General features: G+C 62.5%; 85 protein-coding genes and 3 pseudogenes (1 of these 88 running past the window's edge). 42 read left to right on the forward strand and 46 right to left on the reverse strand.

The genetic code is table 11. From position 1 onward, the window contains the following. Positions 1 to 124: 124 nt before the first annotated feature. Together GWC77_RS03575 and GWC77_RS03580 are read right to left on the reverse strand one after the other, a co-directional pair. Positions 125 to 709 (reverse strand): annotated as a pseudogene (locus GWC77_RS03575) (sulfatase-like hydrolase/transferase); the annotation flags it as partial. A gap of 224 nt (positions 710 to 933) precedes the next feature. Next, on the reverse strand, positions 934 to 1,890 hold the full coding sequence (locus GWC77_RS03580) for an oxidoreductase (RefSeq protein WP_173255496.1): 957 nt from the start codon (positions 1,888 to 1,890) through the stop codon (positions 934 to 936). Between the two features lie 374 nt (positions 1,891 to 2,264). Between GWC77_RS03580 and GWC77_RS03585 the strand changes: the two genes are divergently transcribed. Then, positions 2,265 to 17,528, forward strand: a complete 15,264-nt coding sequence (locus GWC77_RS03585; protein WP_173255497.1) for a non-ribosomal peptide synthetase — start codon at positions 2,265 to 2,267, stop codon at positions 17,526 to 17,528. On the opposite strand, the gene GWC77_RS03590 is transcribed toward GWC77_RS03585, so the two are convergent. After that, positions 17,503 to 18,444: a LysR family transcriptional regulator gene (locus GWC77_RS03590; RefSeq protein ID WP_173255498.1), complete on the reverse strand. Its 942-nt coding sequence runs from the start codon at positions 18,442 to 18,444 to the stop codon at positions 17,503 to 17,505. The genes GWC77_RS03585 and GWC77_RS03590 overlap by 26 nt on opposite strands. A gap of 178 nt (positions 18,445 to 18,622) precedes the next feature. On the opposite strand from GWC77_RS03590, the gene GWC77_RS03595 reads away from it, so the two are divergent. The 3 genes from GWC77_RS03595 to purU all read left to right on the forward strand — a co-directional run bounded on the left by GWC77_RS03595 (position 18,623) and on the right by purU (position 22,246). Further along, the gene (locus GWC77_RS03595) at positions 18,623 to 20,134 is read left to right on the forward strand and encodes a CoA-acylating methylmalonate-semialdehyde dehydrogenase (RefSeq protein ID WP_173255499.1); all 1,512 of its coding nucleotides are present in this window, start codon (positions 18,623 to 18,625) and stop codon (positions 20,132 to 20,134) included. A gap of 155 nt (positions 20,135 to 20,289) precedes the next feature. After that, positions 20,290 to 21,228, forward strand: coding sequence for a LysR family transcriptional regulator (locus GWC77_RS03600; protein WP_254366789.1), 939 nt, complete (start codon positions 20,290 to 20,292; stop codon positions 21,226 to 21,228). A gap of 139 nt (positions 21,229 to 21,367) precedes the next feature. Continuing rightward, positions 21,368 to 22,246 (forward strand): formyltetrahydrofolate deformylase, encoded by an 879-nt coding sequence (gene purU, locus GWC77_RS03605; RefSeq protein ID WP_173255500.1) that lies wholly within the window; start codon positions 21,368 to 21,370, stop codon positions 22,244 to 22,246. A gap of 51 nt (positions 22,247 to 22,297) precedes the next feature. Here the strand turns inward: purU and GWC77_RS03610 are convergent, their stop codons facing one another. From GWC77_RS03610 to GWC77_RS03660, 11 genes are all read right to left on the reverse strand, one after another. Then, positions 22,298 to 23,428, reverse strand: coding sequence for an acyltransferase (locus GWC77_RS03610; protein ID WP_173255501.1), 1,131 nt, complete (start codon positions 23,426 to 23,428; stop codon positions 22,298 to 22,300). 271 nt (positions 23,429 to 23,699) lie between these two features. Beyond that, the gene (locus tag GWC77_RS03615) at positions 23,700 to 24,566 is read right to left on the reverse strand and encodes a glycine betaine ABC transporter substrate-binding protein (RefSeq protein ID WP_173255502.1); all 867 of its coding nucleotides are present in this window, start codon (positions 24,564 to 24,566) and stop codon (positions 23,700 to 23,702) included. A gap of 116 nt (positions 24,567 to 24,682) precedes the next feature. Then, positions 24,683 to 25,825 carry a hybrid-cluster NAD(P)-dependent oxidoreductase gene (locus tag GWC77_RS03620; protein ID WP_173255600.1) on the reverse strand — a complete coding sequence of 381 codons (1,143 nt, stop codon included), beginning with the start codon at positions 25,823 to 25,825 and terminating at the stop codon, positions 24,683 to 24,685. 45 nt (positions 25,826 to 25,870) lie between these two features. Further along, a complete protein-coding gene (locus GWC77_RS03625; protein WP_173255503.1) occupies positions 25,871 to 27,112 on the reverse strand; it encodes an SRPBCC family protein in 1,242 nt (413 codons plus the stop codon). A gap of 88 nt (positions 27,113 to 27,200) precedes the next feature. Beyond that, entirely contained in the window at positions 27,201 to 27,995 is a 795-nt protein-coding gene (locus GWC77_RS03630) for an electron transfer flavoprotein subunit beta/FixA family protein (RefSeq protein WP_173255504.1), read from the reverse strand. After that, positions 27,992 to 29,176, reverse strand: coding sequence for an electron transfer flavoprotein subunit alpha/FixB family protein (locus GWC77_RS03635; RefSeq protein ID WP_173255505.1), 1,185 nt, complete (start codon positions 29,174 to 29,176; stop codon positions 27,992 to 27,994). The genes GWC77_RS03630 and GWC77_RS03635 overlap by 4 nt, the downstream gene beginning before the upstream one ends. A 5-nt stretch (positions 29,177 to 29,181) precedes the next feature. After that, positions 29,182 to 31,107, reverse strand: coding sequence for a (Fe-S)-binding protein (locus GWC77_RS03640; RefSeq protein WP_173255506.1), 1,926 nt, complete (start codon positions 31,105 to 31,107; stop codon positions 29,182 to 29,184). A gap of 2 nt (positions 31,108 to 31,109) precedes the next feature. After that, entirely contained in the window at positions 31,110 to 33,173 is a 2,064-nt protein-coding gene (locus GWC77_RS03645; RefSeq protein ID WP_173255507.1) for an NADH:flavin oxidoreductase, read from the reverse strand. 44 nt (positions 33,174 to 33,217) lie between these two features. After that, positions 33,218 to 33,748: a DUF5943 domain-containing protein gene (locus GWC77_RS03650; RefSeq protein WP_173255508.1), complete on the reverse strand. Its 531-nt coding sequence runs from the start codon at positions 33,746 to 33,748 to the stop codon at positions 33,218 to 33,220. A 54-nt stretch (positions 33,749 to 33,802) separates the two neighbouring features. Further along, positions 33,803 to 34,774 (reverse strand): dipeptidase, encoded by a 972-nt coding sequence (locus GWC77_RS03655; RefSeq protein ID WP_173255509.1) that lies wholly within the window; start codon positions 34,772 to 34,774, stop codon positions 33,803 to 33,805. A 53-nt stretch (positions 34,775 to 34,827) separates the two neighbouring features. Beyond that, positions 34,828 to 36,102: a serine hydroxymethyltransferase gene (locus GWC77_RS03660; protein WP_173255510.1), complete on the reverse strand. Its 1,275-nt coding sequence runs from the start codon at positions 36,100 to 36,102 to the stop codon at positions 34,828 to 34,830. 390 nt (positions 36,103 to 36,492) lie between these two features. On the opposite strand from GWC77_RS03660, the gene GWC77_RS03665 reads away from it, so the two are divergent. Further along, a complete protein-coding gene (locus GWC77_RS03665) occupies positions 36,493 to 37,521 on the forward strand; it encodes a GlxA family transcriptional regulator (protein WP_173255511.1) in 1,029 nt (342 codons plus the stop codon). On the opposite strand, the gene GWC77_RS03670 is transcribed toward GWC77_RS03665, so the two are convergent. Then, positions 37,511 to 38,962: a PLP-dependent aminotransferase family protein gene (locus GWC77_RS03670; protein WP_173255512.1), complete on the reverse strand. Its 1,452-nt coding sequence runs from the start codon at positions 38,960 to 38,962 to the stop codon at positions 37,511 to 37,513. The genes GWC77_RS03665 and GWC77_RS03670 overlap by 11 nt on opposite strands. A gap of 125 nt (positions 38,963 to 39,087) precedes the next feature. Between GWC77_RS03670 and GWC77_RS03675 the strand changes: the two genes are divergently transcribed. After that, positions 39,088 to 39,846: an NAD(P)-dependent oxidoreductase gene (locus GWC77_RS03675; RefSeq protein ID WP_173255513.1), complete on the forward strand. Its 759-nt coding sequence runs from the start codon at positions 39,088 to 39,090 to the stop codon at positions 39,844 to 39,846. Between the two features lie 60 nt (positions 39,847 to 39,906). Here the strand turns inward: GWC77_RS03675 and GWC77_RS03680 are convergent, their stop codons facing one another. Beyond that, entirely contained in the window at positions 39,907 to 40,548 is a 642-nt protein-coding gene (locus GWC77_RS03680) for a TetR/AcrR family transcriptional regulator (RefSeq protein ID WP_173255514.1), read from the reverse strand. 75 nt (positions 40,549 to 40,623) lie between these two features. On the opposite strand from GWC77_RS03680, the gene GWC77_RS03685 reads away from it, so the two are divergent. After that, positions 40,624 to 41,277 (forward strand): glutathione binding-like protein, encoded by a 654-nt coding sequence (locus GWC77_RS03685; protein WP_173255515.1) that lies wholly within the window; start codon positions 40,624 to 40,626, stop codon positions 41,275 to 41,277. 91 nt (positions 41,278 to 41,368) lie between these two features. Here GWC77_RS03685 and fdhA read toward each other — a convergent pair whose 3' ends face one another. Beyond that, positions 41,369 to 42,565 carry a formaldehyde dehydrogenase, glutathione-independent gene (fdhA, locus tag GWC77_RS03690; protein WP_173255516.1) on the reverse strand — a complete coding sequence of 399 codons (1,197 nt, stop codon included), beginning with the start codon at positions 42,563 to 42,565 and terminating at the stop codon, positions 41,369 to 41,371. A gap of 246 nt (positions 42,566 to 42,811) precedes the next feature. On the opposite strand from fdhA, the gene betB reads away from it, so the two are divergent. From betB to GWC77_RS03705, 3 genes are all read left to right on the forward strand, one after another. Beyond that, entirely contained in the window at positions 42,812 to 44,290 is a 1,479-nt protein-coding gene (gene betB / locus GWC77_RS03695) for a betaine-aldehyde dehydrogenase (protein ID WP_173255517.1), read from the forward strand. Positions 44,291 to 44,302: 12 nt separating this feature from the next. Then, positions 44,303 to 46,003, forward strand: coding sequence for a choline dehydrogenase (betA, locus tag GWC77_RS03700; protein WP_173255518.1), 1,701 nt, complete (start codon positions 44,303 to 44,305; stop codon positions 46,001 to 46,003). A gap of 85 nt (positions 46,004 to 46,088) precedes the next feature. Beyond that, on the forward strand, positions 46,089 to 46,430 hold the full coding sequence (locus tag GWC77_RS03705; protein ID WP_173255601.1) for a DUF305 domain-containing protein: 342 nt from the start codon (positions 46,089 to 46,091) through the stop codon (positions 46,428 to 46,430). 35 nt (positions 46,431 to 46,465) lie between these two features. Here the strand turns inward: GWC77_RS03705 and GWC77_RS03710 are convergent, their stop codons facing one another. The 5 genes and pseudogenes from GWC77_RS03710 to GWC77_RS03730 all read right to left on the reverse strand — a co-directional run bounded on the left by GWC77_RS03710 (position 46,466) and on the right by GWC77_RS03730 (position 51,256). After that, complete coding sequence (locus GWC77_RS03710) at positions 46,466 to 46,756, reverse strand: addiction module antidote protein (RefSeq protein ID WP_173255519.1); 291 nt, start codon at positions 46,754 to 46,756, stop codon at positions 46,466 to 46,468. Position 46,757: 1 nt separating this feature from the next. Next, a pseudogene (locus GWC77_RS03715) lies at positions 46,758 to 47,053 on the reverse strand (type II toxin-antitoxin system RelE/ParE family toxin). Between the two features lie 397 nt (positions 47,054 to 47,450). Then, a complete protein-coding gene (locus GWC77_RS03720) occupies positions 47,451 to 49,733 on the reverse strand; it encodes a xanthine dehydrogenase family protein molybdopterin-binding subunit (protein ID WP_173255520.1) in 2,283 nt (760 codons plus the stop codon). Position 49,734: 1 nt separating this feature from the next. Continuing rightward, positions 49,735 to 50,190 carry a (2Fe-2S)-binding protein gene (locus GWC77_RS03725; RefSeq protein ID WP_173255521.1) on the reverse strand — a complete coding sequence of 152 codons (456 nt, stop codon included), beginning with the start codon at positions 50,188 to 50,190 and terminating at the stop codon, positions 49,735 to 49,737. 13 nt (positions 50,191 to 50,203) lie between these two features. Then, complete coding sequence (locus GWC77_RS03730) at positions 50,204 to 51,256, reverse strand: NAD(P)-dependent alcohol dehydrogenase (RefSeq protein ID WP_173255522.1); 1,053 nt, start codon at positions 51,254 to 51,256, stop codon at positions 50,204 to 50,206. A gap of 187 nt (positions 51,257 to 51,443) precedes the next feature. On the opposite strand from GWC77_RS03730, the gene GWC77_RS03735 reads away from it, so the two are divergent. Then, on the forward strand, positions 51,444 to 52,415 hold the full coding sequence (locus tag GWC77_RS03735; RefSeq protein ID WP_173255523.1) for an AraC family transcriptional regulator: 972 nt from the start codon (positions 51,444 to 51,446) through the stop codon (positions 52,413 to 52,415). A 31-nt stretch (positions 52,416 to 52,446) separates the two neighbouring features. On the opposite strand, the gene GWC77_RS03740 is transcribed toward GWC77_RS03735, so the two are convergent. Beyond that, positions 52,447 to 53,436 carry an aldo/keto reductase gene (locus tag GWC77_RS03740; RefSeq protein WP_173255524.1) on the reverse strand — a complete coding sequence of 330 codons (990 nt, stop codon included), beginning with the start codon at positions 53,434 to 53,436 and terminating at the stop codon, positions 52,447 to 52,449. A 369-nt stretch (positions 53,437 to 53,805) separates the two neighbouring features. On the opposite strand from GWC77_RS03740, the gene GWC77_RS03745 reads away from it, so the two are divergent. The 9 genes from GWC77_RS03745 to GWC77_RS03785 all read left to right on the forward strand — a co-directional run bounded on the left by GWC77_RS03745 (position 53,806) and on the right by GWC77_RS03785 (position 63,055). Then, a complete protein-coding gene (locus GWC77_RS03745) occupies positions 53,806 to 54,693 on the forward strand; it encodes an aminotransferase class III-fold pyridoxal phosphate-dependent enzyme (RefSeq protein ID WP_173255525.1) in 888 nt (295 codons plus the stop codon). Positions 54,694 to 55,112: 419 nt separating this feature from the next. After that, positions 55,113 to 55,625, forward strand: a complete 513-nt coding sequence (locus GWC77_RS03750; protein WP_173255526.1) for a GNAT family N-acetyltransferase — start codon at positions 55,113 to 55,115, stop codon at positions 55,623 to 55,625. Next, complete coding sequence (locus GWC77_RS03755; RefSeq protein ID WP_173255527.1) at positions 55,622 to 56,104, forward strand: adenylyltransferase/cytidyltransferase family protein; 483 nt, start codon at positions 55,622 to 55,624, stop codon at positions 56,102 to 56,104. Before GWC77_RS03750 ends, GWC77_RS03755 begins: the two co-directional genes overlap by 4 nt. A gap of 3 nt (positions 56,105 to 56,107) precedes the next feature. After that, complete coding sequence (locus GWC77_RS03760) at positions 56,108 to 56,794, forward strand: hypothetical protein (protein ID WP_173255528.1); 687 nt, start codon at positions 56,108 to 56,110, stop codon at positions 56,792 to 56,794. Beyond that, positions 56,791 to 57,837: an NAD(P)-dependent oxidoreductase gene (locus GWC77_RS03765; protein ID WP_173255529.1), complete on the forward strand. Its 1,047-nt coding sequence runs from the start codon at positions 56,791 to 56,793 to the stop codon at positions 57,835 to 57,837. The genes GWC77_RS03760 and GWC77_RS03765 overlap by 4 nt, the downstream gene beginning before the upstream one ends. Next, on the forward strand, positions 57,831 to 60,101 hold the full coding sequence (locus GWC77_RS29490) for a glycosyl hydrolase family 65 protein (RefSeq protein ID WP_254366790.1): 2,271 nt from the start codon (positions 57,831 to 57,833) through the stop codon (positions 60,099 to 60,101). Before GWC77_RS03765 ends, GWC77_RS29490 begins: the two co-directional genes overlap by 7 nt. Continuing rightward, complete coding sequence (locus tag GWC77_RS03775) at positions 60,098 to 61,327, forward strand: MFS transporter (protein ID WP_173255530.1); 1,230 nt, start codon at positions 60,098 to 60,100, stop codon at positions 61,325 to 61,327. The genes GWC77_RS29490 and GWC77_RS03775 overlap by 4 nt, the downstream gene beginning before the upstream one ends. After that, positions 61,324 to 62,421: a DegT/DnrJ/EryC1/StrS aminotransferase family protein gene (locus GWC77_RS03780; protein WP_173255531.1), complete on the forward strand. Its 1,098-nt coding sequence runs from the start codon at positions 61,324 to 61,326 to the stop codon at positions 62,419 to 62,421. The genes GWC77_RS03775 and GWC77_RS03780 overlap by 4 nt, the downstream gene beginning before the upstream one ends. A gap of 322 nt (positions 62,422 to 62,743) precedes the next feature. Next, positions 62,744 to 63,055 (forward strand): HigA family addiction module antitoxin, encoded by a 312-nt coding sequence (locus tag GWC77_RS03785; protein WP_173255532.1) that lies wholly within the window; start codon positions 62,744 to 62,746, stop codon positions 63,053 to 63,055. A gap of 112 nt (positions 63,056 to 63,167) precedes the next feature. Here GWC77_RS03785 and GWC77_RS03790 read toward each other — a convergent pair whose 3' ends face one another. From GWC77_RS03790 to GWC77_RS03810, 5 genes are read right to left on the reverse strand one after another with little or no spacing between them, the layout of a single operon-like run. Further along, on the reverse strand, positions 63,168 to 63,794 hold the full coding sequence (locus GWC77_RS03790; protein ID WP_173255533.1) for a sarcosine oxidase subunit gamma: 627 nt from the start codon (positions 63,792 to 63,794) through the stop codon (positions 63,168 to 63,170). After that, on the reverse strand, positions 63,784 to 66,807 hold the full coding sequence (locus GWC77_RS03795) for a sarcosine oxidase subunit alpha family protein (RefSeq protein WP_173255534.1): 3,024 nt from the start codon (positions 66,805 to 66,807) through the stop codon (positions 63,784 to 63,786). Before GWC77_RS03795 ends, GWC77_RS03790 begins: the two co-directional genes overlap by 11 nt. Then, positions 66,804 to 67,115, reverse strand: coding sequence for a sarcosine oxidase subunit delta (locus GWC77_RS03800; protein ID WP_173255535.1), 312 nt, complete (start codon positions 67,113 to 67,115; stop codon positions 66,804 to 66,806). The genes GWC77_RS03795 and GWC77_RS03800 overlap by 4 nt, the downstream gene beginning before the upstream one ends. Before the next feature lie 22 nt (positions 67,116 to 67,137). Continuing rightward, positions 67,138 to 68,382, reverse strand: coding sequence for a sarcosine oxidase subunit beta family protein (locus tag GWC77_RS03805; protein WP_173255536.1), 1,245 nt, complete (start codon positions 68,380 to 68,382; stop codon positions 67,138 to 67,140). A 22-nt stretch (positions 68,383 to 68,404) separates the two neighbouring features. Continuing rightward, entirely contained in the window at positions 68,405 to 69,790 is a 1,386-nt protein-coding gene (locus GWC77_RS03810) for an L-serine ammonia-lyase (protein WP_173255537.1), read from the reverse strand. Between the two features lie 304 nt (positions 69,791 to 70,094). On the opposite strand from GWC77_RS03810, the gene GWC77_RS03815 reads away from it, so the two are divergent. Then, entirely contained in the window at positions 70,095 to 71,171 is a 1,077-nt protein-coding gene (locus GWC77_RS03815; RefSeq protein ID WP_173255538.1) for a GlxA family transcriptional regulator, read from the forward strand. Positions 71,172 to 71,269: 98 nt separating this feature from the next. Here GWC77_RS03815 and GWC77_RS03820 read toward each other — a convergent pair whose 3' ends face one another. From GWC77_RS03820 to GWC77_RS03835, 4 genes and pseudogenes are all read right to left on the reverse strand, one after another. After that, on the reverse strand, positions 71,270 to 72,217 hold the full coding sequence (locus tag GWC77_RS03820; protein WP_173255603.1) for a choline ABC transporter substrate-binding protein: 948 nt from the start codon (positions 72,215 to 72,217) through the stop codon (positions 71,270 to 71,272). Positions 72,218 to 72,331: 114 nt separating this feature from the next. Next, positions 72,332 to 73,318, reverse strand: coding sequence for a GlxA family transcriptional regulator (locus tag GWC77_RS03825; protein WP_173255539.1), 987 nt, complete (start codon positions 73,316 to 73,318; stop codon positions 72,332 to 72,334). Between the two features lie 12 nt (positions 73,319 to 73,330). Further along, positions 73,331 to 74,236 (reverse strand): choline ABC transporter permease subunit, encoded by a 906-nt coding sequence (choW, locus tag GWC77_RS03830; protein WP_173255540.1) that lies wholly within the window; start codon positions 74,234 to 74,236, stop codon positions 73,331 to 73,333. After that, positions 74,229 to 75,509: pseudogene (locus GWC77_RS03835) on the reverse strand (glycine betaine/L-proline ABC transporter ATP-binding protein); the annotation flags it as partial. The gene choW and the pseudogene GWC77_RS03835, both read right to left, overlap by 8 nt. Before the next feature lie 172 nt (positions 75,510 to 75,681). On the opposite strand from GWC77_RS03835, the gene GWC77_RS03840 reads away from it, so the two are divergent. The 3 genes from GWC77_RS03840 (at position 75,682) to GWC77_RS03850 (ending at position 79,830) form a co-directional block, all read left to right on the forward strand. Further along, positions 75,682 to 76,437: a CDP-diacylglycerol diphosphatase gene (locus GWC77_RS03840; protein ID WP_173255542.1), complete on the forward strand. Its 756-nt coding sequence runs from the start codon at positions 75,682 to 75,684 to the stop codon at positions 76,435 to 76,437. 197 nt (positions 76,438 to 76,634) lie between these two features. Further along, positions 76,635 to 77,780, forward strand: a complete 1,146-nt coding sequence (locus GWC77_RS03845) for a porin (RefSeq protein WP_173255543.1) — start codon at positions 76,635 to 76,637, stop codon at positions 77,778 to 77,780. A gap of 160 nt (positions 77,781 to 77,940) precedes the next feature. Continuing rightward, positions 77,941 to 79,830, forward strand: a complete 1,890-nt coding sequence (locus tag GWC77_RS03850) for a methyl-accepting chemotaxis protein (protein ID WP_173255544.1) — start codon at positions 77,941 to 77,943, stop codon at positions 79,828 to 79,830. Positions 79,831 to 79,936: 106 nt separating this feature from the next. Here the strand turns inward: GWC77_RS03850 and GWC77_RS03855 are convergent, their stop codons facing one another. Next, the gene (locus tag GWC77_RS03855; RefSeq protein ID WP_173255545.1) at positions 79,937 to 80,935 is read right to left on the reverse strand and encodes a GlxA family transcriptional regulator; all 999 of its coding nucleotides are present in this window, start codon (positions 80,933 to 80,935) and stop codon (positions 79,937 to 79,939) included. Between the two features lie 273 nt (positions 80,936 to 81,208). Here GWC77_RS03855 and GWC77_RS03860 point away from each other — a divergent pair, with 273 nt between their 5' ends. The 4 genes from GWC77_RS03860 (at position 81,209) to GWC77_RS03875 (ending at position 84,655) form a co-directional block, all read left to right on the forward strand. Beyond that, entirely contained in the window at positions 81,209 to 82,150 is a 942-nt protein-coding gene (locus GWC77_RS03860; protein ID WP_173255546.1) for a choline ABC transporter substrate-binding protein, read from the forward strand. A gap of 70 nt (positions 82,151 to 82,220) precedes the next feature. Further along, positions 82,221 to 83,150, forward strand: coding sequence for a 3-keto-5-aminohexanoate cleavage protein (locus tag GWC77_RS03865; RefSeq protein WP_173255547.1), 930 nt, complete (start codon positions 82,221 to 82,223; stop codon positions 83,148 to 83,150). A 28-nt stretch (positions 83,151 to 83,178) separates the two neighbouring features. After that, a complete protein-coding gene (locus GWC77_RS03870) occupies positions 83,179 to 84,144 on the forward strand; it encodes an L-carnitine dehydrogenase (RefSeq protein ID WP_173255548.1) in 966 nt (321 codons plus the stop codon). Positions 84,145 to 84,163: 19 nt separating this feature from the next. Continuing rightward, complete coding sequence (locus GWC77_RS03875; RefSeq protein ID WP_173255549.1) at positions 84,164 to 84,655, forward strand: thioesterase family protein; 492 nt, start codon at positions 84,164 to 84,166, stop codon at positions 84,653 to 84,655. 21 nt (positions 84,656 to 84,676) lie between these two features. Here the strand turns inward: GWC77_RS03875 and GWC77_RS03880 are convergent, their stop codons facing one another. Beyond that, positions 84,677 to 85,657, reverse strand: a complete 981-nt coding sequence (locus GWC77_RS03880; RefSeq protein ID WP_173255550.1) for a cysteine synthase A — start codon at positions 85,655 to 85,657, stop codon at positions 84,677 to 84,679. A 405-nt stretch (positions 85,658 to 86,062) separates the two neighbouring features. Here GWC77_RS03880 and GWC77_RS30245 point away from each other — a divergent pair, with 405 nt between their 5' ends. The 10 genes from GWC77_RS30245 (at position 86,063) to GWC77_RS03930 (ending at position 95,429) form a co-directional block, all read left to right on the forward strand. Then, a complete protein-coding gene (locus GWC77_RS30245; protein WP_367948992.1) occupies positions 86,063 to 86,281 on the forward strand; it encodes a response regulator transcription factor in 219 nt (72 codons plus the stop codon). Beyond that, positions 86,272 to 86,505, forward strand: a complete 234-nt coding sequence (locus GWC77_RS03890; protein WP_173255552.1) for a response regulator transcription factor — start codon at positions 86,272 to 86,274, stop codon at positions 86,503 to 86,505. The genes GWC77_RS30245 and GWC77_RS03890 overlap by 10 nt, the downstream gene beginning before the upstream one ends. 196 nt (positions 86,506 to 86,701) lie before the next feature. Next, positions 86,702 to 87,670, forward strand: coding sequence for a hypothetical protein (locus GWC77_RS03895; protein ID WP_173255553.1), 969 nt, complete (start codon positions 86,702 to 86,704; stop codon positions 87,668 to 87,670). A gap of 146 nt (positions 87,671 to 87,816) precedes the next feature. Beyond that, positions 87,817 to 89,517: a S8 family serine peptidase gene (locus tag GWC77_RS03900; protein WP_173255554.1), complete on the forward strand. Its 1,701-nt coding sequence runs from the start codon at positions 87,817 to 87,819 to the stop codon at positions 89,515 to 89,517. A gap of 90 nt (positions 89,518 to 89,607) precedes the next feature. After that, positions 89,608 to 90,288, forward strand: a complete 681-nt coding sequence (locus tag GWC77_RS03905) for a hypothetical protein (RefSeq protein ID WP_173255555.1) — start codon at positions 89,608 to 89,610, stop codon at positions 90,286 to 90,288. Between the two features lie 122 nt (positions 90,289 to 90,410). After that, positions 90,411 to 91,451: a hypothetical protein gene (locus tag GWC77_RS03910; protein ID WP_173255604.1), complete on the forward strand. Its 1,041-nt coding sequence runs from the start codon at positions 90,411 to 90,413 to the stop codon at positions 91,449 to 91,451. A 3-nt stretch (positions 91,452 to 91,454) separates the two neighbouring features. After that, positions 91,455 to 92,267: a DUF4239 domain-containing protein gene (locus GWC77_RS03915; RefSeq protein ID WP_173255556.1), complete on the forward strand. Its 813-nt coding sequence runs from the start codon at positions 91,455 to 91,457 to the stop codon at positions 92,265 to 92,267. Further along, positions 92,254 to 92,796 carry a glycoside hydrolase family 19 protein gene (locus GWC77_RS03920; RefSeq protein WP_173255557.1) on the forward strand — a complete coding sequence of 181 codons (543 nt, stop codon included), beginning with the start codon at positions 92,254 to 92,256 and terminating at the stop codon, positions 92,794 to 92,796. The genes GWC77_RS03915 and GWC77_RS03920 overlap by 14 nt, the downstream gene beginning before the upstream one ends. A gap of 54 nt (positions 92,797 to 92,850) precedes the next feature. Next, a complete protein-coding gene (locus tag GWC77_RS03925) occupies positions 92,851 to 93,828 on the forward strand; it encodes a hypothetical protein (RefSeq protein ID WP_173255558.1) in 978 nt (325 codons plus the stop codon). Positions 93,829 to 94,385: 557 nt separating this feature from the next. Beyond that, positions 94,386 to 95,429, forward strand: a complete 1,044-nt coding sequence (locus GWC77_RS03930; RefSeq protein ID WP_173255559.1) for a hypothetical protein — start codon at positions 94,386 to 94,388, stop codon at positions 95,427 to 95,429. 6 nt (positions 95,430 to 95,435) lie between these two features. On the opposite strand, the gene GWC77_RS03935 is transcribed toward GWC77_RS03930, so the two are convergent. Genes GWC77_RS03935 through GWC77_RS03950 form a run of 4 tightly spaced genes read right to left on the reverse strand, consistent with a single transcriptional unit; the run spans position 95,436 to position 101,168 of the window. Further along, entirely contained in the window at positions 95,436 to 97,445 is a 2,010-nt protein-coding gene (locus GWC77_RS03935) for an acetyl/propionyl/methylcrotonyl-CoA carboxylase subunit alpha (protein WP_173255560.1), read from the reverse strand. A 56-nt stretch (positions 97,446 to 97,501) separates the two neighbouring features. Further along, positions 97,502 to 98,287, reverse strand: coding sequence for an enoyl-CoA hydratase/isomerase family protein (locus tag GWC77_RS03940; protein WP_173255561.1), 786 nt, complete (start codon positions 98,285 to 98,287; stop codon positions 97,502 to 97,504). Between the two features lie 51 nt (positions 98,288 to 98,338). Next, complete coding sequence (locus GWC77_RS03945) at positions 98,339 to 99,946, reverse strand: carboxyl transferase domain-containing protein (RefSeq protein WP_173255562.1); 1,608 nt, start codon at positions 99,944 to 99,946, stop codon at positions 98,339 to 98,341. Positions 99,947 to 99,986: 40 nt separating this feature from the next. Then, positions 99,987 to 101,168, reverse strand: a complete 1,182-nt coding sequence (locus tag GWC77_RS03950; RefSeq protein WP_173255563.1) for an isovaleryl-CoA dehydrogenase — start codon at positions 101,166 to 101,168, stop codon at positions 99,987 to 99,989. A gap of 316 nt (positions 101,169 to 101,484) precedes the next feature. Between GWC77_RS03950 and GWC77_RS03955 the strand changes: the two genes are divergently transcribed. From GWC77_RS03955 to GWC77_RS03965, 3 genes are all read left to right on the forward strand, one after another. Next, complete coding sequence (locus tag GWC77_RS03955; RefSeq protein WP_173255564.1) at positions 101,485 to 102,267, forward strand: TetR/AcrR family transcriptional regulator; 783 nt, start codon at positions 101,485 to 101,487, stop codon at positions 102,265 to 102,267. 85 nt (positions 102,268 to 102,352) lie between these two features. Beyond that, on the forward strand, positions 102,353 to 103,375 hold the full coding sequence (locus GWC77_RS03960) for a DUF2891 domain-containing protein (RefSeq protein ID WP_173255565.1): 1,023 nt from the start codon (positions 102,353 to 102,355) through the stop codon (positions 103,373 to 103,375). A gap of 141 nt (positions 103,376 to 103,516) precedes the next feature. Continuing rightward, a complete protein-coding gene (locus GWC77_RS03965; RefSeq protein ID WP_173255566.1) occupies positions 103,517 to 103,801 on the forward strand; it encodes a hypothetical protein in 285 nt (94 codons plus the stop codon). Between the two features lie 93 nt (positions 103,802 to 103,894). On the opposite strand, the gene GWC77_RS03970 is transcribed toward GWC77_RS03965, so the two are convergent. The 5 genes from GWC77_RS03970 to GWC77_RS03990 all read right to left on the reverse strand — a co-directional run bounded on the left by GWC77_RS03970 (position 103,895) and on the right by GWC77_RS03990 (position 109,953). Beyond that, on the reverse strand, positions 103,895 to 104,527 hold the full coding sequence (locus tag GWC77_RS03970; RefSeq protein WP_173255567.1) for a TetR/AcrR family transcriptional regulator: 633 nt from the start codon (positions 104,525 to 104,527) through the stop codon (positions 103,895 to 103,897). Between the two features lie 111 nt (positions 104,528 to 104,638). Beyond that, positions 104,639 to 106,927, reverse strand: a complete 2,289-nt coding sequence (locus GWC77_RS03975) for an amylo-alpha-1,6-glucosidase (protein ID WP_173255568.1) — start codon at positions 106,925 to 106,927, stop codon at positions 104,639 to 104,641. A 115-nt stretch (positions 106,928 to 107,042) separates the two neighbouring features. Beyond that, positions 107,043 to 107,825, reverse strand: a complete 783-nt coding sequence (locus GWC77_RS03980) for an alpha/beta fold hydrolase (RefSeq protein ID WP_173255605.1) — start codon at positions 107,823 to 107,825, stop codon at positions 107,043 to 107,045. Positions 107,826 to 107,914: 89 nt separating this feature from the next. Further along, entirely contained in the window at positions 107,915 to 108,784 is an 870-nt protein-coding gene (locus GWC77_RS03985; protein WP_173255569.1) for an MOSC domain-containing protein, read from the reverse strand. A 137-nt stretch (positions 108,785 to 108,921) separates the two neighbouring features. Continuing rightward, positions 108,922 to 109,953 (reverse strand): rod shape-determining protein, encoded by a 1,032-nt coding sequence (locus GWC77_RS03990; RefSeq protein ID WP_173255570.1) that lies wholly within the window; start codon positions 109,951 to 109,953, stop codon positions 108,922 to 108,924. Between the two features lie 290 nt (positions 109,954 to 110,243). Here GWC77_RS03990 and GWC77_RS03995 point away from each other — a divergent pair, with 290 nt between their 5' ends. Further along, entirely contained in the window at positions 110,244 to 111,824 is a 1,581-nt protein-coding gene (locus GWC77_RS03995; protein ID WP_173255571.1) for an AarF/ABC1/UbiB kinase family protein, read from the forward strand. A 61-nt stretch (positions 111,825 to 111,885) separates the two neighbouring features. Here the strand turns inward: GWC77_RS03995 and GWC77_RS04000 are convergent, their stop codons facing one another. The 3 genes from GWC77_RS04000 to GWC77_RS04010 all read right to left on the reverse strand — a co-directional run. Beyond that, positions 111,886 to 112,923: a L,D-transpeptidase gene (locus GWC77_RS04000; protein WP_367948990.1), complete on the reverse strand. Its 1,038-nt coding sequence runs from the start codon at positions 112,921 to 112,923 to the stop codon at positions 111,886 to 111,888. A gap of 52 nt (positions 112,924 to 112,975) precedes the next feature. After that, on the reverse strand, positions 112,976 to 114,649 hold the full coding sequence (locus GWC77_RS04005) for a S10 family peptidase (protein ID WP_173255572.1): 1,674 nt from the start codon (positions 114,647 to 114,649) through the stop codon (positions 112,976 to 112,978). A 160-nt stretch (positions 114,650 to 114,809) separates the two neighbouring features. Continuing rightward, positions 114,810 to 115,343: the end of a protease pro-enzyme activation domain-containing protein gene (locus GWC77_RS04010; RefSeq protein ID WP_173255573.1), read on the reverse strand. 1,077 nt of this gene lie beyond the right edge of the window; only the last 534 of its 1,611 coding nucleotides appear in the window; its start codon lies beyond the right edge, outside the window; it ends in the stop codon at positions 114,810 to 114,812.

Consider the following 115,343-nt stretch of genomic DNA (forward strand, 5'->3'; position numbering starts at 1 on the left):
TGCAACATGCGCCGCGCGTCAATCAACAAACGCTTGTCAGCGTCAATCAACATCGGCATCATCAACCTCGCCGCGACATTCTCATCTTGTTTGTCGCGCGTCTCTCATCCAGATTGTCGCGCCACACAACCATGCAAAACGGCCGATCGTCGATGCCGGCCTCCCGCTCGCGGGCAATGTCATAAAGCTTTTGCTTCGCGCAAAACGCCACCTCATCGTCGAAGTCGAGCTGGTTCGTTCGAACACATGTGCCCGCGTCGATCACCGAGCTCATGTTGTGATACCAGCTTGGCCGAACATCGGGTTGGTCCCAATCCGGCACCCAGCCGAAATCCGCGGGATAGATGTCGGTCGTCAGGCGTTCCTCGAAACCATGAAGCTGATCGGGGCCGCAAAAATGCATCTTCCCAGAGAGTACCGTGCGGTAGCCGGCAGCCCTCAGATAGTGTGCGAAGGTCAAGGTCTGGGCGGGTAATTCGGCTGCGTTGTCGAATGCGCCGATCGCCGATGGCAGCTTCCCGGCCATGAACGCGAAGCGCGACGGCGCGCACAGCGGGCTCGCGCAATAGGCCGATTCGAAGACGACGCCCTCGCGGGCAAGCGTATCGATATGCGGCGTTTTCGTGAGTCGATGTCCATAGGCGCCCAACGCGAAGGGCGTCAGTTGATCGGCCATCAGGACGAGCAAATTCGGTTGAGTGGCTTGCATTGTCGATCGATGCGGATTCGATGGTTCGATTAGTCAGGAGTCCGTGGTAGACGGCGCTTGGCCGCGCAAAACGCACCGAGCCTGCAGCATGCGAAATGCGCGACGTCGAATCCACTATTGCGCTTCAATATGCGCTTGAGAAGCGCTGGCGCGTTATGTGCTCATAAGGTGGGCTTATGGCTGCGAGCCTCCGACTGTGCTCACCGAGGGCTGGCTGTCGAGGCTCAAACGGGAATGTTTACGCCGGTCAGCTTTTCGCAGACCTCGATCAGACGATCCCCTGCCGCAACGTCGCGAGCGCGCCGCACGACCCGCGCGTTCCCTACGCGCTCGCCGCGCATTTCCATCAAACCTTGGGGGCCGTAGTAGCCGCCGCTGACGGCTGCGTCGGAGGTTGCCGCGAAAAGCGTCGGCAGCGCGCCGGCGTAGTCGCTATTGAAAAAAAGTCCGATGAGCCTGCCGACCATCCCGCGTGCCGCACGCTCGACGGCCGGCCGATCCGAGCCGCGAAAGAGATTGGTGTTCGCCACGCCCGGGTGCACGGCAATCGACATGATGGAACGTTGCGCCGCGCTCAACCGCCTGGCGAGCGCGAGCGCAAAGATCAGATCGGCGAGCTTCGATTGACGGTAGGCCACCATCGGCGAATACGATCGCTTCGATTGAAGATCGTCGAACGCTAGACGTCCGCCCTTATGTGCGATCGATGCGACGGTCACGATGCGAGGTGGCTCGCTGGCCTGCGCCGCGGCCTGCTCGATCGCTGGAAAAAGCAACGCGGTCAATGCGAAATGCCCGAGGACATTGACACCGAATTGAAGTTCGAAGCCGTCGGCAGTCGTGCACCGGCGGCGCGGCGCCATGACACCGGCGTTATTGACGAGTACGTGCAAGGGGCGCTGTCGCGCGAGTTCGACGCGGGCGAACGCCCGCACCGATGCCAGCGACGCGAGATCGACGATCGCGATCTCGACGTCGGCGGCGGGTATTTCGGCTCGAATTGCGCTTGCCGCGCGCTCGGCGCGCTGCAGGTCGCGGCAAGCAAGCACGACCTGTGCGCCCTTGCGCGCCAGCACGCGCGCCGCCTGATATCCGATGCCGCTGTTTGCACCGGTAATCAGGACGCGTTTGCCGCTCTGCTCGGGGATGTCGGAGACGGTCCAGGACTGGGCGGTATTCATCGGCGCTCCCGTTATTCGTACAGATTCGCATCGAAGACTAACACTGGAAACGGAAATTCCAATGACCCGCCCTCACTGGCTTGCAGGCGACGCGCGTTCGTTGGCAAGGCGTTACCCCGATATATTGCTTACCGATATTTTATCGACGAACGAGTCTGTATGGTTTCGCCAAAAATGACTGGTTGCTTTTCGTAGTAATGGGAAATTATTCCCCGACCAAACACGACGACTTCCGTTATTAATACGCACGCCATACAACATTTGCATATTGCGCTCTGTTTTGCTAGGTTAAACCTCAGAAGAACAACATCCGAATGCCGACTGCTCGTAAAAAAAATGCGGGACGTGATCGGGTTGATTACCGAGGGCTCGGCATGCCCATACACCGCTTGGCACAAATCGAATTACCGGATTCCGGACTGGAGGGTTTCGTGCTCGATTCCGACGACGGCGCTTTTCTCGCGCTCAGCGCACCGCAACTGGAAATGTGGTTCGCACAACAGTTGGAACCCGATAATCCGTTGATCGACAACCGCGTCTATGTCGATATCTGCGGGCCTGTCGACCGGGCTGTATTCGATGAAACGCTGCACCGCCTGATCGGAGAAACCGAAGCTTTGCATCTGCGTTTTGTCGAGACGCCGGCAGGTCCCAAGCAATACGTGGGGAGCCCGCCGTCCCCGTCGCTCTCGTTCGTCGACGTATCTCGGGAGCCCAACCCGTTCGGCGCAGCTCGCCGGCACATGCTCAGCGCGGCAGCCGTGGCTTACGATCTGTCGGCGGGGCCGCTGTTCAGTCAGATGCTCTTCAAGCTCGATGACGCGCACCATGTCTGGTATCAGCGCTATCATCACAGTGTCCTCGACGGCGCCAGCATCCCCATTCTGATTCGTCGCGCCGCGCAGATCTATTCAGCGCTGCTGCATGGCGAGCCTGTGCCTGCATCGCAGTTCGGCACGGTCCGCTCGATCCTCGAAGACGATGCGCAATATCGCCAATCGGTGCGTTTCGAAACGGATCGAAGTTATTGGAGCGGCTACATAGCCGATCTGCCACGCCCGGAAACTGTGGCGGGCGTTCCCGCCGACCGAAGCGGGGACTTTCGGCGCGCTTCGGTTCCTTTTCCCCGGGATGCGGCTCTACTGTTGCGCGAAGTCGAACCGCGCGTCGGCAAATGGCCGCTGCTGATGACCGCAGTCGTGGCCGCCTATCTGTTCCGGATCACGAACGGACGCGCAACGGTTTTCGATTTTCCTGTATCGGCACGCCCCAAAGACGCCCGCCTCACGCCCGGCATGTTCGCTAACGTCGTGCCGCTTCGACTTGCGATGAGCAATGCCGATACGCTCGAGACGCTGACGCAGCGAGCAAGCGCCGAAGTCTTCCGGCACCTGAAACATCAACAGTTTCGAGGCAAGGACATTCGCCGCATGCAAGATGGCGATACAGGCCCGATTTTTGGGCCGCGCATCAACATCATTCCATTCGACGATGAATGGCATTTCGGCGGCAGTCCTGCGACCTTGCACTCGCTCGCCAATGGTCTCGTGCACGATCTCGCGGTGACGCTGATCGGCACACCGGGCAAGGCCGGCTGCATGCTGCACGTCGACGGCAACGCGCGCCTTTATGACGATGCCGGGATCGCATCGCACCAGCAACGGCTTCTCAAGTTCATCGACCGGATGCTCGTCGATCCGGCGCGACCCATCGAACGTATCGGGCTCGTCGACGATGACGAACACCGCTTGCAGATCGCGACCTGGAACGCGACGCGCGCGCCCTATCCCGCGCATCTTTGCATGCAGCAACTCGTGCAAGCGCAGGCAGAGAGAACGCCTGATGCCGTTGCCGTGTTCGCCGAAGCGCAGCGGTTGTCGTACGCCGAGCTCAACGCACGCGCCAATCAGCTCGCCCGTCACTTGACGAGCCGTGCTGCCTTACATCCCGACACGCCCATCGCCCTGTGCACGCATCGCAGCCCGGCGATGGTCGTCGCAATGCTCGCCGTGCTCAAGGCCGGCGCGGCTTATGTGCCTATCGACCCGACGTCGCCGCCTGCGCGCATCGCGCATATCGTGCGGGACGCCGACCCGGCACTCGCACTCGTCGACCGTGACACCTACCGCACGGTGCATGCCGCATGCTCTGCGTTCGGCGATCCGTCCCGTTCCCTCGACATCATGGAGATCGATCTCGCGTCGCCGCCCTGGGCGCACCTGCCGGCCGACAATATCCGCGCAGAAGACGTCGGCGTCGACGCTTCGCATCTCGCCTACATCATCTATACGTCCGGTTCGACGGGTACCCCCAAGGGCGTCATGGTCGAGCACCGGCAACTTCTGAATCTCGTGTCCTGGCACATCGGCCGCTTCGAGCTGCGTCCAGGGTTGCAGGTTCCCTGTACCGCAGGCCTAGCCTTCGATGCCTGTACATGGGAAATCTGGCCGACCCTCGCCAGCGGCGCGTCTCTGCTGTTACCGCCATCCGACGTCCGCGACGATGCCCTCGCCCTACTTCATTGGTGGCGCCATCAATCGATCGAATGCGCGTTCCTCGTCACACCGTTGGCGCTGCTCGCCATTCGAACCGGGCTGCCCCCGAGCTTGCGCCGCCTGCTCATCGGCGGAGAGCGCCTCGCGCAGTGGCCCGAACACCTGCCTGCCGCCGTCGAACTCGTCAACAACTATGGGCCCACCGAGGCCACCGTGGTCGCCACTTCGGGCGCGCTGTCGCCCGCCGATTCTGTCCATCCGATCGGGCGTCCCATCGCCAATACGCGGATCTATCTCCTCGACGAGCGACAACGCCCGGTGCCGATCGGCTCACCGGGCGAGCTCTATATCGGCGGCGCCAGCGTCGCGCGCGGCTATCTGAATCGTCCCGAACTCACCGCCGAGCGCTTCGTGCCCGATCCGTTCGCGCGCGCGGCCGGCGAGTCCGGCGCGCGCATGTATCGCACCGGCGACCTCGCGCGCTATCTGCCCGACGGCCGGCTCGTGTTCCTCGGGCGCAACGACGATCAGTTGAAGATCCGCGGCTTTCGCGTCGAACCGGCCGAGATCGAAGCCCAACTGCTCGCACACCCCGATGTACGCGAAGCCGTCGTGGTGGCCCGCGAAGACGGGGACGACCGGGTGCGTCTGGTCGGCTATCTGTCGTTGCACGAAGCGGCCGCCCACGGCTTCGACGCAGGAGAACGCGTGGGCGCGCTGCGCGCTCATCTCGTCGAGCGGCTGCCCGAATACATGCTGCCCGCGGCTTTCGTCGTACTCGAGAAGATGCCGCTCACCGCGAACGGGAAAGTCGATCGGCGCGCGCTGCCCGCGCCCACCGAAGACGCCTATGGGCTCGAACGCTACGAGCCGCCGCAAGGCGAGATCGAAATCGCCCTTGCGCGGTTGTGGGCCGAACTGCTCGATGTGACTCGGGTCGGCCGCCATGACAACTTCTTTTCGCTCGGCGGCCACTCGCTGCTCGCCGTGCAACTGATCGAGCGGTTGAGACAAACCGGCATTGGCCTTCCGATCCGCGCGCTGTTTCAGCACCCCACTCCCGCCGGGCTCGCAAAGGCGCTCGCGGAGTCGCAACAGGTGACTGTGCCGGAGAACCGGATCGCCCCCGGCACGGCGACGATCACCCCCGATCTGCTCCCGCTCGTTTCGCTCGCGCAAGCCGAGATCGATCGCATCGTGTCGGGCGTGCCCGGAGGCGCGGCGAACGTTCAGGACATCTATCCACTTTCGCCATTGCAAGAGGGCATCCTCTTTCATCATCTTCTGAGCACGCAGGGCGATCCGTACCTGCTGACGGCACGCATGATCTTCGCGGACCGCGCGACGCTCGACCGCTATCTCGGCGCCATCCAGCAGATCGTCGATCGACATGACATCTTGCGCACCGCATTCGTTTGGGAAGCAATCGACATCCCGGTGCAAGTCGTCTATCGGCACGCAAACGTTGCGGTCACGGAGCTTACACTCGATCCGGCCGCCGGCCCGATCGGCGAGCAGCTACAGCGGCGCTTCAATGCCGATCGTCATCGCATGGACCTCTCGCGGGCGCCTTTGTTGCACTTCGTCGTCGCGCGCGAACCCGATGCACGGTGGCATGTGCTCATGGCGCTGCACCACATGGTTGGCGATCACACCACGCTTGCCATTCTTCACGACGAGGTGAAAGCGCTCATGAGCGATCGGTCGGCCAGTCTGGCCGAGCCTTTGCCCTATAGAAACCTGGTGGCGCAGGCGCGCTTGGGCGTGCCGCCCGACGCTCACGGGGCATTCTTTCGCGAAATGCTCGGCAGCGTCGATACGCCGACTCTGCCGTTCGGGCTCACAGGCGTGCACGGCGAATCGGCCACCATTGCCGAAGCGCGCAGAATGATCGCGCCGTCCGTCAATGAGCGCTTGCGCTCGCAGGCGCGGCGGCTCGGCGTGAGCCTCGCGACGCTGTGCCATCTGGCATGGGCTGCCGTACTCGCACGCACGGCCGCGCAGCAGCGCGTCGTGTTCGGCACTGTGCTCTTCGGGCGCATGGCGGCCGGCGCGGGCGCCGATCGCGCGATGGGGCTTTTCATCAACACGCTGCCGTTGTGTGTCGATATAGACGATACGGACGTGGAAGCAGCCGCACGCGAAGTGCAATTGCGTCTTGCGGCACTGCTCGCCCACGAGCATGCGTCGCTCGCACTCGCGCAGCGGTGCAGCAACGTTGGATCGAACGCGCCGCTTTTCAGCGCGCTGCTCAACTACCGGCACAACGCGCTGCCGCCCGGGCACGATACCGCGCTGGCAGGCGTCGAGTTCGTCAGCGGCGAGGAGCGGACCAACTATCCGGTCACGCTGTCGGTCGAGGATTACGGTGACGCTTTGGCGGTGACGGTTCAGGTCGTCGACGCGCTATCGCCGGGACGCATCTGCGCCTACATGCAGCGCGCCCTCGAACAGTTGGCCGATGCGCTTGAACATCGTTCGTCTATTGCCGTTTCCCAATTGGACGTGCTGCCGAGCGACGAACGCCGGTTGCTGCTCGATACATGGAATGCCACGCGGGCCGAATTCCCCGCTCACCTATGCCTGCACGAACTCGTCGAGCAGCAGGTCCGTCGTACGCCCGACGCCACGGCCGTGCTCGTGGGCGGTCAGCGCCTCTCGTACGCCGAACTGAACACCCGTGCCAACCGCCTCGCCCGCCATCTGATACGCCACGGCGTGCGCCCCGATGTGCGCGTCGCCCTCTGCCTGCAGCGCAGCGCCTCGATGGCAATCGCCCTGCTCGCCGTGCTCAAAGCCGGCGGCGCTTATGTGCCCCTCGATCCCGATTACCCCGCCGCCCGCCTCGCCCACATCCTGCGCGATGCCAACCCTTGCCTGCTGCTCGTCGACCGCCGCGGCCGTGACGTACTCGCCGGCTTGCTCGACGAGCCCGGCTTCGCGCCATTGCCCCTCATCGAACTCGGCGACGACCGCCCGCACGAGGCGCCCTGGGCCGCGCTGCCCGGCGAGAACCTCCCGCCTCGCACGCTCGGGCTGCAGCCAACCCATCTCGCTTACGTCATCTATACGTCCGGCTCCACCGGCATGCCCAAGGGCGTGCAAAACGAGCATCGCGCCCTCGTCAACCGCCTCGTCTGGATGCAGCGCGCCTATCGCCTCCAATCCGACGACGTCGTCCTCCAGAAAACCCCTTTCAGCTTCGACGTCTCCGTCTGGGAGTTCTTCTGGACCCTCTCGGCTGGCGCCACCTTGCTCATGGCCGAGCCCGGCATGCACCGCGATGCCGACTACCTCGCCTCGCTCATCGCCTCCGCGCGCGTCACCACCGCCCACTTCGTGCCCTCCATGTTGAGCGGCTTTCTCGATGCCGCCCGCGCCGCCCAATGCACCTCGTTGCGGCGCATCGTCTGCAGCGGCGAGGCCTTGCCCGCCGCCACCGTGCACCGCCTCAAGCAAGTGCTGCCCAGCACCGCACTGCACAACCTCTACGGCCCCACCGAAGCCGCCATCGACGTCACCGCCTGGAGCTGCCCCGCAACGTTCGATGACGATACCGTGCCCATCGGCAAGCCCATCGACAATCTGCGCATCTATCTGCTCGATGCCCGTCAGCAGCCGGTCGCGCTCGGCGCCGTGGGCGAGCTCTATATCGGCGGCGTGGGCGTGGCGCGCGGCTACCTGAACCGGCCCGAGCTCAATGCCGAACGATTCCTGCCCGATCCGTTCGCGCGCGCCGCCGGCGAGCCCGACGCGCGCATGTATCGCACCGGCGACCTCGCACGCTACGCGCCCGACGGCAACATCGTGTTTCTCGGGCGCAACGACGAGCAGCTCAAGATCCGCGGCTTTCGCATCGAGCCCGCCGAGATCGAGACGCAGCTCGCAGCACACGAGTCGGTGCGCGAGGCCGTCGTCATCGCACGCGAGAATGCCGCACACGAAAAGCGTCTGATCGCCTATGTCACGCTGCGACACGATGCCCGTGACGATGCCCTGACCGTTGACAGTGCCGATCTGCCGCATCGGCTGCGCCAGCACCTCCAACGGCGGCTGCCCGACTACATGATCCCGGCCGCGTTCGTCACGCTCGCCGCGTTACCCCTCACACCCAACGGCAAACTCGATCGCAAGGCCTTGCCCGCCCCTTCCGATGAAGCCATCGCGCACGCGCGGTACGAACCGCCTTCGGGTGAAACCGAATGCGCGATCGCGCGTGTCTGGCAGGGATTGCTCGGCGTGCACCGCATCGGCCGCCACGACAACTTCTTCGAATTGGGTGGCCATTCGATTCTCGCGGTCCGCATGATCTCGCGGCTCGCCGCCGAGACGGAAAAGACCGTGACGCTACGCGCCGTCTTCGATGCGCCGACCGTCGCCACGCTCGCTACGCTCGTCGACTCGAGCGAGACGCTTGCCGCCGATACGCATCTCACCGCGATCGATCGCGACGGAGCATTGCCGCTCTCGTTCGCCGAGGAGCGCGTGCTCGCAGTCGAGGCGGACAGTGCGCGAGCCACGATGCTCAACGCGTCTCGCCTTTTCAGCCTCAGGGGCGCGATACGTCCGGAATGTATCGAGGATGCGCTCAAGCATGTCGTCGATCGTCACGAGGTGTTGCGCACGCACTATCGCCGCGAGGCGTCAACCGGCGCGTTTTCGGCTGTGATCGGTCCTTCCGAAAGCTGGCGGATGACCGTGCATGCATCCCCGGGCGGCAGGAACGACGCGATGCGTCTGGCGCAAAGGAAAGCAGCACGGCAGCCGGATTGCTTCACCGGGCCCGTATTCGGTGCCACGCTCTTTCCGTCATCGGCCGAACATGCCGTCCTCGTGCTGTCGATCCATCACATCGTCATGGATGCCGCTTCGTGGGCCATCGTTTGGCGGGAATTCGTCGAAGCATACGAGCGATTCGCCGCCGGATTCGCGCCACAGCGGACGCCGCTGACAACGCAATATCGGGACTATGCGGCATGGGAACGCCGGCAACGCGATACCGCGCGCCTCGAACACCTGCGTCGTGCGTGGCGCGAGCGCTTGGCCGGCGCGCCGGTGCGTACGGACTTGCCGTTCGATCGCCCGCGTCCGGCCGTCATGTCCGAGAAGGCCGGATCCATCGAACGGATGCTTTCCCCCGAGCTCGTGCGTCAGGTCAGGCACTGCGCGGCATCGGAGCACGTCACGCCGTTTCTCGTGCTGGAGACGACGTTCGCTATTCTGGCGGCTCAGCTATCGAAAAGCCGTGAAGTCGTCATCGGCACGGTGACGGAGGGTCGCCGTCACCGCGATGTCGAAGACATGGTCGGCCTGTTCGTCAACACCATTGCGTTGCGCCACCGGATCGATGGCCACACGACGCTTTCCGATCATTTGGCATCGGCAGCGAGGGAACTCGTCTCGGCGTTGGAAGTCAGCGAGCTGCCGTTCGCCGATATCGTGGCCGCCATCAACCCGCCGCGTGCGCCCTCGCACGACCCGGTCTTTCAGTTGTTCTGCCAGTTTCAGCATGGGACCGGTGCACCCCGGACCCATGTCGGTGGCATGGAGATCGAGGCGGTTGCACGCGAAGAGGTGGGCAGAGGCGCCGACATCGCCATCGTGTTTCAGGAAATGAATGACGCGGTGCGCCTCGACCTGACATACAGCGCGGACCTGTTCGATCCAACGACAGTCGACGCACTGGTGACGCTTTATCTGTGCTGGCTATCCGATTCCATTCAGGCGCCGCACGCAGCCATACAAGAACGATGGCACCAAACTATCGAAAGTGTCCTGGCATCGCCCGACAACAAGGATGCCAACAGGTTGTTCGCACAACGATCCACCGAGCCTGGCGCGTGGTACGCGTTCTCGCCCGCCCAACAGGCTGTGTGGCTGCAAGAGCAGTCCGCACCGCGCAACAGCCCGTTTTTCTCGGTAGCAGCGATGCGCTATCCGCCCACGATAGACCGTGAGCGGCTTGCGACTGCCGCCCGCGCGCTCATCGCCCAAAATCAATCGTTTTGGCTTCAATGGGACAGCAGCGGACTGCAGCGCGAGGCACCCGAACCGACAACGTGTTTCGAACGATTCGTGGACCCGTCGTCGCCCATCTATGAGCAAGCCTGCGAGGCGGTGATCGACTGGCATCGTCGGTTGAACGGCGCACATACGAGCCGCATCGGCTCGGTCGCGCTCTTCGAGTGGCAAAGCGAAGTTCTCGTCGCGCTGCGTTCGCATCATGTGCAAAACGACGGTTGGTCGGCGATCAAGTCCTTCGAGCGGATCGCGGAGAACTATGCGGTGCTCGAGCGCAATGGCACGCAGCGCTTCGAGATGGATCGCTTATTCCTCGACACCCTCAAAATCGAAGATCGTTATCTGGCTTCTCCCGCCCACGCCCGCGATGCGGCGTTCTGGGCTGAGCGGTGTCGGGCTGTCGAGGGGCCACCGCTCGTCACTTTGCTCGCCGATCGACCGCATGCGACGCAGGTTGGCGCCGACATCCGATCCATCCGCAAGACGTTGCCGAACGCCGCATGGGCAGCGCTCGCGCGCACGGCCGAGGCGTTCGGTGCATCTCCGGGCGAGTGTCTGACCGCCATCAGTGCACTGTATCTGAGCGGCGTGCGAAGCACGGCAATCGGCGTGTCTTTTCTCAATCGGACGAAGGAGTCGCTCGATGTCTCGGGGCAATTCGCCAAAGTGATTCCGCTTCACGTCAGCTTCGAAGCTCCGAACGATCTAGTGGGCGCAGCACTGCGGCACGCATGCCACGCGTTTCGCGACTCGCTGCGCCATGGCCGCTATCCGTATGGCGAGATGATCCGGCAGGCTGGCCTTGCGCCGCGCGCCATCGACATCAGCGTGAACACGCTGTTTTTACGACACGCGATCGAAATCGATGGCAGGCCCGCACCAATGCGTTGGCTCTCGGGCCCCGAACCCGGCCTCTCGTTCCTCTTTACGCAGTTCGGGCGGACAGCGGCGGTGGATCTCGAATTGCGTTTCAATAGTGCCTTGTTCGAGACGGCGACGGTTTCGCGGCACGCCGATAGGCTGCTTCAATTCATCGAGCGCGCCTGCGAAGACCTCGATCGACCCGTGCAGGCCGTCGAGTTGACGACGAGCGACGAACGCCGGTTGCTGCTCGATACATGGAATGCCACGCGGGCCGAATTCCCCGCTCACCTATGCCTGCACGAACTCGTCGAGCAGCAGGTCCGTCGTACGCCCGACGCCACGGCCGTGCTCGTGGGCGGTCAGCGCCTCTCGTACGCCGAACTGAACACCCGTGCCAACCGCCTCGCCCGCCATCTGATACGCCACGGCGTGCGCCCCGATGTGCGCGTCGCCCTCTGCCTGCAGCGCAGCGCCTCGATGGCAATCGCCCTGCTCGCCGTGCTCAAAGCCGGCGGCGCTTATGTGCCCCTCGATCCCGATTACCCCGCCGCCCGCCTCGCCCACATCCTGCGCGATGCCAACCCTTGCCTGCTGCTCGTCGACCGCCGCGGCCGTGACGTACTCGCCGGCTTGCTCGACGAGCCCGGCTTCGCGCCATTGCCCCTCATCGAACTCGGCGACGACCGCCCGCACGAGGCGCCCTGGGCCGCGCTGCCCGGCGAGAACCTCCCGCCTCGCACGCTCGGGCTGCAGCCAACCCATCTCGCTTACGTCATCTATACGTCCGGCTCCACCGGCATGCCCAAGGGCGTGCAAAACGAGCATCGCGCCCTCGTCAACCGCCTCGTCTGGATGCAGCGCGCCTATCGCCTCCAATCCGACGACGTCGTCCTCCAGAAAACCCCTTTCAGCTTCGACGTCTCCGTCTGGGAGTTCTTCTGGACCCTCTCGGCTGGCGCCACCTTGCTCATGGCCGAGCCCGGCATGCACCGCGATGCCGACTACCTCGCCTCGCTCATCGCCTCCGCGCGCGTCACCACCGCCCACTTCGTGCCCTCCATGTTGAGCGGCTTTCTCGATGCCGCCCGCGCCGCCCAATGCACCTCGTTGCGGCGCATCGTCTGCAGCGGCGAGGCCTTGCCCGCCGCCACCGTGCACCGCCTCAAGCAAGTGCTGCCCAGCACCGCACTGCACAACCTCTACGGCCCCACCGAAGCCGCCATCGACGTCACCGCCTGGAGCTGCCCCGCAACGTTCGATGACGATACCGTGCCCATCGGCAAGCCCATCGACAATCTGCGCATCTATCTGCTCGATGCCCGTCAGCAGCCGGTCGCGCTCGGCGCCGTGGGCGAGCTCTATATCGGCGGCGTGGGCGTGGCGCGCGGCTACCTGAACCGGCCCGAGCTCAATGCCGAACGATTCCTGCCCGATCCGTTCGCGCGCGCCGCCGGCGAGCCCGACGCGCGCATGTATCGCACCGGCGACCTCGCACGCTACGCGCCCGACGGCAACATCGTGTTTCTCGGGCGCAACGACGAGCAGCTCAAGATCCGCGGCTTTCGCATCGAGCCCGCCGAGATCGAGACGCAGCTCGCAGCACACGAGTCGGTGCGCGAGGCCGTCGTCATCGCACGCGAGAATGCCGCACACGAAAAGCGTCTGATCGCCTATGTCACGCTGCGACACGATGCCCGTGACGATGCCCTGACCGTTGACAGTGCCGATCTGCCGCATCGGCTGCGCCAGCACCTCCAACGGCGGCTGCCCGACTACATGATCCCGGCCGCGTTCGTCACGCTCGCCGCGTTACCCCTCACACCCAACGGCAAACTCGATCGCAAGGCCTTGCCCGCCCCTTCCGACGAAGCGCTGGCACACGCCCCTGACGAAGCACCGCAAGGTGCGCTCGAAACTGCGCTGGCCGCGCTTTGGCGGGAATTGCTCGGTGTATCGCGCATCGGCCGACACGACAACTTCTTTTCGCTGGGCGGTCATTCCCTCGTCGCCGTGCGCATGCTCAATCGCTTGCCGGCGTCGATCGGTACCGAAGTCCCTCTTTCATTGCTCTTCGAGCATCCGACGCTCGGGGACTTTGCGAGCGCGGTGTCGGGCGTGCTGGCCGAAGCAGGCCCCGAAGCGTTGCCGGAAATCGCGCCTGTCTCTCGCGATGCATCGCTCGCGCTTTCATTCGCTCAGCAGCGTCTGTGGTTCCTGGCCCAACTGGAAGGGGAAAGTACGACGTATCACGTTCCTCTGATGCTGAGACTCCAGGGCCGGCTCGACCGTGCGGCCTGGCGCCGCGCGCTCGACACGATCTGGTTGTGGCACGAGGCACTCCGCACGGTCTTTCCGGCTGAGGATGGGCGCCCTGTCGCGCGTCTGCCGCATCGCGAAGACGGCATGCCATGGCGCGAAGACGATCTTTCGACGCTCCCCGCTGCACGCACCCGCCGCGAGGAAATATGCCGCGAAGAAGCCACGCGAGCGTTCGACCTCGCGCAAGGGCCGCTCGTGCGAGCGCGATTGATCCGGCTCGCCTCCGATGAACATGTCTTCATGCTGGTTCAGCACCATATCGTGACTGACGGATGGTCGATCCGCGTACTCGTCGAGGCGCTGTGCGAACTCTACCGCGCGGCCGTTACCGACGCCGATCTGCCCGCTCCACCGCGCATTCAGTACCGCGACTACGTGGCGTGGCAGCGCCAGTGGCTTACCGAGGAGCGCCTCGCTCACGAGGCGCGGTACTGGCGTGTCAGGCTTGCCGACGCACCGGTGTCGCTCGATCTGCCGACCGATCGTCCTAGACCGGTGCGCCAGCGCTTCGAAGCGGGACACGTGCCGATCCGCCTCGACGCAGCGACGACGCTTGCGGTGCGGCAGCTCGCGCAGGCGCACGGCGTGACGCTATTCATGCTCTTCGCCGCGGCCTGGGCCATCGTGCTTGCGCGCCTGTCAGGACAGAGCGATCTCGTCATCGGCACACCGACGGCCAATCGTCCACGCCCCGAACTCGAATCGCTCGCGGGGCTCTTCGTCAATACCGTGGCGCTGCGCATCGATTTATCGGGAGAGCCCGCCGTCGCGGACTTGCTCGCGCGCGTGCGCGATACCGTGCTCGCGGCACACGCGCATCAAAATCTGCCGTTCGAACAAGTCGTCGAAATCGTCCGTCCGCCGCGCCGGCTCGATCGCACGCCCGTATTTCAAGTCATGATGGCGTGGCAGGAGATCGATATCGGAACGCTTGCATTGCCGAATCTCTCGCTTGCGCCCGTGGCCGGCAGCTTCGAGCGTGCCAAGTTCGACCTGGAGCTTGACCTGGGCGACAACGGACAAACGATTTCCGGTGCGCTGCGTTATGCGAGCGCGTTGTTTGACGAAGCCACCATCGCACGTCATTGCGACTATCTGCTTGCGGTGGTGCAAGGCATGATGAGCAATGCTCGGCAGCCGGTCTCGCGGATTGCGATAGTGGGCGAAGCCGAGCGCCGCTTGTTACTCGAAACCTGGAACGCGACACGCCATGAGGAAAGTGCCCCTGGCGGACAATCACCGTATCCGACCCAGCTTTGCATGCACCAGCTCGTTGAAGCTCAGGCCGCTCGGACGCCCGACGCCCCCGCCATACTCGCGGATGATCTGCGCCTGTCCTACGCCGAGCTCAATGCACGCGCCAATCGGCTTGCCCATCATTTGCGCGAGCTGGGCATTCAACCCGACGGCATCGTGGCGCTGTGTGCCCGGCGCAGCGCCTCGCTGGTCGTCGCCATGCTCGCGATCCTCAAGGCCGGCGGCGCCTATCTGCCCATCGATCCCGCCACACCAGTCACGCGCATCGCTCATATGCTGACCGACGCGCGGCCGGCCGCCGTGCTCGTCGATCGAGACTCGCGAGAGGCGGTGAGTCATGCGCGCGCGATTTCGACAGGCGGCGATTCGTCAGGCGTCCCGGTCATCGTCGAGTTGGACGCGCCCCAGCCTCCGTGGATACATCAGTCGATCGACAACCCGGGCGCAGACGCGCGCACGGAGCGCCCGCTTCCCGAGCATCTTGCCTATATCGTCTACACCTCCGGCTCCACCGGCACGCCCAAGGGCGTCATGATCGAGCATCGCCAGCTCGTCAATCTAGTGTGTTGGCATACTGCGCGCTTCGAGTTGCGGCCAGGCTCGCGCGTTCCCTGCACCGCCGGCCTCGCTTTCGACGCGTGCACCTGGGAAATCTGGCCCGCGCTAGCGAGCGGGGCCGCCTTGCTGCTGCCCCCGCGGCGAGTGCACGACGATGCGCTCGCGCTGGTTCACTGGTGGCGCGCTCAACCGATCGAATGCGGGTTTCTCGTGACGCCCTTGGCTCTCCTGGCCATTCAGGCCGGTCTGCCACCGAGTTTGCGACGGTTGCTCATAGGCGGCGAGCATCTCACTCACGTTCCGGCCGAACTCCCTCCGACCGTTGAACTCGTCAACAATTATGGGCCGACGGAAACTACCGTCGTTGCGACATCGGGTACCGTCTCGCGCTCCGATGCCGTGCACACCATTGGCCGACCCATCGCGAATACGCGCGCGTATCTGCTCGACGAAGCGGGGGAACCGGTGCCAATCGGCGCGCCCGGCGAACTCTATATCGGCGGTCTCGGCGTGGCCCGCGGCTATTTGAACCGGCCTGAACTCAACGCCGAGCGCTTCCTCCCCGATCCGTTCGCGCGCGCCGCCGGCTCGGCCGATGCAAGGATGTTTCGCACCGGCGACCTCGCGCGCTATCTGCCAGACGGCAGACTCGTGTTCCTCGGCCGCAACGACGATCAACTCAAGATTCGCGGCTTTCGCGTGGAACCGGGGGAGATCGAAGCGCAGTTGCTCGCGCACCCACTCATGCGCGAAGCGGTTGTGCTGGCACACGAAAGCGACGGCGAACCTTCGCGGCTCGTTGCCTATGTAGCGATGCAGCGTGGCAGCGCGGCATCCCACCCCGACGGCCGAACTGGTATCGGTCCCGAATCCGACGACACGCACGCCGGGCAAGCGCCAGCAGCAGCGGGAGCCGCGCAGTTCGTCGATATGCTGCGCACTCATCTCGCGCAGCGCCTGCCTGAGTACATGGTGCCGGCGGCATTCGTCGTGCTCGATACGCTGCCGCTGACGGTCAATGGCAAGATCGATCGGCGCGCCCTGCCCGCGCCAACCGAACATGCTTACGCGATCGCACGCTACGAGTCGCCTGAAGGCAAAACGGAAGTCACGCTTGCAGGCCTGTGGGCCGAACTGTTGGGTTTGCCGCGCGTTGGACGGCGCGACAACTTCTTCTCGCTTGGCGGCCACTCGCTCCTAGCCGTTCAGATGCTTGCCGAAGTCAAAAAGCGACTGGGAATCGAGGCTTCCATCCGTGCCCTGTTCGAAGCCCCGACCGTCGTGCAATTCGCCGAGCGACTCGGCACCCAACCGGCTTCCGATGCGCTGGCCGTTCTGCTTCCATTGCAGCGCAGGGGCACCGGCGCGCCGCTCTTTTGTATCCACCCTGCGGGCGGCTTCAGCTGGCCTTATATCTCGCTCGCTCGCAACATTTCCGACCGGCCCGTCTACGCGCTGCAGTCGCCGGGGCTTTGCGATCCCGAGCACGAAGCCGTATCGATCGAAGCGATGGCCGCGGACTATATCGCGCACGTCCGCACCATCCAGCCGAGGGGACCGTATCACTTACTGGGTTGGTCGCTCGGCTGCCATATCGCACATGCCATGGCGACACAGCTGCAGGCGCTGGGGGAAGACGTCGCTCGACTCGTCATGCTCGACGGATATCCCATCGGCCATGACGAAGCCTTGCCTACGCCCAGTGACGAACAGGTTATCGAAGTGTTGAACCACGCCCTTGCGGATAGCACGTCGAGCAACGGCACGGCTAACGTCGACCTTGCGCCGCTGCCCACGCAATCGGGCCCGCTCGTTTCGATGCTCGGCGAACGTGCATTCGGCGCCGTCTTGCGGCAATTCAAGCGCGCGCCGGCGTTGGCGGGCGCTTATCGGCCACAGGTCTATTGCGGCAACGTGCTGTTCTTCCGGGCCGCGGTGCGCCCGCCGGAGGAACGGGTACCTCGATCGCCGGCCGCTTGGCAGCCTTATGTGAGAGGCAGCATCGTCGAGCACGATGTCGCGTGCCGGCACGAAGCGATGATGCAAAAGAATTTCGCGGATGTAATCGGCCACGTGCTTGCGGGGTTGCTGAACGACGTCACTCCAACGGAAATCCATCCCTGAACGCTTGCCGCAAGAAGTCGGTAAAGCACTTGACCGCGCGTGCGACCTGTACGCCGTGCGGACGCACCACGTGCAGTTGCGAAGCGAACGCGCCCACCGGGCGCCAGTTATTCAACAGCACGGAGAGCTTGCCCGCTTGCAAGGCGGATTGCGCGGTGAAGTCCGGCAGCAGCGCAATGCCGAGATGCTCGAGCGCGGCATCACGCAATACCTCGCTGTTATTCGCCGAAACCGGTCCATTCACCGTCACATTGACGCGCGAATTCTCGTTGCGCCTGCCGACTTTCTCGAAAGACCACACGCCCGAACCCACGGGGCGCGGATAGTAAAGGCAATCATGCTGCGCAAGATCGGCAGGGGCCCGCGGCCTGCCGCGCCGCTCGAGGTATGCGTGCGTCGCAACGATCACGGAGCGCGTATCGCAGAGCTTCCAGGCCACATGGGTATCGGGCACGTTCGCGCTATGGCGGATGGCAAGATCGAAACCCTCGCTCGCAATCGAGGTAAGCCGATCGGATAACTCGAGTTGCACCCTCACCTCCGGATACGCGCGCGAGAACTCGGCGAGGCGCGGCACGAGTTGCTGGCGCGCGAAGGCGACCGGCACAGTCACGCGCACCGTCCCACGCACCGCATCGGCCAGCTCGCGCACGCTCGCAAACGTCGCGGCGATGCGCTCGAAGTCCTCACGTGTGTCGTCGACGAGCCGCCTGCCCGCTTCGGTGAAACGCACACTGCGGGTGGTGCGCTGCACCAATACCACCCCCGCTGCCCGCTCGAGCTCCGCGATGCGCTGGCTGACCGCCGCCTTGCTGACCCCGAGCCGAGCTGCTGCCGCCGTGTAGGTACCCTGCGACGCCAGCACGTTGAGCCAATGCAAGTGGGTCCAGAGCGCCTCGATCTTTTGCGTATCCATATATGGAATCCCGTAGCACGCCGATAAGCGTGCCGATGATAGCACCGCGTCGCGCTATGTTTTACGCATCGCTCATTGATTGTTCGCCAAATAAAACAATCAATTCAGTTGGAGATGCTTTGCACGCGGTCCCCGCATTCGTACACTGTGAGCATCAACCAACCCGCGAGGAGACGAAATGCAGCCCTATGCCGATTCCGCAGACGTGATTCACTTCATTGGCGGTAAAACCGAGCGTGGCGCGGGCGATCGCACGCAGGCAGTCTTCAATCCGGCGACAGGCGCGGTGGCCCGCCGCCTCGTCCTCGGCACGGCATCCGACGTCGACGCCGCCGTGGCGAGCGCGAAAGCCGCGTTCCCGGGCTGGCGCGACACGCCGCCGATCCGGCGAGCGCGTGTGCTCCTGCGCTTTCTCGAGCTCATGAACCTTCACAAGGACGAACTCGCGGCCATCATCGTCGCTGAACACGGGAAGGTCTTCTCCGACGCACAGGGTGAAGTCGCGCGCGGCATCGACGTGATCGAATTCGCTGCGGGGATCCCGCAACTGCTGAAGGGCGACTACACGGAGCAGGTCTCCCGCGGCATCGACAACTGGACCGTGCGGCAACCGCTCGGTGTCGTTGCCGGCATTACGCCCTTCAACTTCCCATGCATGGTCCCCTGCTGGATGTTCCCCGTCGCGTTGGCCGCCGGCTGCTCGTTCATTCTGAAGCCGAGCGAGCGCGACCCGTCGGCATCGCTTTTCATGGCGCGTCTGCTGAAGGAAGCGGGTCTGCCCGACGGCGTGTTCAACGTCGTGCAGGGTGACAAGGTGGTGGTGGATGCGCTGCTCGCGCACCGGGACGTGAAGGCGGTCAGCTTCGTCGGCTCCACTCCGATCGCCAACTACATCTACGAAACCGGGGCCAAGCACGGCAAACGCGTGCAGGCGCTGGGCGGTGCGAAGAACCATCTGGTCGTGATGCCGGATGCCGACATCGATCAAACGGTGGACGCATTGATCGGCGCGGGCTACGGTTCGGCCGGCGAGCGCTGCATGGCGATCTCGGTCGCCGTGCTGGTCGGCGAGGTAGCAGACAAGATCGTGCCGCGCCTTGCCGAGCGCGCGCGCAAGCTCGTCGTGAAGAACGGCATGGAGCCCGACGCCGAAATGGGGCCGATCGTGACCCAGCAGGCACTCGAGCGCATCGAAGGCTATATCGCGACGGGCATCGAAGAAGGCGCGACGCTCGTCGTCGACGGCCGCGGCCTGAAGGTACCGGGCCACGAAAACGGCTTCTTCACGGGCGGAACGCTGTTCGACCATGTCACCCCCGAGATGCGCATCTATCGCGAGGAAATCTTCGGCCCCGTACTGGCGTGCGTGCGCGTGAAGGACTTCGCCGAAGCCGTGCAACTGATCAACGACCATGAGTTCGGCAACGGCGTGGCATGTTTCACGCGCGACGGCAACGTGGCCCGCGAGTTCGGCCGGCAAATCGAAGTGGGCATGGTCGGGATCAACGTACCGATTCCCGTGCCGATGGCCTGGCACGGGTTCGGCGGTTGGAAACGAAGCCTGTTCGGCGACATGCACGCCTATGGCGAGGAAGGCGTGCGTTTCTATACGAAACAAAAATCGATCATGCAGCGCTGGCCCGAAAGCACGGAGAAGGGCGCGGAATTCTCGATGCCTGTCGCGAAGTAAGCCCGCAACGCGTCGCCGCGCGTTGGATTCGCGCGGCGACGACACGATTGCCCGGAAGCCGGAAACTCCCTAATATCGGAGGGGATCGCCCTACTCGCTTCGTACTCCTTCGCTTTTTGACACCGTTTGTTATCCGACCGCGGTCGGAGGCCGGCATGAACGATCGATTTCGTCGCCCCGACAGCTTGCCGCCCATGCAGGCGGTCTTCGTGTTCGAAGCGGCGGCTCGCTTGTCGAGCTTCACCGCCGCTGCGCGCGAGCTCGGTTCGACCCAGCCCGCCGTGAGTCAGCGTATCGTTCAACTCGAAACCGATCTCGGGGTCCCGCTCTTCGAGCGCAGCCATCGCGGCGTGAGATTGACCGCCGACGGCGTCCACCTTTTCGAGGCCGTGAAGAAGAGCCTCGACGAAATCCGGCATGCCGCCGCGGATATCCGAATCCGCACGGCGCATGGCACGCTCACGATCCTGACCGACTTCGGTTTCGCGACCTACTGGCTCATGCCGCGTCTGGCCGAGTTCAAGCGCGCGGTACCCGGCGTCAACGTCAAGATCGTCACGTCGCAAGAAGGCTTCGATCCGGAGCGGGATCGCGCCGACATCGCTATTGCTTTCGGCTCGGGAGATTGGTCGCCTTATCGCTCGACCCGCCTTTTCCCGGAACAGGTGACGCCTGTTTGCACGCCGGCCTTTCGAAATGCGCACCCGCAAATAGCGAGCCCCGCGGACCTTCGCGCACTGCCGCTGCTGCATCTGCAGGCGACGCACCCTGAACGCTGGCTCGACTGGAAAGGCTGGTTTGCCGCGCATGGCCTCGGCGCGCCGCCGGAAGACCAGGGCATGACCTTCAACAGCTACGCGCTCGTGATCCATGCCGCGCTCTCGCATCAAGGCGTGGCGCTCGGCTGGGTGCCGCTTATCGACGAGTTGGTTGCAAAGGGACAACTCGTGCGCCTGGCCGAGCCCCCCGTGGTCACCGAGCGCGGCTACTTTCTCGTCTGTCCGGCGGCCCGCCCCGAAGCGCCGGCGGCACCCGCATTCCGGCGGTGGCTTTTCGCCGCCTGCGGCTGCGCCGCAAACGCCCCGCCCTATTGACGGGCCGATACCAACGGGACGGCGGTTCGGTTCTATCCCGCACTCCTTTCACCTGATTTACTTCGGCATGCTACGCGCCGCACCCGCATTCCACCGCGGCAGCTCGCGCATTTCCCAATGAGATTCAGAGGCCACGCGCATGCCATCGACCGATCGCACTCATCAGTTCATTTTGACGCTCGATTGCCCCAGCGCCGCGGGGCAGGTCGCCTCCGTCGTGGGGCTGCTCGACAAGCATCAAGGTTACGTCGACGAATTGACCGTCTTCGACGACGACAGCAGCGAGCACTTTTTCATGCGCTGTGTCTTTCACGGCGCACGCCGCGATGGGGGACCGCTCGACATCGATTCTTTAAAAACCGAGTTCGCGCCGATTGCCGACCGGTTTCGGATGCAATGGGCCATCCACGACGCCAACATGCGGCCGAAGGTGCTCCTCATGGTATCCAAGCTCGAACACTGTCTCGCGGACCTGCTGTTCCGCTGGCGCATGGGCGAGTTGAAGATGGATATCGTCGCGGTGGCTTCGAATCATGCCACGCTCGAACCCATGGCGCGGCAGCACGGCCTCCCGTTTCATCACCTGCCGATTACGCCCGAAACGAAGGCGCAGCAAGAGGCACGGATTCTCGATCTCTTCGATACGAGCGGTGCCGAGCTCATGGTGCTTGCGCGCTATATGCAGATTCTCTCGGGCGAAACCAGTCGCAAGCTTGCCGGACGCGCGATCAACATCCACCACTCGTTCTTACCGGGCTTCAAGGGCGCCAAGCCTTATCATCAAGCTCATGCGCGCGGCGTGAAACTAATCGGCGCAACCGCGCATTTCGTTACCGACGATCTCGACGAAGGGCCAATCATCGAACAAGTCGTTGAGCGGGTCGACCACTCGCACCGGCCCGAGCAGTTGCTTGCGGTGGGCCGGGATGTCGAGTGCATCACGCTCGCACGTGCCGTCAAGGCATTCATCGAGCGGCGGGTGTTCATCAATGGCGATCGGACCGTCGTCTTGCAGTGAGAGAAATCGAACGCGCGCGGCTACGCGATCGGTTTCGAACAGCCGAGCGAGTTAACGGGTGCCCGCAACCGGAGCCTCTGACAGTACGTCGTAGGATGCTGGCGCATTTTTTGTCGATGGGCGCTCCCACCTGCGCGACATGCGGTTGATCCGGTCGCGACACGGCGCTTCGACGAACCGATACACGACGTGCGCAAGAAGGATTGAGCCCACGAGATAGACAGCGGTCGTGGCCAGAACGGCTGCGAGCGGACGAGGGTGGAGTCCTGCGAGGGGAGCGAAGAGCGGGCCGAGCAGATCCGCGTGCACGAGGTACAGCGAATACGATACCTTGCCAAGCGACTGCCACATCGGACGGTGAAAGAATCGTGCGGCGTGTCCTTCATCGGACGCTACGGCCGCGATCAGGAACGCAAAGACGACCGGTGCGGCAAATGCAAGACCGCGGACCGAGCCCGCGAGATTCATGTAGACAAGCGCGGCAGCGGCGACAACGAGCTGTGCATGTCCTCGAGATAAAGCACGCACTATGCGCGTGTCGCGGTATTCGGCGAGCAGTGCACCGAGAAAGAATCCGGCGACACACCGCGCCCAACCGAATCGGAAGGTAAGCTCGAGGCATCGACCGTGATGCAAACAGTCGTCTTGTAGCGCCGAAGCCCAGACGCATGTCGCCCAGGCAGAAAGCGCACACACCGCCAGGATCGCCGCACGGTGTCGTCCCCTTGCGAGTACGCAGATCGCCGCGAACATCAGATAGACATAGAATTCGTCCGAGGACGACCAGCTCGCAAAGTCTCCGACGAGACGATCGAACAAATTGAACCCGTGAACCATCGTCAGGTTTGCCGCGAGCTCGGTCAGGGGCGGCAGCCCGACAGGGTGCGCCGAGAGAATCCAGGCGACGAGGTTCCAGTCTGCGATGTACAGCATCAGCCCCACTAAATGGACGGGCCATAAGCGGCCGAGCCGCCGGACCACGAACGCGGGGAGATCGGCGATGTGCTGCAACCGCGAGCCGTAGGTCGCGCAGATGACGAATCCGCTCAATACAAAGAAGAGATCGACAGCCAGGTAACTATTGTCGAGTATCGGCGGCTGCGATATTTTGGCATGGAAGAGCACGACAAGAAGCGCCGCGAGGCCGCGCATACCTTCCAGGCTTTTTATCGGGCGGTTCATCAGCGACCTTGTGCCGTGTCAAATGCCGACCGAGGGCAAAGCGCCTGTTATGGCTGCGCATCGACACGGAGCCCCGTCGAAACGACATGCCCCCGATCTCAATCCCCGTGTGCTCGCATAGTTACGTGGAAAGTCGCGAGATAACGTGTGGGACGCCACATAAAAACTGACCTTTTGCGCTTTCCCGATACAGAACCCCAAGCCTCAAAAAGATCGCGCCCGGCATCGATCGACGATGCCGGGCGCTCAGTCGCTTTCGAGGGATGATCGATTACTGCGAACCTGCCACCCACTCGTTGATCCGGTCCTGGTGCGCGGCGATCCACGTGTTCGCCGCATCCTGCGGCTTCGCACCGTTTTGCGTAGCCAGCATCACGCTATCGATTTCGCCGGGTTTCCACTGGAACTTCTTCAGGAACGCCACGACAGGAGGCGCCTTCTTCTCGAGCGCCGGATTGACGACGTTATCGACGTGCTCCGCTCCGCCGAATACCTTCTTCGGGTCCTCGAGGAACTTCAGCTTCCACTTCGCGAACATCCAGTGCGGCGCCCAACCCGTCACGATCACCGGCTTCTTCGCGTTTTCCGAGCGAGCCAGCTCGGCCGTCATCGCGCTGCCCGAGCTCGGCATCAGCGTGTAGTTGAGGCCGTAGTTCTTGATCGCTTCCTGTGTCTTGCGCATCACGCCCGCGCCCGCGTCGATGCCGACGATGCGGCCACCGAACGCATCCTTCTCCGTGTTGAGATCGTCGATGCTGTTCGCCTTGGCATAAGCGGGAACGATCAGGCCGATCTTCGCATCGTTGAAGTTCGGGCCGAGATCCTCCACTTTGCCCTTGAACTCGTCCCAATAGGAACCGTGCGTGACCGGCAACCAGGCGGACAGCGTCGCATCGAGATCGCCGCGCGCCACACCCTGCCACATGATGCCCGCTGCCACCGGCACGAGCTGTACCGGATAACCGAGCCGCTTTTCGATGACTTGCGCGGCAACGTTGGACGTTGCGACGCTGTCGTCCCATCCTTCGACGTATCCGATCTTGATCGTCGGCTTGCTATCGGCCGACGCCGAAAACGCCGTACAGGCGAGACCGGCTCCAACGATAGCCGTCAGCACCAATTGCTTGATAAGTTTCATGTTCAGGTCTCCTGATCGTCGAGATCAGCGCATCCAAGGAGTCTCTAGAGTGCGCAGCCATTAAAAAGCGGTAGTCACGTTTTCCGACACCGTCTTGTCCGTAAACGACGTTTCTTTTATTTATCGATGACGAGATCCGTCAGAGGTTTACTACAGCACAGCAAAACCATGCCCTGGTCGATTTCGCGCTGACGAATTCCACCATTGTGCTTCATGTCCACTTGCCCCGATACGAGCTTGACCTTGCATGTACCGCACATGCCTTGGGTGCAGGAGGAGGGCAAGCGCACGCCGGCCTGGCGTGCCGCGTCGAGTACGTGTTGATCGGCCGGGCATTCGATTTCGCGTCGGCTCTTCGCAAAGGAAACGGCAAAACGCTCGCCGACGGGCGCCGCATCGGACACGGCCGGCGATGCTGCGATGGCATCCAGTTCGGGCGCCACCGTTTCCTCGAACGAAAAACTCTCTTCGTGATACCGGCTGCGATCGAACCCGGCATCCGCCAGCATCTTGCGCACAGCCTCCATATACGGCGCCGGTCCGCAAGTGAAGATTTCGCGCTCCATGAAATCGGGAGCGATGAGCGAGAGCAGCGGCAAGGTCAGAAAGCCGGTGACACCCGACCAATTGCTTCGTTGTCCTATCCGTTCGCAGACGAACGCAGTCCGGAAATGTCGGTGGTTCGATGCGATCAGATCGAGCTCGCGCGCGAAGATGATGTCGTCGGGCGTCCTCGCGCTATGCAGAAAAACGATGTCCCGGTCTTCGCCCAGTTCGTGGTGGGTACGGCTCATCGACATGAGCGGCGTAATGCCTGACCCCGCGGAGAGAAACAAATACTTGCCCGACGGGCGCCGCGCGCAGGTGAACGCGCCAGCAGGCCCCAATACGCGCACGGTGTCGCCGGCGCGCAGATTGTCATGCAGCCAGTTCGACACCTTGCCGCCCGGCACACGCTTGACCGTGATCGAGATCGTATGGGGTCGCGTGGGTGCCGAAGAAATCGTGTAACAGCGATTGATCGTTTCGCCGTCGATTTCGAGTTCGAGCGTCACGAACTGCCCGGGCTCGAAGACGAACGTCCGCCCTTCCCGCGACATGAAGAAAAAGCTCTTCACGTCATGCGTTTCCTCGCGTACCTGGCAGCACACGAGCGTTTCCTCGTCGTCGCTCGTCCACCGCTCACCCAGCCGGCTCCAGAACGCGGGCCGCGTGAGCCGGCTCTCGCCGGGCTCCAACATTTGCGCGTCTCGCATCATCGTATGCCTCGCTTCCATTCCCTTTCGGATGTTTTCCGTTGTCCGTTATGCCGCGATCCCGGCACGCAGACGTCGCACGTACCAATCGCTGAACTTCTCGACGAGGCCTTCGGTGAAGGGCGAGTAAGGCCCCGGCTCGTAAGCGCTGCTGCCGATGCCCCGCTGCGAATACTCAACCAGCGTACGGTCCTGATCGTTAGTCGCGTTCCAGACGGCCGTCAGGTTCTCGATGTCGTAATCGACGCCTTCGACGGCATCCTTGTGCACGAGCCATTTCGTACGCACGAGCGTCTTGCCGGCCGACAGCGGAATCACCGTGAAGGCAACGATGTGATCGCTCATGAAGTGATTCCATGAGTTCGGCTGCGTCCAGAACGAAAGGCCGCCCAGATCGGCGCGCTTGAACTCGCCGAGCAGCTTCTTGCTGGCCACCTTCGCATCGAGCGTCTGCGATTCGCCGCTGCGGTCCAGCGGCAGCCGCTGGGTCCGGAAGCCTGTCACATCGGACAGACGTTCGATTTCGACCGACGGCAAATTCATCGCTTCCCATTGCGCCGCGCGTTCCTGACAGGCGCGCTCGAACGCCGCCATCCCTTCCGCATTCGACGGCGACGGCTGATATCCGAAACCGTATTCGTAAAGCGAGATCGTCAGCTCGGGATGGTTTGCCACGCAGTGATAGCACTCGCGATTGTTCTCCATCGTGAGCTTCCAATTGCCGTCTTCGACCAGGTCCACCTGAACCGCAATCTTGCAGTTGGGCAAGTCGTGCGGAAGCAAATAAGGCTCCATCGCCGCGCGCATCACTTCGAAGTCGCCCGGAGGCTCGTCGGCGAGGCAGATGAAAATGAGGCCCGCGAGGTTCTGCAATGCGACTGGCTTGAGACTATGCTTGCAACGGTCGAACTTCTCGCCCATGTGCTCGGCGAACATCAGCTCGCCGGTCAAGTTGTAAGTCCAGCTGTGGTAGGGACAGACGATATTACCCACCGCGCCCTTTTCCTCGTTGCACAGGCGCGCCCCGCGATGGCGGCACACGTTGTGAAAGGCGCGAATCGCCATGTCGTCGTCGCGCACGATCAGCACCGACTCGCCTGCCAGTTCGACCGTGACATAGTCTCCCGGCTCGGGGATATCGGGCTCCACGGCAACCTGAATCCAGTGTTTGCGGAAAATCGCGTCCATATCGAGCGCGAAGATCTCCTCGCTTCGGTAAAACGGCGCCTCCAGGCTGTAGCCTGGCTTGCGTCGTTCCACGAGTTCGCGAATGGCTGCCGATACGTTCATGTCTACTCCGGATTCGTGACGTCCTGGTTCCAAAACACATTCCACTTGCTCGACGATGCGGCCCGGTGATGGATCCGCCGCCGTCGATTCAGTAATCGATGAGTCGATGCTCGCGCAAATAACTGAGGATGACTTGCGCTTTTTCGACCGAACTCCCCTCAATTACGACGTTTCCGCCGCGGCTTTCGGTAGTCGTCGCCATCAGCATCCGCGAATGGCCCGAACGCTTCTCGCTCGCCACGAGCTTGCGCGGCTTGCGTTCCGTCGGCGCAACCGACCAATACGGCGCATCGACGTCCTTGCGCGACGCGGGCGGGCCCTGCACGATCGTGCCGTCGGGCACGCGCGCATAGGCATAGCGCGGCTTGACGTTCGCTTGAGGATGGATAGCGACGACGCAAGGCAACGCGGCCGCTACCCGCCGGCGCACGCCCTTTGGCATGAACTGCGTGACTGTCGCAAAACCGTCGCCGAGTGTGACATCGAGCGCGGAGCCGACGAACGTGTAGCCAAGCTGCGCCGCCAGCTGGTAGGGCAGCATCCCGGTGTCATAGGCCCCTTCCGCGCGCGTACCGGTCAGCACGAGCGAAACGCCCCGCAGCCGCTCGGCCAGCGCCGGTATCGGATCGTCGCCGTCGAGTCCCGACGCGCAGTCGATGACCTCGATCCGTCGCGCGCCGAGCGCCAGATAATCGGTTAGCGCTGGATTCGACGCGTCGCCCGCATGGAGCACTTCGACCGAGCAGCCGTTGGTTTGCTCGAGTCCGCGCGCAATTTCGAGCGCGGCCGCGTCGTTGCGGCTATAACAAGGCGCCGCGCTGACGCGATGCCTGCCGACCGAGACGAGCACCGCAATGCGTGCGTCATTCATCGCTGCGTTCATGCGGCTACTCCTTCGTTGAGCGTCGCCCGTACGGACGCCGTGCCCGGCGCCGGCTGCGCGGCGCGCGCGGCCGTTACGGCTTCGGTCAGCGCGGCGATGGTCGCCTGCGCGTCGCCGACGAGCGTCAGGTCGGCGCGCTTCGCGATTGGCGCGCTGGCGTCGAGGTTCACGGCAATCACGTGGCGGCAGTCTTTGATCCCTTGCAGATGCTGTACCGCGCCGGAGATTCCGAAAGCGATATAGACGCTCGCACTGACCGTCTTGCCCGTTGCGCCGACTTGCTTGTCGCGCGTGAAATAACCGTTGTCGACGGCCACGCGACTGGCGCCTATCGCCGCGCCGAACGCACTTGCGAGCGCCCCGAAAGCCGCGATATCGGTCACCCCGTTACCTGCGGAGACGATGAAGTCCGCCTCCTCGAGTGCGACGTCGGCCGCATCGAGCTGAACCGTGCCGAGGTCGCGATAGACCTCGTCGCGCGTATCGACGATGGATTCGGCCGTCGATCCAGCGGGCGGTTGGACGCGCTCGCCGGCGCCAACGAATGGAAGCTTCGAAGAGACGGCGTCCGCAGCGAGCAGCACCACATCGGGCCATGCACGCGACGCGAATTGTCGTTGAGCGTCGAGGTAAACACCCACGTGCGACGCATCGATTTCCACTACTTGCGTGGCGATGCTCGCCCCCGATAGCGCCGCATAGAGGCGTCCCAGATCGCCGTCTCCGGTGGCGTTATCGGGCATCAGGACATGCGCCGGCGAGAACGCGGCAACGCACGCCTTCAGCGCGGCAACGGCGCGATCGGGCGCGAAAACGGGACGGCCCAGCGCGGGCAATTCGATGGCTTTATCCGCGCCCAGTTCGGCGGCATCGTCGGTCAGCTCACCGAACACGACGAGTACGACTTCAGTACGCGCATCGGCAACGATCGCGGCGGCGGCCACGGCCTGCCGTGCATGGTCGTCGAGCGCACCCCGGTCGCTATGCGCGGCAACGAGCAACACGCGCCCGGCTTGCTCCACGGTGCGGCGCGGCTTCTCGCGCTCGCCATGTGCGCCCAAACGGGGCAGATCGTCCACCGCGGCGCCCGCGACGTGCTCCTGTCCCAGCGTGATGCGGCGCAGCCCCGACGACGCAATGACGAACGGCCGGCGCGGATCGATACGTTTGATCGGATTCATCGTCTTCACTCCAGCGCCGCTGCAACGAGTTCGGCTACATCGAGCACCTCGGGCCGCGGACCGACCACGCCCTCGAGCATCGCCGTGCAATTCGGACAGCCGACGGCCACGATCTCGGCACCTACCTCGCGCGCATCGGCCATCCGCAAATCGGGAATACGTGCCTTGCCCGGGATGTCGGTGAGCGGCGCGCCGCCGCCACCTCCGCAGCAGCGCCCGCGCATACCATGGCGCTCCATCTCCACGACTTTGATGCCGATCGATTTGAGGGCGCGGCGCGGTGCTTCGGTCTCGCCGTTGTAGCGCCCGAGATAGCACGGATCGTGATAGGTGATCCGCTTGTCCGCGAGCGCGGCCGATGCTTTCGGCGACAATTTCCCCGATTGCACGAGTTCGGCGAGGAGGCTCGTATGATGCTGAACCGTATAACGCGTACCGAGCGCGCGGTATTCGTTGCGCAAGCTGTGCATGACGTGCGGATCGGCCGTGACGATGCGTTTGAAGTTCAACCCATCGAGCGTTGCGATCAGGCGTTTGGCCATCCGCTGGAAGGTTGCCTCATCGCCGAGGCGGCGGGCGACGTCGCCGGTGTCCGTTTCGTTGGGCCCCAGCACGGCGTAATCGATGCCCGCCCGGTTCAGCACTTTGACCAAAGCGCGCAGCGTGCGCTGATAGCGCATGTCGAACGCGCCTTCGCCCGCAACGAGCAATACGTCGACAGGCTTGCCCCGCTCCGCGATGCGCGCGTTCAAGTCGACGGCCCAGTCGTAGCGCGCCGCGATATCGTAGCCGCCGGCACTGCCCGTCTCGCGCAGATTGGCGAGGACTTCGGGCGCCTTGCCCGGCAGGTCGCCCTCGGTGAGCGTGCGATTGCGGCGCATATCGACGATTGCGTCGACGTGCTCGATCAGCATCGGGCATTCCTGAACGCAGGCGCGGCATGTCGTGCAGGACCAAAGCGTATCGGCTTCGATCAAACCCGAAACGATCGGCAGCTCGGGCTGGCCGCCATGCTTGCCGAGCGCGATGCCCGGGGTGGGGCTCCCCGCATAAGCGGCGTCCGTGCCGCCCACCATGCCAGTGACCAGGTCTTGAATCAGCTTCTTCGGATTGAGCGGCTGTCCTGCCGCAAACGCTGGGCACGCCGCTTCGCATTTGCCGCATTGGACACATGCATCGAAGCTCAAAAGCTGGTTCCAGCGGAATTCGACGGGCTTGCCGACGCCGTACTCGCGAGCATCGAGTTCCGGCATCTTGAGCGCCGTCGGTGGCACAGCGCCGGGTTGGTCAGTTTGTCCCGCACCGGCACGGAAGCGTTCCTGACGCGGGTGGAAGGCGAGATGAAGAAGGCCCGCGAGCGCGTGCTTCATCGGCCCGCCGCGCGCCGCACCGACCGTCATCGCAAAGGCGCCGATCGCGATCAGGGCTGCGATGATGACAGCGACGAAGCCCGATGCTGCCGCGCTCGGCACGACGGCGAGCAACGTCAACCCGAGCGCGAAGGAGCCGAGCAGCCAGGGCAGCGTATTCCACGGCCCGCGCGAAAGCCTGGCCGGCATCGCACGTTGGTCGCGCCGGCGACGCCAGACGAAGACAGCACCGATCAACATCGTCACGGCGGCCACGCCGATGAGCTTGTCGAGCCACGGCGAGTAAATCGCGAGCCCGTAGTTGACGAAGACGAGCGCGAGCGCCGCGATGGCCCCCCCGGCCGTCGCCACGTGCGTCTTCGCGATGTAGGGATCGCGTGCGACGACGTGATGCAGATCGACGAAGTACCGCTTGGGAATGGTAAAGAGATTGGCCACCCCGAATGCACCGGCCGGCGTTGCGCGCCCCACGCGCCAATATGCGGCGCGGCGCGCGAGCGCGTAGGCGAGGCCGGCCATCGAGAGCCACAGCAACCCTGTGATGACGAACGCCGGGCTCATGATCAGAAGTCCTTGCAAAGACGAAGCGAATCGTAGATTGCACCATGGATGTTATGCATCGAGATGCAGTCGCCCACGCGGAAGAGCAAAAACCGGCCATTGCCGAGTTCCTCCGAGAGGCACGGCTGCGGCTCGGCCGCGAACAACTTGTGCACGTCGATCTGCCCGCGGTTCAGCGATTCGGGTTTCAGCTTCCAATACAGTCCATCGTTGGGCGTGCTGCCATTCTCGATCACGACCTGATCGACGGCGCGCTCCTCCTGCTCCTCGGTGTACTCGTTTCGGAGCACGGCGATTTTTTTGCCGTCTTCCTCATACACGCGATCGAGCCAATAGTTCGGCGTATGGATCACGCCCTCCGCATAGAGGCGCCGATAGAAAATCGGGAACGTGGTGCCGCCGCAATCGTCGGCCACTTTCACATCGGGCGTCACGATCTCGACTTTCGAGCCGCGGCTCGCCATGAAATCCGCTACCCCCGCACCGGCATGTGTGCTGACCCCGTCGTAGACGAGTACGTTCTTCATCGGCTCCACACGACCGGAAAGGATGTCCCACGAACTCACGGCGAGACCTTGCGCGACACCCCAGTCCTGCACCTGATCGGAGAATGCGCGGCCACCCGTGGCCAGCACGATGATGTCGGGCTTTTCCGCCATGATCGCCTTCTCGTCGGCCTCGACGCCGAGACGCCTGTCGACGCCCAGACGTTTCGTCTCCATGTCGAACCATCGGACGATGCCGGCCATCTGCTCGCGCTGCGGCGCCTTCGAAGCGAGGACGATCTGACCACCGACTTCCGTATGCTTTTCGAACAGCACCACGTCGTGGCCGCGCGAGCGGGCAACACGTGCCGCTTCGAGACCCGCGGGACCGGCACCGACCACCACCACCTTGCGGCGCGGACCGCGCGACTTCTCGATGACGTGCGGCATCGTCGCTTCGCGCGAAGTTGCGGCGTTCTGCACGCACAGCACGTCCAGGCCGTTGTACTGGCGGTCGATGCAATAGTTGGCGCCGACGCATTGCTTGATCTCGTCTTCGCGGCCGTCCCGGATTTTGATGACCATATGCGGGTCGGCAATTTGGGCACGCGTCATGCCGACGAGATCGATCATGCCCGAGGCGAGCAGCCGCTCGGCCTGTCCCGCATCGCGGATGCTTTGCGCGTGCATGACCGGAATATCGACGACCGACTTGATGCCTGCGGCCAGATGCACGAACGGCTCGGGCGGCAGCGCCATCGGCGGCATGCAGTTGGCGAGCGTATTGTGGGTATCGGCACCGGAGCCGATGACGCCGAGGTAATCAATGAGCCCTGTCTCGGACATCGCCTGGGCGATTTCCTTCAGTTGCTCGTGATCGAGGCCGTCTTCATGGAATTCGTCACCGCACATGCGCAGACCGACGACGAAGTCCGGCCCGACTGCTTCGCGCACCGCGTTCAGCACCTCGACACCGAAGCGCAGGCGGTTTTGCAGACTACCGCCCCATTCGTCGGTGCGAAAATTCGTACGCGGGCTCCAGAACTGGTCGATCAAGTGCTGGTGCGCCGCCGAGATTTCGATGCCGTCCATCCCCGCATCCTTCACGCGCTTCGCGGCGCTCGCGAAGTCGGCGATGATCCGGCGGATTTCTTCCACCTCGATGATCTTGGCGTTGCCGCGGTGCACAGGCTCGCGCACGCCGGAGGGCGACATCAGATGGGGCCAGTGTTCACCGTGGAACGCGGAGCGGCGCCCCATGTGCGTCGCCTGGATCATGATCTTGGCGCCGTGACGATGCATCGCCTCGGCCAGTCGCGACAGCGGATCGACGATGCGGTCGGTCGACAGGTTGACGGATTTCCACCAACCCTGCGGGCTGTCGATCGATACCGGACTCGACCCGCCGCACACCGCCAGACCGACGCCGCCTTTCGCTTTCTCCTCGTAGTACCGGATATAGCGGTCGCCGGGCAATCCGCCCGGCTCGGCGTAAACCTCCGCATGTGCCGTGCTAACGATGCGATTGCGCAGCGTCAGCTTGTTCAGCGTCATCGGTTTGAACAAATGGGGGTAGCGCATTTCGATCGACCTCGAATCTATTTCCTTGAGCGGCCTTCGTCGTGTCAGACGAGCGGCGACACTTCGAAGACGCAATGCGCGTGGCCCTCGCCCGCGCATCGCACTTCCTGCGATATCGAACGCGGCCCGCGAGAAGCGGCCTCGGCGGTATCGTTGACCCAATCCATCGCGCCCGCGAACCAGCCGGCAAACATGTAGCAGAGCTTGCCGTGCTTGTTGGGCTGAGCGAGAACGAACGACGAGTTCCTCAGTTCGATGCGCGCCCGTGCCGCTTTCGGATCCGCCTCGACGATGCTGAAGAGTCCCCAGCCGCGCTGCGACAACCGCTTCAGGTAGTGCTCGAAGACGGCCATGCCCGAAAGGCCGTGCTGCTTCGCTTCCTTGTCGCACCAGTGGTAGGCCGACTTGTAACCGGCCTTGTAGAGGATGTCGGCATACGCCTCGCGGCCCAACGCCTCTTCCACGGCAACGTGGTTGTTCGTGAAGAAATGGCGCGGCACATAAAGCATCGGCAGCGCGTCCGTGGTCCAGACACCGGTTTCGGGATCGACGTCGATCGGCAGTTGCGGTTGCATGATTGGCCTGTTGCTGTGTTGTGGGTGGATGTTCGATTCGGATGCCCGGGCGGTCTATGCGCCCCAAACGTCGCGGAAAACGCGCACCCAGTTCTCGCCCATGATCTTGCGGATGCGCGTCTCGCTCCAGCCCGCGCGCTCCATGGCAGCGGTCAGGTTCGGAAACTCGCCGATGGTCCGGATTCCCTCCGGATTGACGACCTTGCCGAAATTCGTGAGGCGGCGGTAACGGCCCTTGTCATGCGTGAGCCAATCGAAGAAATCGACGCTGTAGCCCTGCGTGAAGTCGGTGCCGATCCCCACGGCGTCCTCGCCGACCAGATTGACGACATAGTCGATGGCTTCGATGTAATCGTCGATCGTCGCCTCGATGCCGCGCTTCAGGAACGGCGCGAACATCGTCACCCCGACGAACCCGCCGGCGTCCGCGATCTCTTTCAGTTGCGCATCGCTCTTGTTGCGCGGGTGCTCCTTGAGCCCCGAGGGCAGACAGTGCGAGTAGCACACCGGCTTTTTCGAAAAAGCGATCGCTTCCGAAGAGGTATTCCCGCCGACGTGCGACAGATCGACCATGATGCCGACGCGGTTCATTTCGGTAATGACTTCGCGGCCGAAGTCCGAGAGGCCGCCGTCGCGCTCGTAGCATCCCGTACCGACGAGGTTTTGCGTGTTGTAGCAAAGCTGCACGACGCGTACGCCCATATCCGCGAACGCCTCGACATAGGCGAGGTTGTCCTCGAACGCATGCGCGTTCTGAAAGCCGAGGATGATCCCCGTCTTGCCTTCTTTCTTCGCGCGCAGAATGTCGTCTGTCGTCCGCACGAGCGTCAGCAGTTCGCCGTTGTCGCGAATCTGCTTTTTCATCGAGCCGATGTTGTCGACGGTCTTCGTGAAGTTTTCCCAGACCGAAACCGTGCAATTGGCGGCCGTGATGCCGCCTTTATGCATGTCTTCGAAGACCGAGCGTTCGAACTTCGAAATGTTCAGACCGTCGATGATGATGCTGTCTTGATGCAGTGTGCTCATTTATCGCTCCAGCGTGGGTCGATCGTCGCGTTCGTCGGTTTTGCAGCCCGGTTTCAATAGATCGGGAAGCGCTCGCACAGCGCGAAAATCTCGCGCCGCACGCGTTGTTCCGTCTCCGCATGGCCTTCCGGATGTTGCCTGAGCGCATCGAGCACTTCGAGAATCAGCCGCCCGACCAGCTCGAACTCGGCCACGCCGAAGCCACGCGATGTACCGGCCGGCGTGCCGAGCCGCACGCCCGAGGTCACCGTCGGCTTTTCGGTATCGAACGGAATGCCGTTCTTGTTGCAGGTGATGCCGGCCCGCTCGAGCGCCGTCTCGACTTGCGTACCCTTCAAGCCCTTGGGGCGCAGATCGACGAGCAGCAGGTGGTTGTCCGTTCCGCCCGTGACGAGATCGACCCCGCCTTCGCGCAACACGGCGCCGAGCGCCTGCGCATTCTCGAGTACGTTACCGATATAGGTCTTGAAGCCCGGCTGGAGCGCCTCGCCGAACGCGACGGCTTTGCCTGCGATCACGTGCATGAGCGGGCCGCCTTGCAGTCCCGGGAACACCGCTGAATTGATCTTCTTGGCGATATCCTCGTCGTTCGTCAACACGAAGCCGCCGCGCGGGCCGCGCAGTGTCTTGTGCGTGGTCGACGTGACGACGTGCGCATGCTCGATCGGGTTCGGGTGCCGCCCGGCCGCGATGATGCCGGCGATATGCGCCATATCCACCATCAATTTAGCGCCGACGGCGTCCGCGATAGCGCGAAAGCGTGGGAAATCGAGCACGCGCGGATAGGCCGAAAAGCCCGCGATGATCAGGCTCGGCTTATGTTCGTGCGCAAGCGCTTCGATACGGTCATAGTCGATGCGCAGCGATTCGCGGTCCACGCCGTACTGCACTGCGTTGAACCACTTGCCCGAGAGCGCCGGCTTCGCGCCGTGCGTCAGATGCCCGCCCGCGTCGAGCGACATGCCGAGCACCGTGTCGCTCGGCTTGGCGAGCGCGAGCATGACCGCGCCGTTGGCCTGCGCGCCCGAGTGCGGCTGGACGTTGGCGTAGCCGGCGTTGAACAGTTGCTTGACGCGATCGATGGCGAGCGTCTCGATGTCGTCGGCGAACTCGCAGCCGCCGTAATAGCGCTTGCCGGGATAGCCTTCCGCATACTTGTTGGTCAGCACCGAACCTTGCGCTTCGAGCACGGCTCGCGACACGATGTTTTCCGATGCGATCAGCTCGACTTGCGACTGTTGCCGCTCGAGTTCCTTGAGGATCGCACCGCGCACGGGCGCATCGCGCTCGGCGAGTGACTGGCTGAAAAACGTCTGAGTATTCGACATTGTTCTATCCGTGATGGGTCCGACGCGGCACCCGCTCGCGGGGCCGCCACGGACATGCGTTGGCGACGGCTCTATTCTTCTCGTTCGCCTTCACCCCGGATTGACGAATTCAGACGCGTTCTTTGCCTTTTCCGACACGTTCGTCTGTTTTGGACAAGTCGCGCCGTGGCCGGCTGGCATACGGCGTTCCCGCACCGTGTCGCGTCCGCCTTGCCCGAAACGGGGGCGAAACGGGCACGCTTGCAGTGCAAGGCTGAGGCTGCCGGATGGATGAAATGTGCGCCCGCATTAGGGTTAGGCCGTATGGCATGCTTGTTGCCCTGGAACCCAAAATGAGATGCCGAGGCTCCCCCAATCGGCCGCGCTATCCCGGATTCAAGGAACGTCACCATGTCCCCCCAGCGTACTGCGTCGCTCGCGAACTTCGCGTTCATGGCGCTGCCGAACTTCACGATGATCGCGTTCTCGAATGCGATCGAAGTTCTGCGGATGGCCAACTATCTGAGCGGCCAGACGCTTTATCGATGGTCCGTCGTCAGCCCCGACGGCGGCCCCGTGATGGCCAGTAACGGGCTCTCAGTCATGACGCAGCCGATCGCTTCGCTGCAGGAACAACCCGACATCGTCTTCGTCTGCGGCGGCGTCGACGTGCAACGCGCAACCGATCATGCCCATCTTTCCGCGCTGCGGCGCTTCGCTCACTCGGGCATCGCGCTCGGCAGCCTCTGCACCGGCACCTATGCCTTGGCGCGCTCGGGCCTGCTCGATGGCTACGCTTGCGCGATCCATTGGGAAAACATGTCGGCGCTCAAAGAGGAATTCCCCAATACGCGGTTTCTGAAGGAGCTGTTCGTCATCGATCGAGACCGTGTCACCTGCACGGGCGGTGTCGCGCCGCTCGACATGATGCTGCATCTGATCGCCCCGCGTATCGGTACGGCGCGCGTGACGCAAATCGCCGAGCAGTTCATCGTCGAACACGTGCGCGATACGAGCGCGCAGCAGCGTATGCCGCTCGTGGCGCGGCTCGGCTCCGCGAATAAATCGCTCTTCGAAGTCATTGCGCTGATGGAGAGCAATATCGAAGAGCCGCTTTCGCGCGAGGAGCTCGCGCGGCTGGCGAACATGTCACAGCGGCAATTGCAACGGCTCTTTCGCGAGCACCTCGGGATGACGCCGACGCATTACTATCTGACGCTGCGTCTGCGACGCGCCCGCGAACTTCTGCTGCAAACCGATATGTCGATCATGCACATCACGATGGCATGCGGCTTCCAATCGGCCTGCCATTTCAGCAAGAGCTATCGCGACGCGTTCGGCACCGCGCCGACACGCGAGCGGCGCAAGCAAGTCGCCCCGCTTGCGCGCGGCAACGCGCCGGCCAGTACCGCCTTGGCACGCGATACGGTCATGCACTGACGTTGCCCACCGCAAGCGCATCGCGCAAGGCCGCTGCCAGCCGCGCCGCTTCCTGCGCCGTTGCAACGTTCGTGAATCCCATCAGCAAGCCCTCCTGTTTCGCCTCCCCGAGGTAGCGCGGCGACAGCGCCTGGCAACTGAGCCCGGCACGTTGCGCACGTCTGGCGAGCGTTTCGTCGCTCGCCCTCCCCGCAAAGCGGGCCACGAGATGCATGCCGCCGCGCGCGAGATCGATCGTCACTCGCGCGCCGAAGGCGTCGGTCAATGCGGCGGCCAACAGTGCGCGGCGGTTGGCATAAAGCGCGCGCATTTTCTTCAGATGCCGCGAGAAATGCCCGTTGTCGATAAAGTCCGCCACGATGGCCTGGGTCACTCGCGCAACGTAGTTCGGCCAGATCTGCACGGACGCCGAGAACTGCTCGGTCAGCCCCTCGGGCAATACGAGGTAGCCGAGCGACAGCCCGGGGAACAAGACCTTCGAGAAACTGCCGGCATAGATGACGCGATCGGTCGTATCGCGGCTTTTCAATGCGGGCAGGGGCGGCCCGTGATAGTGGAATTCGCCGTCGTAATCGTCTTCCACGATCCACGCTTCATGACGCGATGCCCAATCGAGCAATTGCAGCCGGCGCGGCATCGACATCGATACGCCAAGCGGTGCCTGGTGAGACGGCGTGACGACCGCCAGCCGCGCCTTCGGTGCTTCGCGAACGCCTTCGGCACTCACGAGTCCCTCATCGTCGACCGGCACCGCGCACGGGATCGCTCCCGCGCGTTCCAGCAGCGTTCGCGTCGGCGGATAACACGGATTCTCGACCCAGACGCGATCGCGCTGACGCAACAGCGTTTGCACGATCAGTGCGAGGGAAGCGCGGTAGCCCCCCGTCACGAGAACCTGCTCGGGGCGGCAAGGCACGCCGCGCGATACGAGCAGATAGGCCGCGATGGCCTGCCGCAACGGCAGGTACCCGCGCGGATCGCCGTAGGAGAGCTCGGGCGGAGAACTCGCGCGAATGCGTCTCGTCGCGAGGCGCGACCACAGTTTGCGCGGAAAGGCGTCGAGCGCGGGAATGCCAAGCTGCAACGGCAGCGGCGGCTCGGGGCTCGCGGCCATCGCGCCGGGGTCCACCGGCAGCCGGGCGTTGGCCGTCGCCTTCGCCGGCTGCCGTGCCGGCTGCTGCGCGAGATGGGGCGAGACGATGGTGCCGGCAGGGCCGCGCGCGAGCACGTAGCCCTCGCCAGCCAGCCGCTGATAGGCCGACTCCACCGTCCCTCGCGCGACACCGAGCTCGCTGGCCAGCGCGCGCGCCGACGCTAGCCGAGCGCCGGGTCGTAGCAGGTGCGCGTCGATTGCGTGACGCAAGCGGTCGTAGATTTGCTGCGACAACGCGATGCGCCGGTCGATGGGGCCGATCTTCAATGGTGGAGAAGGCTCTTTCATGGACTAGTCGTTTCGAGCGTTTTTGGCACTTTTCGGTGGGACATGATACGGCCACACTGCGAGGAACCGTCAACGTCGTTCGTCAACGTCGTCCGTCAATCTCATCCGATCCGGGAGCGCTTCTCATGAGTACGACACTCTTTCTGGCAGGCGCCGCCGGTGCCATTGGCAGCGCGCTCGTTCCGTTGCTCGTCGATTCGGGCTACACCGTGTATGGCACGACCCGCAAGCGAGAGCGTGCGGGCGAGATCGAGGCGATGGGCGCACAGCCTGTCATTGTCGATGTCTTCGATGCCACCGCGCTCGCACGCGAGATGCAGCGCATCGCCCCGGCGATCGTCGTGCATCAGTTGACCGACTTGCCGCCTGGCCTCGACCCCGCCCGCATGGCGGACGCCGTGACACGCAACGCGCGCATTCGCGACGAAGGCACGGCGAATCTCGTCGCGGCGGCCCGCGCGGCCGGATGCCGACGATTCATTGCGCAAAGCATAGCGTGGGCGTATGCCTCGGGGCCGACGCCTCACGTCGAAACGTCGCCGCTCGATCTCGGTGCCGAGGGTGCCCGGGCGATCACGGTATACGGCGTGGCAGCACTCGAAGCGCGCGCGCTGAACGAGGCCGATCCGCGTTGGAAGGGAGCGGTTTTGCGCTACGGCAATCTCTACGGGCCGCGCACGGGCTTCGACGAGCCCACCGGGGCGAGCCCGGTCCATGTCGAAGCCGCCGCGTGGGCCGTCGTGCTGGCCCTGAGAAGCGAGGCGACCGGTGTGTTCAACATCACCGGGAATGGCGCGTTGGCCAGTAACGAAAAGGCCAAGCGCGTGCTCGGGTGGGATCCTGCGTTACGCCTTGCGCCGCTGATTGACAGCGGTTTGGAGTAACTAGCCTTTCGGCGTGCTGACGATGAGTTCGCGCACTCCCGCGTCGCATTACGTCAGCGGCTATCGTCCTTCGCGGGCCGTGGCACAGATCATCGCCACGCCCGCCTCCGCTGTCGCTCGCAACGTGCTGCGCTTGTCCCCCGCGCGAGAGCGCAACGCGAGCGTATGAAGAATGGCCGAGGCGAGTTTAGAAAGTATCTTGGGATCGGTCGCATCGTCCAATTCCCCCTCTTCCTGCGCGCGGCGAATGCGCGCTTCGAACGACTTGTCGAACGTCAGCAGTCCTTTGCCGAGCACATTGCGCACTTCTTCGTCGTTGACGGCCTCGACCGCGGCTGTCCCAATCAGAAAACAGCCTTGCGCCGCACCGTCCGCCTCGAAGTAAAGCGCGAGCGCCAGATCGTAGATACGCATGAGCGCTTCGCGCAGAGGTAGGGGCGCGGCCAATTCGCGATCCATCGCTTCGCGATTCGCGGCGACATAACGTTCGAGCGTTGCAAGATACAGCGCCCGCTTATCGCCGAATGCACCGTACAGGCTCGGGCGGTTCATGCCCGTCGCCTCGCTCAGGTCGTCGAGCGTCGTTGCGCTATAGCCCTTTTTCCAGAACGTATTGAGCGCCTGCCGCAGCGCTTCGTCGGCATCGTATGCACGCGGGCGCCCGCGCGGGCGCTTCGGTTCTCGCTCGTCTTTTTGTACCATTTGAAACAAAATCCTTGACCACAAATATTTATGTGCAATATAGTACAAAAACAAACAAACGAGGAGGAAAGAGGAATGGAATTGTATTTTTCGCCGCTCGCGTGTTCGATGGCCACCCGCATTGCGTTTTACGAAGCGGGCTATGAAGCCACCTACATTCAGGTCGACACGAAGCGCAAGCAGCTCGAGAACGGCAGCGATTTTTTTTCGCTCAATCCGATGGGCCAAGTGCCGGTGCTGCGTACGGACGAGGGCGAGTTGCTCACCGAAAACACAGCGATCCTGCCGTACGTCTCCGATCGGTTTCCGCACGCACAGTTGGCGCCGGTGGGCAGCTTCCAGCGCGCACGTCTGCAGCAATGGCTAGGTTTCATCAGCACGGAACTGCATAGGGCGCTCTTCATACCGCTGCTCGACCCGAACGCCGGCGACGAAGTGAAGCGCTATTCCCGCGAGAAGATGGACATCCGCATGAATCTCTTGGCCGCCCGCTTTGCCGAGCACGAATGGCTGCTCGACGCATTCAGCGTGGCGGATGCATATCTCGCCGTCGTGCTCAACTGGGCGCGCTACTGCGATATCGATATCGGTCAATGGCCCACCATCGCAGCCTATTTCAAGCGGGTAACCGCGCGCCCCGCTGTCGCGCGGGCAATGAGCGAGGAATTCGCGCTATACCGCGAACAAGTCGAGCGGGAAAAGGAAAGGGCCAACGCAACGCGTGCTTGAAGCGCACGAAGGCAAGGAAGCCAAGCGCGATGGAGCGCACGCAAACGCCGGACTGCGCGCCTGCCGGCTCCATCGCTTGCTGGTGTCGGCGTCAAGCCGCCTTCAGGATGCCATGCGGATCGATCACGTATTTGCGCGGCGCGCCGCCGTCGAATTTGCGATAACCCTCAGGTGCCTGATCGAGGGAGATCACCGTGACATTGACGATCTTGGCGATCGGCAGCTTGTCCCAGAGGATCGCCTGCATCAGATTGCGGTTGTACTTCATGACCGGCGTCTGGCCCGTATGGAACGAATGGGACTTCGCCCAGCCCAGTCCAAAACGCAAGCTCAAACTGCCGCGGCGCGCAGCGGCATCGGCCGAACCCGGATCGTCCGTCACATAAAGCCCCGGAATGCCGATCGCGCCCGCCGCACGCGTGATTTCCATCAGCGAATTGAGTACGGTGGCGGGTGCCTCGTCGCCGTGCGCGCTACCGTGCCCATGCGCCTCGAAGCCCACGCAATCGACGGCGCAATCCACTTCCGGCTTGCCGAGTATGGCCGCGATCTGCTCGCCAAGCGTCGCATCCAGCGACAAATCCACCGTCTCGAACCCCATCTCCCGCGCATGCGCGAGACGTTCGGCGTTCATATCGCCGACGATCGTGCACGCAGCCCCGAGCAGTCGCGCCGACGCGGCCGCCGCCATACCCACGGGGCCCGCCCCGGCGATATACACGGTAGAGCCCGGCTTCACACCGGCGGTAACGGCGCCGTGATAGCCGGTCGGCAAAATATCGGACAAGCAGGTGAGATCGCGAATCTTGGACAACGCCTGATCGCGGTCGGGAAATTTCAGCAGATTGAAGTCGGCGTACGGCACGAGCACATACTCGGCCTGCCCGCCGATCCATCCGCCCATGTCGACATAGCCATACGCGCCGCCGGCGCGCGAAGGGTTGACGTTCAGACACACGCCCGTGTGTTGATCCTTGCACATCGGACAGCGCCCGCAGGCGACATTGAACGGGACGGAAACGAGATCGCCGATCGATAGCGTCTCGACGTCACGGCCGATTTCGACGACCTCACCCGTAATCTCATGCCCGAGTACGAGACCGACGGGCGCTGTCGTGCGTCCGCGCACCATGTGCTGATCGGAGCCGCAGATGTTCGTGCTGACCACCTTCAAGATCACGCCGTGCTGGATCGAGCGGCCGCTCGGGTCCACCATCTTCGGGTAATCGATCGACTGCACGTCGACTTTGCCCGGCCCCATATACACCACACCTCGGTTGCTGCTCATCGTAAGCGTCTCCATGTCTTCGAAGAAATTTCGCGCGCGGCTCCATCAGACCGGCCGCGCACGGTGTCCCACGCGTTGCAGCGTAGTCCTCAATGCGCCGCGGCGATCCATCCAAACGCGACATGTCTTTGCCGGAACCCGACATGCCCATCCCGATGAGTCCCTTATCGATTGAACGCGTGGCGCAAAACGCCTATCGTGGAAGCCTTCGCGGCCCACCGTCACCGTTCGTTGGAGGTTCATTCGATGGCCCAGTCTTCCGTCTACGGCCTGAAGCAGCTCTATATCGACGGCACCTATTGCGATGCCACCAGCGGCACGACGTTCGATACATTCGATCCCGCCACCGGCGCGCACCTTGCCACCGTCCAGCAAGCGAGTCAGGCCGATATCGACCGAGCCGTTGCCGCCGCGCGCGAAGGGCAGCGCCAATGGGCCGCGCTCGGCGCCATGGCGCGCTCGCGTATCCTCAGGCGTGCCGTCGAAATTCTGCGTGCGCGCAACGATGCGCTCGCGGAGCTCGAAATGCGCGACACGGGCAAGCCGATCGCGGAGACGCGCAGCGTCGATATCGTCACCGGTGCCGACGTCATCGAGTACTACGCCGGTCTTGCGCCCGCGCTCGAAGGCACGCAAATCCCGCTGCGCGAAGACTCCTTCGTCTACACGCGCCGTGAGCCGCTCGGCGTATGCGCCGGTATCGGCGCATGGAACTACCCCATACAGATCGCCTGCTGGAAATCGGCGCCCGCGCTTGCAGCCGGCAATGCAATGATCTTCAAGCCGAGCGAAGTGACGCCGCTTTCGGCGCTGGAACTGGCCGCCATCTACACGGAAGCTGGCGTGCCGCCCGGTGTCTTCAACGTCGTGCAAGGCGACGGTCGCGTCGGTGCCATGCTCGCGATGCACGAGGGCATCGCCAAAGTCTCGTTCACGGGCGGCGTGGAAACGGGGAAAAAGGTCATGTCGGTTGCAGGCGCATCGTCGCTCAAGGACGTGACGATGGAGCTCGGCGGAAAATCGCCGTTGATCGTTTTCGACGATGCGGACCTCGCGCGTGCCGCCGATATCGCGGTCACCGCCAATTTCTTCAGCGCGGGCCAGGTCTGTACGAACGGTACGCGCGTGTTCGTGCATCGCTCGGTCAAGACCGAATTCGAGACGCTCGTGGCCGAGCGTGTCCAGCGCATCCGCATCGGCAAACCGTCCGATCCGCAGACGAATTTCGGCCCGCTCGCCAGCGCGGCCCAGCTCGACAAGGTGCTCGGCTATATCGAAAGCGGCAAGCGCGAGGGCGCGCGGCTCGTGGCAGGCGGGATGCGGCTCGTCGACGGCGATTTCGCGCAGGGGCAGTACGTGGCGCCGACGGTCTTTGCCGATTGCCGCGACGACATGCGCATCGTGCGCGAGGAGATTTTCGGCCCCGTCATGTGTCTGCTCGATTTCGACGACGAAACGCAGGTCATCGCCCGCGCGAACGCGACACACTTCGGCCTCGCCGCCGGCGTCGTCACCGAAAGCCTTGCACGCGCGCATCGCACGATCCACCGGCTCGAAGCCGGTATCTGCTGGATCAATACATGGGGGGAATCGCCGGCCGAAATGCCCGTGGGCGGATACAAGCAATCGGGCATTGGCCGCGAAAACGGTTTGACCACGCTCGAGCACTACACGCAGATCAAATCGGTTCAGGTCGAACTCGGGCCGTACCGGCCTGCCTTTTGAAAGGGGATGCGCTTGAACACCAGCGAATTCGACTACATCGTGATTGGCGCCGGCTCGGCCGGCAATGTGCTGGCCACACGGCTGACCGAGGATGCCGATGTGAGCGTGCTGCTGCTCGAAGCGGGCGGTCCGGACTACCGCTTCGACTTCAGCACGCAGATGCCGGCCGCGCTCGCCTATCCGCTGCAAGGACGCCGCTACAACTGGGCCTATGAAACGGAGCCTGAGCCGCATATGAACCACCGCCGAATGGAGTGCGGGCGCGGCAAAGGCCTGGGCGGCTCGTCGTTGATCAATGGCATGTGCTATATCCGCGGCAATGCGCTCGATTACGACGGGTGGGCCCAGATAAAAGGCCTCGAGGATTGGACCTATCTCGATTGCCTGCCCTACTTCAAGAAGGCCGAGACGCGCGACGTGGGACCCAACGCGTATCACGGCGGCGACGGTCCCGTTCACGTCACGACGAGCAAGCCCGGCAACAACCCGCTTTTCGGAGCGATGGTGGAAGCCGGCGTGCAAGCCGGTTATCCGCGCACCGACGATCTGAACGGTTATCGGCAGGAAGGCTTCGGCCCGATGGATCGCACTGTCACGGCGCACGGCCGCCGTGCCAGCACGGCACGCGGCTATCTCGATCAGGCACGCGAGCGGCCGAACCTCACGATCGTCACCCATGCGTTGACCGATCGCATTCTGTTCTCGGGCAAGCGGGCGGTTGGGGTCGCTTACTGGCATCGCGACTCGGAGGTCAAAGCGCATGCACGCCGTGAGGTGTTGCTGTGTTCAGGCGCCATCGCTTCGCCGCAGATCTTGCAACGCTCGGGCGTCGGTCCCGGCGAATGGCTGCGCGAGCTCGAGATTCCTGTCGTGCTCGATCTGCCGGGCGTCGGCCGCAATTTGCAGGACCATCTGGAGATGTATCTGCAATACGAGTGCAAGGAACCCGTATCGCTCTATCCGGCGCTCAAGTGGTACAACCAGCCCGCCATCGGGCTCGAATGGCTCGCGAAAGGCACGGGCCTCGGGGCCAGCAATCACTTCGAGGCCGGCGGATTCATTCGCACGCGCGACGACGATCTTTGGCCGAACATTCAATATCATTTCCTGCCGATAGCGATCAATTACAACGGCTCGAATGCTATCGACATGCATGGCTTTCAAGCGCATGTCGGCTCGATGCGCTCGCCGAGCCGCGGGAGAGTGAAGCTACGGTCGCGCGATCCGCGCGCTCATCCGAGCATCTTGTTCAACTACATGGCGGAGCCGCTCGATTGGCGCGAGTTTCGTGATGCTATCCGGATCACACGTGAAATCATCGCGCAACCCGCGCTCGATCGGTACCGCGGACGCGAGCTGAGTCCGGGTGCCGATCTAAAGAGCGACCGGGAACTCGATGCGTTCGTTCGCTCACGTGCTGAAACCGCGTTTCATCCGTCGTGCTCATGCCCAATGGGGTATGACGGGATGGCGGTCGTCGATACCGAAGCCCGCGTGCATGGTATCGATGGTTTGCGTGTCGTCGATGCGTCGATCATGCCGATCATCACGACAGGCAATCTGAACGCACCGACGATCATGCTGGCCGAGAAAATCGCCGACAAGATTCGCGCACGCAAGCCGCTGGCGCGCGCCGATGTGCCTTACTATGTCGCGAAAGGGACGCCGGCATGCCAGCGTGGCACGAAACTGGCTGGTACGGTCGACGTCTGAACGTCCAGGAGATTTCAACGTGCCCAATCGTCTCGCCTGTCGTCTCGCGCTCATTGGCGCGAGCATCGTATGGGGCCTGTCGGCCATGCCTGCAGGTGCCCAACAAGCTGCCTCGATGCCTGGCATGGATATGTCGCATGCGGCGGGCACGACGCCCGGCGGTTCCAGCGATGCCTCCTCGCAGGCTTTCAGGGATGCCGATCAGAAAATGATGCAGAACATGAATTCGCCGAGTTATACCGGCGATGCGGACAAGGACTTCGTCTCGCATATGATTCCGCACCATCAAGGGGCAATCGACATGGCTCAGGTCGAGCTCAAGTATGGGAAAGATCCCATATTGCGGCGCCTGGCTCATCAGATCATCAAGGCGCAGCAGGACGAAATCAAGCTCATGCAGCGTTGGCAGGAGAAACGGGCTCAGTAGTGCGGCAGGACTGGGGTAACGCCCGCGGCACGTACTCACGCATGCGCAACTCGGGTTGTCAGCTCGAGGCCCAGCGCTTTCATTACCGACAGCATTGTTTTCAGCGTCGGATTGCCTCGCTCACTGAAGGAACGATAGAGCTGCTCGCGCGAAAGCCCCGTTTGCCCTGCGATCTGCGCCATGCCCTTCGCTCGGGCCACCACACCCAGCGCATGCGCGATGTAGCCTGCATCGTTCGTCTCGAATGCCGCAGCCATGAACTCCGCCATCGCTGCTTCACTGCCTAGATCCTCCGCCGGATCATAGACTGTCAATTTTTCGGCCATTTCACTCTCCCAACTCGTTCAACAAACGCTTGGCTAACTCGATGTCCTTCGCTTGGCCGTTCTTTGTGCCGCCGCACAATAAAATGACAATCGTATTGCCCCGTCTATGGAAGTAGATGCGGTAGCCCGGCCCATAGTGAAGGCGCAACTCGCAAACCCCTTGTCCGACCGACTGCGCATCCCCGTGTGTCCGTAAGCCAAACGGTCCAACCGCGACGCGATCAGCGCCCGGGCGCGCTCGTCCTTCAGCCGCAAGCGCCACCGTCGAAAGGTTTCGGTTTCCCTAAGCTCGCTTATCGTAAGGCATATTGTATTTTACAAACTACTCACCGATCAAGAGGAGTTAAATAGTGATGCCGCCCCGAGAACGCGCACCGTGGTAGTCCAGATATAAGAAGAAGTAACGTTGATCGCTGAGGCGCCGAACACTGCGGCAAGGGCAGCCTGGTAAGGGGGCATCCAAAGGGGCGCGCGCTCGAACCGCTTTCGAGCGATGTAGCAGAAGCGACGGACGATCGGTACGCCACGGCGACGGAGCGAGTCGGGGTGGCTAGCAGGCTATGGAATCTACCTGCTTCGACATCGAATTCCCTCGCCGGTTGAGCGAACTTCCCAGGTAGGGCCGAATCAAAAAACGCCACAATCGACGGAAAGATCGATCGGGGCGTTTTGCCAGCGGGCCTGAAGCCGCCGTTCAAGCCGTCTTCAACTGCTCTCCCACGGGTAACTTCCGTATCCGCTTGCCCGTTGCGGCGAAAATCGCATTCGTCAAAGCCGGCGCGAGCGCCGACGTGCCCGGCTCGCCGATACCACCCGGCGCTTCGCCGCTCTTCACGATATGCACCACGATCTCCGGCGTTTCATTGAGCCGCAATACACGATAGTCCGTGAAATTGCTCTGCTCGACCCGGCCATCCTTGATCGTGATTTCGCTATAAAGCGCACCGGTGATACCGAAGACGACACCGCCTTGTATCTGCGCTTCGATCGTCCTCGGATTGACGGCCATGCCGCAATCGACGGCACATACGACGCGGTCCACCTTCACCGCGCCGCCCTCGACCGTCACCTCCGCCACCATGCTCAAATAGCTGCCGAAGGCGTGCATGACCGATACGCCGCGCCCCTTTCCTTTCGGCATCGCGCTGCCCCAACCGGCCTCGCGCGTGGCAACCTGCAACACGTGCGCGGCACGCGGCGCATCGCCTAGCAAATCGAGCCGATACTTCACCGGGTCGATGCCCGCATGTACGGCAAGTTCGTCGATGAAGCTTTCGACGACGAACGTGCCGCGCGTCGCGCCGACGCCGCGCCAGAACGCGGTCGGAATAGGACCGGGCTCCTCCCGCACATAATCGACGAGTTGATTCGGCAGGCTATAAGGCAGTTCGGCCGCCACTTCGACCGCATCAGGATCGACGCCGTTCTTTACGACTGCCGGCGCGAAGCGTGCCAGGATCGACGAGCCCACCACCCGATGCTGCCAGGCTATGGGCTTGCCGTTCGCGTCGAGGCCGGCAGATATTCGATCGTAGTAGCAAGGCCGATACATGTCGTGCTGGACGTCTTCCTCTCGGGTCCAGACGACCTTGACCGGCGAATCGACGGCCTTGCCGATCTTCAACGCCTGCACGATCGCGTCGACCTCAAGCCTTCTGCCGAAACCGCCGCCGAGCAAATGGTTATGGACGGCCACCTTTTCGGGGGGCAGCCCGGTCACCTTGGCGCCCGCGGCGCGAGCGATGGTCGGAACCTGCGTACCCACCCAGATATCGCAACGATCGGCGCGCACGTGCACCGTGCAGTTGATGGGCTCCATCGTGGCATGCGCGAGCAGCGGTTGCTCATAGACCGCATCGATGCGCGCCTTGGCCTCGCCGAACGCTTTGCCGACGTCCCCTTCCTTGCGGGCGACAGCGCCGTCGCGCCGCGACGCTTCCGCAAGATCGGTAAAAATCTTCTGAGTCGATAGCGTCGCAGCCTGTCCGCCGTTCCACTTGATGTCGAGGGCAGCAACGCCTTGCTTCGCAGCCCAGGTATGCGCCGCGACAACGGCAACTGCGTTGTCGAGCTTCACCACCTGATGCACTCCGGGCACTTGCTTGGCACGCGTATCGTCAACGCTCTCCATCGTGCCGCCGAACACGGGGCAATTGACGATCGCCGCGTAGACCATGCCGGGCAGGCGCACGTCGAAGCCGAACAGCGCAGTACCATCCACTTTTTGCGCCGAATCGAGCCGGTCCGTGGGCTTGCCGATCAGTTCGAAGTCCTTGGGATCCTTGAGCGGGACAGTGGTCGGCAACGGCAGCTTCGCCGCGGCATCGACGAGTTTGCCGTAGGCGATACGCCGTCCGCTCGGCGTGTGCACGACTTCACCGGCGCGCGCCGTGCATGAAGCCGGATCGACGCGCCATTGCCGCGCCGCGGCCGAGACAAGTAATGCGCGCGCCGTGGCACCCGCTTGGCGCATCGGCTGCCATGCGAAGCGAATCGAGGTCGAGCCGCCGGTGATCTGCCCGCCTCCCAGCAACGGATCGCCATACAGCTTGTCGTCGGGCGGCGCATGATCGAGCGTCACTTGCTGCAACGGCACCGCCAGTTCCTCGGCGATCAGCATGGGAATCGAGGTATAGACGCCCTGCCCCATCTCCACCTTGGGCATCACGAGCGTCACGCGGCTTTCGCGGTCGATGCGGATGAACGCATTCGGCGCGAACGTGCCGGGCGCTGCGACTTCGGAAGCCTGCCCTTCGACGGCGGATCGGCGCGCATGCGCGCCACGGTCGGTCGCAGCATCGGCTCGTACGCTGAAACCGAGCAGCAGTCCGCCGCCGGCGGCTGCACCGAGCGTCATGCCGAACTTGAGAAACGTCCGGCGTGAGACGGCGGAGCCGGCCGGCTCATTGGCAAGATCGGGCGCCCCAGCGGCACTTGCCTCCACGCTGTGGGCGAGATCGAAGAGTCCTTTCGACATCTCACGCCTCCCCTGCCGCGTGCTTCACGGCCGCGCGAATGCGGTTGTAGGTGCCGCAACGACACAGGTTGCCCGCCATCGCCGCGTCGATATCGGCGTCGCTCGGCTTCGGGTTTTGCGCGAGCAGCGAGGCGGCCGACATCACCTGCCCCGACTGGCAATAACCGCATTGGACGACATCGAGATCGCGCCAGGCTTCCTGCACCTTGCGCCCTGCCGGCGTGGCGCCGACGGCTTCGATCGTCGTGATTTTCTTGCCGGCGACGGCCGACACCGGCAGCACGCACGAGCGCACCGCGGCCCCATCGAGATGGACCGTGCACGCACCGCACTGAGCGATGCCGCAACCGAACTTCGTGCCGGTCAGTCCCACGACGTCGCGCAGTACCCACAGGAGCGGCATATCGTCCGGCACGTCGAGCGTGTGGACCTTTCCGTTGATCGTCAGTGTCGCCATGCTCAGTCCTTTCTTATTGTCTCAATGAGTCGATATCGATCACGAAGCGGTATTTCACATCGCTTTTCAACATCCGGCCGTAAGCTTCGTTGATCTGCTGCATCGGAATCATTTCGATGTCCGAGGTAATGCCATGCTGACCGCAAAAATCGAGCATCTCCTGCGTTTCGGCGATTCCCCCGATCAGCGAACCAGCCAGCCGACGGCGCTTCATGATCAGGCTGAACACTTGCGGCGACGGATGATCGTGCTCGGGTGCGCCGACCAGCGTCATCGTCCCATCGCGCTTGAGCAATGCGATGAACGGATTCAAATCGTGTTGCGCGGCAACTGTATTGATCAATAGATCGAAGCTGTTCGCATGTTTGGCCATCGCCTCCGGGTCCTTCGAGATGACGACCTCGTCCGCGCCCAGCCGCTTGCCGTCTTCGACCTTCGACGCCGACGTCGTGAAAAGTACCACGTGCGCGCCCATTGCGTGCGCAAGCTTCACACCCATGTGCCCGAGGCCGCCGAGACCGACGATGCCGACTTTCTTGCCGGGGCTGGCGCCCCAGGTGCGCAACGGTGAGTAGGTCGTGATGCCCGCGCACAACAGCGGTGCAACGGCAGCCGGGTCGAGGTTGTCGGGCACGCGCAGCACGAACGCTTCGTCGACGACGAGGTTCGTCGAATAGCCACCGTAGGTCGTTTCACCTGTTACGCGGTCCGTGCCGTTGTAGGTGGCGACGAAGCCGTTCTCGCAGTATTGCTCGAGGCCTTCCTGGCAGCTCGCGCAGGTGCGGCACGAATCGACGAGACAGCCTACACCGACGAGATCGCCCGTCTTGTAGCGGGTGACGGCTGGTCCGACGTCCATCACACGTCCGACGATCTCATGGCCCGGCACGACGGGATAGATGCTGTTACTCCATTCGTTGCGTGCCTGGTGCAGGTCCGAGTGGCACACGCCGCAGAACATCACTTCGATATGCACGTCGTACTCGCGCAGACCGCGACGCTCCAATTCGAACGGCGCGAGCGGCGATTGTGCGTTCTGGGCTGCGTAGGCGTGAGTCTTGTACATGGTCGCTCCTGTCATGCGGTTAAGCAAAATGCGGTATCGCATCGAGCCTCACATCCTAGGCAGCGGTCGTGCCCCGCGGAATACCTGAACCTCTTGAAGCCTTGCCTGTTTCTCTTGGCAAGCAGCAAAACCGCGCCGTTGGTGGTAGATTTCGAGCCTGTTCCTCTTGCCAGGCCGCACCCCGGACATGACGCATTCTTTTTCGGAAACCGCTCGTGTGGACATCGACGCGTCGCAGGCACGCGTCGTCGAATTGCTGGGCCGGCTCGCGCCGGCCGAAGGCATCGTGCCTTCGTCGATCGAAGGCGTAAAGCTGATGCGCGTGAACCATCGCTGCCCGCGCATACCGGTCCTGTACGACCCGAGCATCGTCATCGTCTGCCAAGGACGGAAACGAGGCTTCCTGGGCGCTCAGACGTTCGTCTACGACCCGCAGCATTATCTCGTGATGGCCGTGCCGCTGCCGTTCGAATGCGAGACCGAAGCGACGCCCGACGAACCGCTGCTGGCCGTCAAGATTCAGATGGATCTCGCTGTCGTTGCCGAGTTGCTGATTGCGCTGAACGACTCGCGCGGTCCCATCCAGGGCGAGCCTCGCGCGTTTTACGCCACCCCGCTCGAAAGGCCGCTCGCCGATGCGGTATTGCGGCTCGTGGAAGCGCTGGCCTCGCCTGCCGATGCCCCGATTCTCGGCCCGGGCATCGTGCGCGAGATCTGCTATCGCGTGCTGACAGGCCCGCAAGGCGATGTCATTCGCGTCGCGCTGACGCATCAGCATCATTTCGGCCGTATTGCGAAGGCTTTACGCCGCATTCATTCGGATTACCAGAACAATCTCGATGTCGAAATGCTCGCACGCGAGGCAGGCATGAGCCTCGCGGTGTTCCATGCGCAGTTCAAGGCCGTAACGGCCACTTCGCCGATGCAGTATGTGAAGACCACGCGCCTGCACCATGCGCGTTTGCTGATGGCGCAAGACGGGCTCAACGTCAGCGCGGCGGCGGCACACGTCGGCTATGAAAGTGCCTCGCAGTTCAGCCGTGAATTCAAGCGGCTTTTTGGCGTCACGCCCGCCGACGAGGCGCGGCGTGTGCGCGCGGCGGTCGGCTCGCCGCCGCCCGTCGCGCCTTTACGCAGCCAGTATGTGACGGCGGAATGAGCAAGCGTTGCGGTTTCCGCTCGGGCCTTCGTTATCGCAGCGCATCGCCGAAGCGATATTCGTAGCTCAATTCGTCGAGCTTTGTCTTGAGCGCGCCATCGAGTGGACGATCCGCCGCCGCGATGGAATCGTTCAACTGTTCGGGGCGGCTGGCGCCGATGATCGCCGAGGTGATCGCGGGATTGGCGAGTACCCAACCGACGGCTGCGGTCACGGGCGACAGCCCGGCCTCAGCCGTCGTTTTACAGAATGCGTCGACCGTTTCGAATTCGCGCTCGTGCCAGTAGCGCTCCTGATACATCGCACCGGCCGTGCCGAGCGTGAAGCGCCCTTCGGGAGGCGTTGCACCGCGCTTGTGCTTGCCGGTCAACAGCCCGCCGGCCAGCGGGTTGTAGGGAATCACGCCCAGCCCTTCTTCTTCGGCTAGCGGCAGCAGTTCGCGCTCGATCTGGCGGAAGAGCAGATTGTAGCGAGGCTGCACGGATACGAAGCGCGCCAGCCCGAGGGTCTCGGCACGCCCCAATGCACGCGCGAGCCGATAGGCCAGAAAATTCGAAACGCCGATATAGCGTGCGCGGCCTGAGCGCACGATCGTATCGAGCGCCTCGAGCGTTTCGTCGACGGGGGTTTCGCGATCGTCGGAATGCAGTTGGTAGAGGTCGACGTAATCGGTGCCGAGCCGATGCAGCGAGGCATCGATGGCGTCCAGCAGGTGTTTGCGCGATGCGCCCTGATCCCACGGCGACGGACCCATCTTGCCGACGGCCTTCGTGGCGAGGATGAAGCGTTGGCGCTTGCCTTTCAGCCAGCGTCCGACGATTTCCTCGGTGGCACCGACGCGGGAGTCGCCACCGCCGAGGGGATAGACGTCAGCCGTATCGAAGAAGGTGATGCCCGCATCTGCAGCGGTCTGCATGATGCGGCCGGACGTCGCTTCATCGGTCTGAAAGCCGAATGTCATCGTGCCTAGACACAGGCGCGAGACCGTCAGGCCGGTACGGCCGAGCTTGCGGTATTCCATGAGGTTCCTCCGGGAGTCGAGCGCTGGGGGAGCAGAGGACAAAGGATAACCGGCCTCGTGAATGCTTGCTTCGGACGCGCATTTCGTTGCGAGCGGCGCTCGTAAGCCAAATCAATCACTAGCCCGCAGACATCACGGCATCCATTGGATCCAGATGCATTCGTGTTTGTGTGTCATCGAACGAGCGGAGCGCTCCCTATCAGCACGGACTCTCCCTCATAGCCAGGTCCGACTTCAATCTTTTAACGAACCCTCCGATCGTCCGAAATTGCGAAAAAGACCGTTGACAAGCGGCGATAGTTCGTACACTCGCCTCAAGCTTTCGACATAAAGGTTGCCAAAAGCACGTCTTTGAAAAGGTGATTCGACATGGTGACAAAAGTATGCGAAACACGCGTTGGAAACGTATTGGCTGGCTGGAATCATTTGACAGGAATCGGGCCTACCCAAATTCGCAGTGCTTCGGGCGCTCGAATACAAACCGCGTCCGGAGAATGGCGTGACGACTACATTATGGGCTGGGGTTCGTGCCTGCTAGGCCACGATAGCTACATTATCAAGGAGTCAATCAGTCAAGCCTTGTCGAGTGGATTTCTCCAGCAATATGAAACAGAAACGCACCAGCTGTTAAGCGAACGCTTCTGCGCTGCAGTTCCCTGTGCGGAAAAGCTTCGCCTTGTTAATTCCGGGTTAGAGGCGACTATGTATGCGACTCGAGTGGCTCGAGCTGTAACCGGAAAAAGATTGATCGTAAAATTCGAAGGCCACTTTCACGGCCTAAACGATACTCTCAGCTGGAATATCGACTCCTCCCCACGGAGCGGCGCAGCGTTCGCGAGCGGCGACCTTGAACGTTTACCCGGCACGATTGGAATCCCAGATGAGCTAGGGCAATTGACTGTACCGGTCCCATGGAATGATCTAAGCTCCATTCAGGCAGTCTTCCAATCCCACGCCCGAGATATCGCAGGGATTATCCTGGAACCCATAGCCCTAAACATCGGATGCGTCAAGCCTGACGAGCAATTTCTACAAGAACTACGCGCACTTGCGACTGAGCACGGCGCATTATTGATATTCGATGAAATATTGACCGGATTTCGAGGCAATATCGGCGGAGCACAAAAGGACTATAACGTAACGCCCGACATCGTAACATACGGTAAGGCATTCGGCTGCGGTATACCAATTGCCGGAATCGCAGGCAAATCTGAATTTATGGATGTGATCGCGCCGCGCGGGCCCCGTGCAAATTAGCGGGACAAATACAGGACGATATCTTTCAGTCTGCGCAACGCTATCAGTTCTGCAGCATCTGGAAGACGGAGCCATACATCGATACATCAACTCATTGGAACTTCGGCTCAAGACTGGCTTGAATGAAATATTTACTAGACACGGCATTCCGTGCCATATAGACGGTTACGGCGGCCGAATTGGAGTTCACATCGGAACCGTAGACCGGCCTCGCTCGATGAAGGACATCGAGCAAATTTATCCTGTCAACTTCGCTCGAAAATTGTTTCGTGCTCTATCAACGGAATATGGCCTGTATGGATTCTTGATGCCTCTCGCGTATTGCCCTGAGCCAATCACATTATCGTCGGCACATACCCCTCAAATGATTGACGATGCATGTGACTGGCTGGATACCGCACTCAAGAAGCTTGATTATCATGCCAATTGACGACTATCAAAGCGTTATCGTGCGCCGCTTCATAAATTCTGATATAGCAGCAGCACTGGAACTGATCTCGCAGATCGGTTCACCTGACGATCTTGCACGTGCAGCGCGCGAACAATTCACCCGCGAACTGGACGCCCCACATGACGAAGAAGTTAGATTTGTCGCGATCTATCGAAGCATGGTTGTCGGCACGATGGGGTGTGGTCCAGGGCCGCTACCGTCAAAACAAGCCCTATGGGCAGACTGGTTAGTTGTTGACCGCAACCACCGCCGAAGAAAGATTGCCTCGCTGCTTTATGAAAAGGTCGAAGAATTTGCATCAATTCGCAAAAAAACCTACCTCTGCTTGGATATTGGCAACATAGACAACGAGCGCGCCGCATTTACTTTTCATCTCCGCAATGGATTTCAGATAGTAGGGCAGCTACCAGACTATTGGGGAGAGCTCGAGCATCTAAACATAATGGCAAAACGCCTCACTCCTATGGATCGACGCCAATGATTGTCTTGAATGGAGCTAACGAACTAAGGCCATTGGCCATGGCCTACCGAGCCAGCGGCCTCACCGTAGGACTTTGTCACGGCTGTTTCGATATCGTTCACTTTGGGCACATACATCATCTGCGCCAAGCCAGTTCGCTTGTAGATCGACTTCTAGTGTCGATCACAGCTGACGAGTTCATCGATAAGGGCCCCGATCGCCCGATATTTTCAGAGCGCATTCGAGCAGAAATTGTTGCATCCATTCGATACTGTGATCATGTAATCGTGAACCGCTCCGCAACAGCCGAGCTGATTATTTCCGCTATCCAACCGGATATGTTTTTCAAAGGGGCCGACTACCGCTCGGGTAGTGACCCGAGAGTTCGCGCGGAGCGTGTGCTCGTCGAAAGCGCAGGTGGACGCCTGATTTTTACCGACGACGCGGTGATGGATTCAACATCTCGGATCGCACGGGCGATCATGTCCAAAGGAGAGTAATCAATGGAAGATAGAGATCAAACACTCCTATTGCTCGATCTCGACGGCACATTGATCGACACTCCCCACTATCAAGCTTGGGACTACGCCGCACGTCAGTTCGGTGTCGATGATCTTAGCTACGCAGAATACGTCGCTTACATCGCTGGAAGGCCCCGTCTGGAAGGCGCGTCTCGGCTCATAGAGTTGAAGAGAAACTGTCGTCGCGTAGATACGCGCCGCCCACAAGATAGCTGGGTATTGGCAGAGTCCAAGCAAGCCGAGTTCTTGCGGCTGTCTGAAGACACTCGACTCTTCGATGATGCACTCCGACTGCTGCACCGACTAGAGACATCGCAGCTGCGAGTCCGTTTTTACACCGCTTCCGAGAACGCAGCTCGACTGTTCACAACTGCGTTGCGTAGATCCGGGAAATCGCTTTGCCCACAACAGTCGGTGGTGCAGCAACAGGAAGGCCAGACGCGAGGGGAGCTGTTTCTGCAACTTGCCGGCGAAAGTGCAGCGGCCGCGGTAACGCTTGTCGACGATGCGCCACATGCAGTTGATGCCGCTTGTGCCATCGGCCTGAGCGCGTATCAGATTCGCAGAAGTCCATTCCAGCCGCCCCCCACTCATTCGGGTGCACGCATTCTTCCGTCACTGGACTGCATTCCTGTGCCGATCAACGTCACTGTAGGGGGTTTAAAATGACAGAGCATGCATGCATCCTTGTAACAGGCGGCACCGGATATGTTGGCGCGCGGCTAGTGCCTAAACTACTGGCGAGCGGCTATCGCGTAAGGGTCCTGGACGCCCAGTTCTTCCCGAACGGACTTAACCGATTCCTCGGTGACACTCGCTTGGAGTTGGTCCGAGGAGATATCCGCGATCAAGCGATCGTTGAGCGCGCCCTGAGTGGAATCAACGCCGTCATACATCTTGCCGCGGTAGCAAACGACCCCAGCTTTAATACGGATCCGGCGCTGAGTCGATCAATAAACTTCGATTGCCTTCCGTATCTAGTAAAAACCGCAAAACGCCTGGGTTGCCAACGCTTCATTTATGCGTCCTCAGCCAGCGTCTATGGCATCAATAACGAACCCATTGTCGATGAGAATCAACCGTGTTTGCCTATCACTGACTACAACCGATACAAAGCGGAAGGAGAAAAAATTCTTTTCGACATAACGGGCCCGTCTTTCGAAACAGTCGCAGTTCGGGCCGCAACCGTTTGCGGCTGGTCGCCAAGGCAGCGTTTAGACTTGACCGTTAACATCCTCACAGCCAACGCACTCGCAAACGGAAAAATTACGGTCTTTGGCGGTCAACAGTACCGGCCCAACGTTCACATCAACGATCTTTGCAGGATATACACACTACTTGTCCAACGGGAATCGCTGGGTAGTCTCTGCGGACGAGCGGTCAACGTTGGTCAGGAGAATCACTCAGTGGCCGATATCGCGATGCAGGTCAAAGGCATTGTCGATAGCTACTACAATGCGAACATACCGATCGCAACGGCAGCCTCCGATGACGTTCGGTCTTATAGACTCGATTCGAGCCTTGTGCGGCGAGAGCTTGACTTCCAGTTTGTCCATACCATCCGCGACGCAGTTCTGGAAATATGTGAGCAATGGCAATCAGGATGGTTCAACGACAGTAGGAACATTCTGACGGATCCTCGCTACCACAACCTCTTAAACATCCAATCTGCTGACTGGTCTTTCGCTTCGTCCGTGAGTTGCCCATGCTAATCGTTTCTTGCGGTAAAAAAAGCGAACAAGTGACGGACCTGCGTCCGGCATCATGTGCATTTGTTTCATGTGTGACGACGTTGGCCAATGCTCTCATCGGCGTACGTCCACACGTTCCGGGCGCAACCGAGCGAGCTCAGCGAGTACAACTGCTAGCAAATGGGGTATATGCAGCCGGTGTGGGAGTGTCGCGCGAAATTGTGTCGCTGCCCGCGCCGCGAATTCTCCGGATCTACGACGTCGAGACCGGAGAGTCCGCGCGTCCTCAAGCAGGAGTAACGGGCAAAGTCACGCTCCGTCTCGATAGCGCATCCGTTACGAGCACGGAGTACTTGCATGTTGGTCAGCAAGCGTTCGAATTGATCGTGCGGCAGTTTGTAAATGTACCCGGCCGCCCGGAAGTCTCGATGGTCATAGAGCTGCAACAGACAAATAGCGAGGTTAGCGAACCGCGTCGACTGCGACTGGACTATGGGATCGATACATCGGCGGTCAATGAATATCTCGGCACCTTCTCACAGCTAACGGCTCGCCATTATGACGTCGAGCGGTGCGAATGCGGCCGTGACGGTTTCAGCGCTCTTCTCGTTACAGAAGAACATCGATTGTGCTATGACGTCAACATTCAACGGTTACCGACGTCCACCAGCGTTGTCAAGGCATGGCAGCATTCGGACTGCGGCTGCACCATTTCTACGACCTTCGACTTCTCTACCGAGCGCCATCATCGATTAGTCGCGCAGTGGCAAGTGCGTTCGAGATTCGCCCAATCGGGGTTAGGCATGCCAGCAATGGCACCCAACTTCTCAACGATCGAAAGCGAGCATCTAGCCCGATGGAAAAATTTATGGGGTAACCATAACGTTTCAATCAGTGCAAATGGCGATCCAGTTGAAATAGGGATGAAATATTGCATTTTTCAATTATTGCAACATGGCATCGACTCGCACTATCACCCACACGGATTTATTTCTCCAGCACGAGGACTAACCAGCACCTATCATTCAGGATCCACATTTTTCGATACTGAGCTTCATAAATGCATATTTTGGATCTGGAACGACCCGCGCGTAGCCCGATCGATGATAGATTATCGTTATAATCATATTGAGAAAGCGATCGAATTCGCTATGTCAACAGGCTTTTCCGGGGCCCGCTATCCCGAGGCATCAAACGACCGCGGATCGGAAAACGGGCCCCACTATATCCTGTCATATCCGCATCGAGCATTGAAAAGAGAATGGAGCGTCGAGGAAGTTCTACACATCTCTGCGGATGTCTGCTACGCCCTAAATAGGTACTGGATGGCAACAGGTGATGACGCGTATATGAATTTTAGAGGCAGCAGAATCGCCATCGAATGCGCCAGATTTTCTGCCTCCGTATTTACTTGGTCAAACGATAAGCAAGCCTACGTCACGAAGCGCATAATGGGCCCGGACGAATATCACTACCACGTTGACAACAGCTTCTTCACGAACTATCTCCTAAAATGGTGCCTCGAATTTACCCTTTCACTAGTCGATCAGGGGTTTATTCGCGACGCGACAATAAGTGAGATTGCGCACTGGAGGGCAATCATCAAGGATGTATACCTACCATGGATGAACGTTGACGGCGTGTTGATTCCGGAGGAATTTGATGGATACGCGATGCTACCCGAAACAGGCCTTAGACTTGCGAAGATGAGTGGGCCAAGATTTTTGAACGAAAGGGAGAAAGAATCGTCTGAAAAATTAGAGAACTTCGATACCAAGCTTGTAAAGCAGGCGGATATTATCCTACTCATGTCGCTCTTCCCCGACGATTTTTCGCATGAGGTCAAGCAAGCGGCATTCAAGTTCTATGAACCCCGTACGGTCCACGAATCGTCGCTTAGCCATGGTCCTCATGCGGTAGTCGCCGCAGACATCGGCGCAACTGAGGCGTGCGCCTTATTCATAACGCGCGCGAGCCGCTATAACCTGGACTTCATGCCGGTCACGGACTACAGCAATGGTCTGCACCTTTCCGCGTACGCAGGTGCATGGCAGGGGCTCGTTGAGGGGCTTGCCGGACTTCGTGTCGATGGGAACCGGCTCTTTTTCCGGCCACAGTTGCCGGGACACTGGAATTCATACCGGTTCGCCCTCCATTTTCGAGGGCAACAGATTAGGATCACGGTTCCCGCAAATGACGTAATTTGCATTGACTCCGAGGGCGACAAATTCCCTGTCAAACGTCACTCCGATGGCCGAGTCTACATTTGCGGTGAGCCGGAATGACTTCACTAGCCAAACGCGTCTCAATCTATCGCGACGCGCTACATTTCCAGTCATTTCGGAAGTTGTTGATCGGTCAAGGACTGTCCATGGCAGGCGACGCAATCTGTTTGGCAGCTCTGCCCATTGCCATAATTCGCGCTGGCTTCGGCGGCGAGACTTTAGGTTTTATCCTAGCTGCGGTTGGAATCGGCACGGTCATCGGTGCTGTCGCTGGAGGCATGCTGGCAGACAGAAGGTCCCCAAAGCGGGTCCTTATAGCCACAGACATTGCGAGAGGCACGGCGCAACTTATGGTCGTCGCGCTTATAGCATCTGGCTGCCCATCGTGGAGCTTAGTGCTAGCCTATCTTGCATTCGGTATTGGCATCGGCGTCTCCCGCCCATGCACCCAGGTTCTCCTCGTAAACCTGCTACCGAAGCAGGCCTTGGTTGCAGGTAACGGAGCAATCAACTTTATCGACAATTTCGTCGCGGTGATCTTTCCTGCCACCCTAGGAATCCTGATCATTTTGTGGGACCCAGTATGGGGAGTGCTGATCGACGGCATCACCTTCTTCGCAGCGGCCATTTTCACCGCGTTGCTACCTAACGAGACCAAACTTCAATCCGAGGATGAATTTTCAATTCGCGAAGCACTGAACGGAGTAGCAGTCGTCACGCGCAACCCCGAGCTGCTACTCGGTTTCGCCGCTACCGTGGTCGTGAATGTCCTGTGCTTCCCAGTCTTTCTGGTCGTAGCTCCATATGCGGTGACCGAACGCTTTAGCGATGCGATGTGGGGCGTTTGTCTCGCCGCCTCAGGCCTCGGCGCGTGTATTGGATCTATAGTCACCGTACTCGCTTCGGGCCATCGACACCTGCCGTTGCTGACGCTGGGGTGCGGCCTCTTTCTTGGGAGCGCCATGGCCTTGCTGGGAATGGGTGGCTTCGCCTGGATGGCTGTCTTGGGAGCAACGTTTGTCGGGTTCGTCGAGGCATCATGGCTCACTGGCTGGGCAACCGCGATGCAAACGCTTTCTCCTGAGAAAGATCTCGGTAAAGTCGTAGCGGTCGACACGCTCATTACCAGCGGAGCGCACCCGTTCATCTATCTCGGTGGCGGCCTCGTCGGTGAAGCAGTTGGTTATTCACATGCACTGATAATCGCTGCCGTCATTAGTACAATCGGAACCGTCACGATTGGTCTGCTTACGACTAGTCGAAAAAGGCGAGGAAAGGCCAAATGATCCAATGCAACAACGTCGAAGAACAAGCGCGAGATCTGTCTGGACTCATCTTCGAGCGATGGCGCCATGTCCTCACGGAAGGAGAATTCGTGCTCGGCAGTGAAGTATCTCAGTTCGAAACGTGGATGTCGAATCGGTGCGGCGGGGCCTTTGCCGTATCAATGAACTCCGGTACCGACGCTCTGATTCTCGCGCTGCGCGGCCTAGGAATAGGGCCTGGCGACGAGGTCATCACCTGCTCGAATACGTTCGTGGCAACCGTCGGAGCGATAGTTGCCATCGGCGCGCAGCCTGTACTTGCCGATGTCGGGGAAGACGAACTCGTTAACGTTGATACGATTGCACCGCTTCTAAATGACCGCACAAGGGCGGTTATACCGGTTCATCTCCGGGGACGGCCGGCAGACATCGACTCCATCTTGACGCTGTGCCGCGCCCGCGACGGCATAGCCGTGATCGAAGATTGTGCCCAAGCGATCGGGACTACGATCAGAGGTCGTCAAGTTGGGACTTCTAGCGATGCGGCGGCGTTCTCACTACACCCATTGAAAACACTCGGCGGATTGGGAGACGGCGGCGTTCTCGTCACGACCAGCGCAAAACTCGCGGCCTATGCAAGAAATGCTCGAAATCACGGCTTAGCGACTCGCAACGAATCCGTCATGTTTGGAATTAACTCACGCCTTGACTCGTTGCAGGCCGCTGCGCTGAATGTCAAAGCTCAACGCCTTGATCAATGGCTGCACCGCAGAAGGGAAATCGCTGCCTTCTACGATGAAAGGCTTGTAGAGACCGCAACAGGAATCGATCTAGCAAAAGGAAAACGCGGGAGTTCTTACTATCACTACGTCGTGAAATCAGGGCAGCGCGAGAAACTTCAAGAGTATCTCTCCAAGCATGGCATTCACACATCAGTCCACTATCCAACACCCGTTCACTACCAAAAAGCATGGAGATCGACTCAGCCATCCGTCGTACTTCCTACCACCGAGCGATTGGCACGCGAGATCCTAACGATTCCATGTCATCACCATCTTTCGGACGGTGATGTCGAAAAAATCGCGCTGGCAATTCGACGATTCGACTCTGCCTAGGCGTGCCTATCGGCATTGCTGTGCGTTGACCGTCAATTAGAGCATGCGTAGACCGGCCCCAACTACTGAACCAAGACCGACCATTGCCCTTACGCGACAACGGCAATGCCCCTGTCAAGCGTTGACGGACAAGTGACTCGAAACGCCACATACATCGTGGCGCTATCGTGCATATCATCCGCCGTCGGCACGGACGTGACCCAAGGCCTCGAAGTAGTGGCCCGACGCACATACTGAAGAGGCTTTTGACGGCGGAATGCCCCTCGCGAGGCGCCGAATGCCGTGATAATCGATTATCAGGACTACGACTAGGAATTGCGTTATGAGCCGTATCTTCAATCCGCCGCATCTTGGCGCCACGCTACGCGAAGATATATTGCCAGCACTCGGCCTGACCGTAACCCAGGCCGCGCAGCAACTCGGTGTCACGCGTTCCGCGCTTTCGCGCGTGCTCAATGAGCACGCCGCGATCTCCCCTGAAATGGCGTTGCGCATCGAAGCGTGGCTTGGCGTCGAACGAGGGGGCCGCGCCGACGTCTGGCTGGCCGGACAGACCGCCTATGATCTTTGGCAGGCACGTAAGAAAAGTGGCAAGCTGCACGTCAAGCATGCGCCCGCTGAGCCGGCACACTGACAGCAATTGGCCGGGGTAAGAATCGACTTGAAAACTTCGATCGGCGAAACATGAAACTTCGCTCTTCTTCGATCGGCCCTGGCCGCCCACCACCCAGAGCCGATCGCCCGCCTCAAATCAACAACGGCGCCGCGGCATCGAGCATGATGCGGCAGAAGTAGTCGGCAAAACTGCGGCGCACCACGATCTCATAGCTGTCGCTACCCAGCGGCACGAGCACTACCGAAGCCTTGAAATAATGGCTCTGCGCACATTGCCCCCGCGCCAATACACGCGGATGAAGATCGAGCGGACAGCCGCGCGCCAGCACGTCGCGTACATGCGTTCCACTCGCTTCCAATACCGTGTAGCCGCTCCCCACATCGACAGCCGCAGCAAACAGCCCCTGAAACGCGGCACCGAGCTTCGCTTCGAGCTGACCCACCCGCGGCTCGATCGAGCGAACGAGCCATTCGTCCGGACCCAACCAAAGGATGTCGCACTCGCTCGCCTGCGCAACCGTATTCGGCTTCACAGGCAAGCCCGCGCCAAGCACGCTTTGCACGGCATTCATGAACGCCGGATCGCGTGCATCGCCACGGACGTTCACGAGCTCCAGAAACGGCCGCTCGCGCAGTCGAAATACATTCGATTGCTTGACCTGACTCGCCGCAAGAAGCTCCTGCACGCCGACGAGCGGAGATTCGAGCCGTCCCTGGCCGCCGAGCGTCGCCGCATTGCCTTTCGTCTCATTCCACATGCTGACGCACTCCTTCGGTGTCATAGAACACGGGGCTCGATATCGTCGCGTCGACGGTGCGCCCGTTCAAATCGATCGTCACTTTTTGCCCCATCTTGCCCAACCCGCCCTTCACGACCGCCAGCGCAATCGAGCGCTTCAGAATCGGGCTGTAATAGCTGGACGTGACGTGCCCCAGCATCGGCACCGGCTCTGCTGCAACGGTATTCGCCGGCGGCGTCCTCATACCCGGGGCCAGAATCTGCCCGCCTTCGGGCAACACGCAGGCAGGATCGTCGGTCAACAGTCCCACGAGTTGCTTGCGCCCTTCCTTCGCGGTGTCGGACCGGGTCAGCGACCGCTTGCCCAGACAGTCTTTCGTCTTCGCAACAAGACCGCCCATACCCAGATCGAACGGAGTGATCGACCCGTCAGTGTCCTGCCCGACGATGATGTAGCCCTTCTCCGCACGCAGTACGTGCATCGTTTCCGTGCCGTACGGCGTAATGCCGAACTCCGCACCGGCCTCCATCAGCGCTTCCCAGACCGCGCGCCCCGCATTGGCCGGCACGTTGACTTCGTAGGCAAGCTCGCCGGAGAAGCTGATTCGCATGATGCGCGCCTTCACATCGGCCACCGTGCCATCGCGGTAGCTCATGAACGGGAACGCATCGTTTGCGAAATCCACATCGCGGCAAACCTTTTGCAGCACCTTGCGGCTCTTCGGCCCCACGACGGCAAACGTGGCCCAGTGGTCCGTGACCGAAGCCAGCCGCACCTTCATGTCGGGCCATTCGGTCTGCAGCCATCGCTCGAGCCAGGTCAATACCCGCGCGGCGCCGCCCGTCGTCGTCGTCATCATGTAGTGCTGATCGCCCAGACGAACGGTCACGCCATCGTCGAACACCATGCCGTTTTCATCGAGCATGAGGCCGTAGCGGCATTTGCCCACTTCGAGCTTCGACCACGGATTCGTATACACCCAGTTCAGCAGCTTCGCCGCATCGGGGCCCTGGATATCGATCTTGCCAAGCGTGGACGCATCGAGAATGCCGACGCCCGTTCGCACCGCGAGACATTCGCGCGCAACGGCAGCGTGCAGATCTTCGCCCGCTTTCGGGTAATACCAAGGCCGCTTCCAGTTGCCGACATCCTCGAACGCCGCACCGTTCTCCACGTGCCATTCGTGAATGCAGGTCTTACGGATGGGATCGATGAAATCCCCGATCTCCCGGCCGGCGATCGCACCGAACGTCACGGGCGTGTAGTTGGGGCGGAACGTCGTCGTGCCCGTCTCGGGAATCGTCTTGCCGAGCGCGCTCGCGAGAATCGCCATGCCGTTGATGTTGCCGAGCTTGCCTTGATCGGTGCCGAACCCCATCGCCGTATAACGCTTCACGTGTTCGACCGATTCGAAGCCTTCGCGTGCGGCCAGCAGAATGTCGGCCGCCGACACGTCGTTCTGGAAATCGACGAACTGCTTGGGCCCACGTGCAGCGCGCTCGTGAGAGCCGACGAGCCACAGCGGCATCAGCGGCGCCTCTTTGATATCAGCCACTTGCGGAGCAGGCGGACGCACAGCCTTGAATCCCAGCGATTGCGCGGCTTCGAGACCGGCATCGAGCGCCAGACGCACGCCGCGCGCAAGACTGAATTCGCCCGATGCGGCACCGACGCTCACTTCGGGCTGGACAGCCTTGCCCGGCACGAAGCAGGACTTCTCGTCGTTCCAATGCGCCTTACCGCCCGACTGCGCGAAAAGATGCAGCACGGGGCTCCAGCCGCCCGACATCGCAACGAGGTCGCAAGAGAGCGTCTCTTGCCGCGAGCCGACGACGCCCCTGTCGAACGTGGCGATTTCGACTGACGACACGCGGCGCTTGCCGTTCGCCACGGTAACGACGGCGCCGCTTTTCACGGCGATGCCATGACGCCGCGCGGCGGCGGGCAGTGCACCGTCGCTCGATGCCCGCGGATCGACAACCGTGACCTTCGCACCGCTCGCTTTCAAATCGAGCGCGCACTGATATCCGTCATCGTTGTTCGTGAAGACGACGGCCTCGCGCCCGGGGAGCACGCCATATCGATGCACATAAGTGGACACGGCCGATGCGAGCATGATGCCCGGCAAATCGTTGTTGCCGAATACGAGCGGACGCTCGTGCGCACCTGTCGCGAGAATGACGCGCTTGGCGCGAATCTTCCAGACGAGCTCGCGCGTGCCTTTGCGCAACGAAACCGGCAGATGATCGGTCAGATGCTGCACGACCGTCACGAGGTTGTGGTCCTGATAGCCGAACGCGGTACTGCGTGTGAGAATTTTCACGTCGGGCATCTGCGCGAGCGCCGACTCGATCTTCTCGGCCCATTGCAGCCCGGGTCGGCCGTCGATTTGCGCGCGACAAGACAGCAGGCTGCCGCCGAGTTCGCGCTGGTCGTCGACGAGAATGACGCGCGCACCGGCCAGCCCAGCCGCATGCGCCGCGGCCAAGCCCGACGGACCGCCGCCGACGACGAGCACGTCGCAGTGCGCAAAGCACTTGTCGTAGCGGTCCGCGTCGGGCGTGTCGGGCGCCTTTCCGAGACCCGCGGCCTCGCGAATCTTTTCTTCGTACTTCGGCCACCATTTGCGCGGCCACATGAACGTCTTGTAATAGAAGCCCGCGGGAATGAAGCGCGCGATCTTCTGATTGATCGCCATGCGGTCGTCCTCGATCGAAGGCTCCGCATTCACGCTGCGCGCGACGAGTCCCTGGTACAGCTCGATTTCGGTCGCGCGGGCATTCGGCACGGTATAGGCGCCGCGTTCGAGCTGCACGATGGCATTCGGCTCTTCCACGCCCGCCGTCACGATGCCGCGCGGGCGATGGTACTTCCAGCTTCGCGCAACGAAATGCACGCCATTGGCGAGCAGCGCCGATGCGAGCGTATCGCCCTGATAGCCCTGGTAGGTACGGCCGTTGAACGTGAACGTCAACGGAATGGCGCGATTGATCCGCCCCCCGGCGCCGAGTCGGTCTTTCTGGCTGCTCATGATTGCGTGCCCTGTTGTTTGCCGTTGTGCTCCGCCCGCTCGGGGGTGGCCCCGTCGAACGTTTCATATCCCTGAATCGCGTACGTCACCGTATCGCGCGTTGCCTTGAACCACCGCCGGCAGCCTTGCGCATGAAGCCATTGCTCGCGATGCACGCCGCGCGTGTTGTGCCGCATGAAGAGGTAGTCTCCCCACTCGCGGTCGGACAATTTCTCGGGCTCGAGCGGACGCACGATGTCGGCCTCGCCGCCGCAGGAGAATTCGGATTCGGCACGCGGGCCGCACCAGGGGCATTCGATCATCAACATGGTTGGTCTCTCTCCAGTGCGTTCAGTGGGCCACGGCGGCAGCGCCGTGCTCGTCGATCAGATGGCCGGTGTAGAACCGGTCGAGCGAAAACGGCGCGTTGATCGGATGCGGCGCATCGTTGGCGATCGTGTGCGCAAACACCCATCCCGAACCTGGCGTCGCCTTGAACCCGCCCGTTCCCCATCCGCAATTGAAATAGAGCCCTTTGACGTCGGTCTTGCTGATGATCGGGCAGGCATCGGGCGACACATCGACGATGCCGCCCCACTGCCGATTCATCCGCACGCGCGAAAACACGGGGAACATCTCGACGATGGCTTGCAACGTGCCTTCGATCACATGGAAGCTGCCACGTTGGCCGAAACCGCTGTATTGATCGATGCCGGCGCCGATGACGAGGTCGCCTTTGTCGGACTGGCTGATGTAGGCGTGTACGGCGTTGGACATGACCACCGTATTGACGACCGGCTTGATCGGCTCTGAAACGAGCGCCTGCAACGGGTGGCTTTCGATCGGCAGACGGATACCGGCCATATCGGCGAGCGTCGTCGTATTGCCGGCGGCCACTACCGCGACCTTCTTCGCTTTGATGAAGCCCTTTACCGTTTCGACGCCGACGACGGCACCGCCATCGCGTCGAATACCCGTCGCCTGGCAGTTCTGAATGATGTCGACGCCATGCGAATCCGCGCCGCGCGCGAAACCCCAGGCCACCGCATCGTGACGCGCGACGCCGCCGCGCCGCTGAAACGATGCGCCGAGCACCGGGTAGCGGGCGTTCAGATTGATCGTCGGCTCGATTTCCTTGATTTGCTCGGGCGTCAGATATTCGGCATCGACGCCGTTGAGCCGGTTGGCATCGACGCGCCGTTGCGTGTCGCGCACGTCCTGAAGCGTATGCGCGAGGTTCATGACGCCGCGCTGACTGAACATGACGTTGTAGTTGAGGTCCTGCGAGAGGCCCTCCCAGAGCTTCATCGCCTTTTCGTAGAGCGCAGCCGACTCGTCCCACAGGTAGTTCGAACGAATGATCGTGGTATTGCGCGCGGTGTTGCCGCCGCCGAGCCATCCCTTCTCGAGCACGGCGACATTACGCACGCCGTGCTCCTTCGCGAGGTAATAGGCGGTGGCGAGACCATGACCGCCGCCGCCGACGATCACCACGTCGTATTCGCGCTTCGGCTCGGGACTGCGCCATTGGCGCTCCCAGTTCTCGTGATACGACAATCCGTTGCGCACCAGACTGAATAGGGAAAAGCGGCTCATAGCGGTCGTCCTTGCGGTGTTCTTAACATTCGATGACGTTGACGGCCAGCCCGCCGCGCGACGTCTCCTTGTACTTCGTCTTCATGTCCGCGCCCGTTTCGCGCATCGTCTTGATGACCGAGTCGAGCGACACGTAATGGTCTCCGTCTCCCTTGAGCGCCATGCGCGATGCGTTCAGCGCCTTGATGGCGCCCATGGCGTTGCGCTCGATGCAGGGAATCTGCACGAGACCGCCCACCGGATCGCAGGTCATCCCGAGGTTGTGCTCCATGCCGATTTCGGCGGCATTCTCGACCTGACGCGGCGTGCCGCCCATGACGGCGGCGAGCGCGGCGGCCGCCATCGAGCAAGCGACGCCGACTTCGCCCTGACAGCCGACTTCCGCGCCGGAGATCGAAGCCGTTTCCTTGTAGATGATGCCGATGGCCGCGGCCGTCAGCAGAAAATCGACAATGCCGTCCTCGTTCGCGCCGGGCACGAACTTGACGTAGTAGTGCAACACGGCCGGGATCACGCCTGCCGCACCGTTGGTCGGTGCCGTGACGACGCGCCCGCCCGCCGCGTTTTCTTCGTTCACGGCCATCGCGTAGAGATTGACCCAGTCGAGCATCGAAAGCGGGTCGCGCAGGCATTCCTCCGAGCGCGCCCGCAGGTGCTTCGAAAGCTCGGCAGCGCGACGCTTGACGCGCATCGGTCCGGGCAGCTCCCCCTCGGTGCGGCAACCGCGCTCGACGCACGCGGCCATCGTGCGCCAGATCGCGAGCAGCCCTTCGCGCACCTGAGCCGCATCGCGCGAAGCACACTCGTTTTTCATTGCCACTTGCGCAATCGAAAGCCCGTTTTCGCTGCATGCGCGCAGCAAATCGGCCCCCGTGCGAAACGGATAGGGCACGGATGCACCGCTGCTGACACCGTTGACGCGGTCGCCGTCGCGATTGACCACGAAGCCGCCGCCAACCGAGTAATACTCTTTTTCGACGAGCAACTGACCGAGCTCGTCGAACGCCTGAAAACGCATGCCGTTCGAATGGACGACGTTCGTACCGGTCATGAGCCGGCGATAAAACGCGATGTCTTCCTTTTCATCGAAGCGGATGGGCGTCTGACCCAGCAGTTGCAGCGATTTTTCGCGCCGGATATGAGCGAGCCGGGGCTCGATCAGATCGGGGTCGATCGCATCGGGCAGATGACCCTCGAGCCCGAGCAGTACGGCCTTGTCCGTACCGTGGCCCTTGCCTGTCGCGCCGAGCGAGCCGTAGAGTTCGACCTTCACGCGGCGCACGAAGCCGAGCAGATTCGCATCCTCGACATGCGAGACGAACCGGCACGCGGCGATCATGGGACCGACCGTATGGGAGCTCGAAGGCCCGATACCGATCTTGAAGAGATCGAAAACACTGACGTTCATGGGGACGGCCTCGATTGACGAATTGACGTCTCGTGAGATGGTGCGGCGCCGCATCCTCTGGCGTGATGCCGTTGCAGCGTACGATTACCGATGGACGCCAGTACACCAAAGCGTAGAATTCGCCGATAGAACAAAAGCGGCATCGCTGTGGGATACCGTCGCCAAACCTACCCGCGCGGGCCCCCGTTATGCGCGTAAGTGATAATTTGCGGCGGAAAACCACAAATGGGCACCCGGCGCCACGCGTCGCGCGATGCCCTTCCAGGCGGCTGGCGCCGCCGCATCGTCTTTTTGCATTGGCAACATGAACGCAGTCGAACCGTCACCGCCGATTACCTCCGCCATACCGAAGGAACGCATCCGTTTCGGCATCGTCCTGCTGCCGAATTTCACGCTGACGGCATTCTCGGGCTTCGTCGACATGCTGCGCCTGTCCGCCGACGACAGCGATTTCAGCAAGCCCGTGCGCTGCGCCTGGAGCGTCGTCGGCAGAACGCTTGCGCCGGTGCGCGCGAGCTGCGGTATCCAGGTGACGCCGTGGGAAACCTATGAGGAGTCCGAACCGTTCGACTACGTCGTCGTCGTCGGTGGGCTGCTGCATTCGGGACCGCACGCCGACGACGACACGCTCGAGTTCATTCGACGCGCGGCGAACCGCGGCGCGACGGTCGTCGGCATCTGCACCGGCGTCTTCGCGCTGATGCGCGCGGGCGTGCTGGATGGCTACCGTACATGCGTCAGCTGGTTTCACTACTGGGATTTCATCGAGCGGTTTCCGTCCGCCGATACGAACCTGCTCGTAGCCGACAGGCTGTTCGTCATCGATCGCCGGCGCGTGACGTGCTCGGGCGGCCGCGCATCGATCGACGTCGCCGCGGCCATTCTGCTGCGTCACTTCGATCATGCGACGGTGCAGAAGGCGTTACGGATCTTGCTCGTCGGAGAAATGCAGAAGGGCAATGCGCCGCAACCCCATCCGCCGGGGCTCGCGCCCGCGACGCATCCGAAGGTCAAGCGTGCGATCTTGTTGATGGAGCAGCACGTCGGGCGCACCCTGCCGCTCGAGGAGCTGGCGTGCAAGCTCGATTTGTCGCCGCGTCAGCTCGAACGACTCTTCAAGGCTGAAACAGGTAAGAGCCCTCAGACGTTCGCCAAGCATGTGCGGCTACGCACGGCCGCATGGCTGCTGACGAGTTCCGACCGAACGGTCGCCGATATTGCATCGAGCTGCGGGTTCTCCGATGCGTCGCATCTGGGGCGCGAGTTCCGCAAGCAATTCGGCGTGCCGCCCGTGACCTATCGTGAGCGGCAAGCGGGGCTGTCGAAGCAGGAAGAATTCGCGCTGATCGACGGTGAGCCTTTGCCCGACGATGACGATTGACCGGCCAGCCGGAATTGTCGAGCGTTTCGCACCCGCCGTGACTGACCCGCCTTGACGCTGGTGTCGGCCACGGCACCCGATATCGCCCCGATCGGGCATCAATGCGAGGCGATGTAAGACTTCACCGCAGCGAGCCCATCCTTCCCGTCGAACGTCGTCACGCCCGAGAGCCATTGATCGAGCACCTTCGGGTTCTGCTTCAACCAAGCTGTCGCGGCCTTCGTCGGATCTTCCTTGTTCATGATCGGCACCATCACGTGGTTTTCGACATCCGTCGTGAACTTCAGATTCGATACGAGCTTCGCCGCGTTGGGACAACGCGCCGCATAGTCGGGCGGCGTGGCGGTGAAAACCTTCGCCTCGCCGTAGTTCGGCCCGAACACATCGTCGCCGCCGCTCAGATAGTCGATCTTCATCTGCACGTTCATCGGGTGAGGCTCCCAACCGAGAAAAACGATCCACTGCTTATGGCGGACCGCCTTGTTCACCTCGACGAGCATGCCAGCCTCGCTCGATTCGACGAGCTTGAATTTGCCGAGCCCATACTGATTACCCTTGATCATCTTTTCGATGAGGGCATTGCCGTCGTTGCCCGGCTCGATGCCGTATATCTTGCCATCGAGCTTGTCGGCATACTTTTGAATATCGGCAAACGTCTTGAGACCGCCGTTATAGACGTATTCCGGGACGGCAAGCGTATATTTCGCACCGGTCAGATTGGGGCTCGCCAGCACCTTGATCTGCCCAGCCTTGACGAACGGCGCGACGATGGGATCCATCGTGGGCGACCAGTAGCCGAGAAACACGTCGATCTGCTTGCTTTTGATGCCGGTAAAGGTGATCGGCACCGAAGCGATCGTCTTCATCGGGTGGTAGCCGAGCCCCTCGAAAACTGTCGAGGCCAAGCCCGTCGTTGCCGCAATGTCGGTCCACCCCACATCCGCAAAACGCACGTTGCGGCACGCCGCCGGGTCCGTCGCATAAGCGGACGTCGATAGCGCCGCGGCGGCCACTACATAACCGGCTTTCATCCACACCTGCTTCATCGCGATCATCCTCAGTTCCCTGCCTTGTTTTTTGCTGATTACAGGATCGACACTTCGCCGGACAAGGCAAAGCATCGTACGGACTACCAATCGATTCAAAACAAACCCGCTTCGTTAATGCTCACGCCGGCGCTCGCGGCTCGGCGCATACCCGAACTGCGAGCGATAAGCCTTGCTGAAGTGGCACGGAGACTGGAAACCGCATATCGACGTGACATGCGCAATCGACGCATCGGTCGTGCGCAGCAGCTCGCGAGCACGGCGAAGGCGAAGCGACAAATAGTAGTGAGTCGGCGACACGTCGAGATAGAGCTTGAACATGCGCTGCAGATGGCGCTGCGAGAGCCTGACGAGCCGTGACAGTTCATCGAGGGAAAGCGGCTCTTCGATGTTCGCCTCCATGAGCCGCACGACTTCGACGAGCTCCGCCCGCGAAAAACCGATGCGCGCATCGACCGGAATCGGCTGATGGTCCGAAGCGCTGCGGATGCGCTCCAGGATGAACTGCGCCGACACCTGCGCAGCCAGGTTCTGCCCGTGCCGCCGCCCCACGAGGTGGAGCATCAGATCGAGCGGCGCCGTACCGCCGGTGCAGGTGAGGCGATCGCGATCGATGACGAACAGCTCGTCGGTGAACCTCACGCGTGGGAACTCGCGATGCAGGGAGGACATATCCTCCCAGTGCACGGTGCACCGGTAATCGTCGAGCAGCCCCGCGCTCATCAGAGCGTAAGCGCCGGTGCACAGCGCGCCGAGCGGCACATCGCGCGAAGCGAGATAAGCAAGCAGGCTGCGCACGCGCAGATCCACCCCCTCGCGAATCTGCGTGCCGCCGCAAACAATCAGTACATCGGGCACGCCCGCCGTTTCGAGCGTGCATGTCGGCGTCACGGTGACGCCGTTGCTGGCGGGCACCGGAACACCGTCCGGCGAAATCACCGACCACCGGTAGTGGTCGGCCCGGCTGACGTAGTTCGTCATCCTGAGCACCTCGACGGCGCTCGTAAACGCAATCATCGAGAAGTTCGGCAAAGTCAGGAAGCCGAAATGTTCGGTCCTGGTCTTCGCCGCTTCGCCCGCTGCAAGGACGGCCGACGCCATATGTGCCTCGCGTCAGCTTTGAGCGGCCGGCTGCTGTGCCGAGCGCACGCGCATTACATTGCGAAGCCCCTTGAAGCGCTGCGTCTGCACGACGCCGGGCATGCGTCCGAAGCTCTCCGTGATACGGTCGAGAACGATCGCAAGCAGCACGACCGACAAACCGCTTTCGAACCCGAGCCCGATATCGAGCCGCTGAATACTCGCCAGCACATCGTTGCCGAGTCCGCCCGCACCCACCATCGAAGCGATGATCACCATCGAGAGCGCCATCATGATCGTCTGATTGACGCCTTGCATGATCGATGGCAACGCATTCGGAAACTGCACCTTGTAGAGCAGTTGCCACGGCGTGCAGCCGAACGCCTGCCCCGCCTCGACGATCTCGCGATTGACGTGCCGGATACCGAGGCTCGTCAGACGCACGGCGGGCGGCATCGCAAAGATGACCGTCGATAGAATCCCCGGTACGCGTCCCAGGCCAAACAGCATGGCCGCGGGAATCAGGTAGACGAACGCCGGCATCGTCTGCATGAGGTCGAGGATCGGCCGCACGACGAGCGCCACATGCTTGCTCTTGGCGGTCCAGATGCCGAGCGGAATCCCGATGACGAGGCTGATGATCGTCGACGAAAGCGTCAGACCGAGCGTAACCACGGTCTGATCCCAGAACCCTGTGGCGTAGATGAGCAACAGCGATAACGTCGTGAACAGCGCAAAGCGCCAGCCCACGCGCCACAGCCCGACGCCAATGAAAATCGCCATCAGCGCCCACATCGGTATGGCCTGCAGCCCATGCTCGACGAGCGCCGCCAGCGATTCGATCGCCCGGCCGATCGCATCGAATGTGTTGCTGTCGTGATCGAGCAGATAGTGGACCGAGTGGTCCACCCAACTTCCGAGCGGAATGAGTTCAGACATGGGAACCTCGCATACGCGTGAGAGCTTGAAGAACGACGGCGCGATCGACCGAGCCGCAGTAGCAGCCGTCGTCGTCCACGACAGGCAGCGCGCGCGCATGCGCGACGACGCGCGAGACGACCTGATCGAGCGTCGCCGCGCGTGAGATGCATTCGACCTGCCCGACATCGGAGGAAGCCTGGCCGAGCGCATCGCGCGTGACGAACCCACGGAACTTGCGCTCGCCGTCGAGCACGAACGCGTAGTCGGCGCTGCCATTCAGAGAGGCCGCGACGCCCGCCGCATCGAGGTGCCGCACGAGCGGCACGGCGTCTGTCTGCATGAGATCGCCCGCGGTCAGGTAGCGACTCGTATCGACGCCATCGAAAAACGCGCGCACATACTCATCCGCCGGATTGCTGATGATTTCCTGCGGCGTGCCGAGCTGTACGAGGCGGCCGCCTTCCATGATCGCAATCCGATTGCCGATCCTGAGCGCTTCCTCGAGATCGTGCGAAACGAACAGGATCGTGCGCCGCTGGTCCTTTTGCAGCTGCAGCAGGACGTTCTGCATTTCCTTGCGCTTGAGCGGATCGAGCGCCGAAAACGCCTCGTCCATGATCATCAGCGAAGGATTGACGGCGAGCGCGCGTGCGAGCCCGACCCGTTGCTGCATCCCCCCCGAAAGCTCGGAGGGCAGCTTATGCGCAAACGGCGCGAGCCCCACCTGTTCGAGCACCGCCATCGCGCGCGCCTCGCGCACCTTGCGCTTTTCGCCGGCGACTTCGAGGCCGAAGGCCGCGTTGGCGAGCACGGTGCGCTGCGGCATCAGCGCGAACGACTGGAACACCATGCTCATGTCGCGCCGGCGCAGTGCCGTCAGCTCCGAGCGCTTCACGGCCGCGATGTCGCGTCCGTCGACGAGCACCTTGCCCGCCGTCGGATCGACAAGCCGATTGATCAGGCGAATCAGCGTGGATTTCCCGGAACCCGAGAGCCCCATCAGGACGAAGATCTCGCCCTCCGGAACCTCGAACGACACGTCGTGCACGCCGACCACCTGCCCTGTGCGCGCAAAGATCTCGTCTTTCGTCGCGCCCTGAGCCAGCATGTCGATCGCTTGCTTCGGGTTGCTGCCGAACACCTTGCAGAGCCCTTCGACGACCACCTTCGGTGAACTCATTTTCTCCGTCTCCTTGCGGCAGGCGCGTGCCTGCACAGTCTGCATACATAGTTGCCAGAAAAATCCCCGGCTAGCCGACGAATTCCGACGCACGCTTGCGAAAATGCGACACGGGCCGGAAAGCCGCCGATCCCGACGCGGTTCCGCGTCGTTTCATGCCAAAATGGCCCCGTTTTTTGGCAAGTTCCTGTTCCAGGAAGACATTACGCAAGCCATGTCAGACAAGCCGCGCCATCGCGCCCCCCCGGGTCGTGCGATGCCTCACGGGAGCCGCATCGGGCGCATGAGGTTCAGGCCGCGCCTCGCCGCCACACTTTGCGCATCGGTGCTGGCAGCCGGCTGCGCGACGCTCGCCGCAACGGATCCGAATGCGCTATGGCAGATCGTTCACTTCGATTGCACTGCCGCCGCGCGTTCGAGCGGCCGCACCGGCCTGTGCGCCGCTGTCGATCTCGATCAGCATTTCGCCATCCTCAAGGATCGCAGCGGCATTGCCCAACACCTGCTGATCCCGACCGAGCGCGTTTCAGGCATCGAGAGCCCCGCCCTGTTGGCACCGGATGCCCCCAACTACTGGGCCGACGCATGGCAGGCGCGCAGTTACGTGCAAGCTTCGCTCGTAAAAGCACATCGGCACGCGCTCGCCGACGATCAACTGGGACTCGAGATCAACTCCACGTATCGCCGTTCGCAAAACCAGTTGCACATCCACATCGACTGCATGAGCGCCTCGGCGAGCGCCGCGCTCGCCAAGCATCGATACGACGTTGCCGAGCGCTGGACATGGGACACGATCGATGGCTTGCGTTATCGAGTGATGCACATCGACGGGCCCGCGCTCACCGTCGATCCCTTCGACATCGTCGAGCGCGATCGACCGGGCGCGATGGCGATGCAAACGATTCTCGTCACGGGAGCCGGCCCGTGGGCGCAGCGCGACGGGTGGCTGATCGTGAACAGCGCCACCGATGCGGAAGGCGGAACAGGCTCCGCCGAAGTCCTGCTCGATCATCGCTGCGAAGCCGCGGGCACGGCATAAGGTCACGGAGATCACACCACCCTCCCGCTCGCACAAACATCGCCCGCGCCAGGTCGCAATGAGACCATTTCATGTCGCCTTTATTCACGTGACCTGGAATATGGACTTGTAAGTTGCGGTAATCGTCGCCTTTGCACTACTTGCCTGACTCGCGACGACTTGCTGCCGCATCTTCCCAACCTCCAGAGACAGAAGCGATGAAAAAACGACTGAATGCAGCGGCGTTCACGGGCGCCGCGCTCGCGATCGCATGCCTGCCCGCTGCAAGCTATGCGCAAAGCAGCGTCACGCTCTACGGCATCATCGATGCCGGCATCACCTGGGTCAACAATACGGGCGGCTCACATGTCGTCAAGTTCGATGACGGTATCTCCTATGGTAATCGCTGGGGCATCAAAGGCCAGGAAGATCTTGGCGGCGGGCTTTCGGCCGTCTTCGTACTCGAAAGCGGCTTCCACGTCGGCAACGGCCAGCTGGGATTCGGCGGCGCCGAATTCGGCCGCCAGGCTTATGTAGGACTGCAGAACAGTTGGGGCACCGTTTCCCTCGGCAATCAGCTCGATATGACAGGCGAAATGGTGGCGCTTTACAACGTCTCGGCGTGGGCCAGCGGCTATGCGATCCACCAAGGCGACTTCGATCGTTTCAATATCGATCGTTTGCCGAATTCGGTCAAATTTCTCTCGAACGAATTCAGCGGCTTCAAGTTCGGCGGCATGTATTCGTTTGGCAACGTGGCCGGCAACTTTCATCAGGACAGTGCATGGAGCGTCGGCGCGCATTATGCGAACGGCCCCTTCACGATCGGCACCGCCTATACGCAGCTCAACAATCCGCACGGCATCTATGCGTTCGATCCTTATGCGATGATCGGCACGCATACGTTCCTGGGACGACCGACCGTCAGCGTCGATCCCGCAACCGGCGCCATCACGGACCTTTTTTCGAGCAGCTCGTTCCCCGTGGAGAAACAGGGCACGTTCGGCATCGGCGCGAGCTATCTGATCGGCAACGTCACGCTGATGGGCAACTACAGCTACACGCAGATCAAGGGAGTCGGCACGACATCTCACATGCACGTGGGTGAAGGCGGTGCGAGCTGGCAGGTCACTCCGGCATTCAGCGCGGTGGGCGGTTATCAATACACGTCGTTCGAAGGCCACCACTGGAATCAGGTGTCGGCAGGTCTGCACTACTTGCTCTCGAAGCGGACCGATGTCTACATCTCCGGCGATTGGCTGAAAGCATCGAGCGGCGTGGATTCCGTGATCGGCTATAGCTTCACACCCTCCACGACGACGACGCAAGCCGACGTGCGAATCGGCATGCGGCACTCGTTCTGAACTCCATCACGGAGAGGCGCTGCGCCGCCTCTCCCTCCCGCTATCCGTCCCGCTTAATTATTCGACCGATGTGCCGACATCCTGGATAGACGGCCATGTACGGTCTCGATCGCATCCGATGGGATGAGATCGAATCATTCAAACATCAAAAGGGGACAAGGTGAAGTTCACACATTCGATCGCGTTCAAGATCAGCGTTGCCTCCGGCTTTGCGTTGGCGGTAACGGTAGCGTTATTGACCACGGTAGGCGCGCTGAACGTTCGCCATCAGGCAATCGATGCTTTCGAGCAATCGAGCAGTGCGCGAATCAAGCAAGCCGATGAATCGCTGGACGGGCTTTTCCGCGAAGTCGAGCAAAATCTGACGTACCTGGTGAACACGGTTCAATTGCAGTCCGCCGATAACACCATAGTCGATTACATGACGCACAGCGATACGATGACGCCCGAGTCCAACGGCCCCGTCGAACGATCGATCTACGCGTTGCTGAAGGCCTTCGGCGACAGCCACCCCAATATGCGCTACCTCGATATCGGGACGAAATGGGGCGGCTATGTACAGTGGCCGGTCGAAAGCTTCAACGGGGCACACTACGACCCACGCGTGAGACCGTGGTATCAGCTTGCGATGACCGCACCCGATCGCGTCGTCAGACCGGCGCCCTATCTCAATGCGGCGGCCTCGGGCGGTGCAATCATTTCGTTCGCGCGCGTCGTGAAGAATCCGCAAGGAGAAGTCATCGGCGCGCTCGAGGGCGACATTACGCTCGACGGCTTCGCCAAGCTCACGAACGCCATCCGTTTCGGCGAGACAGGCTACCTGATCGTCGTGGACAACAACGGCAAAATCCTCGTCGACCCTCGAGACAAATCGCACGAGTTCAAGGACATGAAGGCGCTCGGCGAAGGTTACCGCCAACTCGCCACCGCGAGCGATGGTCTCGCGACGATCGACATGAACGGCACGTCGTATCGCGCGTACGTCTATACCTCGCCCCGAAACGGATGGAAGTATTTCGCGCTGATTCCAAGCGCTGAAATGATGGCGGCCGCCAATCGGCTCACCGCGATGCTGATCGGCGTCGGTCTGCTGGTGCTCGCGGGAGCACTCGCCGTAACGATTGCGCTCGGACGCCGGATGACGTCGCCCTTGCGCACGCTGGCGGGCTCGATGTACGAGATTGCATCGGGCGATGGCGACATGACGCGTCGCCTGCCGCTCGTCAGCAAGGACGAGGTGGGACACCTCGCGACCCAGTTCAACGCTTTCGTCGAGAAACTGCATGGCGTGCTCGTCAAAGTGATGGCAAGCAGCCGCCACTTCGAACTCGCCGCCAACGAAGTGTCCGCCGGCAACGGCGACCTGTCGGCGCGCACGGAACAACAGGCCGCCTCGATTCAACAGACCGCCGCAACGATGGAGGAACTCGCGAACACCGTGCGTGGTACGGCCGAGCAGGCGAAAAACGTCAACGAAGTCGCAACGAACGCGGTCCAGACCGCCCGCCGCGGCAATGAAGCCGTGTCGAGCGCCGCGCGGACGATGGATGTCGCGGTCGAGCAATCGGGGCGGATCGTCGGCATCGTCGCCATGATCGAAAGCATCGCTTTCCAGACCAATATCCTGGCGTTGAACGCGGCGGTTGAATCCGCGCGTGCGGGCGAAAGCGGCCGCGGATTTGCCGTCGTCGCGTCGGAAGTGCGCAATCTGGCACAGCGATCGACGAGCGCCGCGAAGGAGATCAAGGACCTGCTGGAATCGTCGGTGAACAACGTGAGAACGGGAGCCGAGCAGGTCAACCTCGCCGGCCGGACGATCTCGGAACTGACCGACGCGATAGCGAATGTCGCGACGATCACGACCGAGATTTCCGCATCGGCCCGCGAACAGAGCCATTCGATCGACGAGGTGAATCAGGCCGTCTCGCTCATGGATCAATCGACGCAACAAAACGCCGCGCTGGTCGAGCAGATCGCGGCCGCCTCCGCATCCCTGAGCGAGCAAGGCCGCGAGCTGCATACCACCGTGGGGTTCTTCAGGCTCGATTGAGGGCGTCGTCGAGTCGAGAGTCGGCATTCCGGATCTTTCGACGGACGAATGACATCGATGTCGTACACGCATGTCGAACAAACGGGGGTTCGCTAGAGGGCAGGTCTTACCGCGTCGACAAAGCCCCCAATTCGTCGCTGTGCTCGCGGGGGCTGCCGCTGTGCGCGCGGCGGTCCTGGCGCGGACTTGTCCCGAACCGCTCGCGGTATCTACGTGAAAAGTGCGACGGCGATTCGAAGCCGCACGCGACGCACACCGATGTGACGCTCATGTCGGTCTGCTGAAGCAACTCGCGCGCACGGTCTAGACGCATTTGCAGATAAAAGTGTGTGGGCGTGTCGCGCAGTGCGGCGCCAAAAAGACGTTCGAGCTGCCGGCGCGTCACGCCCACTTCAGCCGCCAGCTCGGCCGGCGTCAGCGGCTCCTCCATGTTCTGCTCCATCGCGCCGATCGCCTGAATCAACTTGGCATTGTGAATGCCATACCGTACGGCGATCTCCATGCGCTGATGATCGGAGCGCCGGCGAATGCGCGAGACGACGAACTGCTCGGACACCGCAGCCGCCAATGCCGCTCCGTGCCGACGCCCGATCAGATCGAGCATCATGTCGATGGACGCGGTTCCGCCCGCGCAGGTGATCCTCCGCATATCGACAGCGAAGAGTTCATCGCCGGCAAGCAATGACGGATACCGCTCGCGAAAAGCGCCTAGTGCTTCCCAATGCAGCGTCAGGCGATCCGACCTGCCGAAGAGACCGGCTTCGGCAATCACGAAGCTGCCTGTATCGATGCCGCCCAGCGTCACGCCGTCGCGATCGAGCCGCCTGAGCCATTCGCCCAGCGCTCGCGTATAGCAGGCGAGCGGTTCGAACCCCGCCACGATGAATACGATGGCCGCTTTCGTGGCCTCGGGCGCGTCGAATGCAGCTTTTGCGTTGAGGGAAATCCCGTTGCTTGCCGCAACGGGCGCCCCGTCCAAACTGAGGATATGCCACCGGTAAAGCTCGCCGCGCAGACGATTCGCGACACGCAGCGGCTCGACGGCCGACATGAAGCCGATCGCCGAAAAGCCGGGTAGCAACAGGAACGAGATGTCTTCTGGCATGAACGGCAGGCAAGCAGCGGCGACAAGGAACCCATATTACTCCGGCGCCCGCGTTCATATGGAGTTTCGGGGAGCGTCTCGACGCCGCCCCGATGCATGAAGTACGGTTTTCCCCCGATAGTCGCTGGCAGGCAAGAAGGGGTCGCTGCGAATCGCTTTTCGCACAATATGGGCTTGTACTTTTACCCCACGCAATCGATGACGAACCGACAACGCGCTGAGCATCGCATCATGTCGATCTGCGGGCGCGCCAAACCGACGAAAGGGGAACCCATGAATGTCCGCTTCAAGCTGTTTTCGGCGTGTCTCGCGTGCACCTTGGCGATTCCCGCCTTCGCTCGAGACCCGGCCGGCTGCCGCGCAGTCCATCTCGTCGACATCGGCTGGACCGACATCACATCGACGACCGCGCTCGCATCGACGGTATTCGAGGGGCTCGGCTATCGGCCCGCTACCACCGTGGCATCGGTGCCGATCTCGCTGGCCGGTCTGAAGAACAAGCAGATCGACGTGTCGCTGGGTTACTGGTGGCCCATACAGGAAAAGGCTGTCGATCCGTTCGTCGAGGCAAAGGAGATCCAGGTCTTGCAGCCACCCAACCTCTCGGGCGCGAAGACGACGCTGGCAGTCCCGAATTATGAGTACGAGGCGGGGCTAAGGACTTTTGCCGACATCGCGAAGCACCGCCAGGAGCTCGACGGCAAGATCTACGGCATCGAGCCGGGCAGCAGCGCGAACGCAAAAATTCAAAAGATGATCGATACGAACCAGTTCGGGCTCGGCGGATTCAAGCTCGTCGAATCGAGCGAGGCCGGCATGCTCGTGACGGTGCACCGCGCGATCCGCGACAAGAAGTGGGTCGTATTCCTCGGGTGGGAACCGCATCCGATGAACATCGAGATGCAGATGAACTATCTCGCGGGCGGCGACGAAGTGTTCGGTCCCAACTACGGCGAAGCACGCGTCTATACGATGACTTCGTCCGACTATCTTGCACGCTGCCCCAACGCGGGCAAGCTCGTATCGAACCTGCGGTTCTCGACGCAACTCGAGAACCAGGTCATGCAGGCCGTCATGGCGAAAGAAAAGCCCGCCGATGCCGCGAAAGCCTATCTGCGCCAGCACCCTCAGGTACTCGACCGCTGGCTCGAGGGCGTCACGACCTATGACGGGAAAGACGGGTTGGCGGCCGTCAAGTCGCACCTCGGCTTGTAAGTCGCAAAACGGCCCGCTTCCAGGCCCCGAGCTCATTCGTACTCCGAATCACTTTGAAAGGATCCACCACATGAATCGCGAAGTCATCGTGACATGCGCGGTGACGGGGGCCGGCGACACGGTCGGCAAACATCCCGCCATTCCCGTCACGCCGAAAGAGATCGCCGACGCGGCGATCGAAGCCGCCCGAGCCGGAGCCACGGTCGCACACTGCCACGTGCGCGACCCGCGCACCGGCCGCGGCAGCCGCGATCCCGCACTGTATCGGGAGGTCGTCGATCGGATACGCAGCGCCGACACGGACATCATCATCAACCTGACGGCGGGCATGGGCGGCGACCTGGAAATTGGCGCGGGCGAAGATCCGATGCTTTTCGGCGCCGGCACAGACCTCGTTGGCGGCCTCACGCGCCTCGCGCACGTCGAGACATTGCTGCCCGAAATCTGCACGCTCGATTGCGGCACACTCAATTTCGGCGACGGCGATTACGTCTATGTATCGACGCCTGCTCAACTGCGTGCCGGCGCCAAGCGAATTCAAGAGCTTGGCGTAAAACCCGAACTCGAGATTTTCGACACGGGACACCTCTGGTTCGCCAAGCAGTTGCTCGAGGAGGGGTTGCTGGACGCCCCGCCGCTGTTTCAGCTCTGCCTTGGCATTCCATGGGGCGCGCCCGCCGACACGACGACGATGAAAGCGATGGTCGACAACCTGCCGGCCGGTGCGATGTGGGCCGGTTTTGGCATCGGCCGGATGCAGATGCCCATGGTCGCGCAGGCAATGTTGCTCGGCGGTCATGTGCGCGTCGGACTCGAGGACAACCTTTGGCTCGACCGGGGCGTGCCTGCCTCGAACGGATCGCTCGTACAACGGGCATGCGAAATCGTCGAGCGGCTCGGTGCGCGCGTGCTCACGCCGGCCGAGGGCCGCCGCAAACTCGGCTTACCCGCGCGCGGCGAGCGGCTTCTCGAGCGGCGTGCGATCGAGCAATTGGCGTAAATCGAATCAATACACAGGATCATCATCCATGGCTGTCAATGTCGATATCAGAACTTTCGCGGCGATCGGCACGGGCGTGATCGGCAGCGGCTGGGTAGCGCGCGCCCTCGCAAACGGACTCGATGTGGTGGCGTGGGACCCCGCCCCCGGAGCCGAACGCACGCTGCGCGACAATATTGCCAACGCATGGCCGGCACTCGAACGCGCCGGCGTCAAACCCGGCGCGTCGCCGGTACGGTTGCGCTTCGTCCGTACGATCGAGGCCTGCGTGGCCGACGCCGACTTCATTCAGGAAAGCGCGCCGGAGCGCGATGAACTCAAACGCTCGCTGCACGGACAGATCAGCCGTGCCGCGCGTCCCGACGCAATCATCGCATCCTCGACATCGGGCCTGCTACCTAGCGATTTCTACGCGGATGCCGTCGATCCGGGGCGCTGCGTCGTCGGGCATCCGTTCAATCCCGTCTATCTGTTGCCGCTCGTCGAGGTCTTGGGCGGGCGGCAGACTGCGCCCGCCACGATCGACGCGGCCATGCTGATCTATCGCTCGCTCGGCATGCGCCCGTTGCAGGTGCGCAAGGAAGTGCCGGGCTTCATTGCCGACCGGTTGCTGGAAGCGCTATGGCGCGAAGCACTGCACCTCGTCAACGAAGGTGTGGCAACGACCGGCGAAATCGACGATGCTATCCGTTTCGGCGCGGGTATTCGCTGGTCTTTCATGGGCACGTTCCTGACCTATACGTTGGCCGGCGGCGATGCGGGCATGCGCCATTTCATGCAGCAATTCGGACCGGCACTCGAGTTGCCCTGGACTAAGCTCGCTGCGCCGGCGCTGACGGACGAATTGGTCGATCGCGTCGTCTCCGGCACCGCCGAGCAGGTCGGCACGCGTTCGATCAAAGCGCTGGAACGGTATCGCGACGAGTGCATTACGAACGTCCTCTCAGCCGTTGCGGATGCCAAGGCGAAGCACGGATTGCGTTTCGACGAATGACGAGGAGGCAAGCGCTGTCATGCAGGTCCCTATCCCGCCGGTGGAATACCGGGACGTCGTACGCCGCGAATGGGTCGACTACAACGGCCATTTGCGCGATGCGTTCTATATGCTGCTTTTCAGCTATGCGTCGGATGCACTGCTCGATGCGATCGGCCTCGACGATGTGCAGCGAACGGCTCGTCATCGCTCCGTCTATACCCTCGAGGCACATATCAGCTACCTGCATGAGGTGAAAGAGGGCGCATCGGTGCGTGTAGCGGTGGGTGTGCTCGCACATGATCGCAAACGCCTGCACGTCGGCTTCGAGATGTTCGCCGAAGGCCGGTCCGACCCGGTGGCCGCCGGCGAGCAGATGCTGTTGCACGTCGATACGCTCGGGCCGCGCGCCGCGCCGTTCGACGAGGATGTCCTCGAACGCGTCCGTACACTGGCGTCGGCCCGGACTTCCCTACCGATACCCTGGTATGTCGGCCGGGTCATCGGTCTGACAGCCAAGACCGACTCGTAGCAGCGGCGTCTCCCGCCGCCGCTACGACTGCGGCACGTGTAGTCCGCGCTGCCGCAACCATTCGCTGTTGAACAAGCGCGCGAAATAGAGGCTGCCGCGATCGCACAGCAGAGTCACGATCGTATGGCCAGGCCCCATTTCGCGTGCCACCTGCACGGCCGCCGCCACATTGATCCCGGTCGATCCACCGACGAAAAGACCTTCTTCTCGCAGCAGGCGATAAACCATCGTGACGCAAGTTTGGTCGTCGATACGCACGGCGTCGTCGATTGGCGTGCCTTCGAGGTTGGCTGTCACGCGACTCGAACCGATACCTTCGGTGATCGAGCTGCCTTCGCTTTTGATTTCTCCGCTTTTGACGAAGTGGTAGAGCCCGCTTCCATACGGATCGGCCAATACCGTTTTCACCTCCGGCTTGCGCTCTTTGAGGGACCGCGCCACGCCCGCCAATGTGCCGCCCGTGCCGGTCGCGCACACGAACGCGTCGACTCGGCCATCCGTATCGCGCCAGATCTCCGGGCCCGTCGTTTCATAGTGCGCCTGACGATTGACGAGATTGTCGAACTGGTTCGCCCAGATCGCGTTATCCGTTTCCTGCGCCAGGCGGCCCGCGATTTTCTGATAGTTGTTCGCATCCTTGTACGGCGCGGCTGGCACGGGCCGCACGTCCGCACCTAACACCCGCAATAGATCCATCTTCTCCTGCGACTGCGTTTCGGGAATCACAATGACGCAGCGATAGCCACGGGCCGCGCAGATGTGCGCGAGGCCGATGCCGGTGTTGCCGGCGGTACCTTCGATCACAGTGCCGCCGGGGCTCAACGTCCCGCGGCGCTCGGCATCCTCGATGATGTAGCGGGCCGCCCGGTCCTTGACCGAACCGCCCGGATTCATGAATTCCGCTTTGCCGAGAATCTCGCATCCGGTCTCGGCACTGAGTTTGCCAAGGCGCAGCAGTGGCGTATTGCCGATTGCACCGATAAAACCATCGAGCGCGGGCATGATCCCTCCCTTCGCCGTTCACATGCAGGACGGTTTTAGTATAGGCCGATCCAGCATAAACAGATCGGTATGTATCAATACAAGTTCGCCCGACAAAACACCCGATAAGTTTCAATTAGGCTATATTCCACGCATCAAAGATTGGAAAAAATAAATCGGAGACCGCCCCTTACCACCACGACTTCACGTCAGCATGGAAACGAGTTCGGCCATTCTCGAGCCGGGTTCGATTTAAAACGTTTTCAGTCTATTCGGTTACAGAAGGTTTGCCTTGGCAGCATCCTCTTTTGCCGGAAATATGCGTATACGGGGGATCGGCGAATAGCCGATCGAAAACGTCAGCCTGTACCACCGCGACCTTCACGACGAAAGGGATGCTCGATCAACCCATCGTCGGGGGTCATTTTGAACATCAGCACTCGGGAAAACATCGTCTTCGAATTGATCGCGAAAGGCCTTACCGATCGCGAAGTTGCCAATCAACTTTCGATTTCGATCGCGACTGCACGTAAACATCGTGAAAACTTGCTGGGTAAATTCCATTTCACGAAGTCGTCTCAACTCGCTACGCATTACTTTCGGCTCAATCGTGACGCCCTCAAAAAAACGATGATTTGCGGCTGACCGTTGTTTGCACGCCTCGCGAGCGGGAAATATTAAGGCTTCTCGCGGCCGGCCTCAGCGACAAACAGGCGGCACGAGCGCTCTCGATCAGCGATATGACCGCGCGCAAGCATCGAGCCAATCTGCTGCGAAAAACCGGCGCTCCCAACGTCTGTGCATTGATTTTCATGGCGGCGGCGGCCGGATGGCTCGACGACCTTTTGCAGCCGCCGGAATCTTCTTGATTGCGATGTACCGCATTTGCCGTATGGAGCCGGCGAAGCTGCACTCGCACAATCGGCTCGTCGATTGTTCAGATGATTCGCCCAATAGGTGCCAACGGCGCCCGGGTTGTTTCATCCGCGATCGGCACGTGACCGGCGCACGCACTCCATTCGACTTACGCGCCGGACCATTCCGCTCTCTATCGAGGATTCCGAAATGACTTACGTACATCCTGCTTTTGCCGGCGTAGTGCCGCATATGCCGTACGTGCACGTTCATCAGCTGGCGGCGATGCCGCAGGCCGTCGCCCCGCAATCCATGGCGCCGCAAACGGTTGCGCCCATGGCCTATGCACCGCAAGGCATTTTCAGCGGCATCGTCGGCGCGCTCGCGCCGACCGTAGGTCAAGCCGTGGGCGGTCTTTTGGGCGATCCCAGCGCAGGCAGGGCCATCGGCAATGTGGCAGGGCATATCGCCAGCTTTCTGCCGTTCGCCGTCGAGCCGCAAACGGCCTTCGCACCGCAAGCCGCCTTTGCGCCGCAGACCGCCTTCGCTCCCCAGGCGGCCTTTGCACCTCAAGGCGTCTTCGGGAACATCGCAGGTGCGCTGGCCCCGACGGTCGGCAACGCATTGGGCAGCGCACTCGGCAACGGCGCACTCGGCCAGCAAATCGGTAACGTCGCCGGGCATTTCGCGCAGTTCCTGCCGTTTTCGGTCCAGCCTCAACAGGCCTTCGCGCCTCAAGGCGTCTTCGGCAACATCGCAGGCGCGCTGGCCCCGACGGTCGGCAACGCATTGGGCAGCGCACTCGGCAACGGCGCACTCGGCCAGCAAATCGGTAACGTTGCCGGGCATCTCGCGCAGTTCCTGCCGTTTTCGGTGCAGCCGCAACAAGCCACCCTCATGCCACAGGGCGCCTTCGGCAACATCGCGAGCGCGGTCGCTCCGACGGTCGGCAGCGCATTGGGCAATGCGTTGGGCAACGCGGCCCTCGGCCAACAGATCGGCGATCTCGCGGGACACTTCGCACGCTTTCTGCCCTTTTCGGCACAACCTCAATCAGCCCCGCTCATGCCGCAAGGGCTGATCGGCAACATCGCCGGAGGCCTTGCATCGATGCTGCCGTTCGCGGCGCAGCCGATGGCGGTGCCGATGCACGTGTCCGCTCTCGGAACCCTGCACTGACACGCAACGGGAAGCCCCTTGCTGTCGCGCCGGCCACATGCGCGGCAGCACGCCCCTCATGACGGACGGACGAACTTACCGGCTTTGCCGCCGCGTTCGTCCGTCGATCGATGCGTCGTTCTCACGGCGACGCGAAGGAGACTGCAATGGACAAGGACAAAAAGCCGGCCGCGCCGAAATCCGCGGCCGAAGGCGACACCGATTCGACGCCGAAGACCTCGCCTGCCGCCGCGGCAGGAAACGCCGCCGTCCCGGTAGCCGGCGGCAAGCGCCAGTACCTGATTGCGCCACGCCGTGGCGTACTGGCGAGGCAAGCCGCCGTAACGCCGATGTCCGCCGGCGACATGAGCAATGCGATAGACCGCCTGCCCGGTGTCGAAGTCGTTCGGGTCCTGGCCGGCCACAAGAATGCGCGCATGATGTCGGCGCGCCCCGACGAAGCGACCGACACGTACGTGGTCAAGGTCGATCCTACCCACGCGCAGATCCTGCAGGCGACCGCGCCGCCCGAGATGATCGTCGAAGAGGACCATTCGCTCGGCTACGGCCGCAAGCCCGACGCCGACGCCGGCGCGCAACTGAACCCGCAATCGGCGTTCTCGTCGGCCGCGCTCAGACAGGTGACCATTCGTGTGCTGGGCACGGACGACGCACCCGTCGCCAACGCCGTAGTCGAGGTCGCCGCCGACGGATTTCCGGCCAAAGGCACGACGAACGCACACGGAGAAGTCACGCTGACGCTCGTACAAATGAGCAACGGGCCGGTGCAGTCGCTCTCGGTTCGGCCCGCGCATACGTATTGGAACAGCTATCTCGTCGGACCGTCGCTCGCGAGCGATCAGGCCAACATCGTGAAGCTGACGCCTTTATGGCTTCCAAACCGCAACGTGCCGCCGTTCGCACCGCTCGGCTGGGGACAGCGGATCATGGGACTCGACGAATCGCCGACCACGGCAAGCGGAGCGGGCGTGCGCGTGGCCATCATCGATTCCGGCGCGGACACCTCGCATCCGTTGCTCAGCCATATCCTGCGCGGCGCTGACATGACCAATGAGCAGGACCCGGCCACGTGGAAGACCGATGTGATCGGCCACGGCTCGCATTGTGCCGGCGTCATCGCCGCACGCATCGGTGAGCAGGCGAAAACCGAGAGTATCGCCATGCGCGGCTTCGCCCCCGATGCCGAGATTCACGTGCTGAAAGTCTTTCCGAGCGGCCAATACAGCACGCTCATCGAAGCGCTCGACTACTGCATCAATCACGATATCGATGTCGTCAACATGAGTCTCGGCGCGCCGCAGCCTTCGCTTGCGGTCGAACAAAAGCTCATCGAAGCGGTACAAAGCGGCGTCGCTTGTATCGTCGCCGCCGGCAACTCCGGCGGCCCCGTCCAATATCCGGCGGCCTCGCCCTACGTACTCGCCGTTTCGGCGTTGGGGCTGCACCGGGAACTACCGCCGAGCGCCTGGGAACAGACGCAGGTCATCGCGCAAACGCTGACTGCCGACGGGCTCTTCTCGCCGACGTTCTCGTGTCATGGGCCGCAGATCGGCGTGTGCGGCCCGGGCGTCGGGATCGTGTCGACGGTACCGGGTGCGGCCTTCAATCCGGAGTCCGGCACCTCGATGGCAGCGCCTCACATCACCGGTCTCGCGGCACTGCTGCTGAGCGATCCGCATCTTGCCGGCTATCTCGGTCCGAGGGGACCGCAACGCGTCGCCGCGCTCTTTCAATTGATCCGGATGATCTGCACACCCGTTTCGGCGAACGATCCATCGAACCGCTTCGGCGCGGGTCTACCGAGATTGCAAAACATTCGCCGGCTGCTGCCACAGGTCTACCGGTAAGGACGCGACGCACGCTCGAGGCGCGAGCGCACGCCGCGAGTATGGCGACGGCGCCGCGCACCGGTATCAAAACGACAGGAGAACATCGACATGTCGACGCTATCGCACTGGAGAATCCGGCCGGCCGCACTGGTCGCGGCGATCGGCCTCGTTTCGATCGGCGCCCATGCGCAAAGCTGGACGCTCGCACTTTCGTGGAAAGCAGGATCGTGCGACGAGAACAACGGGAGTACCGCCTGCATCGCCCAGGCGGCGAAGAGCGCCGCGTCCGGCGGCGCCGATGCGGACGCGGGTGCCCCGCCTCCGATGCTCAAAGCAATCGCGCTGCGGGCGGATCGCGTCGATTGCGATGCGACCGCGCTCGCCGCCGACAGCCTGCCTACCGGCGTCGAACGCTATCTGTCGTCGGCGAGCCGCAATTCGTTGCAACAGCGCTGGAGCCACTATGGCAGTTGCAGCGGGTATACGCCGGCAGGCTACTTCACGGAGATCGCGGCCATGGCGCGTGCCGTCGGCCGTACGAACCTCGGACAGTATCTCGCGCAGCATGCCGGCAAACGCGTGCCGCTCGATGAACTGAAAGATGCGCAGTTGCATGACTTCTTCTTCGGCGCCGATAAAGCCATTCAGTTCTACTGCGCGCCAGACGGGCGCCTCGCCGAAGTGCGTTACACGCTACGCGACTGGTCCGACATGTTCGTGTACCGCGACCGGGGCAGCCTGCTCGTGCCTACACCCGGCGGAAACTGCGGCGACGAGGTCATTCTCTAGCAGCGACCAATAGAAGACGCCCGCAACGTCCCCAAGCAACAGGAGACCTCATCATGTGTGCTGTCCGAATCGGTGTGCAATACCCCTCGCCCAAGATCGGTTTCGATCAAGGCATTCGAGGCATGCCGGCCGGTGCCGCGGTTGCGCCGGCCGCGCCTAGGCACGCGCTGATCGCGCAACTGCAAACGGAGTGCGACGCGATGGCTCGCTACGCGCTCCGGCACGGCATGGCGATCGCCCCGGAGCTCGTGGCGCAACTGTCGCCGCTGCTCGCCATCGATCCCGAGTCGGCGAGCGCTTCGACGAACGGCGCCGAAGGCATCGGTAACGGCGCGGCTTCGTCCGCGCAGACTCCGCTATGCCACGCGCTCGCCACGATTCACCGGCGCCTCGCAATCGCGATTTCACCGGCCACGCCACAAGCCGTCGCACTGCTTGATAACGAGCGTCGGCGCCAACGCTTTTCCTGGCTGGGACCCGTGCCGCTGATTCGCACGCTGACGGTCTGCGCGCTGTCATTCCTGTTCGCGGTGATCGCCATGTCGCTGCCGCCCGAGGTCTCGGCGGCGAACATCGACCGGGGATTCCTCGACTCGTCCGGCATGCCGCTGTTGTTGAATGCGCTCTTTCTGCTGTCGTGCGCCGGCCTCGGCGCGTCGTTCGCCACGCTCTTTCAAGCGCATCGATACGTGGCGAACGCCACGTACGACCCGCAATACGACGCGTCGTACGGCGCACGCCTGATACTCGGCATCATCGCCGGGTTGATTCTAGTGGAGATCCTGCCTTCTCATCTCTACGACAGCGGCAGCATGCGCAGCTTCGGCAAGCCGGCACTCGCCATGCTGGGCGGATTCTCCGCGACTGCCGTGCATCGGCTGCTGCATCGGCTCGTCGAAACGCTCGAGACGCTCGTGCGTGGCGACCCGCGGCCGGCTGCGGAGGCCGCCTTCGAGGCGCGACGCGCGCAGGCGGCGACCGAGCGCGTCCAATGGAAAGGCGAACTCGCTGCGGAATTGCTCGAACTTCAACAATCGCTCGAGGGCGGCATGCCGGCGGAAGCGATCAAGCAGCGGCTGGCGAGCTTCACGCGCAACATTCTGCATCCCGACGCACCGAAGCCCGCCGCAAGCGCCGCGGCCGAGTCCAGTCAGAAGGAGTAAGCCATGCTCTTCGTCTATAACTGGCCGTCATCGATCATGGGACTCTTCGTCGTCACACTGACGCTGATCGTCGCGCTGGGCGGCTATGCCTTCTTTCGCCGCGTCGTGCGCGTGCGTCCCGCGCCCGAAGAGCAATCGATGACGATTGCGATGGTCTCCGTCATCACCACGATCAACTCGCTGCTGATTGCGTTCGCCGCCATCAACGTGTGGGGAGCCTACTCGGACGCAGCCCACAACGTCGACCTCGAAGCCACGACGGCCGGCGAGCTCGCGCGCGATCTCGCTGCATTCGGCGAGCCGACCGCGGGGCAGGCAGTCGATGCGCTCCATGCCTATCTCGATGGCGTCGTGCGTTTCGAATGGCCGAAGATGCAGCAAGAAGCAGCCGGCGATCCTCAGTCGGAAGCGCGTTTCGACACGCTCTTCGACAAGGTCAACCGGATTCAGCCGCGCGACGAACGGCAGCGCGCGCTGCTCGGCGAGGTGCTCAAGCGCGTCAACGAGCTGGCCAAACTGCGCGATCAGCGCCTGCTGACGCTCGATGTCGCCATGCCGGCGACGCTGTGGGCGGTCATGCTGATTGCGAGCGCCGTCTCGTTTCTGCTGCTCTATACGCTGCCCGGCACGATGTTCAACGTCGCGTTGATCGCCGCGTGGGCTCTGACGCTCGGGCTCGCATTCTTTTTCGTGCTGGCCGTCGACCGGCCCTTCGCGGGCCGGGTCAGCGTGGGGCCCGAGCCGCTGGCGCGTCTGGTGCAAGCGCTGAATGCCCACGCGCAACCTACGATCGGAGTCGATCATGACACGCGATGACTTCCTGGCTGCGGCACAACTATCGGACACGCTCGTCGAGCAATGGTACGCGCCCATCCGTGCCGCGTTCGACGAGTTCGATATCTCGACGCCGGCGCGCCTGGCCGCCTTCATCGCCCAGGCAGGCCACGAAACACTCGGCTTCACCCTCACCCGCGAGCTGTGGGGGCCGACGGCGGCTCAGCTCGCCTACGAGCCGCCCTCGCCAAAAGCAGCCGAACTCGGCAATGTGCGACCCGGCGATGGGCGGAGGTTCCGCGGTCGAGGATTGCTTCAGATCACGGGGCGAGCGAACTATGCAGCCTGCGGCCACGCGCTCGGCATCGACCTCGAGACGCAGCCCGAGCAGCTCGAGCAAGCGCTCGCCGCGGCCCGCGCTTCCGCATGGTGGTGGCATGGGCATGGTTGCAGCGCCCTCGCGGATAGCGGCGATTTCGTCGCGCTAACCAAGCGGATCAACGGCGGCGTCAACGGACTCGTCGACCGGCAACGCCGGTGGGAAGTCGCGAAAGCCGCGTTCGGTATCTGAGCATGCGCCAAGCGCATCGATGCGGGATCGATCCATTCCATAGGAGAACTAACCATGAAGCGCTCCATCGACATGAGAAAGCACATCATTGCGAGCGGACTCGTCGCCATCGCCGGCGCGCTCGGCTGCATGCCGCGCATCGTGGCCGCCGAAATCAAATGCAAAAGCGTCGCGGTCACCGAGGCGGGTACCAAGACCGTCGGCTCGGTCAAATTGACTCGATTACGCAGCGAAGACGGTTTCGATCATGTCATCGGAAACATGTGCCAACCGGACTGGACTCATGCCGACGATTACTGGCGCTACGGCGAGTACTATCCCTTGCACGACGGGCCGACGCACCAGAGAGAAGATGCGGACAAGTTCGTCAAGACACGTCCGCGGCCCCCCGCCATGCAACGCTATGTGTGCTGGGACGCCGGTGCCGACGGCAACAAGCCGTACGCTCCGGCGCGCATCGTGGGCGCGTTCGCGTACGAACAGGCGTCGACCCACACAGCGGGCGATACGCCGGGCGGCATCGTCAAGGATGTCCAGCTCCATGTGCTGTGTGTTCCCCCCGAAAGACGCGGGGAGCAGGACACACAGCATCGGCCCGCGAACTGGGGCATACAGACGCTGAACGCGGCAGTACGCCACGCCACCGCAAGTCTACTCTCGGATCAGCAGCGGATTCGGTTCAGCTTGCGGTCGCATGCTAAAGCGACGGGGTTCTACGAGCGGCTCGACATGTCATGCACCGAGGACACCGCCTCCGATGGCCAGCCAACGAAGACATTCTCGCGCACGCTCGCCAAGAACGAAGCGATCGAGCGGCGCAAGGCCATCTACTACGACGACTATCAGGGCACCTGTCACCGCGTTCACTTCGGGTGCGCGGATCGCGAGGTCTATCTATCGCTGCTCCATCACGCCAACGAAGGCGAGGACGGGCTTGTCGACGAACAAAACGCCGGGGATCACAACTGCGGTTCCGATTCGCCACCCATCGAGGTGAAAGCCGTACTCGAGGCACTGCGCGGAGCGCATTGAGAGCGGCGATCGAGACGGGTCGTCAAAGCGCTCCGAAGCGAGCGCCCCGTGCGGCGGCCCGCCTTCGATTGCGCGCACACATACGGCCTTTCGCGCTCGCGCGGGGGGCTTCGCCGTCAGGCGGTACAGTGCCGCATCAACGCTGTTGCGTCGTGGGCCGACAACCCAGCTGCACCACGGAGTCCTCAATGCCACGCATTCCCGCACAAGCTCCCCACTCCGCGTGCACGAGCCTATCGCAGGAGAACCCCCGTTTCGCGACACGCGATCATCCGTCGGGAGTCGCGCGTCGGCACGAGTTCCAAGGCTTGGGTCCGCCGGAGCAGATCGCGAGCGGTACGCCGCCGAGCCGACTTGCCAAAGGCGGCTTCGGCTTACGCCGCCTGCGGGCACAATACGCTCGTGACGCCCAACGCCACGGCGATGAGCGTGCGTCGCCATCGCCAGGAAACAGACACCAACGGAAGCCTGACGCGCCTGAGGTTCGCCGTCTTCCGCCTGTGCAGCGGGAAATCAAGGCAATCGGGCCCTCGATATGGGACACTTCCCGACCGTCGGTGAAAGTCGGCGGCTTTGTCGTGGTCGGAACGCCGGAAGAGGTTCAGCAGGTCGTGAATGCCCTCGACTACATCGAGCAGGTGCCGCAGGTGCGCGAAGTCGTTCGCCGCGTCGAATACGGCAAGCGCCGGCTGACGATCATGGTCGATCCCCACGGGCCAACCGAGTACGGCTTTCCTCGCATGATCCGCTGGAACCCGAGAATGGGCGTGCTTTACGAAGGTGGCATTCTCAGCCCGGCACTGCAGTTGGGGCACGAGTTTTCGCATGCGACGCGCCGTAGGCCCGAACCCAACGATCAAGCCGAGTTGGCCGAGGAGATGAAGGCCGTCGAATTCGAGAACCTCATTGCCCGCTATCACGGCGAGCCGGTACGCACGACCTACGATGGTGAAGCGTGCGTCGTCAGTGGTCCGCTCGACTCGTTCGTTGTGCCTTCGACCGCCAAGGAAATGTCTACATCGGGCCGCTCGACGCAAGCCGACGAGGTTGCGGCCGGCCAAGCGCCCGGCACGCCACCAACGAGCGACAGCGTCGCAGCGGCGCCGCGACATGTGACGCTCGGTTTCTCCGGCTCTGCATTGACATCTGTCGACGAAGCCCGCCAACAAATCCTCGGCGGGCTCGAACAGGTTGGCGCCGCAAAAGCTTTATTGCTGCAAGCGCAGGCGCAGCTCGATCAAACCATGGCCCGGCTCGCCGCGGTACCCGACGATCCATGGCATGACGGTATCGTGACGATGCATGCGCTGATCGGTACAACGGAGCAGACCGTAAACGAAGCATACGCAATGCTCGAACCGGCGTTGCGCGGTTCAAGCTATAAGTCGGAAGCGGTGCAACAAGGCGAGACCCTGTTGCTCAGGGTGGGGGAGATCCGGCAGCACTGCATGCAGGTGACGGCCGCGCTGGCGATGTCGGGCCACGTTCCTCCGTCGCAGATCTCGCCGCACCTGCCGATGATCGGCGAATATCTGCGGCAACAGTTGGAATTGCTCGAAGCGACGGCGCGCTACTACACGCAATATCTGCCCAGGCTCTAGCCGCCGTCAGCCCCCCGTCTCCATGACAAGCAGCTGCGCTCCGTCGGCCACCTGATCGCCGACGCCATACAGCACCTCCGAGACCTTCCCAGCGGCGGGCGCGCCGATCGTATGTTCCATCTTCATGGCCTCCATGACGATCAGCGGTGCGCCTTTTTCCACAACGGCGCCCGCCTCGACGAGCACCGCGATCACCTTGCCCGGCATCGGGGCAGTCAAGCGCCCCTCGCCGTGCTCGGCATCCGCCGCATGCGCTAGCAGGTTCGTCCACTCGAACGCGAGCGATGTACCGAAGCAAAAGACATGGAACGTATCGCCATCGATAAAAACCCGGCCCGTCGTTCGAACGTCGCCAATGCGTACCCCGTAGCCGTGAGGCTGCGCCTCGCGCCACCAGTCGAAGGGCTCTGTCCATCGTTCATGCTCGAGTGCGCGAACGGAACCATCGCGGGTATAGACGACCTTGCAAGGCGCATCGTCTTCGATCGCACGCCATTCGATCGTCTGTCGATAGCCGCCGTTCAGACGCCAATGCGATAGCGCATCCCAGACAGATGCGCCATGCGCGGTGCCGCCTTCGCGCGTCAGCAGCGCTGCGCAAGCAAGCGCCAGCGCTTCCTTGAACGGCTTCTCGGTGCGAGCGAACAGCGCATCGTGGTGACGCTCGATGAGGCCCGTATCGAGTTCAGCCGAGGCGAACGGCGGACACGTCACGATGCGCCGCAGGAATTCGATATTCGTTTGCGGGCCGACCGCTTCGCAGGCTTGCAATGCGCGGTCCATACGCGCAAGCGCCTCGTCCCGGCTCGCGCCGTGTACGATCACCTTCGCGATCATCGGGTCGTAAAACGGCGTGATCGTATCGCCTTCGCGCACGCCGCTATCGATGCGCACTGCCGCGCGCCGCGGCTCGCCGATCGTGAACTCGACGCTTGCCGGCATCCGCAGATACTTGAGTGTGCCCGTCGAAGGCAAAAAGCCGCGCGCCGGATTCTCCGCATAAACGCGCGCTTCGATGGCGTGACCATCGACCTTCAACTGGTCCTGCCGCAATGGCAGCGGCTCTCCGGCCGCCACGCGCAACTGCCATTCGACCAGATCGAGCCCCGTCACCATTTCGGTAACGGGATGCTCGACCTGCAGGCGCGTGTTCATCTCCATGAAGTAGAACGCCGTGCCGGTCATGATGAACTCGACGGTGCCGGCGCCCACGTACGACACCGCGCGCGCCGCCGCGACGGCAGCTTCGCCCATCGCTCGACGAACGTCCGCCTCGAGCCCCGGCGCGGGCGCTTCCTCGAGTACTTTCTGGTGACGCCGCTGCACCGAGCAATCGCGATCGAACAGGTAGACCGCACCGCCGTGGCGATCGGCGAATACCTGCACCTCGACGTGCCGAGGTCGAAGCAGGTATTTCTCGATGAGAATGCGATCGTTGCCGAAGCTGCTCGCCGCCTCGCGCTTGCATGACGCGAGCGCGGCCGCGAAATCCTCGTGCTTGTCCACTACACGCATCCCCTTGCCGCCACCGCCCGCGCTCGCCTTCAGCAGGACGGGATAGCCGATCGCATCGGCCTCGCGGCGCAATCGTTCGGGGTCCTGATCGTCGCCGTGGTAGCCGGGCACGAGCGGAACCGCCGCCGATTGCATCAGCGCTTTGGCCGCGGCCTTCGATCCCATGGCCGCGATGGCCGACACCGGCGGCCCGATGAAGACGATCCCGGCGGCTTCGCAGGCTTCGGCGAATGCTTCGTTCTCCGAAAGAAATCCATAGCCGGGATGAATGGCCTGCGCGCCCGTCTTCAGCGCGGCATCGATGATCCGCTCGATGCGCAGATAGCTTTCGGCCGCCGGCGAGGCACCGATATGCACCGCTTCGTCGCATGCGGCGACATGCTTCGCACTGGCATCGGCGTCCGAATACACGGCGACGCTCGCCACGCCGAGCCGGCGGCAGGTCGCCGCGACACGACAGGCAATCTCGCCGCGGTTCGCAATCAGGATCTTGTTGAACATGTGAGGTCTCGCAATGGGAGTGCGCGTCGCGCCGCCGTGTCTTGCCGGATCGTGGATCAATCGCGCCAGGCCGGCGCCCGCTTCTCGAGGAACGCGGCCACCCCTTCGCGGCCTTCGTCGCTCGCCCGAATGGCGGCAATGCGCGCGGCCGTATCGTCGATCAGCACTTCGTCCAGTACGTGGCCCGCGACATCCTGCACGAGCCGTTTCGATTCGCGCACGGCCTGGGGGCCATTCGCGCAGAGCGTGGCGGCGAGCTTTTGCACAGCGGCATCGAGCGCATCGGCCGGCACGGCTTCGTGAACGAGCCCGAACCGGCAGGCAGCCGCGCACTCGAACGGCTCCGCCGTCGTGAAATAGCGGCGGCAGGCACGCTCGCCGAGCGCCCGGATAACGTACGGTGAAATAGTCGCGGCAATCAATCCCAAGCGCGCTTCGGACAGGCAAAAGCGTGCCGTCTCGACGGCGACGACGATGTCGCACGCAGCGACGAGCCCCACGCCGCCCGCATACGCATCGCCAGACACGCGTGCGATGACCGGTTTCGTCGAGCGATAGACGGCTGCCAGCATGTCGGCGAGCCGCCGCGCGTCGGCGCGATTCTCCTCGTCGGAGAACGACGCCATCTTTTTCATCCAGTTCAGATCGGCGCCCGCGCAAAATGCCGGACCGTTGGCCGCGAGCACGATCGCTCGCACATCGTCGCGCGTCTGTAGACGCGAAAACACATCGGTCAGCTCGGCGATCATCGTCTCGTTGAATGCGTTGCGCACTTCCGGGCGAGCGAGCGTCACCGTCGCGACGTGCCCGGAAATCGCTAGCTCAAGCGTGCTGTATTGCATCGAGGGCTCCTCGTCCGTTCGTTTCGAAGTCCGCTTCTTTTCGATTGCGGATCACATCCGGAACACGCCGAAGCGCGTGTCGCCGATCGGTGCATTCATCGCCGCCGATAGGCCGAGACCCAGCACGTCGCGCGTTTGAGCCGGATCGATCACACCGTCGTCCCAAAGACGCGCGCTCGCGTAATAGGGATGTCCCTGGTGTTCGTACTGGTCGCGAATCGGTTTCTTGAACGCTTCTTCCTCGTCGGCGCTCCACGTGCCGCCCTTCGCTTCGATACCGTCGCGCTTGACCGTCGCCAGCACCGACGCGGCCTGCTCGCCGCCCATGACGGAGATGCGCGCGTTGGGCCACATCCAGAGAAACCGCGGCGAGTAGGCTCGCCCGCACATGCCGTAGTTGCCCGCACCGAACGAGCCGCCGATGATGACCGTGAACTTCGGCACGTTGGCCGTCGCGACCGCCGTGACCATCTTGGCACCGTTGCGCGCAATTCCTTCGTTCTCGTACTTGCGCCCGACCATGAAGCCTGTGATGTTCTGCAAGAACACGAGCGGAATCTTGCGCTGACAGCAAAGCTCGATGAAATGCGTGCCCTTGAGCGCGGACTCCGAGAACAGAATGCCGTTGTTCGCCACGATGCCGACCGGATGGCCCCAGATATGGGCGAAGCCCGTGACGAGCGTCGTGCCGTAGCGCGCCTTGAACTCGTCGAATTCGGAATCGTCGACGACGCGCGCGATGATCTCGCGAATGTCGAACGGTTTGCGTGTATCCACCGGAATGACGCCGTAGATGCTCTTTGCGTCGTAGCGCGGCGGCTTCGGTTCACGCAGTGCGATGGGCGGTACCTTCACGCGGTTGAGCTTGCCGACGATGCTCCGCGCGAGCGCGAGCGCGTGCGCGTCGTTTTGCGCGAGATGATCGACGACACCCGACAGACGCGTATGGACATCGCCGCCGCCCAGATCTTCCGCGCTGACCTCCTCGCCCGTGGCCGCCTTCACGAGCGGCGGCCCGCCGAGGAAGATCGTGCCTTGATTCTTGACGATGATCGATTCGTCGCTCATTGCGGGCACATATGCGCCACCCGCCGTGCACGAGCCCATCACCACCGCGATCTGTGCGATACCAGCCGCCGACAGATTGGCCTGGTTGTAGAAAATGCGCCCGAAATGATCGCGATCGGGGAATACGTCGTCCTGGTTCGGCAGATTGGCGCCGCCCGAGTCGACGAGGTAGACGCACGGCAACCGGTTTTCGGCGGCGATCTCCTGCGCGCGCACATGCTTCTTGACCGTCATCGGGTAGTAAGTGCCGCCTTTGACGGTCGCATCGTTGCAGACGATCACGCATTCCTGCTGTGCGATGCGGCCGATGCCGGTAATGATGCCGGCTCCGGGTGCCGCATCGTGATACATGCCGAAGGCCGCGAGCTGCGAAAACTCGAGAAACGGCGTACCGGGGTCGAGCAGTTGCGCGATGCGATCGCGCGGCAGGAGCTTCCCGCGCGACACGTGCTTGTCGCGCGCCGCGGCCCCGCCACCCAATGCAAGATGCGCCACTTTCTGCTGCAAATCGGCAACGAGCGCTTCGAGCGCCGCGGCGTTGGCGCGGAATTCGTCGGAGCGCGGATTCAGCTTGCTTTCGATGATCGGCATGAGGGGAATACTCCGTTCGCGGCGCGAATGTCGGGATGCGTCAGGCGGTTTCGGCAAAAAGCTCGCGGCCGATCAACATGCGGCGCACCTCGCTCGTGCCCGCGCCGATTTCATAAAGCTTTGCGTCGCGCCAAAGCCGGCCGACCGGATACTCGTTGATATAGCCGTTGCCGCCGAGGATCTGGATCGCCTCGCCGGCCATCCATGTCGCTTTCTCCGCGGTATAGAGAATGACGCCCGCGCAATCCTTGCGAACTTGACGTACGTGTTCCTTGCCGAGCGTATCGAGCTGACGGCCCACGGCGTACAGATACGCACGGCAGGCTTGCAGCGTCGTGTACATGTCCGCGACCTTGCCCTGAATCAGTTGAAATTCGCCGATCGCCTGACCGAATTGCTTGCGATCGTGAATATACGGAACGACGGCATCCATACAGGCAAGCATGATGCCCGTCGGACCGCCGGCCAGCACGGCGCGTTCGTAATCGAGGCCGCTCATCAGCACGTTCACGCCGCCGTTCAGACGGCCGAGGATGTTTTCTTCGGGGACCTCGACATCCACGAAGACGAGCTCGCCCGTATGCGAGCCACGCATGCCGAGCTTGTCGAGCTTTTGCGCCACCGAGAAGCCCTTCATGCCTTTTTCGACGATGAACGCCGTGATGCCGCGAGAACCGGCTTCGATATCGGTCTTGGCATAGACGACGAGCGTGTCGGAATCGGGACCGTTCGTGATCCACATCTTCGTGCCGTTCAGCACATAACGGTCGCCGCGCTTGTCCGCGCGCAGCTTCATGCTGACGACGTCCGACCCGGCGTTGGGCTCGCTCATCGCCAACGCGCCGACGTGCTCGCCGGAAACGAGCTTCGGCAGGTATTTTTGCTTTTGCGCTTCGGTACCGTTGCGGTGAATCTGATTGACGCACAGATTCGAATGAGCGCCATACGAGAGCCCCACCGACGCCGAGGCGCGCGAGATCTCCTCCATCGCGACCATATGTGCCACGTAGCCCATGTTCGCGCCGCCGTATTCCTCGGAGACCGTCATGCCGAGCACGCCAAGTTCGCCGAACTTGCGCCAGAGGTCCATTGGAAATTGATCGGTGCGATCCACCTCGGCCGCACGCGGGGCGATCTCCTTCGCGGCGAAGTTGGCCAGCGTATCGCGCAGCATGTCGATTTCTTCGCCGAGCGCGAACTGCAATCCAGGCACGTTGCTCATGATGCCTCCCGCTGGGCCGCTCCAAGGGAGGCATCCGCCCCCTCGGGGGGCGGCGAACGAAAGAGAGCGTGGGGGTCGTTCATTCAGCTTCTCCAGTCTGGGCGGCGTCGTACGCCGCCTTGGTCGGGCAAGAGGCGCGGATCGCGCACTCGATCACCGCGCATTTCACGCCACATTTACGTAAGCGTCAATAGGTTTTTCTGAGTGGTACTCACTTTTCCTCACAGACCGTCTACCATAGGCAGCACAGTGCTATCATCGCGATCATCGCACCTCCGAAGGGGGAGGACTTGAACCAGACTCAAACAATGGACGAATGGACGATCTGAAGGTCGAAGCTGGCGGTACACGGCGTCAGCCGTCCGGACGCAAGTCGCAGCAACGCGTGAAGGACATCCTTCAGGCGGGGCGAGAGGTGTTTTCTGAAAAGGGGTACGAGCGCACGACGACGGCGGAAATCGCACAACGCGTCGGCGTCTCCGAGGCCACCGTCTTCAGCTACTTTCGCGGCAAACGCGAATTGTGCGTGCGCGTCATTTCCGATTGGTACGACGAGATCATCGCGGCCATTGAAACGGGGCTGCCGCGCAACGGCACGACGCGCCAGCAGTTCGCCTTCATCGTGCGCATGCATGTGCGGCTCATGCTGGTGCACGGCACGGGTCTTTGCTCGCTCGTGCTCTCGGAGGGGCGCACGAAGCATCACGCGCTCGGCGACGAGTTGACTGGGCTGCAGCGGCGCTATACGGCGCCGCTCATGCGCGTTCTCGCGCATGGGCAGCAAGCGGGACACATCCGCACCGATATGCCGCTTCGGCTCATGCGCTCGTTCGTATTCGGCCCGATGGAGCATGTGCTTTGGGACGCGACGCTCGCACACCGTGGCGCGGATATCGACGCGACGGCCGAACAGCTCGTCGACGTGCTCTGGACTGCGCTGCAGCCGCCGCAGCCGGACGTGACCGCGCTGAGCCGGCTCAAGGAAGATCTCGACGATGCGATGCGTCGTTTCGAAGCGTCCACAGTCATGGCGAGACGCATGCCGAAATCGCCCGGCAACGGCAGGCGCGCGAGCAAGAAGGCAACGACCGAACAGTGAGGGCGTGGCAGGTCAACAGATGCTTGCCGCGTCCGGGGCACGGGCGGTATCGTTGGCGCACCGTTCCCTTTGGCTCGACAAGCCGATGACTACCGTTCTCACGCGCGAGCTCGCCTCGACATTCGCCAAGCTGGCCCTCGCCCATCTGACGCGCGAGTACCCCAACAAGCTGACGCATTCGCTTGCCGGTCCTGAAGACGTTCGCACGCCGCGTCAGCTGCATCCGATTTTTTATGGCAGCTACGATTGGCATTCGTGCGTACACGGGTATTGGATGCTGCTGCGGTTGGTGACGCGTTTTCCCGATTTACCCGAGGCGCCGGCGGTCAAAGCCGTCGTTGACGCCCATTTCACCGATGCGAACGTCGCGGGCGAGCTCGCCTATCTGAGCCTTCCTCACAATCTCGGATTCGAACGTCCGTACGGCTGGGCGTGGCTGCTCGCGCTCGCCGGCCACCTTCATGCGATGCGGGGGGGCGACGCCGCGCGTTGGTCGCGCACGATTGCACCGATGACCGATGCCTTTGTCGAGCGTTTCGAAGTGTTTTTGCCCAAAGCGAGCTATCCGGTGCGCGTGGGCACGCATTTCAACACGGCATTTGCGCTTTCACTGGCGCTCGATTTTGCGCGCACGACCGGGCGTTCGAAGTTTGCCGAGTTGATCGTCGATACGGCGAAACGATGGTATGCGAACGACGCGGCTTGCCAGGCGTGGGAGCCCGGCGGCGACGATTTTCTTTCGCCCTCGCTGGTGGAAGCGCAATTGATGCAACGCGCACTGCACGCCGCGGAGTTCGAACGTTGGCTCGATCGGTTCCTGCCGCGACTGCGGGAGGGCGAGCCTGCCACATTGTTCATCCCCGCGACGGTGACCGATCGAAGCGACGGCAAGATCGCTCATCTGGATGGACTGAATCTGAGTCGAGCGTGGTGTCAGCGGTCGATTGCGCAAGCGCTTTTGCCTGCCGATGTGCGCCGCGCGCGGCTCGAAGATGCGGCCGAGCGACATTTGCAAGCGGCGCTCGCCCATGTGGCCGGCGATTACATGGGCGAGCATTGGCTCGCGACGTTCGCGCTGCTGGCGCTCGAAGCTGGCTCTGTTCCCTGAGCCTTAAGGCATTTTTAAGGTTCCCTTCCTAATCTCATTGCGCACGCGTTTCCGAGCCAGAGGGGGTCGACGCGAAACGCGAATAGGCCCAGGCGCGTGCAACGGCAAACTTCGTTCTCTCTCCGATAATGGGGTGCAGCCATGTTCTCAACTTGCATTCGCTCACTCGGCGCCGCTTGCCTGCTCGGCGCAGTGCCGCTGCTGGCACAAGCGACCGAACCCGAAACGTTCTCGATGCCGGCTCCGCTCAGCGCGCAAATCCGGCATGACGGCTTCTCGATGCAGCGCATCAAGGCGGGAAGCTCGATCAACGGCAAAACCGGCACGTCGACGTTGTTCGGTCCTGAGATCTTGCCCAATTGGCAGCCGAAATCCGGGGAAGCCGCGACGCGGCGGCTCGAGGGAAACCGTTTCGAATTTCGTTGAGCGAATGGCTCCGCCAAGCGGTGCTCGGCGAGAACGCGGCGTTACTCGATACGCTCGCCGCACACCGCTTTCATGACTGCTCGGTCGCTATTCTCAAGTCAGCGAGCGTAGCGCCAGATCGACTACATCGGCCAACTGGGCTTCGTCATCGACCACCTTGCTCATGACGCGCAACCCCTGTGTCACACACAGCAGGTAACGGCCGACCTCGCCTTCATCCAGCGACGGGTCGAATTCGCCCGCCGCCTGACCGCGGATCACCGCCGCGGTCAGCAGCGTCGTCGTGCGCCGGTGGAACGACTCGATCTTTTCGCGCAGTTCGGCATCGTCGGCCTGCATTTCGAGCGTTGTGTTCGTGATGAAGCAACTGCGCTGCCCCGAGAGCGCATTCGTGATTTTCGCGTAGTGCAGCAGGGCCTCGCGCAGCGACTCCGTTGCCGATCCCCCGGCGCTCAGGCGCTCGGCCAAACGCGCGATGACTCCCTCGGAGTAATGGTCGACTGCCGCCAGCAAAAGGCCGTGCTTGTCGCCGAAGACTCCGTACAGACTGCCTCGCAGCACGCCGGTGGCTTCGCAAAGATCGTCGATCGAAGTCGCGTGGTAGCCGTGGTTCCAAAACGTCCGGCTCGCGCGATCGAGCACCTCGTCGACGTCGAATTCACGTGGCCGGCCTCGCGCTGCGCGCGGCTCGTTGCCGGATTTGCGGGATCGTATAGCGTTAGTCATGCGGCGATAATATGACCCATCAGTCAATAATTCAAGCCGCAAAGCCATCGCCGCGAAGATGAAGCGGAGGCGCCGCGCCGGCCCGGCACTCACGCCAGGCCGGCGCCCCCGCTACAACACCGCCGCTACGCGCACATCTGACTTGTCCGCCGACGCGACGATCTTGCCGCCCACCCGACTGAACGTGATCGTGACGGTCTTGCGACCCACACGGAGGTTGCCCACTTCGAGCCAGTCGATTCCCTCGGGCAATGCTGGCTGTTCGATCAGGATCTGCTCGCGCTGCGCATCGATCGTCAGGCCCAGACAGGCCTCCAGCATCATGAACGGCGCGCCGGCCGCCCATGCCTGCGGGAGGCAGGCCACGGGATAGGCCGTGGGCGGCTCGCCGCGCTGACGCATGAAGCCGCAAAACAGCTCGGGCAATCGCATATCGAAGTTCACTGCCGCCTCGAACAGCGCCTGCAGCAAGCGCACCGCCGCCGGTTTGTCGCCGTAGCGTGCGAGCCCGCGCGCGCATAACGCGTTGTCGTGCGGCCAGACGGAGCCGTTGTGATACGACATCGGGTTGAAACGCGGCTGATTCGCGGCCAGCGTACGCACGCCCCAACCGGTATGAAACTGCGTCGATTCCAGCTTGCTTGCCACCGCCTCGCCCCGCTCGCGCGACGGCAGCCCGAATGCAAGCAGGTGACCGGCATTCGAAGCCAGCACGCGACACAATTCGCCATGACCGTCGAGCGCTATGCCGTAAAAGTTCGCCTCGGGCATCCAGAACAGCGCTTCGACGCGCTCACGCAAGGTTTCCGAGCGTGCGGCATAACGCGCCGCCGCATCGACGAGCCCGCGCCGTGCGGCAAGCTTTGCCATCGTGTCGAAAGCGGCGCAGGCGTAGGCCTGAACCTCGACGAGTGCGATCGGCCCGTCCGGCATCCGTCCATCGGCATGGAACACCGAATCGTGGCTGTCCTTCCATCCTTGATTCGCCAACCCGCGATCGGAGGTGGACTGGTAATCGACGAGTCCGTGCGGATTTCTATCGCAGACGCCGGCCACCCACTGCGCGGCTCGCTCGAGCGCGGGCCACAGTTCGTCGATGAACGCCTCGTCAGCCGTACGCGCGAAATACGCGCCGGCCAGCACGACGAAAAGCGGTGTGGTGTCGACACCCCCGTAGTAAAGCGCAAACGGCACCTCGCCGGTTCCAGCCATTTCGCTCTTGCGCATCTCGTGCATGATCTTGCCCGCCGATGCGTCGCGAAAGGCGGAATCCTCGCGCGCCTGATATTCGGCCAGAAAGCGCAGTACACCGCGCGCCAGCCACGGCTGCAGCCAAAGCATCTGCAGCGAGGTCACGATCGCATCGCGTCCGAATGGCGTCGAAAACCACGGGATACCGGCGTAAGGATAAGGGCCAGTCGGCAAATCGGTCGTCAGCAGGCCGAGGTCCGCAAACGAACGCTCGAGCCATCCGTTGAAAAGCGGGTTGCTCGTCCGGATGCGGGCCGTCGCCCGGCGCCGCTCGCGCATCGACAAGTGCGCGCTTGCAAGTGCCGCGCGCACGGCGGCACGGCCCACGCGCGGGCGCACGGCATCGATTTGCGTCAGATGCGCCGGATGGCGGCTGTGCGGCGGCTGTGCGACCTGCGCGCCCGGTGGCTCGGAACAGGTGGCCGCCGCGAGCTTGTGCGCATCGACCGCGACCGACAAATAAATCGACACACAGGCCTGCGCCGAGAGCGTGATCGAGTAATCGGCCCGATCCTGCGCAAGCTGATCGGGCTGCGGTGCGAATGCAATTCGAACGGAGCGCTCGACGCAATCGAGACCGGTATAGCTGAGCCGCACTTCGTCGCGACCCACGACAGGGGCCGCAATGGTGCCTCGCTTCGGCCGCGAGAGCCCACGCACCTCGAACATATCCTTGAAGTCGCAGCCGAATGAGATCGACAACGGCACGACCGCCTCGGTCGAGCCGTAATTGGTGAGCGTAATCGCTTCGTAAAGCACCGTACCGGCGAGTACGCGCATGCGCTCGACGTGTATGACGCCTTCAGGCGTGAACTCGCCGCCCACCGGCGGCAGCGGCCGGTTCGTCAGGTGTGCCGTAAACGAAGTGTTGTCACTGCTGACATTGCCTGAGAGCAGCGAAGGCGCCCGCCCGCCGAAGGTCAGGCGAAGCTGCGAAAGTGTGCGGGTGTCGTTGACGAAAAGGCCGTCGTCGAAACCGTTGACGTCGCCCAATGGGTCGTTGACGACGAAAGCGTCGCCCGATTTCAGTACGTATTGGCTCGTGCGTGCGACGTAAGGGTGCTCGGGGGCAATGAACGCGCCGTCGGGCTGATGTTCGGTCGGACCGCCCGCTCGTGTCACTAAATCCGGAACTTCGGTATCCAGCATCGTGTGGCTCCTGACGTTGGCTCTTCTCGATTGTAGAAAGCGATACGCGAAGGCAAAGAACAAATGTGGGATGGCGTGCCGGCTCCGCCGTGCCGCAAGAGCGGTGCCCGCTAGACTATGCCTGCTCGCGGATGAACGCCTCGACGTGTCGATTGAATGCGGCAGGGTGCGCGAGGTTCATGCCATGCGAGGCACCGCGGATCGTGTGACGCCGCGTATCCGGCAGCCAGTCGACGAACGCGGCAACGTTGCGACGAAACAGCTCGGGACTCTTTTCTCCGTCGATCAGCAACGTCGGGCATACGACCTGCGCGGCCGCATCACGAGTGTACGCCGGCAAGGGGTCGGCGAACTGGCGCGGCAAAGTATCGGCATTGTCCATCGCCATCGTCCTGAAGGCCGGGGTGCTCTTCGCCCACGAGCCGACGCGGCTGACGGAATCGACGAACAGCTCCAGGCCCGCCTCGACTTCGCCGGCCTCGATCAGCATCGCCGCATGCGCGCGCAGCGCGTTGACGGTCTCGGGCAGAATCGCGAGCGCCTGTCCCGGCGTCTGCAGCGGGCCGCCGGGATCGGCGAGCGTCAGCGTACGCAGGCGCTCGGGGTACCGCAATGCGAAATGAAACGCGACGCAACCGCCGCGCGAATGCGCGACCATGTGGGCCGGGCCCGCGCCGAGCTTGTCGATGAACTCGGCGAGCTCGTCCGCGTGACGGCTCCAGCTGAAAGGCACCGTGCCGGGCAGCCCGCCCAGCGGCCAGTAGTGCGTGAGGCTCACCGCCACGCATCGAAAGTGACCGGACAATCCGGCGAGCTGCGGCTGCCAATAACGGTAATCGCATAGCGAGCCATGCACGAAGAGAAGCAGTTCGCCGGTGCCGCGTTCGACGTAAGGCATGCGCAAGCCGCTGCCAAGTTCGATGAAACGCAGATCGGAAGCGGGTGCGAGCATGGAGGGACGGGAGGACATTGGCGCTGGCATCCGCATCAGTTGTCGAAGCGCAGCTCGAGCGATGCATCGCAGCCTGCGGCGAGCACGGTGCCGGCGCCCTCGGCGATGACGGCGTTCTGTCCGAACGTCACTTGCCCGTCGACGCGACTGTCGGCGCGGTAGGCGCTCATCGTATCCGTAGGCTCGTGAGGCCATCGCGGATCGGGGGCGCCGCTGAGTTGATCGATCGTCGGAATGGGGCAGCGCGTGCACGGCTTGACGAACTGCAATCCAATCGCGCCGGCAGCCGTCTCGATCCGCAGCGTATCGATGTAGTCCTCCTCATACGCCTCGATGCCGCTCAGCACGAGATTGGGCCGGAAGCGATTCATCGGGATGGCATCGACGCCTTTCTTCGCGAGCCGCGCGTTGAGATCGTCGAGCGACGCCTGGCCGATCACGAGCAGCGGGTAGCCGTCTGCAAAACGAAGCGGTGCGACCGTGTCTCCGGTCCAGTCGCGGTTCGCGATGCGTTGCGCGGCCGGATCGAACCGTACGAGCCTCAATGATGCGCCGAGGAACGCCGAGAACCACTGCGCTGCCTCGCCGCCCACATCGAGCGCGTTCAACGTGCTGCGCCAGACGGTGACTTCGATGCGTTCGGCATCGGACAGTACCGCTGCGTCCAACGGCGTACGAAACGGCGCTCGACCCGGCGCCCGAACGACGAGCTCGCCGCCCGCGAACTCCGGCTCGATCAGCGCCATACGCGGCATCGTCCGCTGCGTCACGAACCGGCCGCTGGTATCGACGAGCATCCAATGCCGGTCGTATTCGAGCCCGTGCGCAAACATGCGCGCCTCGTCGAGCGCAATGCCCGCGCAGGATTTGATGGGATAAACGTTGATCTGGCTGATCGTTGCCATGGATGGGTGTCTGCCTGGCCGCAATGCCGGTGAAAGCGGCGATGGTAACACCGCCGCGAAGCACTAGACTAAGCCGGCCCCCGTCGCGTGCGGCGCGCGGAGCACCCGTGCGCGGGCTCCGGCAACCTGTAGCGGGATCAGCCGAACGAGGCGGCGTCGACGCAACTCGCGGCCGCGCTTGCTCCGCGTACGGCACAGGTGAGCGGCTCGTGAGCGACGCGCACGGCGAGCCCGGTTTCCTCGGCAAGCCGCTTATCGAGGTTGGCGAGCAGCGCGCCGCCACCCGTGAGGACCATTCCGCTATGGGCGATATCGGTGACGAGTTCGGGCGGCGCGTTTTCGAGCGCGAGCTTGATCGCGTCGACCACCGGGCGAAGCGGTGCGGCCAGGGCTTCCGCGACATCGTGGTTCGATAGCTCGATCGTGCGCGGCAGACCGTCGACGAGGCTGCGGCCGATCGCGCGCGCCCGTTCTGTCGGCACATCGAGCGTCGCGGAGCCGATCGTCTTTTTGACATGCTCGGCCGTTTGGTCGCCCAGCACGACGCCGTAGAGGCTACGGACGTACGACACGATCGCGGCATCGAATTGATCGCCCCCGATACGCACGAAGCCTTGATAAGCGACACCGCCGAGCGACACCACAGCCACCTCGGTGGTTCCCCCGCCCATGTCCACGACCATCGATCCGCGCGCCTCCCCGACGGGCAAGCCGGCTCCGACGGCGGCGGCGAGCGATTCGTCGATGAGGCTGACCTTCGCGGCGCCGGCGGCGAGCGCCGCCTCGCGAATCGCGCGCCGCTCGACCTGCGTCGCGGAGCACGGCACACAGATCGTGAATTCGGCGCGAAGGCCGAAAACGGAGCGCAACCGGGCCATCTCGACGAACTCGCGGAACATGTGTTCGGCAGCGGCAAAGTCTGCGATCACGCCATGCCGCATCGGTCGGATGGCCTCGAGATTCGTGGGCGAACGACCGAGCAGTTGCTTGGCCTCCTCGCCCACGGCCGCCACCCGGCCCGCGCCCGGGCTCGGCGTCTTCTGAAAGCACACCACCGACGGCTGATTCAGTACGATGCCCTTGCCGTGCATATAGATCAACGTGTTGGCGGTTCCCAGATCCACGGCAACGGGCCTGGGCAGCAGACGGCGGAAAATGTGATGCGACATCGTTGACTCTCTCATAGAGTGACAACAACGGCAGGCGAGTCTTCCAGCGGCAAAATTCGAGTCGCGCACGTTGTGCCGGGTAGGGTTCACCCGACAATCGCTTTACGGCAGCGGTATGTGAGACCTTTAGGGTCGATTGCGCTTTTTCTTGTTGTGCAAAGCAGCAGCATCTTTACAAGTAACCATTCCCCGATATGCTCGTACCTTTGTGCGTGCGCCGCAGGCACGCGCCCGGGGCGCATGGCATTCTTATCGACTCCTCTTGGCCTAATTCGTCTGACGCATATCTCATGCGCACACTGTTTCGCCGCCTGCTCGTCCTTTTTTGCGTGCTTCGGTATGGCGCACGGCTCGTGCTTGCGGCCGCGCCGCGCGATCACGAGCTACGCTGGATCGTCGCGCTCGCCGCCCGTGTCCACGCGGCGCCCAGCGGGCGAGCGGCGCTGCATCGCGCCTTGCCTCAGCTCGGGCCGCTCGTGAGCGCCTATGCGGCAGGCGTGGCCGCCCAACCCGGACGGATGTTACAGACCGTCCATGACATGCTCGATGCCGTTGGCCGCATGCAGACGGAATTGAACACCCCTCTCACTGGGCAAGAAGCGCGAACCGCATTGCGAGCGGCAATCGGCCGGCCGCTCGAAGAGGTGTTCGCCGCTTTCGATGCAACGCCGCTCGAGAGCGGGCTCGCCGTTCAGGTTCACGCCGCCCGCTTGCGGGCAACCGATAGTGCACGCGCAGAAGCAGATGTCGTCGTCAAGTTGCTGCGCGTCCGTCAGGTCCAGCAGATCGGGGACGACCTGGCGGTACTGCAATGGCTCGCGCGTTTCGCGGAACGCTTTTTCCCCGCTGCGCGCGAGCTGCGTCTGCGCGCGTTGGGCGAATCGCTTGCAGCCGACATCGCGCGCCGCTTCGATTTGCCCATGGAAGCGGCGAATCTTTCGCAGACGGGCCGTCACTTCAGCAACGACACGCGCCTGGCCGTTCCCAACGTTGTCTGGCCGCTCAGCACCGATCGCATGCTCGTGATCGAACGCATTGCCACCCTGCCTCTCATCGATCTGGACGATTTGCGCCGGCATGGCGTGAATCTCGAACAGCTCGCCGAGAACACCGTCGCCATTGCAGTCGAACAAGCATTCGAGCACGGCTTCTTTCATGCAGCACTCACCGCCGAGCGCGCGCGTGTCAGCATCGAACCGGCGACGCTCGGGCGGCTCGTCCTCGCGGACTGCACGATCATGTCGAGCCTGACCGAACCGGAGCGGGAATTCTTCGTGCATGGGGCGACGGCGTTCTTCAAACGCGATTACGGCCGCGCTGCCGAGTTGCATCACCATGCGGGACACGTCGAACCTCATGCACGGACAGAGCGGCTCGAAGGCGAATTGCGCACGCGCAGCGAACCGCAATTCGCCTTGCCCGGCCGCAAACGGATGGCTGCGGGGTTGCTTCGCCATCTGCTGGAAGCGGTCGAACCGTTCGGTGGCGGCACGCCCTCGTCGCTGAAACTCGCAAGCGATTCTCTCGCGCGCGCCGAGACGCTCGCGCGCGCGCTCGCCCCCGCGCTCGATACCTGGAGCATCGCCGAAGATGCCCTGGCCGCGCTCGCGCGCAAAGACTCCGATCACCGCGGATGGATGAAACGTCTTTCGCGCGAATTCCCGCACTTGGCGTCGATCGTGCCGCGATTGCCGCTCATGTTGGCGCACCGGCTCGAGCATATCCAGCAGCGAGGCGAAACGACAGCCCCGGCCGCGTGGCTCGAAAGCCTGCGGCGCGAGCAACGGCGCACGCGTCGCCTGCTGTGGGTGTGTGCGGTGTTCGGCGTCGTGCTGGGGGCAGTGCTGACCTGGCTGCCGCATTGGCCCTGACAGCAGCGCGAGCACCCGTTGGTACTCTGCCCGGGCAGTTGACCGCTCGTCTGAAGTTGGCTCAATCGGCCGTATCGGCTGCGTCGGGCATCTTCGCCCGTACGTCCGGCCGCGGCGGCGGCGCCCAGGCCGGACGAGTCCGACTACCCGAATCGACGACGACCAGATAGCGGCCAGCCCACGGCATCGCTTCGCGCTCCGGCGACAACACGCGAACCACGTCGCCCGAATCGGCGAGCGCTTCGTAATCGGCATCGAGCACGCCATAGCGGTCCAAAAACGCATCGAGCGAACCGGGAATGCGCACGCACCCCTTCGAATGGCGAATGCCGAGCAACGGTTCCAGCTTATCGGGATCTGTCGCGTGCATTTGAAAACGCATCGGCGAAACACCGCCTTTGCCCCATCCGCGTTCGCCATCCGTCCAGCCGAAATCGAAGATACGCATGCCGCGCGCACCATATCCGCGGATGCCGTTTTCGTTCATCGTGCCCTCCGCTCGATAGTCCATGTTTCGCGGACTATGCTCGAACACGCCGAGCGGCGTCACGAAATGTTCATAACGCCCGGGCAGGCCCGTTGCGACGGGCGACGCCCCGAGCATGCGCCAACTCTCGGACGGATTACCGCGGAAATAGATGAAAAGCGCCTGCACATTGGGGGCGCGGTCCACCAGCACGACATATTGCTTCGACAGTCCACCCAGGCCATGAGCCGCAAGCTGTTGCTGCAAGCGCGTGCCGTAGGCGCGTCGAGCAGCGTCGGGTACGTTCAGGCGGCGTGTCACTTCACGCTCGAAGACATCGGCAAGGTGCAATGCACCGCGCGGATCGAGCGCCGCTACAATTGCGGCGTTACGAGTTGCGGCGCTCGCCGCGGCGGCGGCTGATGCGGCTGATGCGGCTGATGCGGCTGATGCAGTCGATGCAGCCGATGCAGCCGATGCAGCCGATGCAGCCGATGCAGAGGATACCGAAGCGCCCGATGCGCGGGTTTGCATGGCGGGGGCTGCAAATACCGCCCCCGCCATGCCTGCCACGACGATCGCCATTGCCGACACCCCGAACACGCGCCGAAGCGAGGTCGCGTGTCGAAGCACAGCCTGTCCACACGCCTGCCATGGCCCGGACGGGCGTGTCCCGCGGCCGTGACTACGCTTTGCGACGCGCCTGAAGCGAGCGGATACGCTCCATCGCGGGTTTGTCGGCTGTCGTCCTGTCATAGAGTTTGGCGAGATCGGCCTTGAGCGCAGTGCGGGAACCGCCGTCGAGATAGACCATGTGACCCGACGGGTAAAACGTGGCCGACAAGTTCTCGCGAACCTTCTTGTCGAGTAGCGGCATGACCTGCAAATCGATGACCGTCTGATAGAACGGCGTAACGAAATCGTAGACACCGTTGGCCGATAGTACCTTCAGGTCGACGTTCAATGCCATGACTGCCGCAAGGTCGCCGGCCGTATAGAGAATGACGTTGCCTTTGCCGTCGATGCCCTTTTGCGCGCCGGTCGGATCGGTATGCTTGAAATCCCAATGCTTGAACGTCTGGTCATTGAGGTCGGTGAAGGCGGAAGTCGACGTGTATTTCAGCTGCTCGTTCAGATACGTGTTCCACATCGTCGTGTAGACACCCGAGACGGCCGTCATGGTCGGATCGTTGCCGCCCGAGTTCGGATCGACCTGGCCGGCAATGCCCGTGTCGATGCCGGTCACGCGACCGTCGTAGGCGCCCAACGCCTGCCCCTTCGCCTTGAGCAGCGAGGTCAGAAAGAGCGAATTGCCTCGGCTGTCGTAGCCCGCGATATCGAGCCCCCATGCAATCAGCGTCGCCTTGTCGATGCCCGTGTACTGCGAGAGTTTCTCGACGACGGCGTCGTCGGTCTGCGGGAATTTACGCAGTGCCGAGAGGTAATCGGTGCGCGCGAACTGGGCGACTTCCTCGAGAAAATCGACGAGATTCGTCGGCGTCGGGCTCACGCCTAGCCGTTTGTGGTACCAGGCATCGGCCGCTGCCGTCGGCAATGCACCAACGGGGTTGCCGGCCTGTGCGTAATCGAGAATCGACGATTGCAGTGTGACGCCGTTCAGATCGACGCCGTCTTCATGCAGCAGATAAGCCAGCACGCAACTGCGCGCGGTGCCGTACGATTCGCCGAACAGATATTTCGGCGAATTCCATCGCTGGTTCTTCGTCAGATACCGCTTGATGAATTGCTTGATGGACCGTGCATCCTGATCGACGCCCCAGAACTCCTTGTTCGTATGCGGAGCGACGGCTGCCGAATAACCGGTACCGACAGGGTTGATGAAAACCAGATCGCTTTTGTCGAGCAGACTGTCGGAATTGTCCTCGAGTTGATAGGGCGCCGGCGGCGTGAAGTTCGGCATCGACGTCTTGATACGTTTGGGCGCAAACGATCCCAACAGGACGAAGACCGATGAGGAGCCCGGACCGCCGTTATAGAAGAATGTCACCGGCCGCGATTCCTCCGACTGGCCGTCTTCGGTAAAAGCCACGTAGAACATCTTCGCGTTCGGCTGCGAGGTGCTCTCGTCGACGGTGACGAGGTGGCCGGCCGTCGCCGTGTAGGCGAGCGAGCGCCCGCCGAGCATGATCGTGTGGTGGGTGACGGCAGCGGCTTCCGTGGTATCGGAGACGGAGTCGTCAGGGCCATTGCCGTAGGCGACGGAATCGAAAAACGGCTCATCCTCGCCTGCAGAACCGCCGAGGTGCAACGGACGCCCCAGCGACGCTCGGCCGGACGAAGGCGTCTGGGCATTGTGGTGCGACGTTTGCGGACTTGCGGAACCGGTATCGGGGTTCATCGTGATCGCTCCATATCGAGTGAGCCGGCGCATCGCCTCGCGCGGCCGGCCATGTTGGCCAACTGTTGTCTGTCCTTGCCTGCAGATCGACTTCACGCTTCTCGCGCTGCGATGAAAAACCGTCCTTCCATCGCAGCGAAACTTGATGAATCCCGCACCGTCACGTACTGCCCGTACCGCCCAACGCCGCCGCGATTTTTTGGCCGTCCGGGCTGCCCAGCCCCGTGCAGGCATCCCAGCCACGCGCGGCCGCGAACGTACCGTTGTTGCCCTGCGTGATGTCGTGAAACGCGTCCGGATGGCTATAGAGCTTCGGCTGAACCCAGCCGACCGGTTTCGCGCGGGACGCGTTGATGCGGGCAATGAGTCCCGCGAAGAGCGGCGCGACGGCGCTCGTGCCGCCCACGACCGCCGATTGACCGGCGACGAGCACGCGGTAGCCCGTACTCGGCGAAGCGTCGGCGGCCACGTCGGGCACTCCGCGGCCGGTGAGGGAGCTCTGCGGCGAGCCGTCCGTCCGAACGACGTTCAGCCCGCGCTGCCACGTCGGCACCGGGAACCGTGCGCTGACGCCACCGCCGGTCGCGCCGCCAGCCGCTCCGTCGTTCCAGACGACTTCCTCTGCGATCGAAGCGCCGGTGCTGCCCGCGCCGCGTGCCACGACGTGCGTTCCTCCGCAGGCCAGCGCGTACTG

This window comes from Paraburkholderia sp. NMBU_R16, from assembly GCF_013282575.1.
Classification (GTDB): domain Bacteria; phylum Pseudomonadota; class Gammaproteobacteria; order Burkholderiales; family Burkholderiaceae; genus Trinickia.

Excerpts from the sequence above, each read along its gene's own strand:
- GWC77_RS03600 (WP_254366789.1), top strand. The coding sequence starts at position 20,290 with ATGAACGATCGATTTCGTCGCCCCGACAGCTTGCCGCCCATGCAGGCG.
- GWC77_RS03680 (WP_173255514.1), bottom strand. The coding sequence starts at position 40,548 with ATGGTACAAAAAGACGAGCGAGAACCGAAGCGCCCGCGCGGGCGCCCG.
- GWC77_RS03805 (WP_173255536.1), bottom strand. The coding sequence starts at position 68,382 with ATGAGCCGCTTTTCCCTATTCAGTCTGGTGCGCAACGGATTGTCGTAT.
- GWC77_RS03750 (WP_173255526.1), top strand. The coding sequence starts at position 55,113 with ATGCCAATTGACGACTATCAAAGCGTTATCGTGCGCCGCTTCATAAAT.
- GWC77_RS03785 (WP_173255532.1), top strand. The coding sequence starts at position 62,744 with ATGAGCCGTATCTTCAATCCGCCGCATCTTGGCGCCACGCTACGCGAA.
- GWC77_RS03780 (WP_173255531.1), top strand. The coding sequence starts at position 61,324 with ATGATCCAATGCAACAACGTCGAAGAACAAGCGCGAGATCTGTCTGGA.
- GWC77_RS03630 (WP_173255504.1), bottom strand. The coding sequence starts at position 27,995 with ATGAACGCAGCGATGAATGACGCACGCATTGCGGTGCTCGTCTCGGTC.
- GWC77_RS03775 (WP_173255530.1), top strand. The coding sequence starts at position 60,098 with ATGACTTCACTAGCCAAACGCGTCTCAATCTATCGCGACGCGCTACAT.
- purU (WP_173255500.1), top strand. The coding sequence starts at position 21,368 with ATGCCATCGACCGATCGCACTCATCAGTTCATTTTGACGCTCGATTGC.
- GWC77_RS03660 (WP_173255510.1), bottom strand. The coding sequence starts at position 36,102 with ATGTCGAATACTCAGACGTTTTTCAGCCAGTCACTCGCCGAGCGCGAT.
- GWC77_RS03895 (WP_173255553.1), top strand. The coding sequence starts at position 86,702 with ATGACTTACGTACATCCTGCTTTTGCCGGCGTAGTGCCGCATATGCCG.
- GWC77_RS03955 (WP_173255564.1), top strand. The coding sequence starts at position 101,485 with ATGGACGATCTGAAGGTCGAAGCTGGCGGTACACGGCGTCAGCCGTCC.
- GWC77_RS03620 (WP_173255600.1), bottom strand. The coding sequence starts at position 25,825 with ATGATGCGAGACGCGCAAATGTTGGAGCCCGGCGAGAGCCGGCTCACG.
- fdhA (WP_173255516.1), bottom strand. The coding sequence starts at position 42,565 with ATGAGCAGCAACCGAGGTGTGGTGTATATGGGGCCGGGCAAAGTCGAC.
- GWC77_RS03635 (WP_173255505.1), bottom strand. The coding sequence starts at position 29,176 with ATGAATCCGATCAAACGTATCGATCCGCGCCGGCCGTTCGTCATTGCG.
- GWC77_RS03995 (WP_173255571.1), top strand. The coding sequence starts at position 110,244 with ATGCGCACACTGTTTCGCCGCCTGCTCGTCCTTTTTTGCGTGCTTCGG.
- GWC77_RS03960 (WP_173255565.1), top strand. The coding sequence starts at position 102,353 with ATGACTACCGTTCTCACGCGCGAGCTCGCCTCGACATTCGCCAAGCTG.
- GWC77_RS03670 (WP_173255512.1), bottom strand. The coding sequence starts at position 38,962 with ATGAAAGAGCCTTCTCCACCATTGAAGATCGGCCCCATCGACCGGCGC.
- GWC77_RS03790 (WP_173255533.1), bottom strand. The coding sequence starts at position 63,794 with ATGTGGAATGAGACGAAAGGCAATGCGGCGACGCTCGGCGGCCAGGGA.
- GWC77_RS03625 (WP_173255503.1), bottom strand. The coding sequence starts at position 27,112 with ATGAACGTATCGGCAGCCATTCGCGAACTCGTGGAACGACGCAAGCCA.
- GWC77_RS03640 (WP_173255506.1), bottom strand. The coding sequence starts at position 31,107 with ATGAGCCCGGCGTTCGTCATCACAGGGTTGCTGTGGCTCTCGATGGCC.
- GWC77_RS03595 (WP_173255499.1), top strand. The coding sequence starts at position 18,623 with ATGCAGCCCTATGCCGATTCCGCAGACGTGATTCACTTCATTGGCGGT.
- GWC77_RS03970 (WP_173255567.1), bottom strand. The coding sequence starts at position 104,527 with ATGACTAACGCTATACGATCCCGCAAATCCGGCAACGAGCCGCGCGCA.
- GWC77_RS03990 (WP_173255570.1), bottom strand. The coding sequence starts at position 109,953 with ATGTCGCATCACATTTTCCGCCGTCTGCTGCCCAGGCCCGTTGCCGTG.
- GWC77_RS03810 (WP_173255537.1), bottom strand. The coding sequence starts at position 69,790 with ATGAACGTCAGTGTTTTCGATCTCTTCAAGATCGGTATCGGGCCTTCG.
- GWC77_RS03870 (WP_173255548.1), top strand. The coding sequence starts at position 83,179 with ATGGCTGTCAATGTCGATATCAGAACTTTCGCGGCGATCGGCACGGGC.
- GWC77_RS03905 (WP_173255555.1), top strand. The coding sequence starts at position 89,608 with ATGTCGACGCTATCGCACTGGAGAATCCGGCCGGCCGCACTGGTCGCG.
- GWC77_RS03915 (WP_173255556.1), top strand. The coding sequence starts at position 91,455 with ATGCTCTTCGTCTATAACTGGCCGTCATCGATCATGGGACTCTTCGTC.
- GWC77_RS03980 (WP_173255605.1), bottom strand. The coding sequence starts at position 107,825 with ATGCCTTACGTCGAACGCGGCACCGGCGAACTGCTTCTCTTCGTGCAT.
- GWC77_RS04005 (WP_173255572.1), bottom strand. The coding sequence starts at position 114,649 with ATGAACCCCGATACCGGTTCCGCAAGTCCGCAAACGTCGCACCACAAT.
- GWC77_RS03820 (WP_173255603.1), bottom strand. The coding sequence starts at position 72,217 with ATGAAGCAGGTGTGGATGAAAGCCGGTTATGTAGTGGCCGCCGCGGCG.
- GWC77_RS03935 (WP_173255560.1), bottom strand. The coding sequence starts at position 97,445 with ATGTTCAACAAGATCCTGATTGCGAACCGCGGCGAGATTGCCTGTCGT.
- GWC77_RS03920 (WP_173255557.1), top strand. The coding sequence starts at position 92,254 with ATGACACGCGATGACTTCCTGGCTGCGGCACAACTATCGGACACGCTC.
- GWC77_RS03800 (WP_173255535.1), bottom strand. The coding sequence starts at position 67,115 with ATGTTGATGATCGAATGCCCCTGGTGCGGCCCGCGTGCCGAATCCGAA.
- GWC77_RS03745 (WP_173255525.1), top strand. The coding sequence starts at position 53,806 with ATGGTGACAAAAGTATGCGAAACACGCGTTGGAAACGTATTGGCTGGC.
- GWC77_RS03965 (WP_173255566.1), top strand. The coding sequence starts at position 103,517 with ATGTTCTCAACTTGCATTCGCTCACTCGGCGCCGCTTGCCTGCTCGGC.
- GWC77_RS03730 (WP_173255522.1), bottom strand. The coding sequence starts at position 51,256 with ATGTACAAGACTCACGCCTACGCAGCCCAGAACGCACAATCGCCGCTC.
- choW (WP_173255540.1), bottom strand. The coding sequence starts at position 74,236 with ATGTCTGAACTCATTCCGCTCGGAAGTTGGGTGGACCACTCGGTCCAC.
- GWC77_RS03725 (WP_173255521.1), bottom strand. The coding sequence starts at position 50,190 with ATGGCGACACTGACGATCAACGGAAAGGTCCACACGCTCGACGTGCCG.
- GWC77_RS03845 (WP_173255543.1), top strand. The coding sequence starts at position 76,635 with ATGAAAAAACGACTGAATGCAGCGGCGTTCACGGGCGCCGCGCTCGCG.
- GWC77_RS29490 (WP_254366790.1), top strand. The coding sequence starts at position 57,831 with ATGCTAATCGTTTCTTGCGGTAAAAAAAGCGAACAAGTGACGGACCTG.
- GWC77_RS03615 (WP_173255502.1), bottom strand. The coding sequence starts at position 24,566 with ATGAAACTTATCAAGCAATTGGTGCTGACGGCTATCGTTGGAGCCGGT.
- GWC77_RS03650 (WP_173255508.1), bottom strand. The coding sequence starts at position 33,748 with ATGCAACCGCAACTGCCGATCGACGTCGATCCCGAAACCGGTGTCTGG.
- GWC77_RS03975 (WP_173255568.1), bottom strand. The coding sequence starts at position 106,927 with ATGCTGGATACCGAAGTTCCGGATTTAGTGACACGAGCGGGCGGTCCG.
- betB (WP_173255517.1), top strand. The coding sequence starts at position 42,812 with ATGGCCCAGTCTTCCGTCTACGGCCTGAAGCAGCTCTATATCGACGGC.
- GWC77_RS03880 (WP_173255550.1), bottom strand. The coding sequence starts at position 85,657 with ATGCCCGCGCTCGATGGTTTTATCGGTGCAATCGGCAATACGCCACTG.
- GWC77_RS03655 (WP_173255509.1), bottom strand. The coding sequence starts at position 34,774 with ATGAGCACACTGCATCAAGACAGCATCATCATCGACGGTCTGAACATT.
- GWC77_RS03940 (WP_173255561.1), bottom strand. The coding sequence starts at position 98,287 with ATGCAATACAGCACGCTTGAGCTAGCGATTTCCGGGCACGTCGCGACG.
- GWC77_RS03925 (WP_173255558.1), top strand. The coding sequence starts at position 92,851 with ATGAAGCGCTCCATCGACATGAGAAAGCACATCATTGCGAGCGGACTC.
- GWC77_RS03825 (WP_173255539.1), bottom strand. The coding sequence starts at position 73,318 with ATGGCGTCGGCCGTCCTTGCAGCGGGCGAAGCGGCGAAGACCAGGACC.
- GWC77_RS03665 (WP_173255511.1), top strand. The coding sequence starts at position 36,493 with ATGTCCCCCCAGCGTACTGCGTCGCTCGCGAACTTCGCGTTCATGGCG.
- GWC77_RS03855 (WP_173255545.1), bottom strand. The coding sequence starts at position 80,935 with ATGCCAGAAGACATCTCGTTCCTGTTGCTACCCGGCTTTTCGGCGATC.
- GWC77_RS03720 (WP_173255520.1), bottom strand. The coding sequence starts at position 49,733 with ATGTCGAAAGGACTCTTCGATCTCGCCCACAGCGTGGAGGCAAGTGCC.
- GWC77_RS03740 (WP_173255524.1), bottom strand. The coding sequence starts at position 53,436 with ATGGAATACCGCAAGCTCGGCCGTACCGGCCTGACGGTCTCGCGCCTG.
- GWC77_RS03705 (WP_173255601.1), top strand. The coding sequence starts at position 46,089 with ATGCCTGCAGGTGCCCAACAAGCTGCCTCGATGCCTGGCATGGATATG.
- GWC77_RS03950 (WP_173255563.1), bottom strand. The coding sequence starts at position 101,168 with ATGAGCAACGTGCCTGGATTGCAGTTCGCGCTCGGCGAAGAAATCGAC.
- GWC77_RS03760 (WP_173255528.1), top strand. The coding sequence starts at position 56,108 with ATGGAAGATAGAGATCAAACACTCCTATTGCTCGATCTCGACGGCACA.
- GWC77_RS03900 (WP_173255554.1), top strand. The coding sequence starts at position 87,817 with ATGGACAAGGACAAAAAGCCGGCCGCGCCGAAATCCGCGGCCGAAGGC.
- GWC77_RS03675 (WP_173255513.1), top strand. The coding sequence starts at position 39,088 with ATGAGTACGACACTCTTTCTGGCAGGCGCCGCCGGTGCCATTGGCAGC.
- GWC77_RS03860 (WP_173255546.1), top strand. The coding sequence starts at position 81,209 with ATGAATGTCCGCTTCAAGCTGTTTTCGGCGTGTCTCGCGTGCACCTTG.
- GWC77_RS03590 (WP_173255498.1), bottom strand. The coding sequence starts at position 18,444 with ATGGATACGCAAAAGATCGAGGCGCTCTGGACCCACTTGCATTGGCTC.
- GWC77_RS03875 (WP_173255549.1), top strand. The coding sequence starts at position 84,164 with ATGCAGGTCCCTATCCCGCCGGTGGAATACCGGGACGTCGTACGCCGC.
- GWC77_RS03755 (WP_173255527.1), top strand. The coding sequence starts at position 55,622 with ATGATTGTCTTGAATGGAGCTAACGAACTAAGGCCATTGGCCATGGCC.
- GWC77_RS03910 (WP_173255604.1), top strand. The coding sequence starts at position 90,411 with ATGCCGGCCGGTGCCGCGGTTGCGCCGGCCGCGCCTAGGCACGCGCTG.
- GWC77_RS03765 (WP_173255529.1), top strand. The coding sequence starts at position 56,791 with ATGACAGAGCATGCATGCATCCTTGTAACAGGCGGCACCGGATATGTT.
- GWC77_RS03945 (WP_173255562.1), bottom strand. The coding sequence starts at position 99,946 with ATGCCGATCATCGAAAGCAAGCTGAATCCGCGCTCCGACGAATTCCGC.
- GWC77_RS03580 (WP_173255496.1), bottom strand. The coding sequence starts at position 1,890 with ATGAATACCGCCCAGTCCTGGACCGTCTCCGACATCCCCGAGCAGAGC.
- GWC77_RS03645 (WP_173255507.1), bottom strand. The coding sequence starts at position 33,173 with ATGCGCTACCCCCATTTGTTCAAACCGATGACGCTGAACAAGCTGACG.
- GWC77_RS03710 (WP_173255519.1), bottom strand. The coding sequence starts at position 46,756 with ATGGCCGAAAAATTGACAGTCTATGATCCGGCGGAGGATCTAGGCAGT.
- GWC77_RS03585 (WP_173255497.1), top strand. The coding sequence starts at position 2,265 with ATGCCCATACACCGCTTGGCACAAATCGAATTACCGGATTCCGGACTG.
- GWC77_RS03735 (WP_173255523.1), top strand. The coding sequence starts at position 51,444 with ATGACGCATTCTTTTTCGGAAACCGCTCGTGTGGACATCGACGCGTCG.
- GWC77_RS03865 (WP_173255547.1), top strand. The coding sequence starts at position 82,221 with ATGAATCGCGAAGTCATCGTGACATGCGCGGTGACGGGGGCCGGCGAC.
- GWC77_RS03685 (WP_173255515.1), top strand. The coding sequence starts at position 40,624 with ATGGAATTGTATTTTTCGCCGCTCGCGTGTTCGATGGCCACCCGCATT.
- GWC77_RS03610 (WP_173255501.1), bottom strand. The coding sequence starts at position 23,428 with ATGAACCGCCCGATAAAAAGCCTGGAAGGTATGCGCGGCCTCGCGGCG.
- GWC77_RS03795 (WP_173255534.1), bottom strand. The coding sequence starts at position 66,807 with ATGAGCAGCCAGAAAGACCGACTCGGCGCCGGGGGGCGGATCAATCGC.
- GWC77_RS03815 (WP_173255538.1), top strand. The coding sequence starts at position 70,095 with ATGAACGCAGTCGAACCGTCACCGCCGATTACCTCCGCCATACCGAAG.
- GWC77_RS03985 (WP_173255569.1), bottom strand. The coding sequence starts at position 108,784 with ATGGCAACGATCAGCCAGATCAACGTTTATCCCATCAAATCCTGCGCG.
- GWC77_RS03840 (WP_173255542.1), top strand. The coding sequence starts at position 75,682 with ATGAGGTTCAGGCCGCGCCTCGCCGCCACACTTTGCGCATCGGTGCTG.